This window comes from Leisingera sp. M527 (assembly GCF_025141525.1).
Lineage (GTDB): Bacteria > Pseudomonadota > Alphaproteobacteria > Rhodobacterales > Rhodobacteraceae > Leisingera.
Map to the genome: position 1 here is coordinate 3,078,383 of NZ_CP081037.1, position 115,343 is coordinate 3,193,725.

The window sequence follows — 115,343 nt, forward strand, 5'->3', positions numbered from 1 at the left end:
TGCGGCTGTCCGGCACCCGTGCCAGGCTCAGCGCTAGGTTCACGGCCGTAAAGGTGGCGCCGCAGCCGGCGGCGGGCGCCGTCAGGGCAACCCGTTTCCAGCCGCGGGCCTTCAGCGTGTGCAACAGCCGGGTGCGCAGCAGGTCAAACGACTTGGCCGCAGGATCTGCGCGGAACCGGCTGACCAGAGGCAGCCGCGCCTGTGCCTGTGCTGCGGTGTCAAATGGCACCTGGCGGATCCTGTCCCAGGGGTCTGGCAGGGTCGCAGGCAATTGCGCAGGCGCCGCAGCAGAAGAGACAGTGGCCGCGAGAGGCGCCATTGAAGGCTGGCGGCCGCCATCCTCAGTGGCAAAAGGCATGGCATCCGCCGGAGCGCCGCGGCGGCGGAACCGTTTGAAGCCCTGCTCGCTCATGCCGTTCTGTTCCCCCTCCTGCGGGCTGCCTGCCGGACTGGCAGCACATGCCCCTGATCGTGCAAAATGCTTCACAACCGCGTTCCCCGCAATGGCTGACCGCGCTGCAGCGGGCACTCGGGCCGGGGTCTGCAGCGGATCAGACAATAATTAATATCCCGTCCCTTTCAGCACCACGCCTGCGGTCCGCCAGATCAGCCCCAGATCCCGGCCCAGCGACAGGCTGCGCCGGTATTCGAAATCCGCGTGCATACGGCTGGCAAAGCCGGCCTCATTGCGGACCGAAACCTGCCAGATGCCGGTGATACCTGGACGCAGTTCGTTATAAGCGCCGGCATCGCCATACAGCGGCAGCTGTTCCGGCAGCATCGGGCGCGGGCCGACCAGGCTCATATCGCCAACCGCCACGTTCCACAGCTGCGGCAGCTCATCCAGCGAGGTCGCACGCAGAAAGCGGCCAACCTCTGTGATACGCGGATCGTTCTTCAGCTTTTGGGTGTCATCCCATTCCTGGCGCAGCGCCGGGTCAGCCTCAAGATAATACTGCAGCAGGTGGTCTGCATCGCGCACCATGGTGCGCAGCTTCAAGATGCGGAAGACCTGCCCGCCGCGGCCCAGACGGGCCTGGGTGTAAAACGGCCGGCCGCCCTCCAGCCAAAGCGCTGCCGCACACAGCGCAATCAGCGGCAGTACCAGCGGCAGGCTTAGAATCACCAGCAGCAGGTCCAGCCCCCGCTTGCCTGCCGCGGCATAGGCACCGCCTGACCCCTGCCTGGACCGTCGCGCCTGAGCGATGCCCTTCAAAGCCGCATTTATGTTGGCTGCTTGCATCTGTTGCGCGGCCATTGCTGGCCGCTGCCGTTCGATTTCAGCCCGCATAAAAGACAGCCCCGCCCCTCCGGGAACCATGTCTTTCATTCGAAAACCCCCGCTCTCCAGCCTTAAATCCTGCTGGACCGCCGCCTCAATAGACGGCCGTTCAAACTCAACCCCGCATTCCGCAAATCTTTGACAGCGAAATGCCATTACTGATTTTCAGATTCAGAACCGGCCACGCCCCCACGCGCCCGCATCTATTTTGGAAACCGCCCAATTCCCCGGCGGCAGTTCAGTGCCGCACTTTTCTGCAGCCCGTCTTATTTAAAGCAAATTTTAGAAATTCCGCACAAAATGTGAAAACAGGCCGGAAAAAACCCGGAAACCCCATTTGAATAGAGATTGCCCGGAGACAATTCGCACCTCTTGCAAGCCATTGTTCACGCGGGAGCGCTTTGCTTGTTCGGGCTGCGGGGATCTGCGGAGCCACGGGCCGGTTTATTTACCCCGGAACTGCCCCGGGCTTTGGCCTGTCCAGCGCCGGAACGCATCGCTGAAACTATTCAGCCCGGAGTAACCCAGGAGAAAGGCGATTTCGGCCAGGGCCAGGCCGCTTTCACGCAGATAGCGAATTGCCAGCGCCTTGCGCAGTTCTTCAAGAATGGTGAAGTAGCTGGTTCCCGTTTGCGCCAGTTTGCGCGACAGGGTCCGCGGGCTCATCCCCAGATCCGCCGCCACAGTGCCAAGCGTGGCCGAGCCGCTGGACAGCCGCGCAGAAACCGCGTCTTCGACCTGTGCTGCAAGACCTGTATTTTTGCGGCCCCGAGCCTGGCCCGCCAGAAGCTGATCTCCATAAGACCGCAGCACGCGCAGCAGAACACCGTCGGCGCCGGCCAGCGGCAGCTCCAGATCTTCAGGCCTGAAGACAAACCGGCTGGCCGGGGCGCCGAACTCCACCGGGCAGCCGTAGAATGCCGAGACTTCATCCTTTCCGCCGCGGCGCTGATGGCTGAAGGCTGCCTTTTGCGGTTCAATCCGGGATTCAGTTCCGTCACGAAGGGCGGCAAAGAACACCGCTGCCAGAAATTCAATGTACTGCTGCGCGTGCAAACCGGGCTCCGCTCTGCACGTCCAGGTGAACTCGCCGTGCGAGGCAAGCCGGGAGGTCTCCAATTCCCAGACCTCGCTCATGACGCCGGCATAACGCGCGATGTTGCGCAAAAAACAGCCTGCAGTCGGCGAACTCCGCGCGATGTAGCCCAATAGCCCAGCCTGCCGCAAATCCGTTGCACAGCCGAGACGGAAGCCGAACAACGGGTCGCCGGTCAGTTCCGCCGCACGTTCAAAGAAGCCCGCGATTGCCGCAAACGGTGCTGCGGGGTCTTCCTTACTCAGCAGCGCCTGGCCGAAACCGGTTCCCGCAAATACTGCCGCAGGTGTATAGTCACGGGCCAGAAGATGGCGCGCGGCCAACTGGGCAAAAATCGCATTATGAGGTGCCGGAGTGCCGGGCATATTTGCAGTACCTCCTGTCACTGTTACGCGTGCGCCGCCTTGTTCCGGCGCGGCACAATCCACCGGGCTGCCGGTTCCCGTATTCCGCGCCGCCGTCTCTGGCGGGCGAAGGGCCGCCGGTGCCTGAACTCTAATGGATTTTGGGGATCGGGCGCAGAGCTGGATAGGCTGTCTTTTGCACAAATCCTGCGCGCGTTAGCCCATGACGCGCATACGTTCGGACAGTACCTTCGCCATACGGGTATTCAGCCCCATACCGGCGGGCGGAGCGCCCGCTTGCCGGAGCAGAGAATCAGCGCCATAAGCCCGGTAACGCAATGGCAAAGGAAGTGAGGGCATCATGCAGCCTCCCCGCAACGGCACCGGCTGGCTGGCCGCAAATCTGGACGGAGACACGCTTTCAGCCTGGGAAATGGCCGGCAGCACAGCGGGGCCGGCCCAAGTGCTGCGCCTGCAGGACAGCCGTCCGCCCGCGCTGGCGGCAGCGTTGCGGCAGGTGCTGGGCGGCGCGCCGCGCCCGGTGCTGCTGGGCGGCACTGCCCTGGCGCCGCCGCATCCGGTTCCGGTGCGGCCGGCCGGGCTGCCGGTGGCAAAAACGGAGTTGGACGGCATGCCGGTTCACGTGCTGCCAGGGCTGAGCCAGGCCGCACCCTGCGGGTTGATGCAGGGTGCCGCGGCTGCGGTCAGCGGCTTCTTGCGGCTGAACCCGGATTGGGACGGGGTGATCTGCCTGCCGGGCATGGTGACCCATTGGGTGCAGATCAGCGCCCGGGAAGCTGTCAGTTTTCAAAGTGCTTTGACCGCCCAGCTGGCACAGGTTGCGATACAGGGCATGGCACTGGAGGCGGCAGGCGCCTGGGACAAGGCTGTATTAGCAGAGGCGGTGGCAGACGGCATTGCCAAACCCGAGCAGCTGGCAGCGCGGCTGGCTTCGGTTCAGGCGGCTGCGGCGTTGGGACAGCTGCCCGCTGAAGCTGCGCGGGCGCAGATCTGGGGTTATTTTCTGGGCGCCGAACTGGCGGCTGCCCGGCCTTACTGGCTGGGCCAGAACCTGGCCTTGATCGCCGACCCGTCTCTGCAGGCTTTCTATGCCGCGGCATTGGACGCGCAAGCACTGCCGGTCACCTTGGCGGATCCTGGCCGCATGACGCTGCAAGGGCTGATCGGCGCCTGGCCAGGTTAGGTGTACCGCCTGCCAGCCTTCGCTGCCCTGGCAGTCCGCCAGCGGGACCGCATCATAAGGGCCGCAAACCAAGGTGTTTCAAGGTCATCCGAAGTGCTCCCGCGCCTGCAGGTGTCCCGGCTGTGCCGGGGCCCCTTGGCAGCCTTGGGCGTGGCGCCGCACAAAGTGCGGCGCCACGCCCAACGGGCACAGGCTTTCCGTCAGGAAGGCCGAAGCCGGGCGGGAGCGCTCCGCGGATGCCGGGACATTTCAAGTTTCTGTCTTGTAACGAATTCCCTTGCCGGGCGGAGTTTCCGGCGGGCCTGCAAAACACTGGGCGATGTTCATCCAGCTGACGGCAGTTTCACCTGACAGCTGCAGCCCGCTGTCTGCAATGCTGCGCACCTGCGTGACCACCTGGGCAAATTCCACCGCCGAGCCTTTGATAAATTCCCTGTCCTGCGGCGCGTTCCAGTCCCAGACTGCTCCGGACGGCCCGGTCAGCTGCACATACGGCGCAGGCTCCGGCACCGCCAGCCCGCGGTTGCGGAAACTCCAGCCGTAGGTCGCCACGCCCAGATGCGCGATGTTGCGGATGCGGTCCTGCTCTTGCCGCTCCAGCCCTAAAAGATCGAACACTTCCTGGCCATGCGCCCAGGTCTCCATCTGCCGGGCAGTGACCGAACTGAGCGCGCTCATGTCCGGTCCGATCCATTTCAACCGCTGTTTTGGATCCGCCTTGGCAAAGGCATCGGCGCAGGACTCCGCCCCGAGCCGCCAAGCTTCATACAGTGCCCGGCCTGACAGGCCGTTCAACCAGGGAAATTGACAGTCCAGGATGGGTTTGCCCGCCTGCATGTGCCGCAGCACCGGGGCGATGAAGGCGGCAAATGCCTCATCTCCTTGCAACGCTGCTTCTGCCGCGGCGTTGAATAGATGCAGATGCCCCAGCACGTGATCAATGGTCCAACCCTTGAACTGGGTCGCACGGTGGAACTCCGCCTCTGGCAGATCCTCCAGAATGGCCGCCAAGGCGCGGCTTTCGGCACGGAAATCTTCGGCCTGCTGCATATCTGTTCCCCGGTTGTGTCCGGCCGCAGACTAGCGGCCAGGCCATCAGGCCAGAACCCTGGACCGCACGTCACAAACGGAAGAAAGGCGTTCAAACCCCGGATATTGACTGGAACGCGCGCCCGGCAGCCTCGAAGTTGCGGCAGAGCGGCGCGGTAAGCTTGGACTGCGCGGCATAGTAGGCACCGGTGCGACACAGCTGCGCGGCAAACTCCGGGTGCACCCCGGCGTCATCAAACTTGCGCACCCGCTCCTGGCTAAGCCAGCCACGGCTCTTGACCTCTTTCTGGATCAGCTCCAGCCGCTGGATGCAATGCAAGGCGGTATAGGCCGAGAGATACTCAAGATAAGCGCCGATTTCATGGCCGCAGCCAGGGTCAAAAGTCTCAATCATCACATCGGCCATTTGATCGGGGGCGATGGGCCAGGTCTCATCGCCGATCAGCCAGGCGAAATCCTCGGCCCCGTGGCGCAGGCCCGCATATTCGAAATCAAACCAGCGCACAAACCCGTCGTCCCCGATCGCGGCATTGCCTGCACGGCAATCCCATTTCAGAAACTGAACTCCGGGCTGCTCCATGAATTCGGCGACTGCCGGATAGTCGAATGAAGCGGGGATGCCCATGGAATAGGCTTCCAGTGCGCCGGCTGAGCTGACAAAATTGCGGATCCAGCTGCGGTTGGCGCCAAGATGCGGCAGGACGGTGTGCAGTTCAGTTTTGCGGGCGGCTGCCTGGATGCGGAAGATTGCGGCGCAGGCCTCTGCCGCCAGTTCCAGCTGGTCGCCCGGCGCATGTTCGATAATCTCTTCGCTGAGCCGGACCTGACCGGTGTCTGATTGAAACAGCACATCGTTGTGAACGCCCAGCACCTGCGGAATGTCATCGCAATGGGGCGCCAGCTGCTCAAGCACAAAGGCCTCCAGATGGGTGCGGCGGAAGTTGGCGCGCAGGGTGGCGATCACGGTGCGATCCTTGAAATGCAGCCGCAAGGAGGACCGCGACTTCCCCCCCGGCGCCGAGATTTCCCGCGGCTCTTCGCCCAGGACCTCCCAGGCCGCCCCCGCAATATATGCTGAGCGTTCGTCAAATCTGCCATCAGCCATTCCCGGCACCCTATCCCAGCCTGCCGCCCGTAACCGGCGCGGATTCCCTTTTGTGAGTTAACACCCTGGCGGCAAAAGGCGGCGCTTTTCGGGACAGATTTGGGCAATTCCCGCTCTCCACTGGCTGATTCGGACGGCAGCAACCGGGGCGCAGGGGTTAATTGGAGATGGTAATAAAACAATGACGCCCCTATCGGGCCATTTGTTTCCGCCCCCGGTCTCCTTCGTTGAAATATTGACTAAAATGCGGTGGAAGTTTGGCCCTTCCAGCCCGTTTCCCTACTCTCGTTCAATGCGCGTTTGCGGCTGGCGGAAAGCTGCAGCGCCACTGTGATTCAAGATTTTTCTGGGGGTAGAAAAACATGGGCCGGGGACATTTTTCATATGGCTGGGGGCGCGGGAATGCATCCTGGGGCGGCAAGCAGGCTTGCGGCGGCAACAGCTATTACAATGGCGGCGTGCAAGGCGGGCATTTCGGCCGCTGGTACGACAGCACCCTGTCTGACCGCTATGGCTGGAAGGGCAAGGGCAGCAAAACCTGGTGGCAAGACAAGGACCCGGACGGAACCGGAGGCACCAAGGGGTCCAGCGGCTCCTATGGGTCTGGCGGCACAAAGGGATCTGGCGGCTCCTATGGGTCTGGCGGCTCCAATGGATCAGGTGGCACCAAAGGTTCTGGTGGCACCAAAGGATCGGGCGGTACAAAAGGCTGTGGTGGATCCAAGGGCTGGGGCGGCAGGGGCCATCACGGCAAGAAACACTGGTGGCACCGCGAAGAAGACGATTGGAACAGCAATGGAAGCGGAGGATCGGGCGGCACCGGAGGTTCCGGTGGATCCGGCGGCACGCACGGGTGCGGCACCGGCACCAAGGGCACAGGCGGTTCGGGTACGGGCGGTTCGGGTACGGGCGGCACCAATGGGACCGGCGGGACCAAGGCAACAGGCGGGACCAAGGGCACCGGAGATGGCGGTGGCAATGGCGGCGGCGATACCGGCAAAACCTCGGTCACGTTTGAGATCGGCGGCAATGGCGACCCCAGCGTCTCGGTCGAGGTCCTGCAAACCCCGCAGGGGCAGCTGTTCATCAAGATGGAGCCAACGTCCTGGGATGGCGAGGTTGCCGATATCGACGGGCTGTTCTTCAACATGGCGGAAGACTCCAGCGTCGACGGTCTGAATTTCTTTCCGGATGAAAATGCGCTGCCGGTCACCGGCCACGCGGCCAGTGCCAACGCCGTCAATGCGCTGGACACCGGCACCACCGTGCCCGGCAATTTTGACGGCATGGTGCAATTCGGCCAGGCGCCGGACAGCACCGACGGCACTGTCACCAATGCCAATTTCACCCTGTGGTCCGATGCCGGGCTGACGCTGGAGGACATCGACCTTAGCAGCATGTCGCTGGTGGTCAGCAACCCGGACGGCTCGCAGCACGTTCTGGAGGGCGGCTATGATCCGGCAGCTGCGGCCAGCAGCGGTGCATCTTATGCCAATGGCGGGGTGACCGGGGACGGGCTGAGCAATTGGTATGATGCCAATCTGGCAGGCCAGTTCCAGGGCGGCAGCGAACCCGGCACCGAGGATATCATGGCACTGATGAACCAACCGGTGGGCGGCACCATGCCCGGCAGCGGAACCGAAGGCGGTGCCGAAGATCTATATGAGATCGCCTGAGCCGGCCTGACCTATTCCACACCTCCAGCAGGAGGGCGCAGCAGGGCGCCCTCTTGACGTTTAATGCATTGTCAGGGCAGCGGATCCGTCTTGAACAAGCGGATTTTCAAGCCGCCATGCGCCACAGGAGCGCCAAAGGGCAGGAACGGCAGGTTTGCAGCCTTGGCCAGCCCGGTTTCCGAGGTGACAATGCCGACGCGCCAGCCGGAGAACCGCTCCTTCAGCACCTGCCCCAAGGCGCCGTACAGCGCAAACAGCAGCTTTTTGTTGCCGATCCGCGCGCCATAAGGCGGATTGACGATGACCAGGCCGGGCGGGCCGTCCGGGCGCTGCAGATCACTGACTGCGGCTTGGGCAAAACGGGTGCAATCCGCCACGCTGGCGCGGTCCGCATTGGCCGCGGCCATCTCAACCGCGCCCTCGTTGCGGTCGGAGCCGTGGAACAGCAGATCTGTTTCGCGGGCCTCACCTTGCTGTTTCAGCGCGGCCCAGGCCTCGGCGTCAAATGTGGCCAGTTTTTCAAAGGCAAAGCTGCGGCTGCGGCCGGGCAACAGGCCCTTGGCGATCTCTGCCGCCTCGATCACAAAGGTGCCGGAGCCGCACATCGGGTCCACCACCGGCTCAGCCCCGTCATAGCCGCATTCACGCAGGAACATCGCCGCAAGGTTTTCGCGCATCGGCGCCTTGCCGACAGCGGATTTGTGGCCGCGCTTGTGCAGGCCCTCGCCCGAGGTGTCGACGCTGAAGACGCAGAGGTTGTCCTCGATCCGCAGCTTCACCGTCAGTTCCGCGTCCTTGGTCACTGGCGCACCAAGGGTTTCCGCGATGGCCTTTTCCACCCGTTGGGCGGCGGCGCCGGCGTGGTAGATCTTGGACTTTTTGTTGGTCGCGACCTCAACCTTGACCGGCACATCCGGGCGCAGCACGTCGCCCCAGGGAAATTTGCGCGACCGTTTGTCGAGCTGGGCCAAGTGGAAGGCACGGAATTCACCGATCCGCGCCAGCACCCGCGCGGCGCCGCGCACCGACAGGTTGGCGCGCCAGACCTCGGGCCAATCCCCTTGCACTGTAACCCCGCCGGGAACCGCCTTGGGTGCGGCAAATCCCAGCTCCTTGGCCTCGGCCAGCAGCGCCTGTTCCAGTCCCGGCGGTGCGGTCAGGAATATCTCAAATGTGCTTTCTTGCGTCATGCCGCCTCCTTAGCTGCAAAGCCTGCGCACGGCGACTGTTTTTTCCGCAACCGCATAAGCGGAAAGTACCGTGGCGTCACAACCGTTGATGCTGCAATGCGGCATTCCAAACCCTCACCTCCCCCGACCGGATGGAGTTGTAAATTCCAAATAAAAACAGCTGCATACGCATTACTAAAAAATTAGTTTGACAAGATATTCCAACCTATGAAAGCTCTATAGCAGTCAGGTGCAGATCACGCACAACTGGCCTTAAGCGACTTTCAGGGAGGAAAAGATGCGTAAGTATCTTTTGTCCGCAGCCGCCGTTTGCGCGATGGTTGCCGGATCAAATGGCTATGCCGACGAAATGGCGGCCAAAAAATGGATTGATGAAGAATTCCAGCCATCGGTGCTGACCAAGGATGAACAGCTGTCTGAGATGCAGTGGTTCATTCAGGCAGCCCAGCCGTTCAGCGGCATGGAAATCAACGTGCTGTCGGAAGGCATCCCGACGCATTCCTACGAATCCGAAGTGCTGACCAAAGCCTTTGAGGAAATCACCGGCATCAAGGTGAACCACCAGATCCTCGGCGAGGGCGAAGTGGTTCAGGCTGTTCAGACCCAGATGCAGACCAAGCGGAATCTCTATGACGCCTATGTCAATGACTCCGACCTGATCGGCACTCATTCGCGTCTGCAGCTGGCCTATAACCTGACCGACATGATGGCAGGCGATTTCAAGGACGTGACCAACCCGGATCTGGACCTGGATGACTTCATGGGCACCCAGTTCACCACCGGCCCGGATGGCGACCTGTACCAGATGCCTGACCAGCAGTTTGCGAACCTTTACTGGTTCCGCAAAGACTGGTTCGACCGCGAAGACCTGCAGGCCGCGTTCAAGGAAAAATACGGCTATGACCTGGGTGTGCCGGTCAATTGGTCCGCCTATGAGGACATCGCCGAGTTCTTCAGCACGCAGGTGAAGGAAATCGACGGCACCGCGATCTATGGCCACATGGATTACGGCAAGCGCGCGCCTGACCTTGGCTGGCGGATGACCGATGCCTGGCTGTCGATGGCCGGTGCCGGATCGAAGGGTGAGCCGAACGGTGTGCCGATCGACGAATGGGGCATCCGCATGGAAGCCGGTACCTGCAACCCGCAGGGCGCCAGCGTCAGCCGCGGCGGTGCTGCCAACGGCCCGGCAGCGGTCTATGCGATCCGCAAATGGGACGAATGGCTGCGCAAATACGCCCCTCCCGGTGCGGCGTCTTATGACTTCTACCAGTCGCTGCCGGCACTGGCACAGGGCAATGTGGCGCAGCAGATCTTCTGGTACACCGCATTCACCGCCGACATGGTGAAACCGCAGTCCGAAGGCAACAACACCGTTGACGAGAGCGGCACACCGCTGTGGCGGATGGCGCCGAGCCCGCATGGCCCCTATTGGGAAGAAGGCCAGAAGGTCGGCTATCAGGACGTGGGATCCTGGACCTTCCTGAAGTCCACGCCCGTCGACCGTGCGCAGGCGGCCTGGCTTTATGCCCAGTTCGTGGTGTCGAAAACCGTGGACGTGAAGAAATCGCATGTGGGTCTGACCTTCATCCGTGACAGCTCGATCAACCACGAAAGCTTCACCGAGCGTGCACCGAAACTGGGCGGCCTGGTCGAGTTCTACCGCTCGCCCGACCGTGTGGCATGGTCGCCGACCGGCGTGAACGTGCCTGACTATCCGAAACTGGCCCAAATCTGGTGGCAGCAGATCGGTGACGTCAACTCTGGCGCCTTCACCCCGCAGGAAGCGATGAACCGTCTGGCCGAGGAAATGGACATCACCATGGCCCGGATGCAGCGTGCGGACGAGCAGGCCAGCGTCTATGGCGGCTGCGGCCCGCGCCTGAACGAAGAGAAAGACGCAGAGTGGTGGTACGCCAATGGCGGCGCCAAGCCGCCGCTGGAGAACGAGAAACCCGCAGGCCAGACCGTCAACTATGACGAGCTGGTGGCCCGCTGGGCGACTGAGTAAGCCTCTCCTCCCGGTCCGGCCAGGCTCCCCATCGCCCGGCCGGGCTGAACCCAGGCCCCGGAGACACTTTCCCGTCTTCGGGGCCTTCTTCCCAAAAGACTGCGCGCCCCTGCCCCCATTTGCACCTGGGCGCAAACAGGCCGCCTGCCAGAAAGTCAAAGCAAGATGGCACTCGAACTTAAGGGTGTGACCAAGCGCGTCGGCGCTATTCAGCACATCAAGGACACCTCGCTGGTGCTGGAACCCGGTCATTTTAACGTTCTCCTCGGCGCCACCGGCTCCGGTAAGACCTCACTGATCAAACTGATGGCGGGCCTCGACCCGATGGCCAGCGGACAGGTGATAATGGACGGCGAGGATGTCAGCCGTCTTAGCACCCAGAAACGCAACATCAGCCTGGTGCATCAGTTTTTCATCAACTACCCGCATATGACGGTGTATGAGAACATCGCCTCGCCGCTGAAAGTGGCCGGTATGGCCAAGTCGGAAGTTGCCGGCCGGGTTGAGGAAGCCGCAGACATTCTGCAGCTGAAGCCGATGCTGCACCGCCGCCCGCATGAGCTGTCGGGCGGCCAGCAGCAGCGCTGCGCGCTGGCCCGCGCGATTGCCAAGGAAAGCCGCGCGGTGTTCCTGGACGAGCCGCTGGCCAACCTTGACTACAAACTGCGCGAGGAGCTGCGCGACCAGCTGCCCGAGCTGTTTGCCGGCCGCGGCGCCGTGGTGGTCTATGCCACTTCGGAACCGGAAGAGGCGCTGCTTTTGGGGGGCAAGACCGCGCTGATGCGCGACGGGCGTGTCACCCAGTTCGGCCCCACCGCCGAGATCTACCGCAACCCGGGCAATGTCGATGCGGCGCGGGTGTTCTCGGACCCGCCGATCAACACCGCCGAGATCATCAAGCAGGGCAGCATGGCCCGCCTTGGTGCAGGCGTCACCTGGGAACTGAACGGCGATGCAGCGAACCTCAGCGATGGCACCTACACCATCGCGATCCGCCCGCATCACGTGCTGCCTGTGGCGAAAAACGGCGCCCAGGTGCAGCTGTCGGGCCAAGTTCAGGTAACCGAGCTGTCCGGCTCTGAAAGCTCAGCCCATTTCGACATGGGCACCGGATCGGACACCGGCAGCTGGGTCTCACTGGCCCACGGCGTTCACCCCTACCGCGTGGGTGAGTTGCACGATTTTTACATGGACCCCGCGCAGGCTTACTACTTTGCCCCTGACGGCAGCCGCGCGGCGTGAGGCATCAATGGCTAAAATAACACTCTCAAAACTGCGCCACAGCTATCTTTCAACGCCAAAGTCCGACTCGGACTATGCGCTGAAGGAGATCGATCTGGATTGGAACGATGGCGGCGCCTATGCGTTGCTGGGTCCGTCGGGCTGCGGCAAATCCACCTTGCTTAATATCATCTCGGGCCTGCTGGTGCCCTCCGAGGGCCAGATCCTGTTTGACGGCAACGACGTGACAGCCCTGCCCCCGGACCAGCGCAACATCGCGCAGGTATTCCAGTTCCCGGTGATTTACGACACCATGACGGTCTACGACAATCTGGCCTTCCCGCTGCGCAACCGCGGCCGGGATGAGGCAACAGTGCACCAGCGGGTAATGGCAATTGCCGAGATGCTGGAAGTCACCGAAATGCTGGAGCAGAAGGCGGCCGGCCTCAGCCCCGACAACAAGCAGAAGATCTCCATGGGCCGCGGCCTGGTGCGCGAAGACGTCAACGTGGTAATGTTCGACGAACCGCTCACCGTGATCGACCCGCACCTGAAGTGGAAACTGCGCTCCAAGCTGAAGGAGCTGCACCAGCGGGTGAAGGCGACGATGATCTACGTCACCCACGACCAGACCGAGGCGCTGACTTTCGCCGATCAGGTGGTGGTGATGCAGCTGGGCGAAGTGGTGCAGATCGGCACCCCGGTGGAGCTGTTCGAGCGTCCCGCCCATACGTTTGTCGGCCATTTCATCGGCTCACCGGGGATGAACATCCTGCCCTGCGAGCTGCAGAATGGCGCTGCGATGTTTGCCGGCAAGGCCGTTGCGCTGGAAGGCCCTATTCAGGGCGCTGCGAACGGCAAGACAGAAATCGGCATCCGTCCGGAGTTTGTCGCGCTGGCAGACCACGGCCTGCCCGCCACGGTCACCAAGGTTTCCGACGTGGGCCGCCATACAGTGGTGGAATGCGAGGCCGGCGGCCAGCGCGTCAATGCCGTTGTCGAAGCCAACGCCCCGGCCAAGGGCAGCGCCGTGCACCTCGCCTTCCGCCAGGACATGACCCGGCTTTACGTGGATGGCTGGCTTGCCACCTCCCCCGCTGCAGACGAACAAGGAGCAGCCTGATGAAAACCGAAAACCAGAAAGCCTGGTTCTTTGTGCTGCCGGTGCTGCTGCTGGTCGCCTTCAACGCGCTTATTCCGATGATGACGGTGGTCAACTACTCGGTGCAGGAAACCTTTGGCGACAACGTGTTCTTCTGGCAGGGGCTGGACTGGTTCCAGCAGATCCTGCGGTCGGACCGCTTCCACGCAGCGCTTGGCCGCCAGTTCATGTTCACCTTCCTGATCCTGATCATCGAAGTGCCGCTGGGCATCGCTATTGCCCTGTCGATGCCGCGCAGCGGCTTCTGGGTGCCGGTGTGCCTGGTGCTGATGGCGCTGCCGATGCTGATCCCGTGGAACGTGGTTGGCGCAATGTGGAACATCTTCACCCTGCCCGACATCGGCCTGCTGGGGTACTTTTTGAACCACACGCTGGGCATCAACTATGACATGACACAGGATCCCATTGCGGCCTGGGTCACCATTGTCACCATGGATGTCTGGCATTGGACCTCGCTGGTGGTGCTGCTGTCCTACGCGGGCCTGGTCTCGATCCCTGACGCCTATTACCAGGCGGCCAAGATCGACGGCGCCTCGAACTGGGCGGTGTTCCGGTTCATCCAGCTGCCCAAGATGAAGACGGTTCTGACCATCGCCATCCTGTTGCGTTTCATGGACAGCTTCAACATCTACACCGAGCCGTTTGTCCTCACCGGCGGCGGACCCGGCAATTCCACCACGCTGCTGTCCATCGATCTGGTGAAAATCGCGCTTGGCCAGTTCGACCTCGGCCCCGCAGCCGCCATGTCGCTCATCTATTTCGCAATCACGCTCCTGGTCTCCTGGCTGTTCTATACGCTGATGACCAAGGACGATCTGAACTAAAGGAGGGGAACATGCAGAAACGATCCATCGTCCCCATTATCTACATCCTGTTCCTCATGCTGCCGATCTATTGGCTGGTAGCAATGAGCTTCAAGACCACCAACGAAATCCTGTCGGGCTTCTCGCTGTTCCCGCAGACCTTCACGCTGGAGAATTACGCGACCATCTTCACCGATCCCAGCTGGTACTGGGGCTACATCAACTCGATCCTGTACGTCACGATCAACACAGGTATCTCGATCGCGGTGGCGCTGCCTGCGGCCTATGCCTTCAGCCGCTACCGGTTCCTAGGCGACAAGCAGCTGTTCTTCTGGCTTTTGACCAACCGGATGGCACCGGCGGCGGTGTTTGCCCTGCCGTTCTTCCAGCTCTACTCCGCCGTTGAACTGTTCGACACCCATCTGGCAGTGGCGCTGGCGCATTGCCTGTTCAACATCCCGCTGGCGGTCTGGATCCTTGAAGGCTTCATGGGCGGCATCCCCAAGGAATTGGACGAGACCGCCTTTGTCGACGGCTATTCCTTCCCGCGCTTCTTTGCGACGATCTTCATCCCGTCGATCAAGGCTGGCGTAGGTGTGGCGGCATTCTTCTGCTTCATGTTCTCCTGGGTGGAGCTGCTCTTGGCCAAAACCCTGACCGCCGTCGCCGCAAAACCGATCGCCGCCACCATGACCAAAACCGCGTCCTCCGCGGGCTATGAACTGGGCCTCTTGGCGGCTGCGGGAACTCTGACAATCATTCCGGGCGCCATCGTGATCTGGTTTGTCCGCAACTACATCGCGAAGGGTTTCGCGATGGGGAGGGTGTAATGTTTTCATGGATGGCCTGGACCTGGCCCACAGCCCTGCTTTTCATCGGCATCTTCAGCGCCATCGGCGTGCTGATCGCGGTGGAAATCCGCCACCCCGGCGGCGCGGCCCGCAAGGGCGTGCTTGGCCTCACCACCACCCGCGGCGACCGGCTGTTCATCAGCCTGCTTGGCACCTCCTATATCTTCCTGGCCTGGCTGGGACTGGTGGGAATGCCGCTTTGGTGGCCCTTGGGGCTGGCAATCGCCTGGGGCGTCTTCTGCTTCTGGAAGGTCTGACACCTGCGGGTCAGTTCTGATGCTGCCCCTGCGGGTCAAGGAGGCCGAAGGCCCCGCGCAGCGGCTTGTCCTTGACGCGCGAGACTTAAAAAAATTGAGACAGGCCTTGAAGGCAAACCTGCCCTTCAAGGCCCGTCTCAGCCAAACCCTCGAACCGATGCGCCAGGCACCGCCCGAAAGACTAGCCCATCACCCCGCAACCTGCTGAGACGACTCGCGCGGCAGCGCTCAATTTGACAACAAACGCCCCAGCCGCCGCACGTCTCCTAAAAAAATAGTTTTCACCAGCCTCCCCTTCCCCTAGCATGACTGGAACCAACAAATGAGCCGGACAGCCGAGGCAATGCGCAAGAAACACGACAATTCCCTGCTGACCGAAGTGGAGCTGGAGTTCATGACCGCCGTCTGGGACATGGGCGGCGGCACTGTGCGCGACATTCTGGCCAAGCTGAACAAGGTGCAGGAACGCGCCTATACCTCGGTGGCCACGGTTCTGAAGATCATGGAGCAAAAGGGCTTCCTCACCAGCGAGCGCAAGGACCGCTCTTTGGTTTACCGCCCCGTCGTTCCCAAGGCAGAGTATCAGAAAACATCTCTGAAAAACCTTTCGAGCAAGCTTTTCAACGGCGCGCCCGCCGCATTGGTGGCGCGGCTGGTCGATGATGAGGATGTGACCGACGAGATGCTCGAGGAGATGCGGGCGCTCTTGGAGGAAAGGCTGGGGGACAATGCCAACTGATGCTCTGCTGAATGCCTATTTTGACCTGAATATCCTGCTGCTGGCAGGGGCTGCGTTGTGGCTCTTAGCCCGCAAGCTGCTGGCGCGCAGCAAACTTGGCCGCGCTTACCGGCCGCAATTGCGGTTGCTGAACGGAATGACAGTGCTGCTGGCCGCGACGCCAGTGCTGATCATTGCCTTCACGCATTTCGTCACCCCCCATCCGCCGAATTTCTCCGACATGCTGGTCTCGCAGTATTTGCAGGGCAATGTCAGCATGAGCGCAGGCACGTTTGAGTCGCTTCTGGGCTTGCGTGAGGATGCCATGCGCGGCCTCACCAGCCTGCAGCCGTTTTGGGCCCAGGCCCTGTCCGCCGCGTTTGCAGCCGGAGCGCTGATCTGCCTCGCCCATGTGGCCGTTTCCATCTTCCGCCTGCGCCAGAACCTGGGCTGCGCCTTTGTCTGGAAACGGATCGGCCGGGTGCAGCTGATGGTCTCCGACACAGTCCGCGTTGCCTATTCCACCCGCGGTCTGTTTTGCCGCTATGTGGTGCTGCCTTCGGCTCTGCTGAGCGATCCGCGCGATCTGCGCCTGACCGTTGCGCATGAGCTGCAGCACTTCCGCCAGCGGGATATCGAATGCGAGTTCCTGCTGGAGATGCTGCGCCCGCTGCTGTTCTGGAATCCGGCGTTTTATCTGTGGCGGCACGAGGTGCGGCTGCTGCGCGAGTTTGCCTGCGATCAGGCGCTGATGGCACGGCCCCGGTTTGAGGTTCGTGCTTATTGCGAGTGCCTGATCCGCGCCTGCGCCCATGCCGCCCGCGGCCCGGCCCTGTTTACCCGCCGCAGCCCGGCAGTGGCCCTGGTCGACCGCCGCGAAACCCGCCGCGGCGCCTCGCTGCAACGCCGTATCATTGCGGTTACTGCCGCTCAGCCGCAGGGGCAAAACTCGCTGGGCTGGGGCCTGGTGTACCTGACCATGGCCGGGGCGGTGCTGGCCACAGCCATGCTGCTGCAGCGTCCCAGCGACTGGAGCCATGACCGCATCATGCTGTCGACCATCGTCAACCTGGAACGCATGGCCAGCCGCAGCACGTCACCTGCACTTGCCGTCAGCGCGCTGAACGGCGGTTTTGCTGTCCCCGCCCAGTAAGCAGCCGGTTTCCGGTTCCGGCCAGGTACAGCCGTCCAACATTTCAGAAATGCACTGCCTGTTCGGCATTTAGTGCCCGGCCACGGTTGCTTGGCGCCCCCGTCCCAGACAGGGCACGGCAGTTCCCCGCTCTTAGATTTCAAGACGCGAACAGGCATCACAGCCGGCACAGGCAGATTTCTGCAGGAGCGGCCCCGGCGCTTGAGCGGAGAAAGGACCAGGAACAATCCAGGGCGGCAAAGCGCCTAAGGCACAGGCGTGTTCAGGCAGTCCGGCGCCGGAAATTGCGCCTATGGCTCAAGGGGATAGAACCTGGCCCTGCGGCGGCCTAGCTCTATGCCACGGCACACGGAACACCGTGGCCGCTGGTAACGAACCAAACAAACGAATGGAGTGTCTCACATGAAAAAATTCGCACTGACCGCCGCCGCCTTTGCTGTTCTGACCGCTGCGCCGCTGGCCGCAATGGAATCCATCACCGAGGCCGACGTGGACGGCAATGGCACCTATTCGCTGGAAGAGCTGCAGGTGGCGTTTCCTGATCTGACTGCAGAAACCTTTGCCACCATCGACGCCAATGCTGATGGCGAGGCTGACCTGGCCGAGGTGAAGGCAGCGGCGGATGCCGGCCTGCTGGCAGCGGCCGGCTGAACCCGCGGCAAGGCGGCTCTCCCCCCCGAAACCGGGCCGCCTTGCCACTTTGTGTCTCCCCCACTGTTAAATGGTGACACGGCCCCGCGTTGCGGGGCCTTTTACGTGGGATGATGCTGTTTAGCCCTTATCAGCCTGTTGCATCAGGCGGGCAATGTGGCGGGCGAAGATAAATGTGGCGGGCAGGCCCAGCAGCAGCCCCCAGGCGACCGCTTCATAGGGGCTGAGCACCCGCCAGCCGATCCAGCTGCCTATCAGCGAGGCAAAGAAGATGTTGACTGCCGCAGCACCCGCGCCGAACGGGTAAAGCGCTGCCAGCAGCCGCCAGGAGGGCTGCGGTGTCATCGCCGGCTCACCAGGTATTGCACCACGCCAAGGCTGATGATCAGTGCGATGGAAGCGGCCAGGAACCAGAATTCCGCCATTTCTGTCTGCGGCTGCGGGATCGGGCGCTCGAAACCGGCGGCAAAGGCGCTGGAAGGGGCCAGCAGGGCGAGGGCAAAGAAGCGTTTCATCTCAGTGCTCCGTGGTCAGGGATTGATAAATTTCCGGCAAGGCGCGCGGCAGCCGGGCCGGGTCGGGCAGCAGGGTGAAACCGGCGCGGCCAAAGATGCGGGCAAACCAGTCCTGCCCGTCGGCGTCGATCACCACACCATGCACCGATTGGCCCAGGGCGCGCGCCTCGCGCACCGCCATGCGGCTGTCCTCGATGCCGTGAACGCCTTCGTAATGGTCCAGGTCGTTGGGCTTGCCATCGGTCAGCACCAGCAGCAGGCGGCGTTCGGCGCCTTCTTCGGCCAATTGGGCGGAGGCATGGCGGATGGCGGCGCCGAGCCTTGTGTAGTGGCCGGGTTTGAAGCCGCCGATGCGGGCGGTTACCGCCTCGGACATCGGATCCTCGAACCCTTTGGCGCGGGTCAGGAACACCCGGTCACGGCGCAGGGAGGAAAACCCCCAGATGCCCAGCCGGTCGCCCGCAGTGGCAATGCCGCCTGCCAGGGCAGCAAGGGATTCCCGCGCCGTCTCAATCACCGGGCGGTCGCCGACAGTGGCCTCGGTGGAGCGGGAGCAGTCCATCAGCACCGCCACGCTGAGATCGCGGGCCATCGGGCGGCTGGCCTGCCAGACCCGGTCGCTGCCCTGCTGGCCGCAGGCGAGGTCGACGTGGGATTTCACCACCGCCTCAAGGTCCAGCTCATCGCCGTCCAGCTGCCGCGGCAGCATCACCCGGCGCGGGTGCAAAGGCGCGAACTGGCGGCGCACGCGGGCGACAAGTTTGGGGTCAGGCTGGAAGCTGTCGGCGGGCTTGCCTTCGGCCTCCAGAACACGGGTGTGATCGGGCATGTGCTTGCCTAGGCGGTGGTTCCATTCAGGATAGGTGAACTGGCCCGCCAGCCGTTCGTGTTCGGCGTCCTGCGGCGACAGGTCCAGCGAGATCCGCAACCGCGAGGCCGCGCGTTTCATATGCTGCGAGAGGGTGAGGTTATCCTGATCCTCTGCCGCTTTTTGGGCGTTCTCGTTGTCGTCATCATCCACCATGCGGTTGATGTTCAGGCTTTCGGCCCAGGACAGGATGGATTCAAACCGGTGGACGATGAAACTGTCCTTGCGGGTGGTCTGGTCCTGATCCTGCCGTTTGGCCGTTTTGCGGGTGGAGACGGCGAGGCCGGGGGTTTTCATCTCTTCCGCCTCAGGCGCTGCCCCCCTGCCCGCCTGCGGCACTGGCAGGCGCAGCCAGAACGGCACCGGCTGATAGGTCCGGTAACCGCGCGGTTCGGTGCAAGTGCAGGGTTCGGCGATCCGGCAGTCGGAACCGATCTGGTCCAGCACCATCCGCTCAATCCGGGCCTCGGACCGCGGCAGGCCGCTGCGCTTGCGGGTTTCGGCAATATGGGCGCAGAACGCGCCATAGGCCGACCGCAGCCCCGGACAGGCGGCAAACACCTTATCGGCCGCGCGGGCATTGGCCGCGATCTCCAGCTGGTCGGCCTGATAGCGGTCTTCAATGCGTTCCGGCAGGTCTATAGTGGCGGCCATCGCCGCCAGCCACAGATAAGCCTTGCGGTTCAGCGCGCGGCTGGGGAAGGCAGCCATTTCCGGCGGCAGGCGCAGGCGCTCGCCGTCGAAGCTGGCCATATGCGTCATCTCCCGCGGAGTGCCGATGCGGCGCAGCCGGTCCGGACGGTGGTCCGACAGAACCGAGGGCGCCGGTTGGATTTCCACGCCCCCGGCCCCGCCCAGCGCCCGGAACAGCGCTGCCAGGCTGGCGCGCATGTCCTCAAACCGGACGGTGTGTTCCGCTTCGTCCCCGGCGGCGCCGATCCGTGTGGCCATGCCGTGCCACAGGTTGCCAACCGTTTCTTCGGGTTCCAGAAGGTCGAGAGCGTGGATCATGGCATCACCCGTAGACGCTGGCGGCGAGGTCGCGCAGCGCTTGGCTCACGTCTGCCTCGTCGCTGAGGGGTTCGATGATGGCGGCCTCCACCGCGCGCTCCACGCTCATGCCTTTGGCAATCAGCGTCGCGGCATAGATCAGCAGGCGGGTGGAGACCCCTTCCTCCAGATCCATGCCCGACAGCTTGCGGATATGGCCCGCCAGCCGCACCAGCGCGGCAGAACGGTCCGCGTCCAACCCGCTTTCAGACGCAACCACGGCGGTTTCGGCAGTGGCTTCGGGGAAGTCGAAGCTGATCGACAGGAACCGCTGCCGGGTCGAAGGTTTCAGCTTTTTCAGGATGTTCTGGTAGCCAGGGTTGTAGCTGGCGACCAGCATGAAGGGTTTTGGGGCTGACAGTTCCTCGCCGGTGCGGTCGATCACCAGGCGGCGGCGGTCGTCGGTCAAAGGGTGCAGCACCACGGCCACGTCTTTGCGCGCCTCAACCACTTCATCCAGGTAGCAGATGCCGCCCTCGCGCACGGCGCGGGTCAGCGGCCCGTCAACCCAGACGGTTTCGCCGCCTTTCAGCAGGTAGCGCCCGATCAGGTCGGCGGCGGACAGGTCATCGTGGCAGGCAACGGTGTGCAACGGCAGGCCCAGACGGGCAGCCATATGTTCCACAAACCGCGTCTTGCCGCAGCCGGTCGGCCCCTTCAGAAGAAGGGGCAGACCGTTGGCTTGGGCCATCTCGAAGACGGTGCATTCATCGCCTGCTGGCCGGTAGAAGGGCACGGAAGGCATGTTCATCGCGTTCATGGCTTACTCTCCCGGTACGGCCGCGGGGCCGGGTTTGATGACTTCGCGGCGGACCACGACGGTTGCGTAGATGAACAAGAGCGCGCCCAGGACCACCACGACGCCAGAGCCGAGGCGCATCAGGTAGAACAGTCCCAGCTGGTCCTGCACATCCATGTAATAGTCGCCGACAATGCGCTGCATGTGGGTCTGGATGGTGCCGGCAAAAGTCAGCACGAAGGTCATAAAGGCCATGCCGCCGGTCATCAGCCAGAAGGACGCCATGTTCAGCACCTGGTTATAGGGATCGCGGTTGCGCAGATGCGGCATTGCATAGGTGAACATCGCCAGGTTCATCGCAACATAGGCGCCGTAGAACGCGAGGTGCCCGTGGGCGGCGGTGATCTGGGTGCCATGGGTATAGTAGTTCACCCCGTGCAGCGTGTGCAGAAAGCCCCAGACGCCAGCGCCAAAGAAAGCCACGGTCGAAGCACCCAGCGACCACAGAAGTGCGGCCTTATTCGGGTGGTTCTTGCGGCCCTTCCAGACCATGACAAAGGCAAAGCTCATCATTGCGAAGAACGGGATCACTTCAAGGGTTGAGAAGATCGAGCCGACCCACTGCCAGTAACCCGGTGTGCCGATCCAGAGGAAATGGTGGCCCGTGCCGAGGATGCCGGAGAACAGCGCCAGGGCAACGATGACATAGAGCCATTTCTCCACCACTTCGCGGTCCACACCGGTCAGTTTCAGCATCAGGTAGCCAAGGATCGCGGCCATCACCAGTTCCCAGGTGGCTTCCACCCAGAGGTGCACAACAAACCACCAGTACATTTTATCAAGGCTGAGGTTGTCCGGGTTGATAAAGGCAAAGACCCACAACAGCGACAGCAGCCACAGGCCCATCAGCAGGATGTTGGTGATCGCGGTTTTGCGGCCCGCCAGCACGGTCAGGGAGATATTCACGAGGAATATCACCGCCGCAACAAGAATGCCGAACTTGACCCACAGGGGCTGTTCCAGGAACTCCCGCCCGCCGTGGATGCCGACGAGGTAAGATCCGACCGCGCCCAGGGTGCCGACGACAAGAATGGCCAGTTGGATATAGGCCAGCTTGACTGAGAACAGCTCACGCTCGGATTCTTCCGGCACCAGGTAATAGGCAGCACCGAAGAAGCCCAGCAGCAGCCAGACGATCAGCGCGTTGGTGTGCAGCATCCGCACGATGTTGAAGGGCAGCAGCTCGCTCAGTGTGTTGGGCCAGACATAGATCCAGCCGGCCAAAAGCCCGCCAAGGACCTGGATTGCAAACAGGCCCATTGCCACCATGAAATAGGCATAGGCCACCTTTTGTGATTGATACTTCATTGTTTTTCTCCCTCAGCCCGCGTCATTCGGAGGCCAGTTCTGGGTATCGGTCTGATCCGCCCAGCGCAGGAATTCAGAAAGGCCGCGCATTTCTTCCTCGGTGATATCGAAATGCGGCATCTGACGGCGGCCCTCGACACCGGACGGCTGGGCTTCCATCCAGCCGTTCAGCATTTCATAGGCGTCCTCGGGTTCGTCCAGCACGCCCCAGCGGGTCATCACATTGCCGACTTCAGGGGCGAAATAGGCGCCCTCGCCATGCAGGGTGTGACAATTGATGCAGGAGTGACGCTCCCACACATGTTTTCCCAGCCGCACCGCGTCGGTCAGTTCCATGCCAGCAGTGGATGTCTTGACGATGTAGCGGTGGCTGTGCGCGGTCATGGCCACGAACACGACAACGAAGAACAAGGAGCCCCCGTAGAACACGTTCCTGGCCCGCGACTTGGTAAGTATCTCTGACATATCGCGGTCCTGAGTACAGTTGCGGATAGGGTCTGCCTAAACCCGCGCACCGCCGCGTATGTTGTTAAAGCGCAAAGACCGGACCCATTGCTGCACGCAAGATGCAAGAAAAGGAGGACACGCCATGCGACGCCCCGATTTCGACAATCCGGATTTGCCCCTGTCAGACCTGTTTCATCACTGGCCCGCCTGCGCGGCTGAGTTCATGCGCCGCCAGATGATCTGCCCCGGCTGCCCGATCGCCCCCTTTCACACACTGATCGACGCCTGTGAGGAATACGGGCTGGAGGAGATGGATTTTCGGGAGCAGTTGCGGGGGGTGATGGGAGCCAAATAAAACTATTTTCAAGATATCGCTGCTGTTCTCTTGCAATCATGGATCGCATACCCCATCTCGGTCCAGCAAAGCTTCTTCTTAGACCTTCTGTTTCCTAACGGCCCCAGTTGTTCCTATGTCGACACTGGGCCGGGCTATCGCGTGTTGCGGATGGCATTTATTAAGGAGACGACACGATGGCCAATGGCACCGTGAAATGGTTCAACTCGCAAAAAGGTTTTGGTTTCATCGCGCCCGAGCAGGGATCGCGGGACATCTTTGTCCACATTTCCGCTTTGGAACGCGCCGGCATCCAGCAGCTTGACGATGGCCAAGCCGTGACTTTCGACATCGAAAGCGGCCGCGACGGACGTGAGTCCGCCAGCAACCTTGCGCTTGCGTAAGCCTTTGCAGGCATGAACTATTGACGGGAGCATTCTTGCGATGCCCCCGTTTCCTGCATCTGCCCTGTTTAACCTGCAGATGCGGTTCCTTCCAAAATTACCGAAAGAACAAACTTGATAGAAATCTCTTGGGGTTCTCCCATGACCATTTTCCTGCCCTCGGAAGGCCGGACACAAAAAATCTCGACGATTGAACAAGCCCACTTCTGGCTGCAGAAAGCCTGGCCGGTTTCCGATCGCAACAGAAACATTGCGCTTGAGAAAATTGATGCCGTCATGGACTGTCTCGCCCCCGTCGGCGCCGCACGCGCAGCTTTCCTCTCTGCTGTTGACACTGCTGGGTTTCACCCGGAAACCCTTGCTGCTGCTTAGATCGCCGCGCCTCACGCATCGGTTCCTGCCGCAGCAGAGAAACAGCCGAAGCTGAGCGTTCGCCCGCGAGTGTAAACCCTGCCCCGAAATCAAACCAGTAAGAGTGACAACATGACTAAGCTGAAAATCGAGGGGCTGGGCCTGGCCGGATTATCCCGCAAGGAAACAGCGATCGAAAAGACCTCACGTGCAGCGCGTGAAATCCTCGACGACGAAAACGAGCTTCGGCGCAGAAAAATTGAGCGCCTTAAACGGACCCGGCTTCAATATGAGCACGGTAGTCAGCAGCCCGAAGACACTCAATAATGAAGACACCGGTCAAGAAGGCTCGTGCCTGCTGAACACTGGGCATAGCCCGCCCACAGGCCGGTCAGGGCGGCAATCGCAGCGAATGGCCTGTGCAGTTTCTGGGTGCAGTTTGCCTGCGCACCAACGAAACCTTCCCCGCTTGGCGTTCCGGCCTCTTGCCCTAAAAGTTGCCTGCGCTGCCAGCGGGACACCTCCCGGTTTTTCAGCCGCCCCTACCCCTGCGCGCCGCTCAGGACCACCAGCCGGTGCGGGTCGGTGACAACGATATGCTTGCGGGTGGAATGAACGATGCCGTCCTTCTCCCAGGCCGACAGCAGGCGGCTGACGGTGTGCAGCGTGGTGCCGGTCATCTCGGAGATGTTGCGGCGGGTCACTGGAAAAGCGATCTCGATCCCCTCCTCCACCTTGCGGCCCGACTGGGTCACCATCCGCAGCAGCGCCGCCGCCACCCGTTGCTCCACCGCTTGCGTCGCCAGTTCGGTGATCCGCGTCTGCATCTCGCCCAACCGCTGGCCCAGGGTGCTGTAGCTCTCGGTGGCAAAGCCCTGGTACTTGGCGGTGAACTCGCCCCACAGCCGCACCGGCCAGGACAGCGCCAGCGATTCCGAAGCCGCCACAGCCGTCGCCGGATAGGTGTCGCGGTTCAGCGCGGGCGCAATGCCGAACAGCTGGCCCGGCGAGATATGCAGCGCGATGATCTGCTCGCCGCCCTCGGTGGTTTTCACAACACGGATGTAACCGTCCAGCAGCAGGTGGAAGCGGTCGGCGTCATGGCCTTCGTGAAAAACCTCATTGCCCTCGTCATAGCGCTTGGGCAGTGCTTGATCGAGGATCTCGCGGATCTGGCCGCGCTCCAGGAGGCTGAAGGGCGGCAGCCCGGTCAGGAGGCTTTCGTCGAGCTTGGACAAGAATGCACCGCAAGTTTGCTGAAGGACAAAGAGATGACCCTGCCGTTATCGCATAGTGACGCCAGAGGAAACAACCGTGCGGGAAAAACGGGAACCCGGAATTGGGGGAGCCTCCCTCCTCCCTGCCCGCCGGTGCTGATCCACGGGGTTCGGCGAAAGATTGCGTCCCTTGCGCTGAACCGGCGGGCGGCACCTGACCAGTGCCGCCCGCCTTTCTTTGATTGGACACTTGGAGGCCGAAATGGCTGCGCGAACCGACTATTCTGGACCCGTCCTTTTTTCCTTTGGCTTCAGGCCGTTCTTTCTTGGGGCCTGCCTGTTTGCCCTGCTGGCGATCCCCGCCTGGCTGCTGATCTGGCAGGGCACGCTGGAGTACAGCGGACCGTTTCTGCCAACCGACTGGCACATTCATGAGATGATCTTTGGCTACGGCGCGGCGGTCGTGGCGGGTTTCCTGTTCACTGCCGTGCCCAACTGGACCGGGCGGATGCCGGCGCGCGGCTGGCCGCTGGCGCTGGTTTCAGGCCTTTGGCTGCTGGGCCGGATCGCCGCTGCCGGCTGGCTGGGGCTGCCGGCGCTTGGGGTGATGGTTGCGGACTGCGCCTTTCTGGCCGCTGTGGTTGTGATGATCGCGCGCGAAATCATCGCGGGTGAGAACTGGCGCAACCTCAAGGTTCTGGTGCCGATCACCCTGCTGGGGGTGGCCAATGCCTGCTTCCATATTGAGGCGATGACCGAGGGGGCGGCTGATATCTCGCGCCGTTTGGGAATTGCCGTGCTGATCTTTCTGATCATGCTGATCGGCGGGCGGATCATCCCCAGTTTTACCCGCAATTGGCTGGCCAAGCACGGCGCAGAGAAGATGCCGGTCCCATTCGGCAAATTCGATGCCGTGACCCTCGCGTCGGGAGCTGCCGCTTTGCTCGCCTGGACCGCAGCGCCCTGGGCTGCCGTCAGCGGTGTGCTGTTATTGGCTGCCGGGCTGCTGCACGTCTTGCGATTGGCACGCTGGTGCGGGCTGGCCAGCCTGGGTGAGCCGCTGCTGTTCATGCTGCATGCGGCCTATGCGCTGGTGCCTGCAGGGCTGATTGCCGCCGCGGCAGTGCCATTTGGCTTGCTCGAACCCGCCGCAGCCGCGCATATCCTGGGTATCGGCGCCGTTGGCGGCATGACATTGGCCGTCATGATGCGCGCCACCATGGGCCACAGCGGCAGGCCGCTGGTTGCAGGCCCGGCTCTGACCGCTGCCTTCGCACTGGTCATAGCGTCTGCCGCTTTGCGGGTTGCAGGCAGCACTGAACTGGCCGCGGGCTGGACCGGTATCACCGTTTCCGGAGGTTTATGGACCGCTGGGTTTGCGCTGATGGTGCTGAAAACCGGGCCATGGCTGGCAACCCGGCGTGCGGGATCCAAGAAAGTGTCAGGAACGCGGGCCGGGCACCGGACCTAGAGCACACATGAGGCCGTAATGACGGCAAAGCTTACGCAAATTTAACGGCCTTCTCAGAGAGTGATATTCCGGGTAACTAGGCTTTGGATAGTGTGGGGAGGTCCTAAATGCAGTGGAAAGCTGCTGCCGCTGCTGTAGTGCCGCTGCTGCTATGGGCCGTCCAGAGCCTGGCGCAACCCGCCGGGCTTGAAGCATTCAAGCGGCCCGCTGCCGTGCCATTCCCGGAAGCTGCGCCCTACAGCCGTGAAATTGCCACCTTAGGCAAGATGCTGTTCTTTGATCCGCGCCTGTCCGGCGGCCAGAACATCAGCTGCTCAAGCTGCCACAACCCTTCTTTCGGTTGGGAAACCCCGGTGCCCAAAGCTATTGGCGCGGCAAACAAACCCGTGCGCCGCCATGCGCCGACACTCCTGAACGCGGCCTGGATCACCCCGCTGTTCTGGGACGGGCGCGCGGACAGCCTGGAAGCGCAGGCCATTGGGCCGATCACCGCTCCGGATGAGATGAACGCAACCTTTGACGGCATCACAGCCCGCCTGACTGCGGTACATGAATACAAAACCTGGTTCGAGCGTCTGTTCCCCGGGCGGGGGATCAGCAAGGAGACCGTCCTGACCGCACTCGCCACCTACCAGCGCACGATTGTCAGCGGCGTGGCCAGTTTCGACCGCTGGGTAAGCGGGGATGCAACTGCAGTGCCAGAGTCCGCCAAACGCGGCTTTGCACTGTTTAACGGACGGGCGAATTGCGTGTCTTGTCATTCCGGCTGGATGTTCACGGACAACCAGCTGCATGACATCGGAATTCAAACAACCGATCTTGGCGGCGGCGGCCTGACACCGCCGGACCCGGAGCTGAACTACCGCTTCAAGACCCCCGGACTGCGCAACATCGCTCTGCGGGCGCCGTACATGCACGACGGTTCGCTCACCTCGTTGCGCGAGGTGGTCCGCCACTATGCCGGCGGCGGCGGCGCCAAGGCAACCCGGACGCCGGATATCGAAGGTTTTTTAGCCACCGAAGAGGAAATCACCGACCTGATCGCCTTTCTGCAGACGCTGACGGATACCGATACCAATGTGCCAACCCCTATTCTGCCGGCGAACTGATGCGCATGGCTGAGGGTCCCCGCTTATGAATATCAAACGGTCCACCGTGCTGCCGGTTCTGGTGATTGCGGTTGCGGCACTGCTTGCGGCACTGCTGATCGGCAGCATGGCGATGTATGCCTCCAGCCGGAAAGACGCGGTGCTGGAAGCCTCGCTTGAGGTGACCCGGCGCGCCAGCGGCGTCAGCACCGGCATCACGGCCGCCGAAGTTTATGCCCAAGACGTTCTGGCGATGACGCGGCTGATCCCGCAGGAAGAAGTGGCCAGCCAGTTTCAATCTTACCTCAATGAAATCAACAGCGATCTCAGCGCCTTGCTGAAGCAACCGCTGCCTGGGCCGCTGCGGGCCGAGGCTGAAACCCTGAATCATACGCTGACAGAGTGGTGCGAATTGGCGGTTGTGCTTTTGGGCATCAAACCTGCAAAGGACATTCCCACTCTAAGCACATTGATGATGAGCAGCGAGGCGGTTACCCGGCAAGCTGCCACCGTGACCGGCCTGGCGGCTGTGCATGCGGAACAGGCCGTTGCGGCGGCGAACCGGGCGTTGTCCCGTATTTTTGTTCTGGGGCTGACCGGCACCGCACTGCTTATGCTTGCGGCACTGATTTTTGCCATTCGCAAGGCGCATGCAGTCTCAAGCGCGATGCAATTGGCGGCTTCCAAGCTGCGGCGGCTGGCAAGCCGCGAGCAATTTGCGCCTTCACAGGAAGCAAGTGAGATTTCTGCCGTATTTGCGGCGCTGAATACGCTGGAAACCAGTCTGGTGGAAAAGAAGCGGATCGCCGAGCGGTTGCAGCAGGAAAAAGCCCGGGCAGAAGCTGCCACCGAGACCAAATCCCGCTTCCTGGCAACCATGAGCCACGAGATCCGTACGCCAATCAACGGGGTTCTGGGGATGGCGGAAGTGCTGAATGAAACCAGCCTGACATCTGAACAGAAATCCTGCACCGGCACCATTCTGGCATCGTCCGAGGCGCTGTTGCGCATCGTCAACGACATTCTCGATTTCTCCAAGCTGGAGGCCGGAAAAGAGCAGATGCTGGAGCAGCCCTTTAACCTGCGCGACGTGATTTATGACGTCGCCACGCTGATGTCGCCCAGCGCATCCGCCAAGGGGCTGGAGATCTGTATCGACATTCCGGAGAACACGCCTGCCGTCTTTACCGGCGACAGCGGCCGGGTGCGGCAAATTCTGATGAACTTGGTGGGCAACGCGGTAAAGTTCACTCTGGAAGGTTACATCAGCATCACCCTGAACTACGACGCCAGCCATGCTATTCCTCTGTGCATCGATGTACGTGATACCGGGGTCGGCATCCCCGAAGGCAGCATCGGCCAAATCTTTCACGCTTTCGAGCAGGTCGAAAGCACCACCGCCCGGCGATTTGAGGGCACCGGTCTGGGCCTGGCGATCTCGTCGCGCCTGGCGCAGGCCATGGGCGGGCGGATTGATGTGAACTCTGAGGCCGGCACCGGGTCTTGCTTCACTGTTTGCCTGACGCTGCCGGTTGCGGCTCCGGCGTCCGCCCTTTCCCGGCCGCTTGCGGGCAAACTGGTGGCTGTGGCTGCGGATCTGGCCTTTGCCCGCGACGTGCGGCAGCGCCAGCTGGCTCTTTGGGGGGCAGACACAATCGCGCTTCACGGCATGGACGGTCTGCTGGAAAAAGTGGCCGCAATGGCTGCGGAACAGCGGCAGCCGGATCTGGTGCTGGTTGAAACCAGCCTGCCGCTGGAGCAAGCCAGAAGCCTGTGCCGGAACCTGCACAGTTTGCCAGGGTGCAGGGAAATGCCGATCGTTTTCTGCACCGGCGGCCAGATGCTGGCCGAATATGAAGTGCTGAAGGAATGCAAAACTCTGCGTGTGCTGATGAAACCGGCGCGAAACAAACTGCTTTTGCAGACCCTGCGGGAGGTCTTGAACATTGGTGTTCTGCCGGCCGCCGCAGAGCTGCCAAGCGCCGGACAGACAGCCGGGCAATTCAGCCACTTGCGCCTGCTGGCAGCAGAGGACAACCGTACCAACCAACTGGTTTTGCAGAAAATGCTGGCCCCTACCGGCATTCAGCTGACCATTTGCAGCAATGGGCAAGAAGCCGTGGATACATTTACCGCACAACGTTTCGATCTGGTGCTGATGGACATGTCGATGCCGGTGATGGATGGCCTTGAAGCCACCCGGCGCCTGCGGGCCTGGGAGCGGGAGAACGGCCGGGCGCCCTGCCCGGTCCTTGCGCTGACCGCCAATGTGCTGAGCACCGACGAAGCGGCCTGCCGCGCCGCAGGCATGGTTGAGTTTCTTTCCAAGCCGATGCGCAAGCAGCTGCTGCTGGAACAAATTGCCAAGTGGACTGATACGCCGTCTGCCACTGATGCAACGCTGCAGGCCCGGCAAGCCTGACACGCAGAGTCCCAACCTTTTGCTTTACCTGTGACGCAATGGCGCTGATCCGCCATGAAAATCACGACAATACACAAAATCACACTAATTCGTGATATAGTGGGCGCCTGTCTGTGCCCCGGTTTGAGTGCATTTCCGGAACCTGGGAAGGCGTTTGCCGGCACCGCTTGCACGGGGATGGCGAGCCGCACACAATGGCAGTTTTGGTGAAAGTTAATGAGTGATTGGGGGATCACATGTCCAGTTTACAGATCGGGGCCGCACGCCCCGCCGATGGCTATGCCGCACATTCCGAAAATCCAACTTGGGGGGCAACTGGCACAGGTCTGCTGCATTTGGCGCCCAGCGGCCTGACATCTGATGGCGGCATGGCCGGGGCAGACCGGCCCAACCCGCGTGAGATTTCCAATATCCTTTCTGCACAAGACGGCAGCACTGCAAATGCGGCGGGCGCGTCGGATTTCCTGTGGATCTGGGGGCAGTTTCTGGACCATGACCTGTCGCTGACCGGGGCCGAAAGCGAGACCGGGGCAGATATCGAAGTCCCGGCGGGAGATCCGTTTTTCGATCCATTCGGCACCGGTGACGCCGTCATTCCCTTTACCCGCGTGGCACAGCAGGCTGGTGAGTACCTCAATGAGATCACCGCATTTATCGATGCCTCCATGATCTATGGCTCGACGATGGAAACTGTCGCAGCAATGCGGGACGAAGGCGGCAGGCTGCGGATGACCAAGGACGGGTATCTGGACCGGGATGGCGACGGTTTCCTGACCGGGGACGTCCGCGCCGCAGAAAATGTGGCCCTGTCCTCGATGCACACGATTTTCACCCGCGAGCACAACCGGCTGGCCGGGGAACTGGCTGCAAGGGATCCCGATCTGACAGATGACCAGTTGTTTGAGGCCGCCCGCGCCAGGGTCGAAGCGCTGGTGCAGAGTGTCACCTTCAAGGAGTTTCTCCCCCTTTTGATCGGCCAAGACGCGCTTGGGGCCTATCGGGGCTATGACCCTGACGTGAACCCTGGCATTGCAATCGAGTTTTCTACTGCCGTGTTCCGGCTGGGGCATACGCTTTTGCCGGCCAATCTGCAGCTGGTGGCAGCTGACGGAACCGCCGACCTGCTGGCGTTGCGGGACGCGTTCTTTCAGCCACACCTGCTGAAGGAACCGGATATGATCGAAAACGTCATGCGCGGTGCTGCAACCCAAGCGTCCGAAGCCGTTGACACACTGGTGGTCGAGGATGTGCGCTCGTTCCTGTTCGGACCGCCTGGCGCCGGCGGGCTTGACCTGGCGGCGCTGAACATTCAACGCGGGCGCGATCTGGGGGTTGCCAGCTATAACGATCTGCGGGAAGCGCTTGGCCTTGGCAGGGCAGAAAACTTTTCCGATGTAACACAGGATGCCGGTTTGGCAGCCAGGCTGGAAGAGGCCTATGGCGAGACCGATCTGGTCGATGCATGGGTTGGCGGGCTGGCCGAAGACCCGTCCGGCAGCGGGCTGCTTGGGGAAACCTTTACCACGGTGATGGTGGACCAGTTCACCCGCCTGCGCGACGGCGATCCATTCTGGAGTGAAGGACGCGATGGCATTCCCGCCAGCGAGTTGAAGGCGCTGTGGGACACAAGCCTGTCCGAAATAATTTTTCGCAACACTGATATCGGCGCCATTCAAAAGGACATTTTTACGGCGATGGATAGGGCTGCCGGCACAATCGGCGATGACACCCTTGAAGGCGGTGCCGGACGCGATTTCCTGTTCGGCAGCGATGGCGCAGACAGCCTGGCTGGCCGGGTCGGCGGCGATGACCTTCAGGGGGGGCGCGGCAAGGACACGCTTGCTGGCAACCAGGGGGACGATTGCCTGGACGGCGGCGCTGGCCGGGACCGCTTGAATGGCGGATCCGGGGAAGATCTCATCTTTGGCGGCACTGGCAAGGATAAAATCACAGGGGGGCAGGACAACGACAGCCTGTCAGGCGGGCGCGGCATGGACAGGCTGTCCGGGAACAAGGGCAACGACACGCTTGACGGCGGCCTGCATGCTGACACTCTGACCGGTGGCACCGGGGATGATTTGCTGACCGGCGGCGCTGGCGGCGACTGTTTTCTGTTCCGGACCCGGCATCACGGGAACGACACCATCACGGATTTTGAACTTGGTCTGGACGAAATCAAGGTTACAGGGCCCATGCGCCATTCATTGTCTATTGAGGACACAGAAGGTGGTCTGAAATTCTCGGATGGTGCAAACTGGTCCGTGTTGCTGGAGGACATCAGCATGGGCGACTGGTTTCAATCCGGCGACAGCCTGTTCTGACCGCAACCGGGCTGATGCACGGCCACCTGGATGAGACCCGCCGCCCGCCGCATCGGCAACAGCCGGCCGCCGATCGGAAACATTGCCCCGGCCCGCGGGGCGTGATGTCGTATGTCCCCCATCCGCTGACGCAATCAAAGGACAGGCACCGTCTGGCGCGCGGCTAGAATGCCCGATCAGTTTCCGCAAGGCCGCAATGCCCAAGCGGAAGGCGACAGGCATCGGGGAGGACGCGCCGCCATGAAAGACAAGACAACCACCACCGAACAGGCCATGGCACTGATCCGGGACGGGGATGTCGTGACCACCACCGGGTTTGTGCAAAGCTGCATCCCGGAAATGCTGCACGCGGCCTTGGAAAAGCGGTTCATCGAGGAAGGCGCGCCCCGTGACCTCACACTGATCATGTGCGCAGGCGCCGGCGACAGCAAGGGTTTGGGGACCGGACGGCTGCACCATGACGGCCTGTTGCGCCGGGTGATTGCCGGCAATTTCGGCCGCATGCCCAAAGTTGCGCAGGCCGCACAAGAGAACAAGATCTGCGGCTACAACCTGCCGCAGGGGGTGATCTCGCAGCTTTACCGCGCCTGTGCGGCGGGCCAGCCGGGGCTGTTCTCCAAGGTCGGCCTGCACACCTATGTCGATCCCCGCCATGGCGGCGGCAAGGTCAACAAAGTGACCGAGGAGGACATCGTCCGCTACCACAAAGTCGATGGCGAGGAATGGCTGTTCTACAAGGCCACCAAGATCGACGTCGCCTTTATTCGCGGCACCAGCGCCGACCGCTCTGGCAACATCAGCATGGAACGCGAAGCGCTGACGCTGGACTGCCTGGCCCAGGCCATGGCCGCCCATAACAACGGCGGCATCGTCATCGCCCAGGTCGAGCGCATCGTCGAGGACGGCTCGATCAAGCCCAAGGACGTCAAGATCCCCGGCCTGCTGGTGGACTGTGTCTGCGTTGCCGATGATCCGGACATGCACCGGATGAATTATGGTGTGCAGCACAATCCGGCGCTGTCGGGAGAAATCCGGGTGCCGGTTGAGGGTATCGCCAAGATGCCGCTGGATCAGCGCAAGATCATTGCCCGCCGCGCCGCCTTTGAACTGCCGCCCAACGGTGCGGTGAACCTCGGTGTCGGCGCGCCCGATGGTGTGGCGGCGGTGGCAAATGAAGAAAAAGCCACCCCTTACATCACCCTCACAACCGAAGCCGGCGCGGTCGGCGGCGTGCTTGCAGGCGGTTCCAGCTTCGGCTCCTCAGCCAATGCCGATGCCATCATCGACCAGAACCAGATGTTCGACTTCTACGACGGCGGCGGCCTCGACCTCACCTGCCTCGGCATGGCGGAATGCGACGCCGAGGGCAGCGTCAACGCCTCGCGCTTTGGCGGCAGGCTGAACGGCTGCGGCGGCTTCATCAACATTTCGCAGAACTCCCGCGCCGTGGTCTTTGCCGGCACCTTCACCGCCGGCGGGCTGAAGGTGGCTGTCGAAGATGGCAACCTGCGCATCGTCCAGGAGGGCCGCAACAAGAAGTTCGTGCGCCTGATCGAACAGATCACCTTCTCCGGCCCTTACGCCTCGCAGCGCTCGCAGCCGGTGCTTTACGTGACCGAACGCTGCGTGCTGCAGCTGACGCCCAAGGGACTGGAACTGATCGAGATTGCGCCCGGCATCGACCTGCAGCGCGATATCCTGGATCAGATGGAATTCAAGCCGATCATCGAAAACGTCACCCAGATGGACCCGCGCATCTTCCGGGATGAGCAGATGGGACTGATGAACGACCTGCTGAACCTGAACCTGTCGGAGCGGGTCACTTATGATGCCGCGCGCCACACCATGTTCCTCAACCTCGAAGGCTGGAGCGTCAAGAAAAAGCGCGACATCGAGGACCTGACCCGGGTCTTGCAGGATGCCTTTGCCAAAAGCGGCCAGGATGTGAACATGGTGATGAACCAGAACGGCTTCCGCATTGCCGAGGATCTGCAGGATGCCTATGCGGCATCGGTCGGCCGGACACTGGAACGCCACAGCGCGTCGATCGCCCACTACACCACCAGCGCCTTCATGCGCCTGAAGATGCAAGGCACCCTCGCCAGCCGCAGCGTGCAGCCGCATATTTTCGAGAGCGGCGAAGAAGCGCATCAGGCCATTTGGGGGTCCTGAAGCGGACACAAGCCCGCGCCAGCCCGTATCGGGCTGGCTACCCCTTCCGCACCCGTCCGCGCGCGCCGGAGAACCGGTCTGGCTGTTCGTTCCGGCACTTGGCAGGCGCACAAAACATGTCATGCAAAAGATCCGTAAACCCTTAAGGTAAATACGGTTTCCAAGGGCATCGGGTTGCCGCCAGCCGATGAAAGCTTGGGGCCATGCAGATTTTCCAAGGAGAGCGGGACAGGAACTGCATTTTTTTAAAAAACCCTCTTGCACCCCCCCGCAACAAACTTTAGACAGCGCCTCACCGATGGGGTGTAGCCAAGTGGTAAGGCAGCAGTTTTTGGTACTGTGTATCGTAGGTTCGAATCCTACCACCCCAGCCAGTCCTCCTGACATCAAGGAAACAAGCACCCGGCGCACCCGTTAGCCCCGAGAAGGTCCCCGTTTTCGGCCCCAGTGTTTCGTGGGTGAGTTGGCGTGTCGGGTTAGCTGTTTGCTGTGATCGGTTCTGCCCCAACCCCTGACACCCGCTTTCACCTTTTGCGGGTATGACGGGTGTGCCCCTCCCTAGTTGCGGGAGAGGCGTTTGCTTGGATTCGGTCAAATCAGTGCATAGCCACGGTTATAGCTGGCGATAGTCCACCCCGTTAGCCTGTCGATCCCACTCATCCATCAGATTGTCCCGTCGGTCTCCGATGGTCAGATGACGCGGGTTCACACAGCACCTCTTATGGCACCGATGTCTGATGACCTGATCGCGGGTGGCGACAAGCCGGTTAGTAATACAGTAGACAAACCGATAAGCACGGTCCTGACCTCCATTGAAACGCAGTTTCCTAGGCTCCTTGGTCGGCGTTACCAAGCAACCGTCATCATCTCTTTCAGCACTGTTCAGCACTCCCTCTACGCGCAGCATTGCCTGATCCAGATGGTTGTCCAGGATGTCCTGATACCAAACCATGGACCTATCACGCGCAACAAATCTGACGGGCGCTCTCATATGATTTCCACTCCATCTTCACCTTTATCTATTGGCTGATCGTAACCGTCCGGCCCAATCACCCGGCCATTCGCGACCTGGTAATCAGGATGAACCCACACCACGCGGGTATAGTCAGCTCCACCCCATTTGACCTTTTCAGCATGCCAACCGAGCTCATTCATGAAGTGAGTGATACGGTTCGGGTTAGCCTTCAGCTCCACGGTGAACAGCCTGCGCAGTGTCGTCTGAGCAACGGCCCTCAACTCCCGACCAGCGAGAAGTTCGACAAGCTCTTGCTGCAGCACCTCTCCAGCGCCAGCCGAAAGACGCCGCATGATCGGGGTATCAATTGCCGCCATGTTCATCGACCGCGGGTTAAAGCTGTTCGACTGCTTGTGCTCCAGGAGGGCGTTATACAGACGAGCCAGCACTTCCCGCCGAGACATCTGCTCGTGGAAATGAGTCATGAACGACTGGAAGTCAGCCGCATCTGGACCGGAAGCATGTCCTGAGTGATTAGCGTCAGCAACATACCAACGGCGATCATCAGGTTCGATCCAGTGCGGGTAGTGGTTCGTGGTCATCACATAGGAAGTGACGTTGTTTACCTGAGTGACCTCCTTTCCTTTACCTTCTACTGCGACATTGCTTTCGGTGATCAGTGCCTTAATGGCATTGCCCGCGTCCGTGCCAGGCTTCAGCTTGACCTCTTCGCAGCCAACGAACTTCTTGGACATCAGGGTTTGGTTGAACCGGGACGTCAGCTTCTGAAGGCCATTGACCGTGATAGAGTTCTTAGCGCCGAAGAGCTGGGCAGCAGTCTGCAGCAGTGTGCTCTTGCCGGTTCCCTTGTTTTGGGAATACAGCAAGAACGCCCATCCAGGCTTCAGGTGCTCGTTCTGAAAGCCCGAAGAAAGCCAATCTTTGAAATAGCCCCGATCTGTAGGCTGCACGAAGATCCGTTCCAGAAGCTCATCGAATAGGGCGCAATCAGTTTCCTGGATGCCCAGATTCCGGTACGCTGGCACTATCCACGAGTTGATGGTTGCTGATCCCTTATGCCAGATTATCCCTTCAGACAGGCCCGGGTTGCACTCCACTCTGCCATCCCAGACTGCAATAGTCTGAGAACGGTTAGAATGAACCTTTTCCACGGCATTCTGAACAACATCACGCCATAGCTCATCGGTCATTTCGATATCCGGAAAGGTTTCCGGGAGATCGACAGCATAGACACGCTTCAGGTCCGTTGCTGACATGGAGCTGCTCGGGTCCTCAATCCGATAGAAACGCCCCTCTTTGCGAACGAACTTGCTCGCGAGGTCCATGCACAAGGTTGCTTTCGCTACCTCGTGTGGGTTTTCCTCTTCCGGCCGATCTTTAGCGTCTTCAACCACTTCCGCTTCAGTGGTCGAAGTCTCAGAAGTATACCGGTCATTAGTATCGTTGGCAGCACAAGAAAAAACAGTGATCCCGTTAGCTGGCTCATCTGCCACCTCAATTGCCAGCTCTCCACGCCCCACTTTAAAGGTCGCGCCAGGCAGCTTTTTCTTCCGCCGAGCAGGGCGGTCTAGAGGGCCATCGTGAGTTGCACCCTTGAAGATATTGGTCAAGCTTTCGCTCATACACATGCTCCTTTGTTCTCTTCGAACTTCATTGGTTAAGGTTTGGCGCTGCTCGATTGAGTCTCCTTTCGCGAAATGACTGCAGCTGAGTGCGGTCATGAGCAGCGTGTTGAAACAATGAAGGTCTAAGACCGCCGACCTTGCGTCGCGTTCTTCCCAAAACAACATGGATGAGGGGGGGTGATGACTAGCTGATGCACATGCACCAATAGCCAACGCCTACATTCCACTAGCAATGCAATTGCCAGCTGTCCGAGACCTTAGTTTTTCTCTGAATGTAGACGCTGGATGTTTCCCACCTATGGCGACGACCGAAGCTTAGTGAAAGGAGCGTCGCAATATGCGCTCCACACTGTGCTGCAATCGGCGTCACCAGAACGTGGTCCGCACCATCGTAAGCGGGATTTCTGTCATAAGGTGCGAACACCGTCAACCGGCTTGTCGCCACCCGCGATCAGGTCATCAGACATCGGTGCCATAAGAGGTGCTGTGTGAACCCGCGTCATCTGACCATCGGAGACCGACGGGACAATCTGATGGATGAGTGGGATCGACAGGCTAACGGGGTGGACTATCGCCAGCTATAACCGTGGCTATGCACTGATTTGACCGAATCCAAGCAAACGCCTCTCCCGCAACTAGGGAGGGGCACACCCGTCATACCCGCAAAAGGTGAAAGCGGGTGTCAGGGGTTGGGGCAGAACCGATCACAGCAAACAGCTAACCCGACACGCCAACTCACCCACGAAACACTGGGGCCGAAAACGGGGGCCTTCTCGGGGCTAACGGGTGCGCCGGGTGCTTGTTTCCTTGATGTCAGGAGGACTGGCTGGGGTGGTAGGAGATCTTGCCCACCGATCCGGACCATCGACTTAGCCGCCCCGCTAGCAAACCTGGGGCCGTTCCTGGGGCGAAACGCAGTGAAGCCTGGGGCCTTTCCGCTAGCTAGCGACCCGTCTCCGGGCAGCTAGCAACCCGCTCACCCAAGATCCCAGCCAACCCGCCGTGGTCGAGCGGCTACCAACATCCCAGCTACCCGCTGACGAGCGGTGACGGTGGAGACCCGGTGGTGGCGGATCTCCGTTGGAGGCTTAGACAGGGGCGTCCTTGAACTCGTCGGTAGGGACGAGAAGCAGGAACACAAGGAGAGCGAGGTTGGCTGGCGGCACGAGAACCAATAGGAACCACCATTGATTTACTCCTGTGTCTCGGGTCCGGCGAACCCCGAAGGCGAGGAGGACTGCTGCAACCGCGCCCATTGCCAGAAGCGATAGGACGCCCAGCCAGCTATCAGGCTCCATCAGAAACAGCGTGAACAGCACCAGCGTCAGCAGCCCGGTCACCACTTGCACTATCAGATATTCTTTCCTTGATACTCGACCTGAGAAACCAAACACATAGCTCAACACCGGCCCCAACGTGCTGCCTGCTTCCTTCAGGACGTCCGAGCCTACCTGTGAAAGCTCCTCGGAGACGGTAGCGGCTTCGCCAGCCACCTTGCGGACTTTCTCGGCCACTTCTGGCTGTTTCAGCATCCGCTGCCCTCTAAGGAATAGCCATCCCACCAATCCGATCACGGTAAGAGCCGCAATCGACACCCCGACAGATTCCACTAGCAATGTCATTGGCTGTAATACCACGTACCAAAACCAAGCCACGCCCCCGGCGGCTCCAGCCCAAAATAATCCTCTGAAAGTGCTTTCCATAAGCTTCCTCGTTCAATGATGGATGGAGGCGTAAGTCTGCCCACTTTCTCGTCCCTTAGCGCCGCGTAGTATTGAAGCGCCCGGCAAATGAGACTCATAGTCTGTAGATTATAAGTCTACAAGACTGCTCTCTCCGAGCATGGCGATACGCAGGCTAGTTGGACGAAATCTGAAGCGTTTCAGGGAGGAAGCGGGATTCTCGCAGGAGGCTTTGGCCTTTGAGTGCGGCCTGCACCGGACTTATGTCAGCGGCGTCGAGCGAGGCGTGAGAAATCCAACTATCGTGGTTCTGGAGAAGCTTGCGGAACCTCTAGGCGTCCCTGCTTGGAGGCTGCTGGTTCCCGAAGCAGATCAAGACCTATAGATCGACGACTATTGAAGTTTAGACTTCCACCGTTCGCAAAGAGGCAATACTCAGCGGCTAAGCACCCCTAGACAGGTACTGCAACTTGCTGAGTGTTGGTCTTGAAAAGAGATCGAGTTAACCGCCTGCTTTTCTCGCAGCCTCAACTAACCCTATAAAATACTCTGTGTCGGACTGAGTTGACATATCAGGAAAACCCGCGCAGTTGGCGGTTTCTCTGATGGAAAAGTTCGGGTAGGTCCCTGGAGTGTTTGTTTCGACCAGCCCCGCAAATCCTAGCTGAAATGCGCAAGTTTGGGCCTTGCTCGTTGCTGAAAGAAAGCCGATGACCTGATTGGCAAACGCAGCTACAGGCCCTCCGTCACCAGGGTCGCGCGGGTAAGCTAGATCGTCCATTCCTAACTGTTTGATCCTAGCGTCAATCTCGGCCCTCGTCTTAGTGATGTCACTTCCTTGATTGCTCATAGCGAGCGCAAAGGCAGAGTCGTATCCAGCAACAAGGGCTATTGGTGTCCTAGATGGCTCTGGTGATCGAGATGCTAAGGCGACGATCCCAGCGATAACTAACGCTGAGACAATTCTCATTGCCCACTTTTCTAGGTCTGTCCACTCTCGATCAAGAAAAGCCATAAACTCGAAACCTCGTTAAGCCACGCAACCAACTTATCAATTGAAAAGCCGCCAATCAACACAACCAGATGGCCTGCGATAGGTTGCACAAAACATCCAGAACGGTGCCCCCTCTTCCCCATCAAGCCTCCGGTCATATCTGTGATAAATATTGGGTTCCAATTGTCAAAAAAAAGCAAAGCGATCCCCGGCCAGCGCGAAGCCAGCCGGGGGTTAACTATGGTATCTTGCGGGTCAGCACGTATTCGGCCAGCCAGCGCCAGTAGTCTTCAGCGCCAGCGAAGCCCTGAGATCGAGCCGCCAGATCTTCAGCAGCCCTACGAGAAAGACCGCCATCGTATTCAACGATAGCGGCCCTCTCCTCGAACTCCTCAATGTTAGGAATGCTCATCCCGGCACCGGCAACCGTATCTGGTCGATGATGGACCGCTTCTGCTCGTCACTGATCCCTGCGGAGTAGATGCCGTAGGTGATCCCGTTCTCCGATCGAGCCGACTTGTGCCCCACCAGAGATGCCGTGAAGTGCTCCGGCACGCCTGTTCGCTCGCACTGGGTGATGAACCACTTCCGGGTGGAGTGGAAAACCAGCCCTGGACGCTCCAGATGCAACCGTCGACGGGCCTTAGCAAACGCTTTGGTGATCTGATTGACGTTCAGGCCAGGGAATAGCGGGCCGAACTCAGGCAAGCCCGAGAACAGTTCCTCCAGCACCGGGTGAACCGGAACCAGCCGTTCTGCAGCGTCGGTCTTCAGCAAACGCAGCTCATTTGGTCTGATCCAAGCAAACGACCCAAGGTTTCCCTTCACCACCAGATCTTCCCGAAGCAAGCCAGCCGCCTCTCCGGCACGCATCCCCGACAACAAGCAAGTCAGAAACACTGGGTGCAGATCGCCGTCACGATCAGCCAGCAGCCGCCGCACTTCCTCGTCAGTAGGAACAGCATAGGGTTTGGGCCGTACCTTATGGTCAAACAGCACTGACTTGAAGGGATTGGCTTCTAGAGCCCCCTCGTAGACGCACCAGTCGAGGAAATGGTTCACCTGCGACCAGATACGCTTCTGAGTTCTGACCGTAATCTTGGCGGCGCAGTTCTCCGAGAAAGACAGCAGACCGTCCAGGCTCAGCCCTCTCGTTGACGCTGACTTACCGACTAGTGGGGAAAGCTTGGCGATTGACCCAAGAAACTCCCTGCCGTCGTCCCGCCCAAGGCTGCAGAGCGACCGTTCACCGTACTTGCTGGCGAACAGCTCAACCGAATAGCGAACCGATTTGAACCCGCCATGGCGAAGCTGACTGCTCCGGTGCCGCAGATACTGGTCGGCCCGGTCACCGGTCAGGATCTTCTCCTTCGCGGCTAACCGATTGAAGTCAGGCCGGTCAATAACAGCGCCAGAGTCGGCCAGAGAGGCCCGCAGGCGGTCGAGGGCGCCTTCTGGATTAGCGGACCATGCCGGGGCGGTTCTGCTGCTCCTTGGGGTACTCAGGGCTTCTTCTGCTAATGACCGAACCTCAGCCACCTGCGTTTCAAAGCGAGCGTTCAATTCAGCTGCCCGAACACGGGCGGTAGCAGCGTCTCTCGTTTTTAGCGACTGTTTCAGTGCTTGCTGGCCAAGAGCCAGAGCCACGTCTTTCGGGTAATGGCGTCTGTAGAGCCACGTGTGACCTTTCAAATACGCATACTTGATCTGAGCAGACATAGCGTCTCCTCCTTTTGGTTTTGAGATTGGGAAGAAAGGGCGTCAGTCGCCCTCGTAGACCCTCAGGATCAGGTCGAAGTCGGGCTCGCCGTATTCGCCTTTCCAGTGGTCCATTCAGTGAATAGCCGCCCACGCAGTCGTCAAAGACTTCGGTGATCCGGAACAGAAGCTCCGGCCAGTCTTCAGTAAGCGCTTCGTCGATCCCCTCCTGCCGCGCTGACGCTGGCTGTGCGAGTCCTGCTGTCGAAGTGAGACAGGATAGGACGGCAAAATGGACGTCTCTTTAGACGGCTCAACGGATGGCTACGCGGGCAGGATGGAAGTTTTTGAAGGACGGTCGGGCCGGCGTTTCCGAAGCGAGGCTGAGCGGGCGCGGATCGCTGTGGAAAGCATGGTGCCCGGAACAAAGGTTGCTGATGTTGCGCGGCGGCACGCGGTGACCCGCTGGCAGGTCTATGATTGGCGCAAGAAGCTGATGGCCGGCGCGCTGGCTCTGCCCGCAGAGACGGCTGCCGAACCGATGTTCGCGGCGCTTGTTGTGGAGCCGAAGCCGGCGCGACCTGAGCCCAGCCCGAAACGGCGCGGCGGCGCGGCTAAGTCCAGCAGGATCGAGATGGTGGTGGACGGCGTGACCCTGCGGGTGCCGCCGGACATCGGCGAAGCGCATTTGACCCGGATGATCCGCGCGATCCGGGCGGCAACACAATGATCTCGCCGGCTGGTGGGCTGCGCATCTACGTAGCCACGCGCCCGACGGATTTCCGGAAGGGCATAGACGGCCTGGCGCTGCTGGTTCAGGAGACGATGGGACTCGACCCGTTCAGCGGCGCGGCTTTCGTATTCCGCGCCAAACGGGCCGACCGCATCAAGGTCCTGGTCTGGGACCAGACCGGTATCGTGCTGGTCCACAAGCGCCTGGAAGGCGCGAAGTTCGTCTGGCCCAAGGCACAGGACGGTGTGATGAAGATGTCTCCCGCGCAGTTCTCGGCTCTGTTCGAGGGGCTCGACTGGCGGCTTGTCCGCCCCGAGCGCGTGCGGCGGCCGGAACTGGCAGGATAGCTGCGGCTGAGTGACTCAGCCTTGTTTTGACGGTGGTGGCAATCTCGCCCATGTGCTTGATCGCAGCCATGACCGACACCGCCCTGGCCGAAGAAAACGCCCGTCTGAAGGCCCGCCTCGCCGAGACCGAGGCGGCGCTGGCGGATGCGGTTGAGGCCCAGAAACGGCTGGAGAGCATTGTCAGCGAGCTGCGCCGGGAGACGTTCGGGCGGAAATCCGAAAAGCTCGATCCGGAGCAGTTCAATCTGCCGCTTGAAGATGTGGAACTGGCACAGGGCGTGCTGGAAGCGGCGCAGGAGAAGGCGCGGCGCGCGCTGAAGGGGCAAGGCGTTGCCGAGAGCGGCCCGCCGAACCGCAACCGCGGGCATCTCCCAAAGCATCTGCCCCGCGTGGAGCGGATCATCGAGCCACAGAGCACGTTGTGCCCCTGCGGATGCGGCGAGATGGCCAGGATCGGCGAGGATGTTTCCGAACGGCTGGACGTTGTGCCCGCCCAGCTCCGCGTGCTGGTCACACGGCGCCCCAAATATGCCTGCCGCCGCTGTTCCGGCGCGGTGGTCCAGGCGCATGCGCCGGAACATGTCGTGCCCGGCGGCCTGCCCACCGAAGCGCTGATCGCACAGGTCATGGTGGCCAAGTTCGGCGACCACCTTCCATTTTACCGCCAAGCGGAAATCTACACTCGGCAAGGGATCACGCTGGACCGGGCGACGCTTGGCAATTGGGTGGGGCGCGCCTGTTTCCACCTGCGCCCCATTGCAGATCACCTGAAGGAGCGGCTGAAGGGCGCGGACCGGGTATTCATGGATGAAACCCGCGCGCCGGTACTCGATCCTGGGCGGCGAAAAACGAAGACCGGCTATTTTTGGGCCATCGTTGCCGATGACCGGGGCCATGGCGGTGCCGACCCGCCCGTGGTGATGTTCCACTACGCGCCCGGCCGGGGCGCCGTGCATGCGCTCCGTTTCCTCGAGGGCTATCGCGGGCAATTCGTGCAATGCGACGGCTATGAAGCCTATGATAAGCTCACCAAGGTCGACCGGGCCGAGGGCCCATGGATGCTCGTCCATTGCTGGACGCATGTGCGCCGGCGCTTTGTGAAGCGGCTCGAAAAGGGCGGCTCACCGATTGCAGAGGAAGCTCTGCGCCAGATTGCCGAGCTCTATGCCGTCGAGAAATCCGTGCGCGGCCTGCCTGCTGAAGCCCGGCTTGCCGCCCGGCGCGCACTCTCCGCGCCGGTCATCGCGGCCTTCAGGCCCTGGCTCGAGGCGCAGCTGTCGCGCATTCCGCGTTCGTCCAAGCTTGCCGAGGACATCCGCTACACCCTGACGCGTTGGCCCGGACTGACGCGGTTCCTGGAAGATGGCCGTCTGGAACTGGACACCAACCCGGTCGAGAACCAGATCAGGAAAATTGCTCTAACACGGAAAAATGCGCTCTTCGCCGGGCATGAGGTTGGTGCTGAAAACTGGGCATTGCTCGCCAGCCTGATCGCGAACTGCAAAATGTGCGACGTCGATCCGGTCAGCTACCTCTCCGACACGCTGCGCGCGTTGCTCGACGGTCATCCCAAAAGCCGCATCGACGACCTTATGCCCTGGAACTTCTCTCTCTCGTCAAGCCGCGCCGTGTAGGGGGGCGCCGAAGCGCTTACAGTCTTCAGATGCGCGGATGATCACAATGTCGTCGGGTTGATACTCGACCATCAGTCGATCCTGGCAAACAGGACGATGATGATCTTGCCTATGACGATTTCGCCGCTGCTGGACCGTCTGGCCTTGATCGGCTTGGCTGCTAGCAGGTACTTCGCAAGTATATGAGACAGTATGATAAACCTCCGTAGTTGCTATCGATTTAGATACGGAGGGGTTCTCGGTTTTCAGACATGGATAATGAAAACCCCCAGCGAAAAGCCAGGGGCAACAAGGTTTTCAGGCCAAAGAAGTTCGTTGAACGCTGTGGTTCAAATCAGCCGGAAAGGTACTCCAAAACTGAAGCAATCGCTGCATTTCGCATGCGGCGGGCTCGAACGTCGCCTATGTAGTGTGCTTCCTTCAGTTTATCTTCCGTCGCTGCTAGCACATCGCCAACTGTTCGTAGTTGGAGCTCATCTAACTTACCCCTTTGGTATGGAGTGATATCAAGAACAGTGTTTGGCTTAGCAAGCTGTGCACTGAGATCGAAGCCTTCCTGAATTTCAGAAACGTCTACATTCTGAACGGTTAGCCTGGCAAAGGTAGGGTGATTTGCTCCGAAATGGACAAGACCTTTTGTTGCTAAGGACGAGGCGATCCCGAAAGCAGTTACAGCTGGGGTTGTCTCTAGCGCGAACAGGCAACCGAGATTGACTATGTACCTTTTTCCTATCTCGCTTCGCGTAGCACGAATTCCACTAGCATGTTCAGTAAGGACACCTGTGTAACAAAGCACCCTGAGGGCTTCTTTAACGATTTCCGGTGCGTCCCGGTGGATCCAGATGAATGCCGAAGAATTTCTACCCTGCGAAAGGCTTGCGTCGTTCTTTTGTTTCAGCTCTGGCAGGGCAAAGTCCTCAAGGAAAACTCGCCCCCAATCAACAATGGCCTTGTGACCAACGTACTTTTCCGAAAGGCCAGAATGCTCTGCCCATATGCCAGTTCGGTAGAAGTTCCTAACGACCAAGTTTACTTCTGTTGAGGTCATCTTAGGAGCTTCAAACACAGTTTTTAGCAGAAGGCGGGGGTTCCCTGTCGCAGCATACGCGAGTGTCGCAAAGTTTTGACCGTTCTTCGCGATGGCCTTCAGCAAACCTGAATCAGCCTGTTTTTCGACGATCCTCCTCATGCTACTGACATAGTCATCTTGCAAAACATCACGATCGATAGAGACCATTGAGGCATCATGAGTTGGCTGAAAGGTATCCCCGTAGCTTGTTACGCCTGGATATACTGCAGCATTGCAAGTAACGCAGTAGCTCCTTAAGTCTCTGAAGAGAGAGAAGAATTGCCGCTGCTGACTTGGCAAGAAAATATGAGCTGCTTCGTCCATGAAGATCGAGAAGCGACTGATATCAAGCTCCTCGGCAAGGTCTTCTAGAGCAAACTTGACATCCTCTATGTCTGGAATATCGGAAGTATCAATGTCTTGCCCAGGATTTTTCCAAGAAGCCTCGTATCGAGTGACAATGGACTGCAGTGTGTCCAAGTCGCTATGTGTTGACGGCAAGCCAGCAAGGATTTTCGCGCTACTCGGAGTCGCTGGCATAAGCCCATTCTTGCGAACGGCTCTAAGTATCGCCATACAGATCCGCGCCATCATCCAATTGCGAAACTGCTCAGGGTCACTCGTTCTTAGAAGAGAACTGCTTACAAATGTGACGTAGACTGGCAGGACTCTGGATTCAGGGAAATCCGCTAGAAGCTCCTGTTCTGCGACCCGCATCAGAAATGACTTACCCACGCCGCGGCTACCTACCAGGATCGTAGGGTTACGACCCTTCAGTTGGTTTATTGCAGCTCTGTCTTCATCAGTTTCAACGAAGTACCTTAGAATGTCTGAAGGCCCGATATCCTCGGTCCGATAGAAGAACTCACTCATTCAGCCACTCCGCTATAAATTGCTTGCACGGGGGGTAATTCTCCGAAGTTTTCTAGAGCCAAGCTCTCAAGATCATTTTTCGTTTCGGTTGTTGCGCCCATCAGATATCTGCACACAAAGGCAAACTTCACAACCAATCGAGCTGTATCTGCCCGATCCGACCATCGTTCCAGAATTTCCGCATTGTAAGCAATCTGGCCGTCCAAGCCATCGTAGGATTGTCGGTTTCCGTGCACAAACTCTGAGCATTCTCTATAGAGCTTAGTTGCTAAGGCATTGTATTGAGGGCTATACTCCTTCATCTCCTCAAAGAAGGCCCCGACAAAGTACTTGGAGAAGACCCCCTTTTCTTTGCAGTTGATTGCAGACCAATTGGAGTCCATTTGACCCTTCAGCCATAGCTTCGTATCTATCTCATGAGCCGAGAACAGTACTGAACAAAGGGACAATTCAAAGAACAGGCGAAGGCTTACATGTGCTTGCCTGTACTGCGCAACCGCTGCGGAGTATAGAGCGTGCTGATACTCAACCCTCGCAAGCTTGAACATTTTTTCTTCTGGTCTGCCTTGTACTAAAGCCTCTAGAGCGTCTAGGTCTTCAGCAAAGTTGTGTGCGGTCGTAAAGCTGGACAGATTACCTTCGTCTGCCGCCAACGCGTCCAATGCTTCTTCACTGCGTGTCAAAATCGTTTTGTAGTGAGCCGCTACCATGTTTCTCTCTCAAATTTTGCACCCAAAAGTATCACCGTCACCCTCAGCTGCAACCTGAAGTTATTCCGTCGCCTTGCGACATATCTGCTTCTCGTTCCGACCGACGAATTCAAAGACGCCCCCGTCTAACTCCACACCACCGCCCCTCGCCACCACCGGGTCTCCACCGTCACCGCTCGTCAGCGGGTAGCTGGGATGTTGGTAGCCGCTCGACCACGGTTCTAGGCTGGGATGTAGGCGCTGGGAAGTAGGGGAGCGGGTTGCTAGCGGCCCGGAGACGGGTCGCTAGCTAGCGGAAAGGCCCCAGGCTTCACTGCGTTTCGCCCCAGGAACGGCCCCAGGTTTGCTAGCGGGGCGGCTAAGTCGATGGTCCGGATCGGTGGGCAAGATCTCCTACCACCCCAGCCATCGGCCTTTCCTCCAATAGAATAAGACGCTGACGAGCTCGAGAGAGCCGGATTGCCCCCGTTTTCGGCCCCAGTGTTTAGCGGTTGAGCTGGCGTGATTCCGACCAGTTGTTCTGTCCGCTTCCTGTGATCGGTTCTGCCCCAACCCCTGACACCCGCCTTCACCTTTTGCGGGTATGGCGGGGGTGCCCCTCCCTAGTTGCGGGAGAGGCGGGTTAGCTGTTTTCAGGTCCGGGAATTAGGCATGGCCACGGTCATAGCAACCGATAGTCAACACCTCCTCCTCTCCGGTCCCACTCGTCTCTGCGATTATCTTCCGCCGTGCCTTCGATCAAATGGCGGGGGTTCACGCAGCGCCGGTTATGACACCGATGACGGATCACTTGGGCGCGGGTGGCGGCAAACCGGTTGACAAGTTCAGCACCGGATGAGATTTCTCTACTTCTCAAATCATCGGATACCTAAACAATCATCGGGTATCTGACACCTTTCCGGGGCGCTTTGGAGCAGTTTCGAGCGCCCTGATCTTTAGGAGGTAGATCGGAGAAATCTGACTGCCTTTAACCGCAAGGGACAGCTACTAGGAGCTTACTTCCTTGTTAGTCGGCGCTAGCACTAATCGGCGCCATCCTAGATTGGGCAATTGCCTACACTGCGTGTTAGCTCCTTCGCGGCCACGCTCGCCCGGTACATAATGAAAACAGGGCGGGTAGAAGGATCCCGACACAAGCCCTGCAACGTTTAAACCACCCAGACTTGGGTGTTTTTGAGCATGTGCCTTCGGCTTGCTGTTTCATTGCCCCTCCCCAATGAGCGCTGTCTCACCCTCCAATCTCAATTCGCGTTTAGTTCGCGCACCAATTCGCATGGAAGGAGTCCGTCTGTGGCTCAAAACTTCCTCAACCAAACCAACTAACCCAACAAAGGGCTAATGAATGAACTCGACTCTGAATGAACTAATCAAAGGCACGAAATCAGAAGAAGGCGAATAGCTGCTGAGCCGCCAGGATCGCCGCAAGAGAAAGCGGTCCGCCTCGGCGCCCAAAGAGCCTGTGACGGAGGTGATTGAAAAGTCTGTCCGCGAAGACGAGGCCCCTACGCAAGAGGCCGACAGCTTCGACGATCAGGTTGCCTTTCTGTGCAAGCAGATCAGCAAGTGGTTCGTCCGGACTAAGAACCATTTTCATGATGTCAGGCGACCAACTACATCTCTAACCCAGAAGGAAGTACAAACTACCTTCCTTCGTCGGGTCAGGGAGCGGTTTTCCTGGATAGAACCCACCTCGGAGTTGCTCCGGGCGGTGTTTCAGCGCGCAATCGCAGAGACTCATGACGATCCTTCGCAGTCTATTCCGATCTGGAATGGTTCCATTTGCTGTTTTGCGGGAAATGCTGATGCCATGGTCCCTGATGAGGAACTGGTGACTCTGAACACCTGGAAGGAGCCAGCCTATCGAAAAAGAGCCGTTTCTGGTGGCGACACTGGGATGCTCGACGACTTCCTGGCACGGATCTTCCGTCACGAAGCTGATCGTCGCGTGTTAAAAGATTGGCTCTCGTGGGGCCTGCAGAACGAGGCGGATAAGCCTGCTTTTGCCATGTTCCTGTACTCTCGCAGGAAGGGGACTGGGAAGAGTACGCTTTACCAGCTGATCTCTAAGCTGTTTGGTGAAGAAAACTCGATTACTCAGAACAGCATCGCCAAACTGGTTCAGCGGTTCAACAGGCCGTTGCCAACAAGCAAGCTGGTCATCTCGGAAGAGCTCCAACTGAAGCCAGGCTCCCCACACGGCAATACCCTGGCCGCTTGCAAGTGTGATCTCAATCTCGGGATCTGCCTGCTCAGACAGCGGCGGCGGGGCCGTATCAATGACTTCAACCGGCAGAAAACGGACGGCATCAGCCTCATCCGGTTCTACCTGATACCGCTCGTCCCGAAGCCAGATGAACACGAGATTGGCATTCACACCATAACGCCGTGCAACCTGGCTCACCGAGACACCGGGTAACTTCGTCTGCGCGCATATCATCCGCTTTTCTTCGTCGGACCAGTTCCGACGGTGCCGCTTCTTCCCCATTAATGCTCCACTTGCTGTCCATTATCTTCTTACTGGACAGTATCTAGGCATAGCGAACAGCGGCAGAGCGGTCAGACCAAACGGTTACCAGAAATGGCAATCTTCGAATACATCAACGGCTTATACAATCCGCGAAGGCGGCACTCAGCATTGGGCTGGAAAACGGTAACACCTCTCATCTGCCCCGACCTACTGCACCCGCCTCTGCGGATACGCCCCGCGCAGTGGACGGATGACTTCTCCGGGCGCCATCGGGAGTTGGCGGTGGGAGCAGTACTGACGCCAGCCGAACATCCCAGCCAGCACCTCTGACTGAGGGGCGCTAGGTGATGCTGTCACCCGGTCTGCTGGGCCTGTTGCGGGAGTACTGGAAAGAAGCACGGCCCGAAGGCTGGCTATTCCTGGGAAAGCCTAAGATCAATCCGATCTCATCGCGCCAGTTGAACCGAGCTTTCACATCCGCCAAGCTCATGGCTGGGATCAGCAAGCCTGCCACCTTGCACACGCTGCGCCACAGCTTCGCGACGCACTTGCTAGACCGTCGCCCCAGCGCGGCGGCGTAAGCCCGGTGAACGCTCTACAGCCGGTGGAAGCGCCTCCTCTCAGGCATGCTTCACATGCCCTGCCCGGCAGTGAACACGACCTATCTCAAGGCACACCGCACCGCGACCAGTATGGCCGCGAAAAAGGGGGGCGTGGCCGTCTGATCCGTAGAACCAATGGTGGCATGAATACCAAACTGCATACCGTCTGTGAAAGCCAGTGTCTTCTGCCTGCAGTAAAAGGTGGCGAAGCCGGCCACGGGCCAATCCAGACCTGCCAACCGGTGCGGGCTCGACACCATCCCGGCGGTCTGTCGCAAGGACAGTTTGAACAGCACTTTGATGGGCAGACAGAACTGGATCGCCGCGCCGGAAAAGACCGCTGGGCGGCCTGAGCGGCGTTCCTGCGGCGTGCGCCAGGTCATGCTCTAGTCCACCCGGATCAGCAGCGAGCCCTGCTTGCGCAACGCGGCGTTGCAGCTGGACCGGTTCGGCGTGTGATAGCGGGAGGCGGATGGTTTGTTCAAGCGGGCCGTGTAAGCACATGGATTCCTGATGTGAATCTGCAGAACTCTGACTTCTGAATGCTCCTGATGTGAAACCTCAGAAGTCAGAGTTCTGCAACTACGCCTCTTGAAGTTCGGCGTTCATATACTTCATTCGGTCAACTCGACTTCTCCGTATGGACCGTCAAGGACATGGCCTCCACCTATACGACCAAGCCGGCTGATGAATTTGCATCAATCCGGCCAGAGCCACCACCTGCTTTCATCAGATGAAGCCAGCACCGCAAATCCCATGGTTACAGAAACATGGGGCATTCGAACCATTTATCGTGCTTGTGCTGCTGCAGGCTCGGAAGCAGTTTCATCCCAATACAGCTTGTACCGCCCGCAGCGCCGCTGCCACCACCTGATCAGCTTCCGCACGGCTGAGACAGAACGGCGGCGCAAAGCCCAGAATATCCCCCTGCGGCATGGCGCGGGCGATGACCTTGTCCTGTTCCAGCAGTTTGGCCGAGATCTGCGGTCCGATCTTGTCTGCGGCATCAAAGAACGTGCGGCTGTCCTTGTCCTTCACAAATTCCACAGCACACAGCATCCCCTCGCCGCGCACGTCGCCCACATTGGCGTGACCGGACAGTGCCTCTGCCATGGTGGCGTTCAGATAGGCGCCGGCCTCGCCTGCGTTCTGCACCAGGTTCAGTTCATCGATCAGCTTGAGGTTGGCAACACCCGCTGCTGCACCGATCGGGTGCGCCGAATAGGTCCAGCCGTGGCCGATCGGGCCGTTTTCATCGGTGCCCTGTTCCAGCACCTTCCAGACCTTGTCCGAAATGATGGAGCCGGACAGCGGCGCATAAGCCGAAGTGAGGCCCTTGGCGATGGTGATAATATCAGCCTCGATACCGTAATGGTCCGAACCGAACATGCTGCCAAGACGGCCAAAGCCGGTGACGACCTCATCAGCAACCAGCAGGATGTCGTGCTTCTTGAGCACCGCCTGAATGGCGGCCCAGTAGCCTGCGGGCGGCGGTACGATGCCGCCGGTGCCCAGAACCGGCTCACCGATGAAGGCAGCAATAGTATCTGCGCCCTCACGCTCAATCAGTGCCTCCAGTTCGGCGGCGCAATGGGCGGTGAACTGTTCTTCGGTCTGGTCCAGGTTGTTGCGTCGGAAATAGTACGGCGCTTCGGTGTGGATCACCTGTTCGATTGGCAGGTCGAACTTCTTATGAAACAGCTCCAGCCCGGTCAAAGAGCCGGTGACCAGCCCCGAGCCGTGATAGCCGCGCCAGCGGGAGATGATCTTTTTCTTCTCCGGGCGGCCCAGGATGTTGTTGTAATACCAGATCAGCTTGACGTTGGTTTCATTGGCGTCCGAACCGCCGAGGCCGAAATAGACCTTGGACATGTTCGCAGGCGCCCGGTCCAGGATCATCTTGGACAATGTGATCGAGGCTTCGGTACCGTGGCCAACATAGGAATGGTAATAGGCCAGCTCCTTGGCCTGGTCCCCGATTGCTTCGGCGATTTCCTGGCGGCCATAGCCCACGTTCACGCAGTAGAGACCGGCAAAGGCGTCCAGCAGTTTGTTGCCGTCGCGGTCTTCGATGAAGACACCGGATGCGGTCTTGATTACCCGGTTCGGGCTTTCCCCGCGGGCGTGCTGGGCCAGATGGGTCGAGGGGTGGAAAAAATTCTCGCGGTCCCACTGGTCGAGTTGGTCGTTCTTCAGCATCGTTCGTCCTTTCTCTTGCCTGCGGGGTTCAGGCCCAGTCGCGGCATATGTATTTGATTTCGGTGAATTCTTCCATGCCAAGACGGGCGCCTTCGCGGCCAAGGCCGGATTGCTTGGTGCCGCCAAAGGGGATCGGCGCGCCGGTGACTTTGGTGCGGTTCACAGCAACCATGCCGTACTGCAGCGCCCGGCTGAGGCGGTAGATCCGGCGCGGGTCGTGACTGTGGAGATAGGCCACCAGCCCGTACTCGCTGTCATTGGCCCGGGCCACCACCTCTTCCTCGGTATCGAAAGGGGTGACGGGAGCGACCGGGCCAAAGGTTTCCTCGGACATGATCAGCGCATCTGCGGGAACATCGGTCAGCACGGTGGGTTCATAAAACAACGGCCCAAGTGCGTGGCGCTTGCCGCCGCAAGCCAGTGTTGCGCCCTTGGCCAGCGCATCCGCCACATGCTGCTCCTGCTTTTGCATCGCCTTTTCGTTCATCAGCGGCCCGAGATCGCAGTCATCCATACCCTTGCCGATGCTCAGTGCCTTGGCAGCCTCAATGAACTTAGCGCAGAACTCCGCATAGACCGGGCGTTCGACAAAGATCCGGTTGGCGCCCAGGCAGTCCTGGCCGGAGGTGGCGAATTTCGCCTTGATCGCTTCCTCCACCGCCTTGTCCAGATTACAGCCTTTGAAGACGATCACCGGCGCATGGCCGCCCAGCTCCATCACCAGCCGCTTCACAGTTTCGGCCGACTGGCGGTACAAAAGCTTGCCGATTTTGGTGGAGCCGGTGAAGGATAGCGCCCGCACCCTTGTGTCGCGGGTCCAGGGTTCAACGATGGTGGGGGCATGGCCAGTCACCACGTTGAACACGCCTGCAGGGACGCCAGCACGCTCGGCCAGCTCCGCCAGCGCCAGCGCGCTGAACGGGGTCTCAGCCGAAGGATGCGCCACCACGGTGCAGCCCGCCGCCAGCGCCGCCGCTGCTTTGCGGGTCAGCATGGCAGAGGGGAAGTTCCAGGGCGTGATCAGCGCCGCCACGCCCACCGGTTCACGCCACAATTCCACTTCGGCGTCGGGCAAATGACTGGTCACGCCTTCGATGTTGGGGCGTTTGGCCTCTTCAGCGTAGAATTCCACAAAGGCAGCGCCATAGTCTATCTCGCCGCGCGCCTCGGAGAGGGGCTTGCCTTGTTCCAGCACCATGATGCGGGCAAGGTCTTCCTTGTGTTCCAGCTGCAACTCATACCAGCGCCGCAGGATGGCGGCGCGCTGCTGCGGCAAGAGACCTGCCCAGGCGGCGAATGCGGCCTGAGCCGCGTCCACGGCGGCAGAAGATTCCTCTGCTGACAGGCTGGCCACATGGCCCAGTTCGGTGCCGTCCGCCGGATCGCAAACCGGGAAGGTTTCGCCATTGACAGCGGCGCACCATTTGCCGCCGATATAGGAAAATGAGCGCACCAGGGCCTTGTCGGCAATCTCGGCACGGGCTGAGAGCGCGGTCTCTGTCATGATGTCCTCCTCATGTCTTGCAGAGGAGTGTGCTTGTTCACGGCAGAGGAAGTGGCTGAAGTTTGCCGGGCTTGCAGAGGAAACAGCTGCCAGGCTGGTGCTTTCGTGCGGGGTTCACCCCTGCCCCAGCAGTATATCCAGAGGCGGCGCCCCGGCCCCTTTGACCGGCTTGGTCACAACATAGGTGAAATAGCGGCTAAGGCCGATACGGGCGTCCAGCATCTCATCGATCAGCCGCTGGTAAGCATCGATGTCTCGGGTAACTATTTGCAGCAGATAGTCAAAGCCGCCTGCCAGCGCCCAGCAGGCGGTGACCTCGTCATAGCGCTGCATCGCCGTTTCAAACGCGCGGAAACTGGCAGCGGTGTGGTCAGCAATCTCAGCGGCGACAAACACAGTCAGATGCGGCGCCAGTTTCTTGAGGTTGATGCGGGCGCCGTAGCCCTCGATCAGACCGGCCTGTTCCAGCTTTTTCAGCCGGTCCCAGCAGGGGGTCGGCGACAGGCCGATCCGGTCGGCCAGCGCGGCCTTGGTGATGCGGCCCTCGGTTGAGAGCACGCGCAGAATGTCGAGATCGCGCTGGTCCAGTTGCATAGGCTTGCCCTATCAGGCGCCGGCCACGCCGACAACTGCCACGCAGTCACCGGATTTGATCAGGCCGGGGAAATGGCGGCTGATCACCAGCCCTGCGCGGCGGGCGCGGTATTCTACCGGCTGCTGCCCGGTGCGGTCGAGCGGCCACACACGGGCCACGAGATCACCCTTGGCAACCGTTTCGCCCAGATCGGCCATCATCTCATAAAGACCGTCGCTCTCGCTGAACAGGAAGCAATCGTCATCCGGCATCGTCAGGTTCACGGTCTCATCCAGCTGCATCTCACCCTGCAGGATGCCGAAGTGGATCAGCACATTGCGCAGCCCCTTCTTGGCAATGGCATTGCTGCGCGCGGAGGACGACCCGCCGCCGCCCAGTTCCGTGGTGACCAGAACCTTACCCATTTCCTCGACCGCGGTGTCATACATACCGCCGCTGTCGATCTCCAAAAGCTCCACCGAATAAGGCGCGTTGAACGCCTTCATGGCGGCAAAGCAGGCCTCCTGCGCAGCCTTGTCCTCCAGGATGTGCGCCGCGGCAAAAGGCACGAAATCCAGCGTCTTGCCGCCGGAGTGGAAGTCCACCGCCAGATCCGCCATCGGTAAAAGCGTGCGCTGGAAATAATCGGCGATCTTCTCGGTTACGGTGCCATCGGGGCGGCCCGGGAACGACCGGTTCATATTGCCCTTGTCGATGGGCGAGGTGCGGGTGCCGGCCCGGAATGCCGGATAGTTGAAGGCCGGCACAATGATCAGCCGCCCGGTCACATCCTCTGCCGCCGTGGTGGCAGCCAGCTCATGCAGGGCAATCGGGCCTTCGTATTCGTCGCCGTGGTTGGCGCCGGTCAGCAGCGCAGTCGGGCCGTCGCCGTTCTTGATCACCGTCAACGGGATCATCACTGACCCCCAGGCCGAGTCATCCCGGCTGTAGGGCAGTTTCAGGAAACCGTGGTGCACCCCGTTCCGGTCCAGCGGGATGGTGGGGGAAATCGGATTTGGCTTCATAGATCAGTCCTTCACGAACATTTTGCGCGGCACATCCGACAGGCACTCCGGCCCATTTCTCCCGATGCGGATGCTTTCAGTGATCTCAAAACCCCAGTCCTCCATCCAGAGGCCGGTCATGAAGTGGAAGGTCATATTTTCTTCCAGAACGGTGGTGTCGCCCGGACGCAGCGACATGGTGCGCTCGCCCCAGTCCGGCGGGTAGCTGACGCCGATCGGGTAGCCGGTACGGTTGTCTTTTTCGATGCCGTATTTCTTCAGTACCTTGAAGAACGCCTTGGCAATATCTTCGCATGTGTTGCCGGTTTTTGCCATTTCCAGACCCGCTTCCATGCCTTCCAGCACTGCCTTTTCCGCATCAAGAAAGGTCTGTGTCGGCTTGCCTAGGAACACCGTGCGCGACAACGGGCAGTGGTAGCGGTGCACAACGCCTGCGATCTCAAAGAAAGTACCCTCGCCGGATTTCATCGGCAGGTCGTCCCAGGTCAGATGCGGCGCGGCTGCATCCGGTCCTGACGGCAACAGCGGCACAATGGCGGGATAGTCGCCGCCAAAGCCCAGACCCTCGTCATAACGAAGGGCGGCGTCATAGATATCTGCCACCAGATCGCATTTGCGCATCCCTGGCTCGACACGCTCAAAGATCCGCTGATGCATGCGCTCAACGATCTTGCCGGCCTGGCGCATATAGGTGAGTTCAGCCTCGGATTTCACCGCCCGCTGCCAGTTGACCAGCGCGTTGGTGTTGGCAAAACGGGCATTCGGCAGGTGCGCCTGCAGCGAGGCATAGGCAGCTGCGGTAAAATAGTAGTTGTCCATTTCAACGCCGATAGTGCCGCCGTCCAGCCCGCGGTCCGCCAGCTGCGCCGACAGGTAATCCATCGGGTGGCGGTCAGTCGATTGCACGTAATGGTCCGGATAGCCAATGATACTGGCGGGTTCCATGAAGCAGGTGCGCAAGGCGCCATTGGCATCCTGGCCGCGGCCGTACCAGAGCGGCTCACCCTCAAGGCCCAGCACAACGCATTGATGGACATAGAAGGACCAGCCGTCATAGCCGGTCAGCCAGTTCATGTTCGAGGGATCGGTGACGATCAGAAGGTCGATGCCGCGGCGGGCCATCCCGGACCGGGTTTTGTCGATACGCGCCTGGTATTCAGAGCGGGAGAAATACAGCTTGGGGTCTGCCATATGCGTGGTTCCTGGTTGATCAGCTGGTGAAAGTGGAGCCGGCACCCGCCGCATCTGCGCGGTTGCCTGCAAGAGTTGCGATGGCGGTGTCCTGAACGCCGGTGCCGGTCAGGTCTGCAATGATCAGATCACTGTCCGCCTGGCGTCCGGCGGCCTTGCCTGAGGTGACATCTCCCAGTTCGGTGAAACTGCGGTCATTTGTGATCAGCCCCGCCTTGATGGCACTGCGCAGCTCGCCCTTGACGGCACACTGCGCCTGGCTGTCAGGCACGTACACGTCTGCCTTGGGCAGGCAAGCGGGGTCCAATTCACACTTGTGCTCCTGATCCGACCCCATGGCGATGACCAATTGGCCCGGCCGCAGCCACTCCGCCTTGATCACTGGCTTAGCTGCAGGTGTTGTTGTGACGACGATATCAGCCGAGGAGACCGCCTGCGCGGCGTCCGTGCCGGCTGTGATATCAAACCCAAGCTCTTCGCGCAGGCTGGCAGCAGCGGCCTCAGCCTTGGCAATATCCCGTGCCCAGATCACGGCGCTTTTGATTTCGCGCACCAGGGTCATAGCCTTCAACTGCATCTTCGCCTGCACGCCGGCGCCGATGATGCAGACACGCGCCGCGTCCGCACGCGCCAGATGGCGCGCGGCGACAGCACCCGCAGCGGCGGTGCGCACATCGGTGAGGTAGCCATTGTCCAGCAGCAGCGTCTCAAGCATGCCGGTCTTGCTGGAAAACACCACCATCAGCCCGGTTGTGCTCGGCAGGCCGAGTTTAGGGTTGTCGAAAAATCCCGGGCTCATCTTCATGGCGAAACTGCCGATCCCCGGCACATAGGCCGTTTTGACACAGACTTCGCCGTTTTGATCCGGCACAGGCAGCGTCATGATCGGCGGCATCACCACCTTGCCCCCGGCCAGCGTGGTAAAGCCCCGCTCGACACAATCCACCGCGTCCTTATCCAGCGGCACCAGATCGCGCAGCTCCGTCTCAGTCAGGATCTTGATGTCAGGCATCTGCGCCCCCCTTGGTTTCGGCTTCCACATTGACATCTTCTCCGTTGATGATGCGTTTGTGCAGGGTCATGTCGATGTTCTGACCACTGACCAATGAGACGCAGCGGCCGGGATTTTCGATCTTGCCCGCCAGCAGGGCAGCGATACCGACGCTGCCGGAGCCTTCGATCACCTGGCGTTCTTCGAAATAGGCATGACGGATGGCGGCGGCGATTTCCGTCTCGGACACCAGCACCACATCATCGACAAAAGCCCTTGTCATTTCAAAGGTATAGGCATTATTCAGCCCAATGCCGCCGCCCAGAGAATCCGCAAGCGTGGCTTTTTCCTCAACCAGGACCGGTTTACCGGCCTGCAGGCATTCATACATTGCCGCGCCACGTTCCATCGACACGCCAATCACGCGGATTTCCGGGTTCACTGCCTTCATCACCATCGCCACGCCGGAAATCAGCCCGCCGCCGGACAGCGGCACCAGCACGGTGTTCAGATCCGGCATCTGTTCCAGCATTTCCAGCGCTACCGTACTTTGGCCCGCGATGATGTCGCGGTGGTCAAAGGGCGGCAGCATGGTCATGCCGTCCGCCACCAGCCTGTCGACCTCAACCTGGGCATCGTCCTGCGAGCGGCCCGCAATGCGCACTTCGGCGCCGTGGGATTTTATGCCCTCGACCTTGTTTTGCGGCACCAGCTCCGACATGCAGATGATGCAGCGCACTCCGGCCTGCGCTGCGGCGTAGGCCAGCCCGCGCCCGTGGTTGCCAGTGGACACGCCAACCACACCCGCCATGCGCTGTTCATCGGTCAGCGACAAAACCGCGTTGGTGGCACCGCGCAGTTTGAAACTGCCAGTGATCTGGGTGCTTTCCAGCTTCAACGAAACCTCTCCGCCGCAACGCGCGCTGAGAGAGGGCGAAGATACCAGTGCCGTCTGCCGGATACGCCCGGCAATCCGCGCCCGGGCCTGATAGCTGTCCTGAAGGGTGATGTTGTCAGTCATTGGACCTGTTTAGCCTTGTTAGAGTTCAAATAGCCTGCCGTAGCCCGGCACCGGATCCGCGATCCCGGCCAGGCGCAGGCAGCGCCAGACCATCGCCTGGTTTGAGCTGACAACCGGCTTGCCCAGCCGGTCCTCGATCCGCTGCACGCAAGGTGCCGCCCGCAGCGCAGTGCAGGACAGAAACAGCGCATCCGCGCCCTCATCACAGGCGGCGATCCCGGCCTCGATGATGCTATTCTCGGAAATCCGCGCCATCTGGCGGTCATCTGTCAGGCCAAAGCAGGCAGCACTGACCACCGCTGGGCCATGCGCCGCAAAATACTGCGCCATTTCATCCGTCACCTCGGGGCTGTAGGGGGTGAGCAGCGAAACCCGATTGGCACCCAGCGCCTCAAACGCATCAAAGGCGGCAGAGCTTGGGGTGACGCACGGCGTCTTCGGCTTGGCGGCGTTCAGATAGCGGGTGACTGCGTCATTGCCCAAGACGATAGAGGCCGCGGTGCAGCCATAGGCCACCACGTCCACCTCTTCCTCTGGCAGGATTTGCGCCGCGGCTTCGGTCAGCCGCGGGCCGGTCTGCAGAAGAGTTTCCCTAGTGGTCGGATTCTCAAACGCGATGCGGTTTGTGTAGACGCCGACCCGGTCCGGGTTGCAGATCCGGGCAAAGTCGCGCTCAGACGTGTGGTCGGTCGCCAGCGCCACCAGCGCGATCCGCTTTTTGACCGGACGGTCGTCCAGCATGGCAGGAACCCGCGACGGCGTGGAATGGATATCAAGAGCCATTTTCAGTTTTCCTAAACAACAAGAACCGGGGTTTCGGCCAGGCTCGTCACCTTGTGAGAGACACTGCCCAGCAGCACCCCTTCCAGCGAGCCAAGGCCGCGGCTGCCGATCACGATCAGGTCATGCCCGTGCTCCCTGGCAAACCCCGTGATGGTGCGCGCCACCGGGCCGGCTTTGACAAAGGCGCGGGGGCTTTGAACGCCGCCCGCCGCCGCCAGCGCCTTGCCGCGCTCGGCCACCTGCTTGGCGTGGCTGCGCATGATCTCGTCCAAGTCCTCCGGCTGATCCGGACGCACCATATGCATCGAGGCCTCCAGCAGCGAATGGTGGCGGTAGACCGTCAGCAAGGTCAGCCCAGCCCTGCACAGCTGCGCCAGCTCCGCCGCCTTGGCCAGCGCGGCCTCGGCGCCTTGGGAGCCGTCGAAGGGCACCAGAATGGATGTGAACATCTCAGCGCCTCGTTATTTTGCAAAGGCCAGGTCGCGCAGAAACAACGCAATCTGCGGGAAGAAGATCAGCGCCACCGACACCCCCAGCAGCATCAGGATGAAGGGCGGCGTGCCGCGCACCACCTCGGCATAGGGGCGTTTGAACACGGCAATGGCAGTGAAGATATCGCAGCCGAACGGCGGTGTGGCCGATCCGATAGCCACCTGCAGGGTGATGATTGTGCCAACCAGAACCGGGTCCAGCCCCACCGACTTCACCACTGGCGCAAAAACCGGCACCAGCACCAGGATCACCACGATGGGATCGACAAACATACAACCGATGAAAAACGCGATGGAGATCACGAACAGCACCCCTATAGCGCCCATCTCGGCAATCCCTATGGCGCCAAGGATCTGCTGCGGCACCTGAGCGAATGAGATTACCCAGGAAAACGCAGCCCCTGCCCCCACCAGAATGAACACGATGGCGGTGACCAGCCCGGTGGATTTTGCGGTTTCATAGACATCCGCCAGCGCCATTGAGCGGAACACGGCGACCTCCAGGATCAGCGCATAGAGAACGCAGGCCGCTGCGGCCTCGGTCGGGCTGAAGACGCCGCCGTAGATGCCGCCGATGATGATCACCGGAAACCCCATCGGCCAAAGTGCGGCACGCATGGTCTGCAGCCGCTGGCGCCAGGTGGCCTTGGGCTCGGTCGGCACGTTGTTACGCACGGCGTAGATATAGGCGTAGGTGGAAAACAGCAGCAGGATCAGCAGGCCGGGACCAATGCCCGCAATGAACAGCTCGGCAATCGAGGTGCTGGAGACCACCCCGTAGATGATCATGCCGATGGAGGGCGGGATCAGAAAGGCGATGTCGCTGGCGTTCACGATCAGCGCCAGCACAAAGCTGTCCTTGTAGCCCGCCTGCAGCATCCGCGGGCGCAGCGGCGAACCGATCGCCACAACGGTGGCTTGGGTCGATCCGGACACCGCCCCGAACATGGTGCAGGCGGCTGCGGTGGAAATCGCCAGCCCGCCGCGGATATGGCCGATATAGGCCATCACCACATTGATCAGCCGCCCGGCCGACTGGCCGCGGGTCATGATATCGGCTGCAAAGATGAACATCGGCACCGCAATCAGCGAGGCGGGCCGGATCCCTGCCATCATCTGCTGTACCATTGTCTCGGTCCGGGCCAGATCGCCGAACAGCATCAGAAATCCGATAAAGGCGCCGGCAATCAGCGGGATCATCATCGGAAAGCCCAGCAGCAGCAGGGTGATCATGGTCAAAAATATTGTTGCAGCCACGGGTTCGCCCTCAGATTTCGATTTCTTCTGCGTCCTCGTATCCCTCTTGCACATGCGTCGAGAGATAGATGCCGGGAGATGTCAGATTACGCACGGCGGTCAGCAGGTATTGGGCGCCGGTCATGAAGAACCCGGCAGGCACCCAGACCAGGATGACCCAGACCGGGATCTGCAGTGCGGGCAGCACCCGTCCGCGCGCGGCCTGCGAACCGATGTATTTCACCGCGTAAAAGCACAGCAGGAACATGAAACCAGCGGTGATTATGGAAATCACCACGATCATCACCTTGCGTAGATGCGGCGGCAGCAGGTCATAAATCGCCGACATGCGGATGTGGCGGGCGTTGCGCGCGGCATAGCTGATGCCGGCAAAGGTGATCAGGATGATCAGGATCCGGTTCAGCTCCTCGGTAAAGAAGATGGAGTTCCCCAGCACGAACCGCCCCACAACATTGGCCACGGTATTGGCGGCCATCAGCAGAACCCCTGCCGCTAGCAGGAATGATTCAATGCGGCTGATGGCGCTGTCGATCACACCCAGAAACCCAGGCAGCGCTGACTCGTGTGACTGTTGCATTCCTTCCTCCCCAGGCCCGGAAGCTGCTGAGCAGGCAGGAACCGCTCAGCACTGTTTGCAGGAGAGGCGTCAGTTGGCAGTGGCCGCCAGGTCAGCCTTCAACTGTTCCAGGATCGCGGCACCGCTATCACCGGTCATCTCAATGAACTTGGCCTCGACCTCAGCCGCCGCCGCCATGAAGCAGCTGCGCTGATCGTCACTTAGCACCGTCACCTGCATCTCTGGTTTGGCTTCCATGATCTTGGCCAGCTCGGTTTCCGCCGCTTGCTGCTGATAAACCACGGTGTGGTCATAGGCGGCCTGCGCCGCGTTCTGCACCAGTTGCTGATCCTCGGCGCTGAGGCCGTCGTAAAAGTCCTTGTTGGCCATCACCGCGGTGGTGAAATTGTTGTGGCCGGCGTAGGTGATGTAATCTGTGACCTCATAGATCTTGGTTGAATAGAGGAAGAACGTCGGGTTCTCCTGCCCCTGGATCACATTGGTTTGCAGCCCGCCGTAAACCTCGCCCCAGGGCAGCGGTGTCGGGGTGGCGCCAAAGGCCTTGTAGCTTTCGACCAGCAGCGGGTTGGTCATCACCCGGAACTTCACTTCGTCCAGATCGGCGCAGGTGGTCACCGGAGTCTTGGTGGTCATCGCCACTTCGCCCTCGGGGAACATGTTCAACAGTTCCAGCCCCTGATCCGCATAAAGCGGCTTGAACATGCCGTTGATCGCCTTGCTTTCCTTGTAAAAGCGCGCCAGGTGATCCTGATCGGTTGGCAGCAGGTAGGGCACAAAAAACACCTGCGCCTCCGGGATCAGCGAGCCGGTAAAGCCCGGCGATTGGTCCACAAACTGCAGGATGCCGTCCTGGGTCTGCTCCATGATGTCGGCCGATTCACCCAATGTGCCATAGGGGAACAGCTGGATCTCGTGATCCGAGTTCGCCTCGATCTCTGCCTTGAATTTCTGCGCATAAACACCCTGCACATCGGTCATTGCCTCTTCAAAGGCATAGCGCCAGGTGTCCGCCTGCGCGGCACTGCCTGCCAGGGCAATCCCCGCTGCCGCAAGGGCACCGAAGGTGATTTTGACAGTTTGAGCCATGTTTTCCTCCCAAGTCTCTTGGGTGCCTGCGCACCGCTGCGACAGGTTTGAGAGGAATTGTACTGCATGTCAATTTTTTTATTGTTGCAGGACAATCAGTATGTGAAAGGCGCAACCCCCTCCGGCAGGCGGCCCAGCATTCCGGCGATCAACTCCAACGCTTGCCTGAAACGCCCCAGATCCTGGATGCTGCCAAGCGACAGGCGCACAGCATTCTGCGGCGGTGTCTTGGGGGGCAAGAACGGCGCATCCGGCGCCACCGCGACTTTCAACTCACGCGCGTAAGACACGAAACTGCTGGTGCTCCAGCCCTTGGGCAGCGGCAGCCATAGATGCAATGCCGAGGGGTGGCCCTGCCAGTGCCAGTCTTTCAGCACCTCAGCGGCGATGCCATGGCGCTCGGCCAGCGCAGATCGCTGCCACTGCGCCAGCTCCAACGCGGTGCCGTCCTGCACCCAGCGGGTGGCCAGTTCGCACATCAGCGGCGTCGCCATCCAACCAAACACGACAATCCGCCCGGTCAATGCCGGCAGCAGATGCTCCGGCGCCGCCATGTAACCTGCGCGCAGCCCCGACACAGTGCATTTGGTAAAGGTAGTCAAATAGATTGAACGCTCTGGCGCAAGAGCAGTAACCGCCACCGGACGCCCCTCGGCCACCGGACCAAAGGCATCGTTTTCGATGATGTGCAGATCGTGTTTGCGGGCGACATCCACCAGCGCGCGGCGGCGTTCCTCAGTCATCATACACGCTGTCGTGTTGGCCAAGGACGGAAGCAAAAACAAAACTTTAGGGTTGCTTTCCTGGCAATATCGCTCAAGCGCGTCCGGAAGGATACCATCCGCATCCACATCAACCCCCGCAAGGTTCAAACCCAAATAAGAACACCCCGAAACCAGCAAATGATGCGTGACCTTGTCTGACACCACCGTGTCGCCGGGCCGGGTCAGCGCCGACAGCGCCGCTGACATGCCATGACTGACCCCATTGGTCATAATGATCCGCTCCGGCGGCACCTCCAAACCGCAATGCCGCAGCCATTGCGATCCGGCGGCACGGTGGGCGTCATGACCGATATTCGGGCGGCAGGACAGATAGTAGCTCGGGTCCAACCCCTCCGGCAGCTCCCTCAGCGCTTGCTCGAACCGCTCAGCATGCTGCTGCGAGATTGCCGGGCGTGAAATCGACAGGTCGAAACCGCCACCGCGTTCAGAGCTCAGCTGAAACGGCTGATCGTTGGACTTGTCAGGATCCAGAACGTAGCTGCCCCGGCCGACCTGGCCATCAATCAGCCTTTGCCGCCGCAAACTTTCATATGCCTTGCTGACGGTGTGGACGCTGAGACCGAGATCATCGGCCATTTTGCGATGGGTCGGCAGCTGCGTCCCCTTCGGCAGCTTGCCGTCTGAGATTGCCCTGGCAATGGCCAGCGCAAGGCTCGCATGCAGGGGGGAGGTCAAGGCGGAGGGATCAGGATGCCAAATTGTCATGCGACATTTTACAAGTGATGACCCCGATTTCGCAATACAATTTCCACACAGCTGTCTCCCAAACGCAGACAATGATCCAACTGCTGGCTTTGCAATGGTCAGTTTCGGCTGCCAATTGATGCGATGGCCGGCTCTCCCGTCCGCCATCCTAACCCGCTAGCAGATCCAATGCGCGAGATATCAGACAATCCGGGCGGGCCGGTCACGCCAGTTTCAGCACCTGCTCGATTACATATTCGGTCTGCGCTTCAGTCTGAGCAGGCCCGATCGGCAGGCTGATCACCTGCGCAGCCAACGTCTCAGAAACAGGGAAAGCACCCTTGCCATAGCCAAGCCCGGCATAGGCGTTCTGCAGATGCGGCGGTTTGGGGTAGTGGATGACGGTGCCGACTCCCGCAGCCTCCAGCCGGGTGCGGAAAGCATCCCTGTCCGGATGGCGCACCACAAAGAGGTGCCATACCGGGTCCGCCCATTCCGGCACCGCAGGCAGTACCAGCCCGGCCACTGACAGTGCGTCCAGGTAACGGGCGGCAATGGCCTGGCGGCGGGTGTTCCAATCATCGAGCACTTGCAGCTTCACCTGCAGCGCCGCTGCCTGCATCGGATCCAGACGGCTGTTCTGGCCAGCCAGCTCATGCTCGTATTTAACCGCCGAGCCATAGTTGCGCAGCATCGACACCCGCTCTGCCAGCTCCGGCGAGGTGGTGGTAAACCCGCCGCCATCCCCCAGCGCACCCAGGTTCTTACCCGGGTAAAAGCTCCAGCAAGCGGCCTCGCCGAAGCTGCCGATCCGCTTGCCTTTGTATTTGGCGCCATGCGCCTGGGCGGCGTCCTCCAGAAGGTGCAGCCCGTGCTGTCCGGCCAGCTCAATCAGCGGATCCATGTCGGCTGGCTGACCATAAAGATGGACCGGAATGATTGCCTTGGTGCGGGACGTGATGGCAGCGGCCACCGCCTCCGGGCCGATGTTGTGGGTGGCTTCCAGCGGTTCCACCGGAACGATGGTTGCTCCGCAAAAGCTGACTGCCAGCCAGGTCGCAATATATGTGTTCGCGGGCACGATCACTTCATCGCCCGGGCCGATCCCCATTGCCTTCAGCGCAAGGATCAGCGCGTCCAGGCCGTTTCCAGTGCCCAGGCAATGCGGCGCACCGGTGTAACGGGCAAAACCGGCCTCAAATGCTTCAACCTCAGGACCCAGAATGAAGTACCCGGACCGCGCAACCCGCAGCACAGCTGCCTCCAGCTGGCCCTGAATTTCGGCATGGGCGCCCGCAATATCGAGGAAAGGAACCTTCACGCTGCACCTACAGCGGTTTTGAATTCATCATAGTCGCGGATGTAATCCGCTTCGTCATAAACCTCGGAAGTCAGCACCATGCAAACCGCCCCGGAGGAGAAGTTGTCGAGGTAGCGCCACATCATCGGGCAGACATACAACCCGTAGTAGGAGCGGTTCAGATGGAAACGCTTGGTCTCAAAACCGTCGTCCAGCAGGATATCGAAACTGCCCGACATGCAGATAATGAATTGATGCAGCGCCTTATGCGCGTGCTCGCCGCGGTCGGCCCCGCCCGGCACGTCATACAAGTAATATACCCGTTTGATATCAAAGGGGATATGGCTGCCGCCCTCAACAAAGGTCAGGTTGCCCCGCACGTCTGTTATCTTGGGCAAGTCAATGATTTTGCAGTCAGTCAGAGGCACGGAAACCGCCTTCGCATTTGAATGTCCCTTGTGTATATGCACATCTGAACCGGACCAGCAAGCAGCGCCGGCCGCCAGGGCCGCCTCAATCAAGGACAACGTCCCTCCCATGAGCAAAAAGCTACTGATCATCGGTGCGGGTGAATTCGCCGACATCGCCTATGAATACTTTACCGTCGATAGCGACTGAATTTGCGGTTGAGGTCATACAGATGAATTCAAAGGAGGTATTTGGCTTAACTGTGCAGGCGCAAAAACGCGCGAAGATAGAATACCCCGCAACCGATGCAGAGACGCGGGCTGGGCCTCTCGTTTCCAGGCTGAAGCGAGTCCGGGCGTTTTGGGAAAGGGATGCCTGTCGGCTCACCTGCATGCGACGATTGGGAGGCTTGCGCGGTATCCCGGGCTTGCTCGATGACGTTGTCAATATCTTAGCATTGACTGTGCCAGCCAGCAGACACCGGCTTAATATTGATTGTACTAAAACCCAGTGTGCACCAAGTGCTTTTTTGCCATCCAATCCGCGAAGTCAGTATGGAAACCACCTTGCCACACACACATGCAAACACATAGTAACTGACCAACTCCTTGAAGGATGACACACTGATGTCGGTAAGTAGTTTATTGAAATCCCCGGCGCTTGACCCGAATTTTCAGTCATACCTGAGATTGGTTGAACCATACGATGCCGCTTTTGTCTGCCAGCTTCGCGCAGACCCGGCCCTAAATCGGCATCTCAGCCCGTCGCCAAATGACGTGCTTGAACAGACCAAGTGGATTGAACGCTACAAGGAGAGAGAAAAACACAGCGAAGAATACTACTTTGTAATCTCCAGCAATGAAACGGATTTCGGCGTCATACGAATGTATGACTTCCGCAGCAACCCGCGCTCATTTTCCTGGGGAAGCTGGATAGTCAAACCCGAACGCCCAGCTGGCCTTGTCACATTTTCAGCGGTGATGATCTATGAAATTGGTTTCGACACCCTGGGCTTTGAACAAGCCCATTTCGATGTCAGAAAAGGCAATAGCAAGGTTATAAATTTCCATCTGCGCTCTGGAGCGATCGAGGCCGGGGAAACGGACCTGGACCGGCTTTTCATCTTCCCGAAGGCGGCTTGGTCATCTTTCCGGGAAAAGAGCGCTGGCCAGCTCAAATCGCATCGCGTGCTCTGCAGCTAATTCCCACCTAGACATTGGCGCTGATTCTACCCCTGTATCGGGCACCCACCGCACACGCTGAAAGCCGCTGTCAGTCTGATCGGGTGTCATCCGCAAAGGGGTATTCCGAAACGGAATTGACCCGGTTTTGGCATTTCGGCTGCCGGAAAGTGGTTCTCCTGGAACGCGAGCCAGCCATGGCCGAAAGAGTTGTTCACCACCCGCATCACCGTTTATTATCAGAACGACGGCCAACCCACTTGACACAAACGTCCACTGCCCCCCCGGCCTGCGCCTAAGCCCCCAAAACGAGAAATGCGACGCAGGCTAAAGAAAAGGACGATACATGACACAGACACCCGCCGCCAGCTTCATCCTGTTGTCTTACTGCCAGGAGGACACGATCACCGAGGCCGTACAGTCCTTGCTGAACCAGAAGTGCGAGCCGATCGAGATTATCATTTCAGATGACGCCTCGACCGACGGGACCTTTGAAAAAATTCAGGAAGTGATAAAGGACTACCGTGGCCCGCATCCTGTTTTAGCACGGCGCAATGAAGTCAACCTTGGCCTCAACCGCCACATTGCACGCTCCGTATCCCTTGCGACCTCAGACCTGATGATCTGGGCGGCCGGAGATGATCGAAACGCCCCGGGCCGGGCCCAAAAAGTTATCGATTCCTACCGGCAAACCGGCGCCAAGCTCATCTACTCCGATGCAGAAACGGTCGGACCCGACAAATAGCCCTGGCAAAGACGCTTACCGCCGCGCGCTGTTCTACAGGAGCTTCACAATGCTCGATGCGGCAACATCTTTCTCTCTGTTCTTGGGCGCGACAGCAGCCTGGCACAAGGATCTGCACCAAAAATACGGCGGCCTCCCCGAGGACAGCGCCTATGAGGATCTGATTCTCGGCTTCCGCGCTCTGCTGGAGGACGGCCTGCACTACATTCCCGAGAAGCTGGTGATCTACAAAGAAGACGTCGGCATCTCAGCCCAGCTGACCAAAAAGATCAGCACTCTGACCAATCAGGAGCGCCGGACAAGGATGCTGAAAGGGCAACTGGCCGTCTTGGAACAGCGCCTTGCGGATGCCAGAACGTTTGGCCTGGCGGAAAATTCGCCGGTTGTCAGGAAGATGACACAAGCCGCCGGCAAGATCCGTGCCCGGTTGGATTTCTATAACGGTATCGGCGCCGTGCTGGCCAGCCGGCACTATGGCTGGGGGGCAAAGCTGCAGGGCATCGCCAGCGAAGGTATGCGCAGGCTGCGCAACAGGTAACGGGGCAGACCCAAAACGCCGGCCAGCCAGCAGGCTGCAGATTGTCAGGCTTGCAGCCTCCAGGGGTCTTCCTGTTCCAGACTACCTGAAACCGCATCGGAACCTGCATTTGTCCTGAAGGCGCCGATGGCCCCGGCCATGGCCTGCGCTTCTTTGGACAGACCCAGGCTTGAGGAGGTGACCTCCTCGAACAGGGCCGCATTGCGGGTGGTGGCATCGTCAAGATTGGACATTGCCGAATTGATCTCCTGCAGGCTGCCGGATTGCTCGGAAGAGGCCTGGGAAATAGTTTTCATCAGATCTGCTGCGCTGTCGACAGAGGCGGAGATTTCACCAATTGCCGTGCGGGTCTGTTCAACCAGATCCGCACCAAGTTCGACATTCTGGCCGGCTTCATCCACCAGAGCCGAAATTTCAGTCGCAGCTTCTTTCGACCGGTGCGCCAAGGTCCGCACTTCCGAGGCCACCACCGCAAAGCCCTTGCCAACAGTGCCAGCACGTGCCGCCTCAACCCCGGCATTCAGCGCCAGAAGGTTGGTCTGCTGGGCAATCGCTTCGATCATGCCGATGATCCGTGAGATTTTTTCTGAACTTTCCTTGATTGCTTCCATTGCGCCGTAGGTCCGCTTCACCACCTCAATACTGGCACTGGCATTCTCGCGTGCCGCTTCAACAGAAGCGGACGCCTCTCCCGAGGCCTGGGCGGTGCCGGTAATGGAAACCGAGAGCTGGTTCACGGCAGCAGCCGTGCCTGCCAGCGTCTGCGCAGTACGCTCCGAGCGTTCGGACAGATCGCGGGACGCCGAGGAGATTTCGGTGCTGCCGCCGGCAATCGACTGGCCGCTGGTGCTAAGGCTGCTGACAGAGGCCTCCAGTTTTTCCAGCGCCGCATTGAAATCATCCCGCAGCTTGGTATAGCCCTCGCCCATTTCCCCGTGGATCCGGGCTGTAAGATCGCCCTGCGACAGTTGCTCCAAACCCTCGCCAATGGCCGTCACTGCCGCCGTCTGCTCTGCCAGGCGGGCGTCACGTTCCGCATCCGCTGCGGCCTCGACTTCTGCCTTCTCCACCAGCCCGTCGCGAAACACCGAAAGCGCCGTGGCAATCCGGAAGATTTCATCACTCGCCCGGTCGTACCCTGTTACCGGGCGCAGATTGCCGGCAGCCAGCCGCTCGGTAGTGCCGCTGATATCAGCCAGAGGGCGCAGGATAAGGATCCGGGTCAGAACCAGAGACGCCAGGAAGACACCGGCAGCCACAGCCGCCAGGATTTGCAGCTGTTGCTGCGCTGCCTTCACCTCAGCCGCGAGACCGCCCGCAATGGACGCGATCTCCAGCCGGCTTTCGGCCCCCAGACTGGTTGCGTGATGTGCAAATTCCAGCACCGCATCCACAGTTGCCTGCGACGCCGCAGCAGCCGCAGCTGTGGCCTCCAGCGACGCCACCTTGAAGACCGGCAATCCCTCCGACGGATCGGCCAGGCCCACCAGATCCTTAAGCTCCTGCGCAAATACCCCGTTATTGAAACCGGCATAACCCTGCAGCGCCTTGGCAGCGTCCTGAAGCGGGGCAGCAGCGGCATCTGCGGCATCAATATCATGTGCGGCCGCCACATCCAGCGCCGCCACCTGGAAGGCGCTGATCCAGCCATTGATCTCCAGCAGCTGCTGCAGCACGCCAACCTGGTTGTCCAGCAGCCCCTGGATCGCCGTCCGGTTATCGGAACTGGCCTGGGTTGCCGCAACAGACAGGGTGAACACCATACGCTCCATCGCCTGGGTCAGCGGGCGCACGCTGGCATTGCGGGCGCTCAGAACTTCTTTGCGGCTGTCCTTCAGCTCCTTGCGGCTCGCGGTGAGGGTATAGCGGAACAGTTCCACACCCGCGCGGACCTTCTTGGCCCTGAAGGCATCCAGGCCCAGCTCTTCAAGCCGCCCCATGACCGGCTCCAGCCGGCTCAAAGCGTCATTGGCCATTTTTTTGAGCGCCCGCTTGGTGGGCACGTCGCGCACATGGCCCAGAGCCAGAGCCGCACCAGACAAAATGCTGATATCAGCGCGGGTTTCCAGCAGCGTTTGCAAGCTGCCGAACTGTTGCTCAACCAGATTTTTGAGCACCTCATCAACCTGGCCGATTGTGTCCTCGCCGCCTGCCATCAAACTGTCGCTGGCCTCGGACGCGACCTGCACAAGCTTCGCTTGCACCGTTTGGCTAAGTGTCTGCAGGCTGCCGGTCTGGGAGTCGATCCAGGCCAGGTTTCGAAAGGCGCCTTTGCGGGCCGCGATCAGATTGCTGAGCATTTCGGAGGCCGCGTCAGCCTCCTGCCTGAACATGGCCCGCTCTGCCGCAGGCAGTTCAGCCAGGCTGTTTTCAAGATGTGCTATCGCTGCAACCGCCTCAGTCTCGGCCTGGACCAGCTCGTCAACTGATCCAGCTTGCAAGACCGCAATCATCGCATCCTTTGCCCGGCTTCCCGCCTTGACAAGACGGCCGCTCAGCTCCAGCCGGGGCACCTTCTGTTCCGTCAAAACCTCCATTTGGCGGCCGGTCTGGGAAAAGACCAGCGTAACCATGACACCGCCAACAGCAATAGCAGCCCCCATCGCCATCAGGATCAGCGTGATTTTTGCGCCAATGCTGGAAAACAAACGGAAACCGCGCTTGGCGGGAAATTTTTTCTTTGCAGTCATAGTATCACCCAAGGCATCCGCCCATATTCCGTGCCAAGACCGGACAAGCAGCCGGCCCCACCGCCGTTATCGGCTGGTCAGGCATTCAATGGCGCAGGGCCGCTGCCGCACAGCTGCCCGCATCTCCCAAACAAAAGGGACGCAAGAACGTAAAAAAAATATGAGCGGCAATCGGGAAATCTGTTGAATTTTATCGACTGGCAGAGAAAGCAGCCCGCTGCAAAGGCCGTTTCAACACTACCGGTCAGATCTCTCCGGAGAGACGGCGCGCCGCGTGCAGGGGTAAATTTGTGGTTTCGGTAACAGGCCGGTAACCGGAAAGCGGATCAAATATATGCCGGATCTGCCCGCCCTCGCGGCAAGTGGTCAGCAGCACCGGACGGCCATTCACCTGCTGGCCGGAAACAGTAACCGGCAAAGTGCCTGTCAACCAGCCGCCATAGCTGACGGCCCCGCTGCCGCTGCGGATGACAATCTCGAAGTAGTCCAGCGCTGCCATTCTGAAGATCAGATCCGGCACCTCGCTTGGCCCGCCTCCCAGATGCTCAACCGTCAGATCGGCACCGATAAGGTTTTGCACCGAATAACCCCAGCGGTGCATGAAACCCTCAACAACGTCCAGGATCTCTTGCGTCCGCTCCTCTGGCTGCACGCCCGGGCCGAATTCCGAAAACCGGCGTTCGAAAGACAGATTTTCCGGCACTCCGCCTCCTAGACCTTGGTTCAGGGCCAAACTGCCCGGTTTGCTGCTGGTTCCGGCAAAGCCTAGCACGCACAACTGCTTCCTGCACAAAAGATAATTTGGGAATGCAGGTTACACAACGTCACAGTGGCTTTTGCACAATCGCCTGACTGGCTATTCCGGCACGCCCGCCTGGCGCAAGGCAGAAGCCCATTCCTGTCCCGCCGGGCTCATCGCTGCAGGATTGTCGCGCTGGAACTGCGACAGGCAGAACTCCGGCGCGGCCTCAAGCAGTTTTTGGACTGTGCTGCGGGCTTCAGCGCCCCGGCCGGACATTTGCAGGGCGATCGCCTTGGACCGCAGCGGCACTGGAAAGGCGCCCTTGGCTTCAAGCGACCGCTCGGAAAGTTCAATTGCACGGGCAAAGTTGCGGGCAGACAAATACGCCAGCGCCGAGAGCGCATCAAAATAGTACCGCTGCGGTCCTAAAGGCGTCAGCCGCCGGGCCGCGTCGGTCATTTGCACCGCCTCATCCGGCATGTCCTGATAGGCCAGCGTCGCCCCTTTCAAAAGCAGCGCCAGCGCTTCGTTGGGATTGTCGCGCAGCGCCAGGTCATAGGCGTCCTGTGCCAGATCGAAGCGGAACGTCAGATGGCTGGAGATAAGCCCCTTGAGCGTATGAGCCAATGAGAAACCCGGTGCAGCTTCGATGGCGGCCTCTGCCATCCGGCTGGCCAGGCGGCTGTCCTCTCCACGGTTCACAGACAAGCCCTTTTCGACCCGCATCACGTGCCAGAACCCCATCCAGGTCAGCGGCAGCACATGTTTTGGCTCCCGTTCAAGCAGATGCGACAGGATCTCATGTGCTTGCTGGAATTTGCGCGCGTCCATTTCCTGCATCAGTGAAATCGCCGCCATCAACAGGGTATGGCTTTCCAGGGTGGACAGCGGCTTGAAACCCGCCAGCCGGACAGCTTCGCCCGCAGCGGTCTGTCCGATTTGCTGGGTGGCATTGCGCAGCACGGCACTGCGGCCCTCCATCAGGCTGCCTTTGCTGCCCTCGAAACTGCGGGACCAGATTACTTTTTCGCGGACAGCATCATGCAGATCGATCTCAACCCGGAACCGGTTGCCGTCGCAGCTGACGGTGCCCGACACCAAGTAATCAACGCCCGCGACTGAAGACACTTCGGCTGGACGCACTGTTTCCGGATCAAACTGCCGCGAAGCCAGATATGAGGTGACCGAAAACGCCCAGCTGCGCGACAAGTACCGTGACAATTCTTCAGACATCAGCGACCCCAGCGGCACAACCGCGTCGCCCGGGGCACGATGCACAAAGGGCAGCACCGCAATGGAAGGCAGCAGCCCATCCAGGATTACACGGCCCGGCGATGTTCCTGCTTGCGGTCCAGGCCGGGCAGCACCGCGGGCGAACTCCGCCCGGGCTTCATTCAGCCAAGCGTTAAAAGCGGTCTCATGAGGCAGCTCAAACCCTTCCATGAAATTCGCATTGCCTGCGCAACTGTCCAATTCCACCCGGGTCAGGTCGAGGATAACCCGCTCCCGGTTTGCATACAGCAGCTTGGCCGCTTCGGGACCCAGATGCCGTCGCAACGTCGACAAGGCTGTCCGCAGGCTTGCCTTTGCCTGTTCGGGCTGCGCCAGGCACCACAATGTCTTCTCCAGAAACGCCCGCGTGCGGATCCCGCCATCAGCTGAGGACAAAAGCGCCAGCAGCGCCTGATGTTTCGCCCCAAGCTGAACATTGGTTCCATCTGCGTGAAAGACGCCAAACGCGCCAAACCGGCATATCTTCAGAAAGACCGTCATCCGTAAACCCCACAATAATCCGTGTCGCACTTGAAATTAAAGTAACGTTACACTGCATTGCCGCAATATGTTTTGCAATTACTGATTGCATTAACTTCACAATTCATTTCAAAAGCAACGCCTGACAACCTTCGGGCACATCTGACGGCGATCATAACAGCGCACACGTCAAGGCACAGTAAACCGGCCACATGGAGCAGACTGCTTTAGTGCAGCAGCGCGGGTCCTTTGCAACAACCATGACCTGATCAGCTAGAAAGAACAACCACACACGCAAAAACTGTAATTGATTATCTAATTGGAACAACGGGACTGGCTGCCGGTATCGATTATCAAGCCCTCGGCCTGTGTTGTTTTGGCACCTGCCCCTAAACCGCTGGCACAAAACGGTAGCCGCTGCCAATGCGCTCTGCCCGCCCGATACCGCCACCGGGCAGATGATAGCCAATCAGCTGCATTTGCTCGGCGGCAAGCCGGTCCAGCAAACGCATACGGGCCGCAGCAGCCGCTTGCGGCTCCTGGTCAGCACCAACCGGCCTGCCAGGGTCAGCGAAGCTCACATGATGATTGCCCACTGCATCCCCTAGAACCAGGACACTGTTACTGCCATCCCGGACTTCAAATGACATATGCCCCGGCGTGTGGCCTGGCGTGGCATGAGCAGCGACTCCCGGCAGGATCTCCTCGCCGTCCCGGAAAAGCTGCACCTTGTCTTCCAGCTGCTCCATCCGGCGCCGGGCTCCAATGGCCATGGCTGTCCTGCTGCTGCCGATGCTGTCTGCAGTCTTCGGGTCGAACCAGTACTCCCATTCTCCCTGCCCCATCAGATAGGCCGCGCCAGGGAACAGCAGATCGTCAAAATCATCCAGCACCCCCCACAGGTGATCCGGATGGCAATGTGTAAAGACCACATGCGTCACCTGGTCAGGTGTGACACCAAGAACCTCCAGCGCGCCGGACAGATTTCCCGCACTATCCTGAAACCCCGGCCCCGCGCCGGCATCGAACAGGACAACTCGGCCTTCTTCGCGCAGCAAAGTTACATTCACCTCCGGCGTCAGCGGCCCGGCTGGAAGCCCGTACTGTTCCAACGCCTGCTGCAAAGCGTCCGGCTCAAGCCCGTCAAACAGAAACTCCGGCGGCAAAGTGAGATACCCGTCTGAAACTGTCTCAATCCGCTTGTTGCCTAAATTGATCCGCGCCGAAGCCCAGCCGGGGACAGCAGCAGCAGCCAGCCCCGCTGCAGCCGACAAGCCAAAATCACGCCTGGTGAACCCCATACCGTTTCCTTTCCCTATCGCCGCGCAATCAAATGCACAAATAATGTTTGATGAATATTACTTCATCACAGCACTAAGGGAAACACACGGCGATGCCGCAACCCGGCATGCCGGAGTACAGGCGGCACCTAAGTCAGCCCCTGCGCGGCGCAAGCCCTGCGCAGGGCCGCACAAAACCGCTGGGCGGCGGCCGAAAGCCGGTGCTCCCGCCGGACACACAGACCCACGGGGCCAAGGGTGCTGTCCGTATTCAAGGGCAACGCTGCCATGCTGCCAGCCTCCAGCTCCGGCCGCACCACACCGTGGCTGATGATCCAGATCGCCTGATGCGCCAGGACAAAGCGCCTCCCGAATGTGGCGGAAACGGTTTCGATCGGAAAACTGGGCAGTGCCAGCCCCTGCTCAAGAAACATCCGCTCAACCATCGGCCGGATGATCGATCCTTCAGACGGCATCAGCACCGGGTAGTCCTCAAATGCTGTAGGCGGCACATGCACGGCGCCAGCCATAGGATGGTTCCGCGCGACAACAACGGCCACCCGCTCGCGGTACAGCGGATCGAATTCCACGCCCGCCATGGCTTCCGGCGCAGGCATCCTGCCAACCACCAAATCAAGCCCGCCCCGGCGCAGCTGGTCGATCAGGTACTGATTGCCTCCGGACATCACCATGAACCGCCCCGGCGCGCCACCGCAGCGCAGTTGCGCCAGCGTGTCAGGGACCAGATCGGCGGCGACGGTGGGCAGTGCGCCAATGGAAACCAGCGGTCCATCTGCCGCGTCCAGGCCACGCAACAGCGCCACCCCGTCGCGAGCCAGCGCCAGGCTGCGCCCGGCATGGTCCCGGAACAGCTCGCCATACCCGCTGAGCCGGATACCGCGGCCATGTTTTTCGACCAGCGGCTTGCCGCAAACTTCCTCCAGTTCGCGCAGCGCCCGTGTCACCGCAGGCTGGGTCATGCCCAAGGCCCCCGCGGCCTGGGTGACGCTCATCTTGCGGGCCACTTCGACGAACACCTCAAGATGGCGCAGTTTCAAAGAAGACGATAGCCGCATATCACTCCGGTTATGATTACATGTATAATTCAAGATTATACAGATCAGCTCCGGTATGCGATACTTTATCCAGCACGGGGAGACCAGGATGACGCAGCAGAACCGGTACAGCCAAGGCATGCAAATCAGGCGCAAGGTGCTTGGCGACTCCCATGTGGAGCGCGCCGAAGCCGGCAAAACCGCGCTGGACGCCCCCTTTCAGGAGCTGATCACCGAAGCTGCCTGGGGCACGGTCTGGGCCTCTGACCGGATTTCGCTGCGGGAACGGTCCATGCTGACATTGGCACTGCTGGCTGCCACTGGGAATTTCGACGAGATTCCGATGCACATCCGCGCCACCGCCCGCACCGGCGCCAGCCAGGAAGATGTGCTGGAGGCCTTCCAGCATGCGGCCATCTATGCCGGGGTGCCGTGCGCAAACCGTGCCCTGAAGCTGGCCAAGGAAACCTATGCCGAAATGGCCGCTGAGGGAGGGAAACCCGCATGAGCACACCACCGGAACAGGGGGAGTTCTACCAGCGCGACCGCCGCTGGCATCCGCCCGCGCTGTCGCAAGATTACAAGACCTCGGTCACCCGCGCGCCGCAATATCCGCTGATCAGCCTGGAAAACACCGCCAGCGAGATCACCGGCCCGGCGTTTGGCCACAACGACATCGCTGCCACCGACAATGACCTGCTGACCAACTTTGCCCAGCCTGGTGAAAGCCCGATCGGTGAGCGCATCATCGTGCATGGCCGGGTGCTGGATGAAAACGCGCGGCCGGTGCCGAATACGCTGGTAGAGATCTGGCAAGCCAACGCTTCTGGCCGCTACCGGCACAAAAAGGACACCTACCTCGGCGCGCTGGATGCGAATTTCGGCGGCTGCGGCCGGACCCTGACGGATGAAAACGGCTGCTACCACTTCCGCACCGTGAAACCCGGCGCCTACCCCTGGCGCAACCGGGTGAACGACTGGCGGCCCGCGCATATCCACGTCTCGGTCTTTGGCACCGGCTTTGCCCAACGGCTGATCACCCAGCTGTATTTCGAGGGCGACCCGCTGGTTGCCCGATGCCCGATCGTGAACACCATCCCGGACCCGGAGGCGGTGGAGATGCTGATCGCGCGGCTCGACATGAATGCAACCATTCCGCTCGACACAATCGCCTACCGCTTTGACATCGTGCTGCGCGGACGGCGGTCCACCCTGTTTGAAAACCGGCTGGAGGGGAATTGATGCGTCAGCGTTTCGATTATCTGAAAGAAACCCCCTCGCAAACCGCCGGGCCTTATGTCCACATCGGCCTCGCACCCGGTGCTGCGGGGTTCCGGATCTACGATCAGGAACTTGGCTGGGACATTGCCAGCCCCAACGCCGAAGGAGAACGGATCAGGGTCGAGGGCATGGTCATCGACGGCACTGGCTTGCCGGTCAAGGACGTGCTGCTGGAGGTCTGGCAGGCCAATGCGAACGGCGTCTATGCCCACCCCGAAGATGGCGGCGCGGTTGAGGACGGCTTTCGCGGCTGGGGCCGGGTGATCTCCGATTTTGAAACCGGAGAATGGGGGTTCGGCACCGTGAAACCCGGGCCGGTGAAGGGTCGGGGCGGCCAGATGATGGCCCCGCATATCAACCTGTGGATCGTGGCACGCGGCATCAACGTGGGGCTGAACACGCGGGTCTACTTTGAGGACGAGGCAGAGGCCAATGCCACCGACCCCGTGCTGAATGTGATAGAATGGGAGCGCCGCCGCGCCACCCTGATTGCCAGGCGCAGCGAGCGGGACGGATTGGCGATCTACCGCTTCGACATCCGCCTGCAAGGCGACGATGAAACAGTGTTTTTCGACATCTGAAGGGGATCAATCATGAGTAAACCCTGCATCATCTGCGTGGCCATCACCGGCTCGGTCCCGACCAAGGCGAACAACCCGGCAGTGCCCGTCACCATCGCCGAGCAGATCGAAAGCACCCAGGAGGCGTTTGAAGCCGGCGCCTCCATCGCTCATTGCCATGTGCGCAACGACGACCAGACGCCGACCTCGGACCCGGAGCGGTTCGCCCGCCTCATGGAAGGCCTGCACAAGCACTGCCCCGGCATGATCGTGCAGCTGTCGACCGGCGGCCGCTCCGGCGCCGGACACGAGCGCGGCGGCATGCTGCCCCTGCGCCCTGATATGGCGTCTCTGTCCGTTGGCTCCAACAACTTCCCTACCCGGGTCTATGAGAACTCTCCCGATCTGGTGGACTGGCTGGCCTCGGAGATGCGCACTTACGAAGTAAAACCCGAGATCGAGGCCTTTGACCTGTCGCACATCCACCAGGCGGTGAAGATGAACCGCGAGGGGCGCATTGGCGGCACGCTTTACGTGCAGTTCGTGATGGGGGTGAAGAACGCGATGCCGGTCGATAGGGATGTGTTCGATTACTATGTCAAAACCATGCAGCGGCTGGCACCGGAGGCCCAGTGGTGCGGCGCCGGTGTCGGGCCGGGGCAGATCCTGGTCAACGAATGGTCGGTCGCCGCGGGCGGCCATACCCGCACCGGGCTGGAGGACAATATGCGGCTCGACCGCGACACCCTTGCGCCCTCCAATGCCGCGCTGGTGCGGCGGGCAGCGGCGCTGTGCGAATCCTACGAACGCCCTGTCGCCACCTGGCAGCAGGCCCGCGAGATCCTGGAACTCCGGCCCGGCTGATGCCGCCCGCTTCGGGCCGCAGGGCCAAAGCCACGCCCAAGGCCGCCAGGCGGCCCGTCAGGGCAGCCGCGGGCGCGGGAGCCCCCCTTCTGCCTGGCTGGCCAACTGGCGCCGGTCAACTGGTGCTGGTCAACTCCCGCCGGAAAGATCCTTGAGGATCGGGCAATCCGGACGGCTGTCGCCTGCACAGCCTTTGACCAACTCTCTCAATGTGCCGCGCATCGCCTGCAGATCGGTGATCTTCTCCTCGATCTTTGCCAGATGCTCCAGCGCCAGTTGCTTCACATCGGCGCTGGCGCGGGTTTCGTCCTCGTAAAGCGCCATCAGGGTCCGGCAGTCCTCGATGGTGAAGCCCAGCGCCCGGGCGCGGCCCAAAAAGGCCAGCTTATGCAGATCAGTCCCGGCAAAGCAGCGATAGCCATTGGCGCTGCGATGCGGTTTGATCAGCCCGATGTCCTCATAATAGCGGATGGTCTTGGCTGGCAGGCCGGAGCGGCGGGATACATCTCCGATATTCATGCGCGCACCTCCTGCTTGCCGGCCGCAAGGACCGCCGGCCCGGCCTGTCCTTCATCCAGGGCCGGTTTCAGGCGGCGCAAGCGCAGGGCATTGGACAGGACAAACACGCTCGACAGTGCCATTGCGCCTGCCGCAAGTGCCGGCGACAAAAGAGGCCCCCCAAGAGGGTACAGAACCCCAGCCGCCACCGGCACCAGCAGCACGTTATAGCCAAAAGCCCAGCCCAGGTTCTGGCGGATGTTGCGCATGGTGGCGCGGCTGACGGTCAGCGCGTTCACCACCCCGCGCAGATCACCCGAGACCAGCACCACATCCGCCGCCTCGATCGCCACATCGGTGCCGGTGCCGATGGCAATTCCAGCATCCGCCGCCGCCAGCGCCGGGGCGTCGTTTATGCCGTCGCCCACAAATGCCAGCGCGCCATGCTCTGCCTGCAGCTCCTGGATCGCGGCAACCTTATCAGCAGGCAGGCATTCGGCCTTCACTGCATCAATACCCAGCCGCGCGGCAATCGCCCGCGCCGTCGCCAAAGCATCACCGGTGATCATTGCCACCTTCAATCCTTGGTCATGAAAGGCTTTGATCGCCGCCGGGGTACCCGGCTTGATCGGATCCGCCACCGCAATCACCGCCGCCGCCTGGCCGTCAACGGCGGCGAAAAGCGGGGTTTCGCCGCGCTCTGCCAGTTTCAGCCCCTCCGCCTCCAGCGCGCCTAGCACAATGCCTTCGCGCGCCATCAGCCGGGCGGCGCCGGCCAGCACCACGCGCCCCTCGACCTCTGCGCACAGGCCATAGCCCGGGATAGCCTTGAAAGCGTCCGCCTTGGGCAGCCCCTTGCCCGCCGCTGCCGTGATAGCGCGGGCGATGGGGTGTTCCGACTGCGCCTCAGCGGCACCGGTCAGGCGCAGCACCTCGTCGCGGGTGAATCCTTCGGCGCAGATCAATTCGGTCAGCACCGGCCGGCCCTCAGTCAAAGTGCCGGTCTTGTCGAGCGCCACCACGCGTGCTTCCTGCAAGTGCTGCAGCGCATCGCCCTTGCGGAACAGAACCCCCATCTGCGCCGCGCGGCCGATGCCGACCATGATAGAGGTCGGCGTCGCCAGCCCCATGGCGCAGGGACAGGCGATAATCAGCACCGAAACACCGGCCACCAGGGCCAGCGGCAGGGCCGGCGCAGGGCCGAACAGAGACCACACCAGCACGGTCAGCGCCGCAACCGCGATCACTGCGGGTACAAACCACAGTGTGATACGGTCGACCAGCCCTTGCACCGGCAGCTTGGCACCCTGCGCCTGCTCGACCATACGGATGATCTGCGCCAGTACCGTGTCGCGGCCAACTCGGGTGGCCCGGAATTCCAGCGCAGAATTGCCGTTGATGGTGCCCGCCGTCACTTCATCACCGCGGGACTTGGCGACGGGAACCGGCTCGCCGCTGATCATGCTTTCGTCGATGTAGGAGCTGCCGGAGGTGATCTCGCCATCCACCGCGATGCGCTCTCCCGGACGGACCCGGATCAGGTCGCCTGGGCCGATTTCTTCCACCGGAGTTTCAATTGCATCCCCGCCCGAGACCACCATGGCGGTTTTCGGCTGCAGCCCGGCCAGCTTGCGGATCGCGGCGCCGGTGCGGCCCTTGGCGCGGGCCTCCAGGAAGCGGCCCGTGAGAATAAGGGCGACGATCACCACCGCCGCCTCGTAATAGACATTGGCGGTGCCCGCGGGCAGAAGCCTGGGCGCGAAGGTGGAAATCACCGAGAACCCATAGGCCGCGGAGGTCCCCAGCGCCACCAGCGCGTTCATGTCGGGAGCGCCGCGGAGCAAGGCCGGAAAACCCTTAGCATAGAACTGCCGGCCCGGCCCGGCCAGCACCGCGGTAGCCAGGGCGAATTGCAGCAAGTAGCTGTTATGCGTGCCTATATTTTCCATAACCCAATGATGCAGCGCCGGAACCATGTGGCCGCCCATTTCGATCAGGAACACCGGCAGTGTCAGAAGCGCGGCGATCATCACCTGCCGGCCCAGTGCGGAAATCTCATCCGCGTTGCGGCGGCCGGCCTGCTCCGCTTCATCCTCTGCCGCGCCGCTGAGACGGGCCGGATAGCCGGTATCCGACAATGTGCGGGCGAGATCGGCGGCGCGGGCCATGCCGGTTAAATAACGGATTTGTGCCGTCTCATTCGCCAGGTTCACGCTGGCCGATAGCACCCCCGGCACCGCCAGCAGCGCCCGTTCCACCCGGCCCACGCAGGACGCGCAGCTCATGCCGCTGATCACCAGGGAAGCTTGCGCCTCTGCCGCCGGATAACCCGCAGAGGTCAAGGCCGCGGTCAGATCCATCAGCGGAACCTCCGCGGCAGCCTCTACCTGGCCGGTGGCATTGGCAAGGTTGACGGAGGCGCTCTGCACGCCTTCGACCGCCGCCAAGGCGCGCTCAGCACGCCCTGCACAGCCCGCACAGCTGAGGCCGGTGATATTCAGTGAAATCCTGCTAAGTTCAGACATCGGAATCCTGCCGCTTCTGGTCCTTTGACAAGAGATATGAGGGTTCCAGCGAGGGGAAGGTCAAGACCCGGCATTCAATTTCCTTCCCATAACTGGAATCTTTCCAGCAAGCTGCTGGGAACCGGCAGTTTTTCATCACGCGGGAATGGCGCGGACCGTTGGCCGGCTGTCGCATTCAGGGCAAGGCCCGATACCCTGCTCCTGATAGTGTGCCGAGGCAAAGCTTGCGTGCGCCAGCCTGCAAATGTAACGCTGGGTCATTCCGGCCCGCGGCCTTGCTGCTGGCTACGCATTCAACCGGATCCGCTTCGCGGCGGCCCGGCCCCGCAGAATTTGGACGAAGGACCAGTCACATGATCAAGACCCGCGCCGCCGTTGCGGTTGCCCCCGGCAAACCGCTGGAAATCATGGAAGTGAACCTCGAAGGCCCGAAAGCGGGCGAGGTTCTGGTGGAAATCAAGGCAACCGGCCTGTGCCACACCGACGAATTCACCCGTTCGGGCGATGACCCCGAAGGCATTTTCCCGGCGATCCTGGGCCATGAGGGCGCAGGCGTCGTGGTTGAGGTCGGCGAAGGCGTGACTAGCTTGAAGCCGGGCGATCATGTCATCCCGCTTTACACCCCGGAATGCCGCGAGTGCGAATACTGCCTCAACCCCAAAACCAACCTGTGTCAATCGATCCGCTCGACCCAAGGCGCGGGCCTGCTGCCGGACGGCACCACCCGGTTCTCGATGCTGGATGGCACGCCGATCCACCATTACATGGGCTGCTCGACCTTCGCCAACCACACCGTGGTGCCGGAAATCGCGCTGGCGAAAATCCGTGAGGACGCACCGTTCGACAAGGTCTGCTACATCGGCTGCGGCGTCACCACCGGCATTGGCGCGGTGATCAACACCGCCAAGGTGGAAATCGGCTCCCGCGCGGTAGTCTTCGGCCTCGGCGGTATCGGCCTCAACGTGATCCAGGGCCTGCGGATGGCCGGCGCCGACCAGATCGTCGGTGTCGACCTGAACCCGGGCAAAGTAGAGATGGCTGAGAAATTCGGCATGACCCATTTCGTGAACCCGGCCGAGGTCGAAGGCGATCTGGTGGCGCATCTGGTCGAGGTAACTGGCGGCGGCGCGGACTATACCTTTGACGCGACCGGCAACGTCAACGTCATGCGCACCGCATTGGAAGCGGCGCATAAAGGCTGGGGGGAATCGATCATCATCGGTGTGGCGCCCGCCGGTGCCGAGATTTCTACCCGGCCGTTCCAGCTTGTCACCGGCCGGTCCTGGCGCGGCACCGCCTTCGGTGGCGCCTCGGGCCGTACTGACGTACCCAAGATCGTGGACTGGTACATGGACGGAAAGATCGAAATCGATCCGATGATCACCCATAAGCTGACGCTGGATCAGATCAACGAAGGCTTCGAGCTGATGCACGAAGGCAAATCCATCCGCGCCGTAGTGGAATTCTAAGCCCTATCCAGTTCGCAAACAGCAAAACGCAGGCCCTGGGGCCTGCGTTTTCGTTTCCGCGGCAAGGCTGAAAAGCTACCGCCAAAAGCCGGATCCGGCCCTGTGGAGAGCGTCAGTTTTCGAAGGCGGTCTCCACCGCGTCCAAGCTGACATCATACCCCCAAAGACGGCGCAAGTGCTTCAGCACCTCTTCCTGATCCTCCTCATCCAAATGAATGCCATCCCGCACAGTATGGGTCAGCTTCAATTCCCGGTCACCGCGCAGATCCGCGTCTGTCACCTGAATATCAGGTTCCAAGTAAGCCAGATCATACTGCTTTGCCAAATCGCGGCGGATCGCCTTGTATCCCGCGCGGTTATGAATCTGGCTCACCACCAGGTTGGGCAGGTCGGCGTCGTTGGTCAGCGTGAACAGCTTGAACTTACGGATCAGATGCGGCGACAGGAACTGCTGGATAAAGCTCTCATCGCGGTAATTCGCCCATGCATCGCGCATCACTTTCCGCCAGTCGGGATCACCGGCGAAATCGGGGAACCATTCGCGGTCCTCATCAGTCGGGTCCTGACAGATCCGGCGGATGTCCTGCATCATCGCAAACCCCAGCGCATAAGGATTAAGACCGGAGAAACGCGGATCGTCAAATTCCGGCTGCAGCACCACATTGGTGTGGCTGTGCATAATCTCCATAAAGGCGCCTTCGGTGATTTGGCCCTGCTCATAAAGTTTATTAATGATGTAGTAGTGCACGAAGGTCGCGCAGCCCTCGTTCATCACTTTGGTCTGTTTCTGCGGGTAAAAATACTGCGCCAGCATCCGCACGATGCGCAGCAGCTCACACTGCCAGGCCTCCAGCACCGGGCTGTGCTTTTCCAGGAAATAAAGCACGTTCTCCTGCGGCAGATTCATCTGCTTGCGGCGCGCACTGAAATCAGCATCCTCGACCAGTTCCAGCTTGTCGCGGCCCAGGGTCGTGTCGGTCCAGATATCCAGCACGCTTTGGCTGCTTTCATACCCTTCGCGCACCTTTTGCATCGCCACCAGCTCTTCGGCGGTCGGCTTGGGCGGGCGTCCGTAGCGGAACACGCCTTGGGATTGCAGCGCATGGGCCGCGTCCAGAATCTCTTCGACCGCACAAGGGCCATACCGTTCCTCGCAAGCGGCGATGTAATTCTTGGCAAAGGCCAAGTAGTCATGAATACCAGCGGCATCTGTCCACTGCTGAAACAAATAATTGTTCTTGAAGAAATGGTTATGCCCGAATGCCGCATGCGCCATCACCAGCGTCTGCATCGCCATGGTGTTTTCTTCCATGTTGTAGCTGATGCAGGGGTTCGAATTGATGACGATTTCATAGGCCAGACCCTGGCGGCCAGTGCGGTACAGCGCCTCGTCGCGGGCGAAATGCTTGCCGAATGACCAATGCTGATACATCAGCGGCAGGCCGACACAGGAGTATGCATCCAGCATCTGCTCAGCCGAAATGATTTCGATCTGATTGGGATAAACATCCAGCCCAAGGTCGCCCAGCGCGATCTCCTCGATCGCGTCGCGCGCTGTTTCCATCAATTCAAAGGTCCATTCCGGCCCGTCGAACAGCGGCTTGCGCGCCTTTTCAGCTGCCTGCATACTGCGCCCCTTTTACCTTGGGGAGGAAGAACTCCCGGAAAATCGGATAGATGTGGCCGGGTTGCGAGACACGCTGCATTTCAAAATGCTGCGCCTGGCCCTTCACGTCACGGTAGTTCTGCCACAGGTCTTCGCCTGCTTCGGGATTGTTCAGCAGCATTTCCGCCGCCTCATCGACGATTTCCACATAGGCATAAAACTGGCTGACCGGCAGCAGGTCGTTCAGCAGCAGATTTTTGCAGCGCACCGAGTCATTGCCGAAATTCTCGCCATCCGAGGCCTGCGCGCCGTAGATGTTCCACTCATCCGGCGGGTAGCGCTCCTCAATGATCTCCTTCATTTTCTCCAGCGCGGTGGACACAATGGTGCCGCCGGTTTCCCGGGCATAGAAGAAGGTTTCCTCGTCGACTTCCTGAGCGTGGTGAGTGTGACGCACAAACACCAGCTCGGTGTGCTCATAGCAGCGTTCCAGGAACAGGTGCAGCAGCAGGAAGAACCGTTTGGCCAGATCCTTTTCCCTTTCCTGCATGGAGCCTGAGACATCCATCAGACAGAATACCACCGCACGGGAATTGCGGATCTTTTCTGGTACAAAAGTATCATACCGCAGGTCCAGCGGGTCAATATAGCCGACGACCTTGCGCTTGCGGAGAATGCCTTCGAGTTTCTTTTGCAATTCGGCCAGAAATGCCTCTTGCGGCGGGCTGCGTTCCTCCAGCGCTTCCAGCTCGGCGATCTGCTCTTCCAAATCCCGCTGCGACTTGGTGGTCGGACGCTGCAACGCGATCCGGCGCCCCAGAGAATTGCGCATGGTGCGCACCAGATTGAGGTTGTTGGGTGTGCCCGCAGTGGTCAGGCCCGCCCGGCGGGTGCCGATGGTTTCGGTCTCCACCGTGGCCTTTTCCACCAGGTCCGGCAGCTCCAGCCCTTCAAACAGGATTTCCAGGTATTCTTCCTGCGTGAGTGTGAAGGAAAATTCGTCCGCACCATCCCCGTCCTCGGAGGCCTTGCGGCCGCCCTCGCCCGCACCGCCGTCCGGGCGTTTGATGGTGTCGCCGACAACAAAATCCTTGTTGCCGGGCAGAACATGACGGCGCATGCCGCCCTTGGAAGAGTGAAAGAACCGCGGCTCCTTCAGCCCTCTGGTCGGGATAGTGACCTTTTCGCCTTCGTCCGGGACACCGCTTCCGCTTTGGATCGATTTCCCCCGGACCGACTGATCGACGCGTTCTTTAATGTTCTCCCGGGCCCGCCGCAGGAACCGCTGGCGGTTCCCGAGGCTCTTGCCCTTCGGATTGGCGCGCCTGTCGATGAAATGATGCATATGCCACAGCGCTCCTCTTTAGCCCGCCTTGTTAACGCGCATGTACCATTCGACCAGACGCCGCACTTGGCGGTCGGTATAGCCATGGCTGCGCATACGCTCGACGAACTCCTGATGTTTGCCTTCGGTCTTGCTGTCCTTCTTGCTGCCGAAACTGATCACCGGAAGCAGCTCCTCGACCTGGCTGAACATGTGTTTTTCAATCACATCGCGCAGCTTTTCATAGGAGTTCCAGGCCGGGTTTCTGCCAGTGTTTGCGCGATGGCGCAGGGCAAATTTCACGACCTCATTGCGGAAGTCCTTGGGATTGGCGATGCCAACCGGCTTTTCGATCTTTGAAAGCTCCGCATCCAGCACTTCGCGGTTATAGAGCTGACCGGTATCAGGATCCTTGTAATCCTGCTCTTCGATCCAGGCATCAGCGTAGGAGATATAGCGGTCAAAGACGTTCTGGCCGTACTCCGTATAGCTTTCGAGGTACGCCTTCTGAATTTCGTTGCCGATGAACTCTTCATAACGCGGCGCCAGTTCCGTCTTGATGAACTCAAGGTACTTCTGCTCGGTCTCCTGCGGAAACTGCTCGCGCTTGATCATCTGCTCCAGCACATACATCAGATGCACCGGATCCGCTGCCACTTCGTCCGTGTCGAAGTTGAAAGTAGTGGACAGCACCTTGAAGGCGAAGCGGGTTGAGATGCCGTTCATCCCTTCGTCCACGCCGGCGCGGTCCTGATACTCCTGCACGGTCTTGGCTTTGGGGTCGGTGTCCTTCAGGCTTTCGCCGTCATAGACCCGCATCTTGGAGTAAAGGTTTGAGTTCTCATGCGGCTTCAGGCGGGTCAGCACCGAGAAGCGGCTAAGAATCTTCAGCGTCTCCGGCGCACAGGGCGCATCCCGCAATTCGCTGAACTCGATCAGTTTTTCGTAGATTGAGGATTCATCCGAGACCCGCAGGCAATACGGCACCTTGACGATAGACACCCGGTCGATGAAGGCCTCGTTGTTCTTGTTATTCTTGAACGACTGCCATTCGCTCTCGTTGGAGTGCGCCAGGATCAGGCCGTTGAAGGGGATCGCACCAAAGCTTTCGGTGCCCATATAGTTGCCTTCCTGTGTCGCCGTCAGCAGCGGGTGCAGCATCTTGATCGGCGCCTTGAACATCTCGACAAATTCCAGAACACCCTGGCTCGCCCGGTTCAACCCGCCGGAGAAGCTGTAGGCATCCGGGTTGTCCTGGCTGAAATGCTCCAGCTGGCGGATATCAACCTTGCCAACCAAGGTGGAGATGTCCTGATTGTTCTCATCACCCGGCTCCACTTTGGCCACGCAGATGCGGCGCAGGCGGGAAGGGTACATGCGAACAACAGAAAACTTGTTTATATCGCCTTCAAATTCATCCAGCCGCTGGACAGCCCAAGGCGACATCAGCCCCGGCAGCCGGTGCTGGACAATGCCGTATTCCTCTTCCAGAACCTTGCCCATGCGGACAGGATCAAACAGGCCCAGCGGACTTTCGAAAATCGGCGAGATCTGATCACCGGCTTTCAGCACATAGATCGGCTGTTCTTCGACCAGGCGTTTCAGCCGCTCCGCCAGAGACGATTTGCCGCCGCCGACCGGGCCCAAGAGATAAAGGATCTGCTTTCGCTCTTCCAGGCCTTGCGCGGCGTGGCGGAAATAGCCGACGATCCGTTCGATGGTGTCTTCCATGCCGTAGAAGTCGTGGAAAGCGCTGTAGCGCTTGATTGTCCGGTTCTGAAAGATCGGCCCGAGCCGCGCGTCCTTGGACGTGTCTACCAGTTCCTCTTCGCCAATTGCCTTCAACATCCTCTCGGCGACGTTGGCGTACATGCTTGGATCGTCGCGGCAGGCGTTCAAATAATCCTGCAGCGGCATCTCCTGCTCGCGGGTTTCGCCGTACTGCTCTGCAAAAAGTTCGGCAATGTCTTTCATCTTGAATCAAGCCTCCTGGTTATCTGGCGCCGTTCCTCCTGGCGTTTTAGCTCGCGAACAGACAGACTGCGCCCGGTACGTGGGCATGGATGTCCGCGTTAGTGTTGAGTTCTGATTTCTGCTCGGCGCCGTTTCTGGCGTTCTACGTCCGGCTGGCCGCTCTTTGCGGCGGCCTGCGCCCGGATACCAGGCTGGCGGCGTGTTGCTTACTCTCAAGCTTACACCAATTACGTACTTCTTACTATCTGAAAGTGGTGTACTTTTAATTAATTGCCAGAAACTTTTGCGGGAAATTTTCATCACATCGCGGCGATCACTGTTGTTGCGGCCGCCTTACGCGCCGCGGCAAATCAAGAGCCTCCAGCCGCGCGTCCACTGTTGATCAGAGGGATGCAGGGGGCTTTCCCCTTCTGCTTCTGAAGTCCAGGCAACAGGGTTAGCAGTGCATACGGCAAGGTAAGACGGCCAATTCTCCCGCGCCAGCCATACGCCCGCCCCATATCACGGCTGCGTGAAAAACCTTAGAAATTCTGCGGCACTCAGGACACGGTTGCCGCCCAAACTGCATGAATCCCGTCCCTGATGCACTGGACAGGACAATAAAAATCATCACAGTATGGCCTCAAAATGGCCGCAAAAGACGGCCGATGGGCAAACGTACAGGCAACGGAACGACGCGGCACCCGCCAGATTACGGCGGCGCAGCGCACAGATGAGTGGTATTACAATGAGCACGGTCGCATTTATTACCCGCGATATGGCGGGCACTACACAGCATGGGAACTTTTCCGAAGGCACCCCGGCACGTATTGACGCCGCCCATGCCAAGGATATCTCGCTGAACCTCAGCCCTGCGGATGTCGAAAGCTATTCCCGCCAGGGCGGCAACCTGCACATCGCCTTGGCCGATGGCCAGGAACTGGTGATTGAGAACTACTATTCCTACGGCTCATCCGGCGGGAAGAACCTGTTCCTCAGCCAGGACGGCGAATTCACCGAAGTTGTCCTGGAAGACAAATCCAGCGGCATGCTCTTTGCCACATACGAGCCGCTGGATCTGACCGGAAAGTGGAGCGCCTACGATGAGATGGTGTTCCTGGACGTTGACCGTATCGAACCGGTGGTTGCACCGCTGGCCGCGCCGCTGTTCGGCGGGCTGGGTGCGGCCGGGGCCGCGGCGGGCGTCGTTGGTGCGGCTGTAATTGCCGGCGGAGGCGGCGGTGACGGCGGCGAAGGGACAGGTGGCATTGTGCCAACGGTCGACAACCCCGATGCCAGCTACCCGGTTTCTGACTCCACCACCGAACCGGTGGTTATCACCGGCACCGGTGCGCCTGGATCCGATGTGACTGTCACTGTCGGCACCTCCACAGCCACCACAACCGTTGATGACGACGGCAATTGGAGCGTCAGCTTCCCGGTCGATGATCTGCCGGAGGACGGCAATTATGACACAACTGTGCATGTGGTTGACCCGAACGGGACTGAGTTCGATCTGGATGGCCCCGCTGTCGTAATCGACACGGTTGCCACTGTCGGCCTCGACGAGGGCCAGGCAGGCGGCGACGACATGATCAATGCCGCCGAAGCAGCTGATGGCGTTACCCTGACCGGAACCGCCGAAGCGGGCGCCACAGTGGAAGTCACTTTTCAGGGTGTGACCCGGACGGTTACCGCAACCGAAAGCGGGACTTGGAGCGCTGACTTCGCAGCTTCGGAAATTGCCTCCGGGGAATACGACTCAGAAGTCAGCGTCACCGCGACCGATGCTTTCGGCAATACGGACAGCGTCACCGGCACAATCCGCGTAGACACGACCACGGCTGTGGAAATCGACAATGGCCAAGCGGGCGGCGATGACATTGTCAGCAACGCCGAAGCTACCGCTGGTCTGACATTGACCGGAACCGGCGAGGCCGGCGCAAGTGTCAGCGTCACCGTTGAGGGCGTGACCCGCACCGCGACCGTGGATGCAGACGGCAACTGGGCCGCAGAATTCGAAGCCGGCTCCCTGCCTGCCGGTGAATACGACACCACTGTCAGCGTGACCTCCACCGACGAAGCCGGCAACACGGCAACCGCCACGGCGGATCTGCATGTGGACACTGTGGTCGATCCCCTCACCCTGAATTCCGGCAGCATCGAAGGCGACAATATCGTCAACGAGACCGAACGCAGCGACGGGGTGACCCTGACCGGCACGGTTGAGCCGGGCTCGACGGTTGTTGTGCAACTGGGTGATGCAACCGAAACTGCCACAGTTGATGCCGATGGCAATTGGAGCGCATCCTTTGCTGCCGCTGACATTGCCGAGGGCAGCTACGATGCAGCAGTGGTGGTGTCCGCCACGGACGCCGTGGGCAATACGTCGGAAATCACTGACACTCTGGCCATCGACACCGAGGTGGTGCCATTCACCTCGGACAGCGTGACCGATGATGATGTGGTGAGCCTCGCGGAAAGTGCTGCGGGCCTCTCAATGTCCGGCACCGTCGAACCCGGATCGGCAGTACAAGTCACCATTCAAGGTGTAACCCGGGACGCGCTGGTGGATGCGGACGGCAACTGGACTGCCGAGTTTGAACCCGGCGACCTGCGCGAGGGCACCTATGAGGCCACAGCCGAAATCACGGCCACGGACCCGGCAGGCAACACGCAGACCCTGACCGAGGGCTTCAGCGTCGACACTGAATACGATGCCCCCAACATTGGCGATGTGATCAGCACCGGCACCAGTGTCAGCGGCGTTTTCAGCGACGATTTCGAGGCCGGCGACACAATCCATGAGCTGACCAGCACTGGCAGTGTCTCGGATGTCAGCGGCACCGAAACCGATCTTGGCAACGGCCAGACCCTGTACGACTTCGATGCAGACGTGCCGGACGGCTCGCATCTTGTTGTGAACCGGGTGGATGACGCTGGCAACAGCTCTGGCACAATGGTGGTGCTCGAAGACGGCGCCGGCGCATCTGTGCTGGATCATTCGGGCCTCTCGCAGTTCAACATCGACGAGCTGAACCTGGTTCATGCCGACGCCGTCGATCTGACCCTGACCGAGGCCGATATCAATGCGCTGTCAGGCAATTCCGACAAGCTCACTGTGCATGGGGAAGCTGACGACACGCTCACCATAACCGGGGCAACCGCCGCGGGAACCGAGACTGTCGATGGCGAGACGTACAATGTCTATACAATCGGCGATGACGGCACCACGCTGTCCGTGGATGAAGACGTCAACGTTGTGATCTGATCTATCGGCCCGGCAGTCATTTCTGCCGGGCCCAATACATCAAAAGCCTAAAACAAAAGGGCATATGGCAGGATGCAACCGGGACGCTTTTTTTGCGCCATCGCAGTGACGTGCAGCCTGTCGGCTTGCGCCCATACGCTGCCGTTCGGCGGCGGAGAAAGCGCAGAAACCGCGCCGCGCAGCAATTTCGCACAATCCGGCGAGGCCTCCTCCGAGGTGATCCACAAGCTGATGGAGCGCCGCTCCTTGCTGGCGCAGGACAGCGCCTATGGGCAAGTGGCCGAGGCCGCAATTGCCGCCTCTTCCCGCGCTGCCGAAGCAGAGCTGATCGGCGCCAAGCTGCGCGCCGAGGCGGCCTCAAAGAACTGGCTGCCAACCCTTGGCCCATCCGTCAGCCTGACCGATCTGGGGGATTTGGTGGCCGGCCTGCTGATTGAGCAGGTCCTGTTTGACAATGGCCGCCGCAAGGCCGAACGCGCCTTTGCCGCCGCCGATGTCGAAGTGGCCGCCGTCAGCCTGTCCGAGGACATGAACAGCCGCGTCGAAACCGCTGTCGGGCTGTATGCAGCGGCATTGCGCGGCGATGAAAAGGCCGCCTATGGCAACCGCGCCCTGCGCCGGATGCAGGAATTCCGCCGCATCGTGCAGGGCCGTGTCGATGGCGGCGTGTCGGACCGCGCCGACCTCAATGTGGTGGACAGCAAGATCAGCGGCATCCGTACGACCACAGCCACCGCCCATGACGCCGCCGCCACCGCACGCGCGGAACTGCAGGCGATGACCGGCCAGTCCTTTGCGCAGAAACCCTCGCATCTGGGCATAGCCACGCCGCCGGAGCAGGTGCAGTTCCTGGCCGTGCTGAAGGCCAGCGCCGAAGCGGACCGCACCATTGCCCAGGCCAAGTCCGGCCGCGCCGGGCTGCTGCCGCAGATCGCGGCATCGGGCAATGTGACCTCCGACGGATCCGGTGCCGGGCTGACGCTGGGCGTTGGCCAGCCGCTGGGATTGGGCACACCCGCCGCCATTCAAGCGCTGGAGGCCACCAAGGAGGCCGCCACCCGCCAGATTGGCGAGACCGAAGAGATTGCCCGCCGCACGTACAGCCGCCAGGTCCAGCAAATTGCATCCTACCAGCGCCAGGAGGGCGAGACCGCCGCGCTGGTGCGCCGCAGCCGCGAGACCTACGGCCTGTTCCAGAAGCAGTTCGAAGCGGGCCAGCGCCCGGTGATGGAGGTGATCCAGGTCTACGAAGAGCTGGTGCGCCGTGAACAGGCCTATATCGACGCGAAATATGAGGCGGTGCTGATTCAGCTGCAGCTGGCACGCGACCTGGGGCTGCTGGCCGATGGGGACAAGATTTGACCGACACGACCCAAAATCCGCCCCGCCCGCTGTCCGCTGCCGGCAAAAAGCCGGTGCTGCGGGCGGTGCCTGTATCCGGAACCGGAGCACCGGAGGCGATGCAGCCGGCCAACACGCCCGCCTCTGCGCCCGTCCCCGTTCCGGACGCCAATCCGCTGCCAAAAGCCCCGCCGCAGGACACCCAGCCTGAAGTCGGCTCGCTGCTGGAGGGCGCAGCAACCCGAATTCAGCACCGCGCCAGCCTGATTGCCACCCTGGCCGCTCTGAAGGGCAGTGAAGTGCCGGTCAGCGACGTCGCCGCCTTCCTGTGGAGTGAAACACCCGGCGACCTGTCGCTGCATTCACTGGCCAAGGCGCTGCACACGACCGGGTTGCAGCCGAAGATCCTGGAAAAGCAAACCTTGAACCCGGCCCTCTGGCCTGCGCTTGCGGTCATGTCCGGCGGCCAATGCGTGCTGGTGCTGAGCCAGACCGAAGAAACACTCACCATCTACGACACCGCCTGCGCGGACAACCGCACCGAAGTGCCGCTGGGTGAATTCGGCCCCTATTTCACCGGCACCGTGCTTTCGGCCCGCCCCTCGCTGAAGCAGATGGCGGCAAAACACACGCCGCAGATCGACCCCGGCCATTGGTTCTGGAGCGAGTTCCCGAAATACCGCCGCCAGGTGGGCGAGATCATGCTGGGATCGCTGGTCGCCAACATCCTGGCGGTTTCGGTCGCGCTGTTCTCGCTTCAGGTCTACGACCGCGTAGTGCCGCATCAGTCGCAAGCCACACTGTGGGTGCTTGCAGTCGGTGCCTTTCTGGCAATTGCGCTGGAGGCGATGCTGAAGCTGGCCCGTGCCCGGCTGACCGATGCCGCCGGCCGCCAGATCGAGCTGTCGGTGCAGCACAACCTGATGCGCCGCCTGATCGGCATGCGCTCGGACAAGAAGCCGCTGCCGCCGTCCGGCCTGTTTGCCGCGATGCGCGATTTCGGCTCGGTGCGGGAGTTCTTTACCTCCTCCACCATCTCCACCCTGGCCGATATCCCGTTTATCGCGGTCTTCCTGCTGCTGGTTGCCTCCATCGCTGGGCCGGTGGTCTGGGTGATTGTCGCGGGCGGCGTTCTGATGCTGCTGCCTGCCTATTTCATGCAGAAGAAGATGATCGCCCTGACCCGCCAGACCCAGGGCGCCAATGCCAAGGCCGGGCGGCTGCTGCATGAGGTGGTAACGGAACTCGACACCGTCAAAACCCAGCGCGGCGAGGAGCGGGTGCTGCGGCTGTGGGATGAGCTGAACACGCTGTCCTCCCATTCCGCGACCGAGCAGCGCAAACTGTCCAGCGCCCTCACCTACTGGTCGCAAGGGGTGCAGCAGGCGACCTATATCACCGCTGTGGTGCTGGGCACCCTGCTGGTTTTCGCCGGCGAATTCACCGTCGGCACCATTATCGCCACCGGCATCCTGACCAGCCGCACCTTGGCGCCGCTGACGCAGTTTGCCGGCACTTTGGCGCGCTGGAGCAACGTCAAGGCCGCACTCGAAGGGCTGGATGCGATTGCACAGGCGCCGCAGGAGAAGGAGAAGGAACGCACCTACCTGCGCCGTCAGAAAATCGAGGGCCGGTTCGACCTGCGCGAGATCCTGTTCCGCTATGAGGACGACGCCGCACCGACGCTGGATGTGCAGGCGGTGGCAGTCACCCCTGGTCAGCGGGTTGCCGTTCTGGGTGTCAATGGTTCAGGCAAATCCACCCTGCTCAAACTGCTGTCGGGGCTTTATGCGCCCGATCATGGCCGGATCCTGCTGGATGGCACTGACATGGCGCAGATCGACCCGCGCGACCTGCGCGCAAACATCGGATATCTCAGCCAGGACGTGCGCCTGTTTGCCGGCACCCTGCGCGACAACCTGAACCTTAACCAGCTGGAGCGTGATGACGACCGGCTGATGGAAGCGCTGGAATTTGCCGGCCTCGGCGCCCATGTGCGCAACCACCACAAGGGTCTGGATCTGGAAATCAGCGATGGCGGCCATGGTCTGTCGATCGGCCAGCGCCAATCCATCGGCTGGGCACAGCTTTGGCTGCAGGATCCTTCGGTGGTACTGCTGGACGAGCCCACCGCTGCGTTGGACCAAACACTGGAGCGTACCCTTGTCAGCCGCCTGGAAACCTGGCTGGACGGCCGCACCGCTGTGATCGCCACCCACCGGATGCCGATCCTGTCACTGACCAACCGCACCCTGATCCTGCAATCGGGCCGGATGGTTGTGGACGGGCCGCGGGACCAGGTCCTGGCCCATCTGGCCGCTGGAGAGGGCAAATGACCATGTCTTTGCACGACCCCTACGGCAACGCCGAGACTCCGCGCAGTGCCAGCCGCATCATCTATCTGGTGCTTGCCGCCTTGCTCACCTTCCTGATCTGGGCGGCTTTTGCCTCAATTGACGAAATTGTCCGCGGCGAAGGCCAGGTGGTGTCCTCATCGCGCGCCCAGATCGTTCAGAACCTCGAAGGCGGCATCCTGGCTGAACTCCAGGTGCGCCAGGGCGACATCGTCACCGCAGGCCAGGTGCTGGCCAAGCTGCAGGACACCAAATTCCGCGCCGCGGCTGATGAGCTGCAAAACCAGATCGATGCGCTGGAAATCAAACGCTACCGGCTGGAGGCGCAAATGAAGGGCGCCTTTGAATTTGCCGTGCCGGAGATGCTGGCGCAGCGGTCCCCCGGCATCCTGTCCTCTGAACGCGGACTGCTGACTGCCCGCCAGACCGATTTCACCAGCCGCCGTGACAGCGCCAAGCAGATCCTCGACCAGCAAAATGCCGAGCTGGCCAATATGGAGCGGCTCTACAAGCAGAAGATCGTGGCCTTGATCGAAGTGAACAAGGCCCGCAAACTGTCCACCGACGCCCGCGCTAAATACAACGAGATCGGCACCCAGGCAGAGCTGGAACAGGCCGAGGAATACTCCCGGACATTGCGCGAGCTGACCACCCTGCGCCAGGAACAGCGGCTGGCGGTGGATCAGCTGAACCGCACCATCATCACCTCGCCGATGGCCGGTATCGTCAACAGCCTGTCCGTCACCACGATCGGCGGTGTGATCCGTCCCGGCGAAGAAATTCTGGAGATCATCCCGCTGGGCGAAGAGCTGTTTGTCGAGGCCCGCATCAAGCCTGAAAATATCGCCAGTGTGCAGCCTGGCCAGGACGCCACGATCAAGCTTTCAGCCTATGATTACACCATCTACGGCTCCCTGCGCGGCAAGGTGGATTTCGTTTCCGCCGACACTTTCGAAGACGAACGCAATCCGCGCGCCGAACCTTATTACCGGGTAACCGTCCGGGTCGACAAATCCGGCTTTACCGAACGCCAGCAAACCATCGAAATCCGCCCGGGAATGCGGGCAACAGCGGAACTGCAGACCGGCGCCAAGACCGTGCTGCAGTATCTGCTGAAACCGCTTTACAAGTCCCGCGAAGCCCTGCGCGAGCCTTGATGCCAAGGAAAACGCCTGCCCCCAGAACGGCGGCAGGCAGAAAGCGGTCCTGTCTCTGAATGGGGTCCTTAGCCCGCCCGCCGCATCAGATCCCGCAGCGTTGAATCCAGCGCCGTTCCAATCGACACCCGGCGGTTGCCCATAGCGGCCTTGGCCGAGATGACCGAAACCAGCCGCGGCGGCAATCCCGGGCGCATTTCCAGCACCGGCGAGCCTGAAGCACCGAAATCCACCAGGCAGGACATTACCAAGGTCCGGCTCTGCCGCGCCAGGACGCTGCAGGACCGCTCCAGATTTGGCCGGGTCGCATGCCTGCGGGTATAGGACAGAACCCCCAGGATATCCCCCCGCGCCGCGCCGCTGGACATTGTCAGCGGCTGAACCTGGCTGCCGCTGATCGGCCGGTCAAGTTTCAGCACCGCCAGATCGCTGCCGATCTGATGGGTGCCTGCAGGCCGGTACCGGTACTGCGGATGCATCACCGCTTTCACCACTTGCCGCAGGGCCACGGCCTGCCGCCCGGACAGACCCGCTTCGAACCGGATCGTGGACGGGTCAACCCGCGCCCCCGTCCTGGGATCGAACAGGCAATGCGCCGCTGTCAGCACCAAGTCCGGTGCAACCAGCGCCCCGGTGCACATGTTTTTGTTGGAGATGTTCAGCCGTCCCACGGCTTCCCATCCTTCCATTGATCTGACGTTGGACCGCGAATCATCCGCAGCCACGCCATCGGGCATGCCCAATGACAGGCACGCCGCAATCGCAGCAATAAGAAGTCTCATTATCCACTCCAGCTTCCCACAGACGCATCGTTATTCAGGCGTGCGGCTGGAATGAGGCCCAATGTTGCCAGGCCGAGACAGATTCATGGACAGAATGTGGCAGCGTTAACAATTCCCTAACCCCCCGGTTATTGATGCTTAACCATGGCAAAAAAGCCCCCCGCAGCGCTAGGGAAAGTAAACAATTCGTTAATATTTTTTCCAAACCATGAACAAACAAAGAGAATTCCGCAGCCGTTCACCGGCTTGAGCCCCCTGGATCTGGACTGCACCCCCCCGAATCGAGGCTCCCGATTTTCTGATACGTTAACGTTTTCCGTGTTTTCGAAGCAGAACGGTGCACTGGGCACATCAGCCCGCTGGCTGCGAGACCGCCCAAATGGTTAACGCGATCTGTCCGGGACCGATGCTGCCTGCCCAGCTCATTTCTGGAAATTGCAGGTGTCTTAACAGATCGAAAATCTATCTGGCGTTGTATCAGGGACAATATCAATGCTTGCATCCACTGCCCGGCGGATGCGTTCCGGAGGTCGCAAAGTTAGAAATGTTCCGTTCCTTGAAACTGGCTCACAAGCTGCCAATGCTTGTCATCGGCTCTGCACTTACCCTGACAATTGTCCTGATTGCTTTCAGCAGCAGCTACTTCCGTCGCAGTGTTGTTCACGATGCCGAAATATTCATGCAATCGATGATACAGGACCGCGAGGCGGCGCTTCAATCCTATCTCGCCTCTATCGAGGCCGCGATCCTGACAATTTCTTCAGTCCCATCAACCGCCAAGGCAATGAAAGACCTAGGCGTGACCTGGGCCACCCGGGAAGGATCCGGTCAAGAAGAGGTTCAGAACCTTTCGATGTTTGCCTCTGCCGCGTCGCCTTATGACATTCACTTCGAACGCAACCATCCAGCCTTCAAAAAGATGATGGAGCGGCTTGGGTTTTACGACATATTCCTGATCAGCCCGTCGGGCGACGTTATCTTTTCTGTCGCCAAGGAAGCCGATTACACGACGAACTTGTCTGCCGGCCCCTTCAAGGAGTCTGGTCTTGCCCATGCGTTCCAGCTGGCTGCGGCCGGGGAGAAAGACACGGTCTACTTTTCCGACATCGCATCTTATGAGCCCAGTGCTGGTGCCCCCGCGGCATTTGCTGCCACCCGTATCGTGGACAGCGGCGGGCGCTACATCGGTGTCTTTGCGCTGCAGGCCGCAATTGACGGCATCGCCGGGATCACCTCCAGCTATGCTGGGGAGCTGAACACGCTGGACGTCTACCTTGCCGGGCAAGACCTCAAGGCACGGACTCCTTCCCGGCTTGAAGACGGGCATGCTCTGCTGGAGGAATTGCCGCCTCTGCCCCATATCCAAGGTGCCTTTGCCGCAGCGCCCCTGCCGGCCGCGGACGAAGAAATCACATCTGCCGGAACATTTTACCCTTCTATTGCCAAGGCCGATGGCCGGGAAATTGCTGCGGTTTCAATGCCGGTGGCTTTCCGCAACCTCCAGTGGGCGCTGGTCGCAGAGCTTGACCGGGCCGAAATTCTGACCCCGGCAGTAACGCAACGGCGATTGATGATCCTGATATCCCTCAGCTGTGCAGCATTGGTTTCGGTGGCGGGCTGGCTGTTGGCGCGTTCAGTCACCAAGCCGATCGACCGTATTTGCACCGATATGGAAGCGGTTTCGTCAGGAAACCTGGAGACCGATGTCGAAGCGGCCCACCGGTCCGATGAGATTGGCAAAATCGGCAAGACGCTTGTCTCGATGCAATCAGACCTTAGACAGGCCCGCAGCGCCGAGGAGCATCGCAACAAACTGCAGCTGGAACAGCAAATGGTGGTCGAAAGCCTCAGCGCCGGACTGGTCAGGCTATCGGCCGGGGATTTTTCCCGCCCAATAACTGAAACGTTCCCCAAAGATCACGAGCAACTGCGCCATGACTATAATCTGACGCTCGAAACCCTGAACGAGACTGTGCAGAAAGTTGTCGAAGCTGCTGCCAGTATCCGCAGCGGCGCTGCCGAGATCAGTCAAGCGTCTGATGATCTGTCGCACCGCACCGAAAGCCAGGCTGCAACGCTGGAACAGACAGCCGCGGCGCTGGATGAGCTGACTGCGTCGGTGAAATCCGCCGCAGACGGCGCCCGCAGCGTCGAGTCCACCATGGACGAAGCGCGTTCGGAAGCTGAGACCAGCGACTCGGTTGTACAGAACGCCGTTTCCGCAATGACTGAGATCGAGCAGAGTTCGAACCACATTTCCCAGATCATTTCCGTCATCGACGACATCGCCTTCCAGACCAACTTGCTGGCCTTGAATGCAGGCGTCGAGGCCGCGCGGGCAGGCGAAGCCGGCAAGGGGTTTGCCGTGGTCGCCTCTGAAGTGCGCGCGCTGGCGCAGCGGTCTTCGGACGCGGCAATGGAGATCAAAACGCTGATCGGCGACAGTTCCAAACAGGTGAAACGCGGGGTCGATCTGGTCGGCAAGGCCGGCGAGGCGCTGCAGAGCATTGTTACGCGGGTTGCTCATATCACAGAGCTTGTCTCCGGCATTGCCGAAGGGGCTGCGGAGCAGTCGACAGGACTGCATGAGATCAACACTGGTGTTACTCAGCTGGATCAGGTGACCCAGCAAAACGCGGCAATGGTGGAACAGGCAACCGCCGCAGGTCACATGCTGAACAGTGATGCGGGCAAATTGGCAGAACTTGTGGCGCATTTCACGATCAACAGCCAATCCCGGACTGCACAGGGCATTCAGTTCCCCGTCCGGAACAGCACTTCCGCTGACAACGCTGGGGCGGAGATGGCCGCCACAGACCAGCCAGCCCCGCCTGCAGCAACAGGAACGGACGGTATCGCCAAGTGGGAGAATTTCTAACCCCAGCCGAAAGAACAGAGTACCATGAAGGCCAGCAAAGGCCTGACTTCATGTGTTCCCGCCTTTCAAATGCGGTGTGTCCGGACTTCGGACATGCCGCTTTTTGCACAAAAAACTGTAACCCGCGGGCTGGCATACCGACTGAACAAGTCTGAACAGTGCTCAATCAAACGGGCGAGGCCGTCCTTGCAAAGGCAATTCTGTCCAAACTGCCGAAAATCCTCCCCATTCCCGCTCGGCAGCAGAGCTGTTTCCAATCCGCTCACATTCCGAAACGCAAAAATTTCACAAAATGGGCTGTCACAACGCAATTTGGCGCAAAAAAATCCCAAACTCTATCCACAGCTTCGGATTTCTTTAGTCAAATTCGTCAGGGTAATTAACCTATGCGACAGTCAACGTATGGTAAGTTACCCTTATACGAGTGGACCCGGATACTCACACCCCCGGGCAAAATGTGTTTCACAAGGGGAAGATAATGAGAAATGCTAGCTATTCGGACATGACTGCCCCGCCGGCGCTGCAGCCGGTCATACTCAACATCCTGTCTGTGGATGATGATGAAATCGACAGGCTACGCTTAAGCAAACTATGCCGCAAAGCCGGGATGAAAGCTGAATTCTTTGAGGCTGCCAACCTGGAAGAAATGCGCCAGCAGCTGGAGATAGAGCAATATGATCTGGTGTTTCTGGATCATAACCTTGGCATGGACACCGGGCTTGACGCACTCAAAATTCTGCTGACGCATGAAGAGCAAGTTCAGGCCGTGCCGATAATGCTGACAAGCATGACCAACTATCAAATTGCCGTTGAAGCCATGCGGCGCGGCTGCGCCGACTACATAGTCAAAGAAGAGCTGTCCGCCGACACGCTGATCAAATCCATCGCCTCCGCGATTGAACGGCGGGCGCTTTACGGCCAGCTCAGCAGCGCGCGCGCATCTGAAAAAGAGCTCCGGCGGATATTCAAGCGCTTCATTGTCGGCTGCGGCCCAGACCTTCGGCTGCTGCTGAGCCGCACGCTTGCCGGTGTCCGAATGATCAAGACACAAGCCCGGCAGGATGACACCGTGCCTTCCGCCATTCTGTCCGACGTCTCACTTCTTGAGCGAAGCTGCAAGGATCTGGTTGTGTTCATGGATGACCTGGACAGCGTCATTTCAGACACCCGGGAAATCACTGCGAAGGCGAATCCCAGCCTGCTCCAATAACATTCCGCTTCACGGGTCTGCGCAAAAGAACCTTAGATATGTCCAAGGCGTTCATGAAACTGAAGGTCAAAGCTGTGTTCATTTTCTTTCGTGCCATCCGGGTCACTCGCCCGCGACATTCCCTTGCCGGCCACCCCGTTCCAAAATGCCGGGTTCAGAGTCTGGCTGCTATGATGCCGGGCCTCAACCAGGACGGCCCAGAGGGGCATTCTGCAGGGTGAAGTAGCCGCAGGAAACGACAATAAAGGACATGGCGACATGATTTCCAGTTCCCAAACCGCTAGCCGGCCGGCCCTGAACATTATCCTTGTCGAAGATGACGACGGTGATGCAAAAGCCCTGAACCGCGCATTCGACCGGGCCCGGATTGCCAACCCGATCAAACGGTTCGTGGACGGAGTTGAGGCTCTGGCGTTTCTGCGCGGTGAAATGCACCAAGTGCCGCCGCCCAACTTTGTTGTGTTGAGCGATATCAATATGCCCCGCAAGAACGGGATTGAGCTTCTGAAGGAAATCCGCGCTGATCCGGTGCTGCACAAGGTCCTTTTTATCGTGCTGACAACCTCTGCCGACGAACGGGATATTTCCGCCGCCTACGCCAACAATGTCGCTGGATACATTCTCAAGTCCAATGCAGGCGGCATGTTTGTCGACTTGATGGCAACCCTCGACAACTACTGGCGCATAGTAGAACTGCCCGATATCCACGTCAGAAAGGTGTCCGATGACGGTCCTCAACATTCTGGTCATTGATGATGACGCCGGTGACCGGAAACTAGCGCGCAGACTGCTGCAGCATCTGTATCCGGATGCCAATGTAGTTGAGGCCGACTGCGGAGAGGCCGCCTTGTCTCACTCCGGCCTTCCTGTGGAAGTGATCCTGCTGGACTATCTCCTGCCGGATGGCACCGGACTCGACCTGATTGCGCGGCTGACCGAAACCTGGCCGCGGGCGGTTTTGTTCATGACGACCGGTCAGGGGGATGAGGAAATCGCCAAAAGTGTCATTTTGGCCGGCGCAAGTGACTACATCCCAAAATCTGCGATCACTTCTGAAGCCCTGATGCGGATGATCAAGAACGGGCAGAAAGTTGCAGACATGCGCTGGCGGATCCAGGAACAGCAGAACGAGCTGCGCCTTTTCTCCGATGTGCTGGTACATGATATGCGGGCGCCGATCCGGGCCATAAAATTCCTTAGCGATCAGATACACGAGGATTACCAGAACGGCGATCTTGAGGAAGTGGCCCGGCAATTCGAACTGATGAAAAAATCGGTGCGTAAAACGTCTGAATTGATCGAAGGGCTGGCATCCCATATCAACCCGCACAGCAATGGCAAGCCTGCCCATGTGACCGTCGAAAGCCTCTTTGACAGCCTGCGGGCAGTCATGGCCCAGGATCTTGTGCAATCCGGCGTCCGGATACGATGGCATTCCGGCGGGCTGGCCGGCTTGTGCTTTCCGCCGGACATCGTGCAATTGCTGCAAAACCTGATCGGCAATGCGATCAAATACAGCGGTGGCAAAACCGCTGAGGTTTCCGTGACTGCGGAACGTGCCGGGTCCGGATTGATGATATCCGTTGCCGACAACGGAATCGGCGTTCCAGCGCAATACCGGGAAAAGATTTTTGAGCCGTTCAAGCGGCTGCAGCGTGGCAGTGATCAACCAGGCAGCGGTCTGGGCCTGGCGACCTGCGCCAAGATCGCCAAGCGTCACAACGGAACGATCTGGTGCGATCCAGAGGCGGACGCAGGCACCACAATCCGCTTCACAATCGACCTTGAGGCCGGACTGGCACGGGAAACGGCCTGATTGTTATATTGCTCCCTCCCACGGCAAGCAGCACTATACAAGGAAAGGCAGATCACGATTGCACCCCGCCCGGTGCCTGCAGGGCCAAAGAGCATTCAGATGCCCTTCACCCAGCCCCTTCAGAGCGGACAGCAAATACGCAGTTTCCTGCTCTGGGTTCCAATGCCAAATAAAACTTTGATGTAATCCGGCCGCCCCAAGGGACCCGGCACATTACCACAATAGTGACCGGAGGTGCGGGTATCCCGCTTGCGCATCCGCTGTTTCGGCAGCAGTCATCCCGGTTGGGACAGTCGACAGCGGATGCGCAAAGAAGACCGCTCAGGACTCTGCTTTTCCATGGCGGCATTGTTGAACAGAATTCCGCTCATCTTCCCTGTTCCGCGCATAATTTCCTCCGTAGTCATTCTGCTAAGAGAGAACTATGTTTATTGAACCGCATTGAAGCCAGACTTCTTCAGCAACCTCTTTATGGATATTGCCGCAGGTCCGGCGATACGCTTAAGGCCAAAATGATCCCGCAGATGGGCCTCTGGAAAGACAGGCTGTGTGCGCCCTATTCCTCCGCCCCAGCACCTAGATGCACCCTGACGCAGCCCGCCTTGATACCGCGTTCGCATTTTACGTCCGGCAGTTCGAGCTGTTTGCAGACCTTTGCCGAAGTTCATTCTACCAGCCTGCAAGAAAAGGCAACTCGCCCGCCGGCGCACCGGAGACATTGACCGTTTCGATGATCACAGAGGCCGGTCCGGTGATGCGAGCGGCCTTTGAGTTGAAAACTATTCCTTAATGCCCCTTTTGGCGAACCTGCTTCCGGCACACATTTTTAAGCTTGCGCTGCGTTCAAATGAAACGGGCCAGGATATCGTCCAGCGCGTTGCGATTACTCGGTCTATCAGACTGCTAATTACCTGCCGCGTCCTTGATCAGTGCCGCAAGACGATAGAACCCATGCGCCATCTTGGTGTAGGGCATCAGCAGAAAAAAGGTCAGCACCGCGCCAAGATGCAACGGCAGCAAAACCGCAACCGCCGCAGTGCCAGCAGCAGCATAAAGCAACAAACCGCTGAGCGATACGAACCCCAGCAGCAGCACAAACCCCATTTCTCCGGCCCATACCCGTCTGGCTCCCAGGGCCGGATCAGCTTTAAGCTTCAGGCGGGCCAGTTCCAGGCAGCCTGCAGTCAGCAGCAGCCCGCCTGGAACGCCCAGCAGCTTAGGCAGGCTGAGCAGCCCGTAGGGCGCAGGCCAATCGAAAACGTAATGCATAATGGTACCCGATACGGTTGACCCGAAGCACATGAAGACCCCACACACCACCGCCTGATGCGCGTATCTGCGTGCGTTGGAAAAGCGGTCTTCGTCTTCAAAATTGCACCCCTGCCCCTGACCGCCTGACAGGTCCTTCATATATGCGGCACGGCTCAATGCCTGACGGATTTGGGACCTCCCAACCCCCTGCCCGCCCACATGGCGCCAATATCGGCGCAAGGACACAAACAGCGCCAGAAGCGGCAGCAGGAAGGCGGGCATGAACACCGAGACCATCAGCCCGTGGCTCATCACCGCATAAAAACCTTCACCGCTTTCGGGGCGCAGCGTCTGCGCGGCCCAGAACAGCACTGCAAACCCCAGCATCAGGGCCACGGCCAGCGCCGTGCCACTGCGCTGGAACAGCCTGGCCAAGGGGCTGGGCCAGGCAAAGCGCTCCCAGCTTTCGGTGCGCACCTCTGCCAGAATACCGGGCAGGTTCAGGTCGAACTCATGCGGTTCGGTGTATTGACAGGCGTAGTAGCAGCCACGGCAGTTGTGGCAGAGGTTGGCGAATTGGGTAACATCGGCGTCAGCAAAGCTGCGCTGGCGCATGATTGCCGGAAAGACTGAACAATAGCCCTCGCAGTAACGGCAGGCATTGCAGATCTCGATCTGGCGGCGGGCTTCGTCGATCCGGGCCGCCGCCTTGCGCTCCATTTGGCTCTGTTCAAACATATCGGGCGGCCTCCCGGCCCGCGATACGGCCGAAAACCGTGCCGATGGTCATGCCGAAGCCGGCCAGATAGCCCTGGCCCAGGATCGAGCCGGCCATTGTCTCGCCCGCGGCCCAGAGGTTTTCCACCGGTCCATCCGCACCTTGTACCTGGGCGGTCTCGTCCACCTTGAATCCCAGATAGGTAAAAGTCACACCGGGGCGCAGCGAGTAGCAGTAAAACGGCGGCTCGGTGATCGGGCGGGCCCAGTTGGTCTTGGGAGGAGTGAGGCCTTCGGTCGCCAGACTGTCCAGCTCAGCCGGGTGAAAAGTCCCGGGGCGGCAGGAGGCGTTGAAGGTTCCGATAGTCCTCGCGAGCTTCTGCGGATCCAGCCCCAGCTTGCCCGCCAGTTCCGGGATCGTGTCCGCAGTGACCGGTGGAAAGACCGAGGGCATGAACAGGTCCTCGGACTTCGAGTCGATGATCGAATAGGCGACCTGCTCCGGTTCCGCTGCCACCAGCCGCCCCCAGATCGCATAGCGCTTGGGCCAGACATCCTCGCCCTCATTGTAGAAACGGTCGCCGTGTTTGTTCACCACCACTGAGAACGGGACGCAGTCGAGCCGGGTGACAATACCGCCATCGAACTTGGGCGCGCGGCCGTCGATCGCCACCGCGTGGCATTGGGTCGGATCGCCGATGGACTGCACCCCCTGCCCCAGCAGATTGAACAGCACATCGCCGCGGTTGTAAGGCGTGCCGCGGATCAGGAAGTTCTCCGCCTCCGGCCCCCAGGCCTCGACCAGCCGCTCGATATTGCCCTGAAAACCGCCAGAGGCCACCACCACCGCCGGCGGGCTGAAACTGTGGCGCGCGCCGCCATGGGTGAAATCAACCCTGGTGATCCGGTCCCTGTCCAGTTCGATATGGGTGACTGGCGCCTCATAGAGTACCTCAACCCCCAGCGCCTCCGCGGTGCGGTAATAGGCGTTGACCAGCGCCTTGCCGCCGCCAAGGAAAAAGGCATTGGTGCGGCTCAGCGACAAGGTGCCCGACAGCGAGGGCTGGAACCGTACCCCATGCGCCTCCATCCAGGGCTGGCTTTCTTGGCTGCCGCGGATCGCCATGCGGGCCAAGTGTTCGTCGGTCTTGCCTTTTGTCACCAGCAAGAGGTCGTTGTAATATTCATCCTCTCCGTAGGTGCCGGTCAGCACCGACAGAGGCCCGTCATGCATGCAGCGGAAGTTGCGGGTGTGGCGCGAGTTGCCACCGCGGTAGGGCTTGGGCGCGGCCTCCAGCATCAGCACGCGCTTGCCCGCCTCCGCCGCGGTGATCGCAGCGCAAAGGGCGGCATTGCCGCCGCCCGCCACAACGATATCGGGATTGCTCATCATCGGGGCTGCTTTGGTGCCTTGAACAGGTCCTTGCGCAGGGTCATCAGCGCGCCGGGGTCGATCTTGCCCTGGATGATGGTGGTCTCATTGCTGGCAAGGGCTGCCTCCAGCGCCGGGCCCATTTCACCGGGGCCATCAACCCAGAGGCCCTTGCCGCCGCAAAGCTCCGCAAATTTGTCATAGCGCGGCGAGGTGATCTCAGCCCCCAAGAGACGCCCGCCATAAAACTCCTGCTGATAGGCTTTCTCGGCGCCCCAGGCCTCGTTGTCCAAGACCACCACCACAATCGGCAGCTTGTGCTGAATGGCGGTCTGGACTTCGATCATGGTGTAACCGGCAGCGCCATCGCCCATTACTGCGACCACCGGGCGGTCCGGCGCGGCGGCCTTGGCGCCGATCGCAGCAGCCAGGCCAAAGCCCACCAGGCCAAAGTCCAGCGGGGTGATCAGGCTCATCGGCTGATAATGCGCCAGCCGGTCGGCGGCCTGCAGGCAGGTGTTGCCGGTGTCCAGGGTGACGATTGCGTTTTCGGGCAGTGCTGCGCGGATTTCGCCCAGCGCCCGGCGCGGGTGCATCGGCAGGGTGGCGATTTGCGCTTCTTCTTCGCGTTCTGAAGCGAGGCTGGCCATATCCGCCTTGAACGCCGCGCGCCATTCATCCGCGGCAGGTTTCGACGCCGCAGTGGCCAGCGCCCCGGCAGTCAGCCTGGCATCGGCCTGCACCGCTATTTCCGCCGGGAAGTAGCGCCCAACGGCAGAGCCGTCGATGTCCACATGGGCGATGCGGGTGTCTGCACCGACATAATCGTTGCTGTGAAAGGTGGAGTTGAAGCCCAGCCGCGCGCCCAGCACCACCATCACGTCGGCTTCCTTGGTCAGACGGCTGGCCACCCGGTTGCCGCGCGGGCCGGCCTGGCCTGCAAACCACGGATGGCCGTGACGCATCACGTCGGCATGGCCGGTCGAGGCCACCACCGGCACCTCCAGCGTTTCCGCCAGGGCGGTCAGCGCCTCGCGTCCCTTGCCCCACTTGAAGCCGCCGCCCGCAAAGATCACCGGGCGCCGCGCGCTTGCGAGCAAAGCAGCGATGGCGCTGATGTCTTCCGGCGCCGCAGGCCCCGGGCGGGCGATGTTCACTGGCTTGGGGTCGATGGCGGGTACGCCGGCGGCAAACAGATCGCGCGGCACATGCAGCACCACCGGCCCGCGGCGGCCCGAGTTTGCCAGCCGGATCGCGTCCTCCAGCATCGGTGCCAGGCGCGCAGGATCCGTGACCATGACCGAGCGTTTCGAGATCGGTGCGAATAAGGCAACCTGGTCAACCTCCTGAAAGGTATCCTTGGCCTGATCGCAGCGGCTGATGGCCCCGGCAATCACCACCAGCGGCGAATAGGCCAGCTGCGCCTCGGCTACCGCGGTCACGATGTTGACCACGCCGGGGCCTGCCTGCGCCCCCAGCACCACACCGGGCTTACCGGTCATTCGCGCCCAGGCATCGGCCATATGACCCGCCGCACGCTCATCCCGCGCGCCGACATAGCCGATGCCGCCGCCCTGATACATCGCGTCGTAAAGTTCCAGCATCGAGCCGCCCAACAGGCCGAACACAGTGTCGATGCCATTCGCCTGCAGCACGCGGTAGGCTGCCTCGCCTCCGGTGATCTTGGTGTTGATCATGGTCATGGTGTTAATCCTCGGATCGGGGCCGCAGGTTCTGCGGATCAAAAATTGCGTTCTGGTGGACGGTCACGGGAAATTCGCGGTTCAGGATCTGCACACAGAGGCCCTCGCGCGGGGTGCCCTTGCGGACAAACAGCCAGCCCAGCGATTTGCCGACGGTAAAGCCATAGCCGCCCGAGGTGGTCAGACCGACGGGTTTGCCATCCAGCAGCACCGGTTCGCCGCCGTGGATGCCGATGCCTTCCGCATGCAGTTCGGCGTAGAACAGCTCCCAGCCCGGATCGCAGGCCAGCAGGGCCTCCTTGCCCAGGAAGGTCCGGCCCTCTGTCACCACAAACCGCTCCAGCCCAACGTCCAGCGGCCCCACGTCGGTGGTCAGCTCGCCGGAGGCGCGGTAGGCCTTCTCCATCCGCATACCGTTGAAGGCATAGGAGCCAAGGTCGCTCAGACCGTATTTCTCTCCAGCGGCAAACAGCGCGTCATAGAGTTCACCGATCTGCTCCAGCGGCGCGTGCAGCTCCCAACCGAGTTCGCCCACAAAAGAGACCCGCAACGCATTGCAGGGAATGCTCGCCACGGTGATCTCTTGCCCGGACAGCCAGGGGAAAGCCTGGTTCGTGAGGTCTGCATCGGTAAGCTCCGCCAGGATCCGGCGCGAGGCTGGGCCGGAGAGCGCCAGCATGCCCCAATCGTGGGTGCGGTTGATCATCTGCACGTCTTCACCGTCGAGGATATGCGATTTGATCCAGTCGAAATCCGGATTGGCGCGGGCAATGGGCGAACCGGTGAAATAGCGGCCCTCAGCCATGCGCCAGATGGTGATCTCCGTCTCAAACCGGCCCTTTTCGGTCAGCAGATGGTTGAGGCTCATCCGCCCGTCTTTGGCCGGAATCCTGTTGGCCGACAGCCGGTTCAGCAGCGCGCCTGCGTCCCTGCCGGTGATCTCGAACTGGGCAAAGGCGCAAAGGTCGATGACGCCGGCTGCCTCCCGCGCCGCCTTGGCCTCTGCCATGGCATTGGCGTGCCAGGGCTGATGGCCCCAGCCGATCTGCTCGGTCTCGCCCACCTCGCCAAAGTAACGCGGGCGCTCCCAGCCTGCGACCTCGCCGAAAACCGCGCCCTTGGCGGCCAGCCGGTCATAAAGCACATGGCGGTTCAGCGGGCGCAAACTGTTGAACTGCTTGCCGGGGCACGGGGTATCATGGCGGCGCATGAACTCATCCTTGGTGCGCTCAACAATAAAATGATCGGTCGAGAAATTGCCATAGCGGCGCGGATCCATGCCGCGGGTGTTGATCGGGGTTTCGCCATGCACCATCCAGTCGGCCAGCACCTTGCCAGCACCACCGCCCCAGGCGAGGCCAATGGAAGACCCGCAGGACAGCCAGACATTCGGCGCGCCCGACGGCCCTACCAGCATGCCGCCATCCGGTGTATGGGTGATAGCGCCGCGCACCACGCGTTTGATGCCGAGTTCGGCAAGCACCGGCATCTTCTCAAACGCCACCATCAGAAAATCACCGATGGAGTCGTAATCCGCCTCGAACAGCTCATTCTCTGCGGCCCAAGGCGCGCCGCCTGGCATCTCCCAGACCGTGGGGCAGACGTGGCCTTCATAGATGCCGATCAGGCCGGATTTCTGCTCCTGCCGGATATAGCCGCCATAGGCGTTGTCGCGCATCACCGGCAGTTCCGGGCGGCCGGTAAACTCCGGCACCGTATCCGTGACCAGATAGTGGTGCAGGCAGCTGACCGAGGGGATCTTCAGCCCGAACCACTCGCCCACCTGATTGGCATAGGACCCGGCGGCAATCACCACATGTTCGGCCAGCACATCGCCCTTTTCCGTGCGCAAGAGCCACATGTCTCCCTTGCGGGAAGCGCCCAGAACCTGATTGCGGCGTTCAATCCTGGCTCCGCGCGCGCGGGTGGCCGCGGCCAGCGCCATGGTGACGGACGAGGGGTCGATATGGCCGTCCTCATAGGTGCGCACTGCCGCCTTAACGTCATCCGTCTTGTAGAAAGGATTCACACGGGCGACCTCCTTCGGGCCGACCAGTTCCATTGGCAGGTCCAGCAGTTTGCCGACGCCCATGATGGACTTCATCCAATCAACCTCGTCATCGGTGGTGGCAATGCGGAAGCCGCCGACCTCATGCCAGCCGATGCTTTGGCCGGTTTCCTTTTCAACCCTCTTATATGTCTCGATCGAGGTTTTGTTGATCCAGCCCGCCAGGCGCGAGCCGACCGCATGGGCGATCTGCCCCGCCGCGTGCCAGGTGGAGCCGGAAGTAAGTTCCGCCTTCTCGAACAGGATCGTGTCGGTCCAGCCGTTCTCGGCCAGCTGGAACTGAGCAGCCACGCCCATAATGCCGCCGCCGATGATGGCAACCTGTGTGGTGCGGGTGGTGTCAGTCATGTGCAAACGCCTCTTTGGCGGGGTGCAGAGACGCCCTGGCGGCGTAGCGGGTGCAGGCGATTTCGACCTCAAATCCCGGGACAACGGTGTTTTTGGAAAGCAGGCCCAGGGGTGCATCAATCATCGCCAATGCCAACGAACGCCCGTAGCGATAGCTCCACGCGGCCGAGGTGATCTGCCCCACCACATCGCCGCCGAAATAGACCGGCTCGTCGTGGATCGGGATGGCCTCCGGATCATCAAACAGGATTGAGACAATCCGGCGCTTCGGGGTGTGCGACATCAATGCTTCTTTGCCTACAAATCCGGTGCCAAAGGCGCAGAAAGCACCCAGGCCCGCCTCCTGCGGCGTGATGCCGGGGCTGAGCTCATAGCCAAAGGCGCAAAAGCGGCTTTCGATCCGCAAGGACCCGCTGGCGTACAGACCTGCATGGCTTGCACCTGCTGCCAACAGTGCCTCATAGGCGGCCATGGCCATGTCGGCTGGGATGTACAGTTCATACCCCTCCTCGCCGGTGAAACTCAGCCGCCCGGCCCAGCCGCGCGCCAGGCCGATCTCAACAGGGGCGAACTGGAAGCGTTTCAAATCCGGCACCGGGCTGTTCGAGGTCGCTTGCAGTACCTCGCGAGCCTTTGCGCCTGCTAGACCGATGATCGCGTAGCCGCTGGTGACATCGGTGAATTCCACGTGAAACGCATCTTTGGTCTCGCGCATCCGCTTCAGGTCGCGCACCACCTCACCGGCGCCGGTGATCATGAGGTAAGCGTTTGCCCTGTGCCGTTGCACGGTGATGTCGCTTTCCACCCCGCCTTTGCGGTTCAGGATCTGGGTATAGGCGATGCGGCCCTCGGCGATATCCATCTGCGCCGCGCAGAGATGGTTGAGGAAGGCACAGGCATCTGGCCCCTGCACCATGATCTTGCCGAATGCGCTTTGGTCTAGAATGGCGGCGCCGTTGCGGCAGGCGTCTACCTCTCGGCCGACCTGATCGCGCCAGGCAGGCACGCCGAAGGTCAGCGGCAGATGCGCGTCCGCACCGCCAAAGTGCACAGCGCGCTCCCAGCCGCCGCGGCTCTCAAACCTTGCACCCGCCGCAACCAGACCCGCGTGGATGGGCGAGCGGCGCTGGCCGCGGGCGGTCTCCATCGAGCGGCCCGGATAGGGGTTGTCATAGTGACGGCCCAGCACCTCGGGGATGCGGGCCTCCAGCGCGCCCAGCACGTTCATTTCGGGGCTGAAGCGGCAGACGTCAGCCTCGTTCAGTTCCATCGCCGGCTCACCCGCAATGATCCATTCCGCCATCGCGCGCCCTGCTCCGCCGGCCAGTGCGATGCCAGTGGAGTTCATGCCGCCCATCAGGAACAGCCCCGGCACCTCGGGGCTTTCGCCCAGCATGAACTGGCTGTCGAGGGTGAAGCTTTCGGGGCCATTCAGCAGCATCCGAACCTCGGCCTTCTCCAACACCGGGATGCGGCGCAGGGCGTTCTCCATCATCGGCATGAAATGGTCCCAGTCCTCGTCCAGCAGGTCGAACGAGAAGTCCTTGGGCAAACGGTCCAGGGGCAGGCCTTTGGCGTGGGGCTCAAAACAGCCGACCAGCAGGCCCTCCACATCGTCGCGGGCATAGAGGAAGGCGTCCTGGTCATTCAACGTCGGCAGATGCGCGCCCTTACCAAGCACCTGTACCTCTTCCAATGGTTTGGTCAGGATGTAGAAATGCTCGCAGGCGTAAAGCGGCATATGGGCGCCCGCCATGGCGGCAACCTCGCGGGACCAGAGGCCGCAGGCGATGACCACCTCGTCGGCCTCGATCAGATGCTCGCCCACTTCGACGCCGGAAATCCGCCCGCCCTTCTTTTGCAGACCCGTTACCGCGGTATCTTCAAAGAACTGCACCCCCCGCGCCCGCGCGCCCTTGGACAGCGCCAAAGCCACGTCTGATGGGTTCACCCGGCCATCGGCAGGCGACCAGACCGCGCCGATCACATCATCGGTTTCGATCAGCGGCCACAGCTCCTTGGCGCGTTTGGCATCCACCACTTCCGCCTCCAGCCCAAAGGCGCGGCCCAGCGAGACCTGGCGTTTAATGTTGGTCAGCCGGTCGGGGTTAGTGGCCAAAGTCAGCGAGCCGGTCTGGGTCCAGCCGGTGGCCTGGCCGGTCTCCACCTCCAGCTCTCTGTACAGATCAATGGAATAGTCGATCAGCTTGGTCAGCGTTGCCGAAGGCCGCAGACGGCGTACCAGCCCGGCGGCGTGCCAAGTGGTGCCGGAGGTGAGTTTCGAACGCTCCAGCACCACGATATCCTTCCGCCCTTCGCGGGCCAGGTGATAAGCGATCGAACATCCGATGACACCGCCGCCGATGATGACAGTGCGGGCGTGGGAAGGAAGGCTCATTACAGTACTCCGTCACGGATGAGCGCGGAAAGGGTGCCGCGGAAATGCTCCACAGCCTCGTCGATCAGGTCCGGGGTATGCGGCAGGCCGGTCACGCAAGAGGTGAAGGACATGAAGTCCACGCCGCGTTCCAGCAGCCCGTCGCGCAGGCCCTTGACGATGGCGGGCGGGGTTTTGCGGATGGTTGCCGCGTCCAGCCCGTCAATCGAAGTGCCGCCGAAATAGATATGGCAGGTGGAGCTGTCGCCATAGGCCAGCGCCTGCACCTCCAGATCGCCGAATACAGCGTTGAAGCCGTCGCGCAGCCGGGCCGCCATCGCATCGGCCTGGGCTTGGACCGCGCCGGTGGAGAGGATCTCCATCGCCTTGACGGCACCCGCCGCGACCATTGGGGCTGCATTGAAAGTCCCCTTGTGGCTGACAGGCGGCGACAGCCCGTCGCGGGTCTCGCCCGGGTTCAAGAGCTCCATGATTTCCGATTTTCCGACAACTGCGCCGCCGGGCAGGCCGCCGGTCACCACCTTGGCCAGGGTGGTCAGGTCCGGCACCACACCGTCGCGGGCCTGACGCCCGCCGGGCGCCCAGCGCAGACCGGTAATCACCTCGTCAAAGATCAGCACATGGCCGCTTTGATCAGCCAGCGCGCGGATGCCCTGCAGGAACCCCTCGGGCAGCGGCACCGAGCCGTAGTTGGCGCCCGAAGCCTCGACAAACACCGTGCCGATCTGCGGGTCGCTATCCAACAGCGCGGCAATGGCGTCCAGATCCGGCGGGGCCACTACGGTCAGGTCGCAGACCGCCTGCGGCACCCCCAGCGAGGGCACGGTATTGGTGCCGGGTTTGGCACCCTTGATCAGCATGTCGTGCCAGCCATGGAAATGGCCGTCGATGCGCAGCACCTTGTCGCGGCGCGAGTGCGCCCGGCCCAGCCGCAACGCCAGCATAGTGGACTCGGTGCCGGACCCGGTGAAACGCACCCGCTCCGCCGAGGGGAACAGACGGTTCAGCCACTCGGCCCATTCCACCTCCAGCGGGTGGCAATCGCCGGTATAGGGCAAACGCCCCATCTGGGCTGCCACCGCGGCGGCGATCTCAGGGTGGGCGTGGCCCAGAATCTGGCTGGCCGCGCCCAGCTTGAAATCGATATAGCGCTTGCCGTCCGCGTCCCATTTCTCAGCCCCCTTGGCGCGGGTGAAATAGACCGGATGCGGAGTCTTGTAGCGCAGCTCATGGCTGACCCCGCCCGGCATCACGAGGCGGGCGCGCTCAGCAAGGGATTGGCTGGTATTCATGCCGGCTCCTAGTGGTTCAAAACAACGGGTTTTATGGCGCAATAGACACTGATGCCGGGAAACCCCTTTTCACTCCCCAAGCCGCTGTCCTTGACACCGCCGAAGGGGATGGTGCCGCCGCCTTTTAGGAAGCCATTGACGAACAGCTGCCCGGCCTTTGCCTTGCGGGCAATGCACATGGCCTGGGTGGTATCCGCGTCCCGGCATTCGGTAATGCACCAACCGGCGGCCGCGCCGTCTGTCCAGCAATGCGGTATGAGGTTCAGCTGCCGGGGAAAAAGCGGGTGATCCTGCATCACGCCCGCCCGATTTGCGCCCGGCTCAGACGGATATTGAACCGCGCGCGCAGTTCCTGGTCCTTGCCGTCCGGAATATGGGCGGGGAAGTGGCCGGCCAGCAGCTCCCGCGCCTTGTCCCTGGCCACTTCGCCAATCGCGCGCGCGCCCTGCTCTTCCCACTCCCTCGGGGTCTGGCGGTCACCCAGATGCGGATAGAAGTAGTCGGACTTCATCCGGCTGAAGGTGTGGCGGTGGCCCAGATAGTGGCCTTCACCACGGCAGACCTCGGCAATCACCTCGGCGCCGATATTCTCCGCATTCACCTCTACTCCGCGCAGGGTCCGAAGGATGTTGCCGATCATGTCGTTGTCGACCACATAAGCCTCCAGCGACACGCCCAGAAGGCTTGCCTGCATGCCGCAGGCCTGGGTGATCAGGTTGGAACCGGCATGGGCTGCGGAAGACACGGCCAGGTTCTTCTCGCTGCCATACTGGGCATCCAGCGTCTTGGAGTCGGTGATGCCGGCAATCGAGGTCACGGGCAGATCATAGAACCGGCCCATCTGTGCCGCGGCCGCCATCAGGATCGCCTGCTCGCCGCCGCCTGCGCACATTGACCCGGTGCGCAGGTCGGCAATCAGCGGCTTGGCACCATAGATCGCGGCGGCATCCGGGTCGACGAGCCGGGCAAGCACCAGCCCGGCCAGGGTTTCCGCCACAGCCTGCACCAGCGAGCCCGCAATGGTTGCCGGGCTGGTGGCGCCCGCTTGGCCTGCCGAGATCAGCTGCACCGGGAAACCTGCCAGAACCGCGGCCTCCAGCGTGTCCAGCGCCTCCTCGGCAAAGCGCATCGGCGGCACCACGTGGCAGACCATCACGGTCAGGAAGGGCCGCGCGCGAAAGGCCTCTTCGGATCCGGCCAGCGCATAGCACATCTCCGCCAGCTGCTGCACATTCTGCGGTTCGGAAACCGACACCGACACATGTTTGGAGGTGCCCATCAGGCAGGCATAGGCAGTGTTCAGGTCCATATCCGCCACGTCCCCGACATCGCGGGCCACCACCGAGCGGCTGAAATGGTGAATATTTTCCATCGCATCGCAAATGCGCGCCGCGTCATAGAGGTCTTTCAGCGTGCTATCCCGGTAGCGCCCGTCCTCAAGGTCAAATACCCCGGGCGCGCCGCCGCCCGAGCTCATGTGGACACGTTTGCCGGA

General features: G+C 60.7%; 96 protein-coding genes, 1 tRNA gene and 3 pseudogenes (2 of these 100 running past the window's edge). 43 read left to right on the forward strand and 57 right to left on the reverse strand.

What is annotated here, in order from left to right; all coding sequences use genetic code 11:
• The 3 genes from K3555_RS15310 to K3555_RS15320 form a co-directional block, all read right to left on the reverse strand.
• Window positions 1-412 carry the start of a CpsD/CapB family tyrosine-protein kinase gene (locus K3555_RS15310; RefSeq protein WP_311199985.1) on the reverse strand. It extends 449 nt beyond the left edge of the window, so only the first 412 of its 861 coding nucleotides appear in the window; the start codon lies at window positions 410-412; its stop codon lies off the left edge, out of view.
• 150 nt (window positions 413-562) lie between these two features.
• Window positions 563-1,291 carry a sugar transferase gene (locus tag K3555_RS15315; RefSeq protein ID WP_409201698.1) on the reverse strand — a complete coding sequence of 243 codons (729 nt, stop codon included), beginning with the start codon at window positions 1,289-1,291 and terminating at the stop codon, window positions 563-565.
• 435 nt (window positions 1,292-1,726) lie between these two features.
• Entirely contained in the window at window positions 1,727-2,743 is a 1,017-nt protein-coding gene (locus K3555_RS15320; RefSeq protein ID WP_259997541.1) for an AraC family transcriptional regulator ligand-binding domain-containing protein, read from the reverse strand.
• A gap of 340 nt (window positions 2,744-3,083) precedes the next feature.
• Between K3555_RS15320 and K3555_RS15325 the strand changes: the two genes are divergently transcribed.
• Window positions 3,084-3,926, forward strand: coding sequence for a 2-dehydro-3-deoxygalactonokinase (locus tag K3555_RS15325; protein WP_260006097.1), 843 nt, complete (start codon window positions 3,084-3,086; stop codon window positions 3,924-3,926).
• A 249-nt stretch (window positions 3,927-4,175) separates the two neighbouring features.
• On the opposite strand, the gene K3555_RS15330 is transcribed toward K3555_RS15325, so the two are convergent.
• Together K3555_RS15330 and K3555_RS15335 are read right to left on the reverse strand one after the other, a co-directional pair.
• Window positions 4,176-4,976, reverse strand: a complete 801-nt coding sequence (locus K3555_RS15330) for a TIGR03084 family metal-binding protein (RefSeq protein ID WP_259986756.1) — start codon at window positions 4,974-4,976, stop codon at window positions 4,176-4,178.
• A 91-nt stretch (window positions 4,977-5,067) separates the two neighbouring features.
• Entirely contained in the window at window positions 5,068-6,081 is a 1,014-nt protein-coding gene (locus K3555_RS15335; RefSeq protein WP_260006098.1) for a hypothetical protein, read from the reverse strand.
• A gap of 362 nt (window positions 6,082-6,443) precedes the next feature.
• Between K3555_RS15335 and K3555_RS15340 the strand changes: the two genes are divergently transcribed.
• Entirely contained in the window at window positions 6,444-7,757 is a 1,314-nt protein-coding gene (locus tag K3555_RS15340; protein ID WP_260006100.1) for a hypothetical protein, read from the forward strand.
• 71 nt (window positions 7,758-7,828) lie between these two features.
• Here the strand turns inward: K3555_RS15340 and K3555_RS15345 are convergent, their stop codons facing one another.
• Complete coding sequence (locus K3555_RS15345) at window positions 7,829-8,947, reverse strand: class I SAM-dependent RNA methyltransferase (RefSeq protein ID WP_260006102.1); 1,119 nt, start codon at window positions 8,945-8,947, stop codon at window positions 7,829-7,831.
• Window positions 8,948-9,224: 277 nt separating this feature from the next.
• On the opposite strand from K3555_RS15345, the gene K3555_RS15350 reads away from it, so the two are divergent.
• The 9 genes from K3555_RS15350 (at window position 9,225) to K3555_RS15390 (ending at window position 17,774) form a co-directional block, all read left to right on the forward strand.
• Complete coding sequence (locus K3555_RS15350) at window positions 9,225-10,958, forward strand: ABC transporter substrate-binding protein (protein WP_259986760.1); 1,734 nt, start codon at window positions 9,225-9,227, stop codon at window positions 10,956-10,958.
• A 165-nt stretch (window positions 10,959-11,123) separates the two neighbouring features.
• Window positions 11,124-12,200, forward strand: coding sequence for an ABC transporter ATP-binding protein (locus K3555_RS15355; protein WP_260006104.1), 1,077 nt, complete (start codon window positions 11,124-11,126; stop codon window positions 12,198-12,200).
• A 7-nt stretch (window positions 12,201-12,207) separates the two neighbouring features.
• The gene (locus K3555_RS15360) at window positions 12,208-13,302 is read left to right on the forward strand and encodes an ABC transporter ATP-binding protein (protein WP_260006106.1); all 1,095 of its coding nucleotides are present in this window, start codon (window positions 12,208-12,210) and stop codon (window positions 13,300-13,302) included.
• A complete protein-coding gene (locus K3555_RS15365) occupies window positions 13,302-14,165 on the forward strand; it encodes a carbohydrate ABC transporter permease (RefSeq protein ID WP_129371819.1) in 864 nt (287 codons plus the stop codon). Before K3555_RS15360 ends, K3555_RS15365 begins: the two co-directional genes overlap by 1 nt.
• An 11-nt stretch (window positions 14,166-14,176) precedes the next feature.
• Window positions 14,177-14,974 (forward strand): carbohydrate ABC transporter permease, encoded by a 798-nt coding sequence (locus tag K3555_RS15370; protein WP_129371820.1) that lies wholly within the window; start codon window positions 14,177-14,179, stop codon window positions 14,972-14,974.
• The gene (locus tag K3555_RS15375; protein ID WP_027259960.1) at window positions 14,974-15,252 is read left to right on the forward strand and encodes a DUF2160 domain-containing protein; all 279 of its coding nucleotides are present in this window, start codon (window positions 14,974-14,976) and stop codon (window positions 15,250-15,252) included. Before K3555_RS15370 ends, K3555_RS15375 begins: the two co-directional genes overlap by 1 nt.
• Before the next feature lie 322 nt (window positions 15,253-15,574).
• Window positions 15,575-15,991 (forward strand): BlaI/MecI/CopY family transcriptional regulator, encoded by a 417-nt coding sequence (locus tag K3555_RS15380; RefSeq protein ID WP_259986763.1) that lies wholly within the window; start codon window positions 15,575-15,577, stop codon window positions 15,989-15,991.
• On the forward strand, window positions 15,981-17,123 hold the full coding sequence (locus K3555_RS15385) for a M56 family metallopeptidase (protein ID WP_260006107.1): 1,143 nt from the start codon (window positions 15,981-15,983) through the stop codon (window positions 17,121-17,123). Before K3555_RS15380 ends, K3555_RS15385 begins: the two co-directional genes overlap by 11 nt.
• Before the next feature lie 402 nt (window positions 17,124-17,525).
• A complete protein-coding gene (locus K3555_RS15390; RefSeq protein ID WP_129371822.1) occupies window positions 17,526-17,774 on the forward strand; it encodes an EF-hand domain-containing protein in 249 nt (82 codons plus the stop codon).
• A gap of 120 nt (window positions 17,775-17,894) precedes the next feature.
• On the opposite strand, the gene K3555_RS15395 is transcribed toward K3555_RS15390, so the two are convergent.
• Genes K3555_RS15395 through K3555_RS15420 form a run of 6 tightly spaced genes read right to left on the reverse strand, consistent with a single transcriptional unit; the run spans window position 17,895 to window position 22,779 of the window.
• A complete protein-coding gene (locus K3555_RS15395) occupies window positions 17,895-18,119 on the reverse strand; it encodes an NnrT protein (protein WP_260006108.1) in 225 nt (74 codons plus the stop codon).
• Entirely contained in the window at window positions 18,116-18,289 is a 174-nt protein-coding gene (locus tag K3555_RS15400; protein WP_260006112.1) for a hypothetical protein, read from the reverse strand. The genes K3555_RS15395 and K3555_RS15400 overlap by 4 nt, the downstream gene beginning before the upstream one ends.
• A 1-nt stretch (window position 18,290) precedes the next feature.
• On the reverse strand, window positions 18,291-20,168 hold the full coding sequence (locus K3555_RS15405; RefSeq protein ID WP_260006113.1) for a nitric oxide reductase activation protein NorD: 1,878 nt from the start codon (window positions 20,166-20,168) through the stop codon (window positions 18,291-18,293).
• A 4-nt stretch (window positions 20,169-20,172) separates the two neighbouring features.
• The gene (locus K3555_RS15410; RefSeq protein ID WP_129371826.1) at window positions 20,173-20,967 is read right to left on the reverse strand and encodes a CbbQ/NirQ/NorQ/GpvN family protein; all 795 of its coding nucleotides are present in this window, start codon (window positions 20,965-20,967) and stop codon (window positions 20,173-20,175) included.
• Between the two features lie 3 nt (window positions 20,968-20,970).
• On the reverse strand, window positions 20,971-22,314 hold the full coding sequence (locus K3555_RS15415; protein WP_259997519.1) for a cbb3-type cytochrome c oxidase subunit I: 1,344 nt from the start codon (window positions 22,312-22,314) through the stop codon (window positions 20,971-20,973).
• Between the two features lie 12 nt (window positions 22,315-22,326).
• Window positions 22,327-22,779 (reverse strand): cytochrome c, encoded by a 453-nt coding sequence (locus K3555_RS15420; RefSeq protein ID WP_259997517.1) that lies wholly within the window; start codon window positions 22,777-22,779, stop codon window positions 22,327-22,329.
• 124 nt (window positions 22,780-22,903) lie between these two features.
• Between K3555_RS15420 and K3555_RS15425 the strand changes: the two genes are divergently transcribed.
• The 4 genes from K3555_RS15425 to K3555_RS15440 all read left to right on the forward strand — a co-directional run bounded on the left by K3555_RS15425 (window position 22,904) and on the right by K3555_RS15440 (window position 24,177).
• The gene (locus K3555_RS15425) at window positions 22,904-23,116 is read left to right on the forward strand and encodes a hypothetical protein (RefSeq protein WP_260006114.1); all 213 of its coding nucleotides are present in this window, start codon (window positions 22,904-22,906) and stop codon (window positions 23,114-23,116) included.
• A 176-nt stretch (window positions 23,117-23,292) separates the two neighbouring features.
• Complete coding sequence (locus K3555_RS15430; RefSeq protein ID WP_129371830.1) at window positions 23,293-23,499, forward strand: cold-shock protein; 207 nt, start codon at window positions 23,293-23,295, stop codon at window positions 23,497-23,499.
• Window positions 23,500-23,640: 141 nt separating this feature from the next.
• Complete coding sequence (locus tag K3555_RS15435) at window positions 23,641-23,871, forward strand: DUF982 domain-containing protein (RefSeq protein WP_260006115.1); 231 nt, start codon at window positions 23,641-23,643, stop codon at window positions 23,869-23,871.
• Between the two features lie 111 nt (window positions 23,872-23,982).
• Complete coding sequence (locus tag K3555_RS15440) at window positions 23,983-24,177, forward strand: hypothetical protein (RefSeq protein ID WP_259986771.1); 195 nt, start codon at window positions 23,983-23,985, stop codon at window positions 24,175-24,177.
• Between the two features lie 215 nt (window positions 24,178-24,392).
• Here the strand turns inward: K3555_RS15440 and K3555_RS15445 are convergent, their stop codons facing one another.
• Window positions 24,393-25,088, reverse strand: a complete 696-nt coding sequence (locus K3555_RS15445) for a Crp/Fnr family transcriptional regulator (protein WP_260006116.1) — start codon at window positions 25,086-25,088, stop codon at window positions 24,393-24,395.
• 241 nt (window positions 25,089-25,329) lie between these two features.
• Between K3555_RS15445 and K3555_RS15450 the strand changes: the two genes are divergently transcribed.
• The 6 genes from K3555_RS15450 to K3555_RS15475 all read left to right on the forward strand — a co-directional run bounded on the left by K3555_RS15450 (window position 25,330) and on the right by K3555_RS15475 (window position 34,915).
• Window positions 25,330-26,538, forward strand: a complete 1,209-nt coding sequence (locus tag K3555_RS15450; RefSeq protein WP_260006117.1) for an NnrS family protein — start codon at window positions 25,330-25,332, stop codon at window positions 26,536-26,538.
• Between the two features lie 107 nt (window positions 26,539-26,645).
• Window positions 26,646-27,647: a cytochrome-c peroxidase gene (locus tag K3555_RS15455; RefSeq protein ID WP_260006118.1), complete on the forward strand. Its 1,002-nt coding sequence runs from the start codon at window positions 26,646-26,648 to the stop codon at window positions 27,645-27,647.
• Window positions 27,648-27,672: 25 nt separating this feature from the next.
• The gene (locus tag K3555_RS15460) at window positions 27,673-30,048 is read left to right on the forward strand and encodes a response regulator (protein WP_260006119.1); all 2,376 of its coding nucleotides are present in this window, start codon (window positions 27,673-27,675) and stop codon (window positions 30,046-30,048) included.
• Window positions 30,049-30,284: 236 nt separating this feature from the next.
• Window positions 30,285-32,369: a peroxidase family protein gene (locus tag K3555_RS15465; protein ID WP_260006120.1), complete on the forward strand. Its 2,085-nt coding sequence runs from the start codon at window positions 30,285-30,287 to the stop codon at window positions 32,367-32,369.
• Window positions 32,370-32,609: 240 nt separating this feature from the next.
• The gene (locus K3555_RS15470; protein WP_259997502.1) at window positions 32,610-34,541 is read left to right on the forward strand and encodes an acyl CoA:acetate/3-ketoacid CoA transferase; all 1,932 of its coding nucleotides are present in this window, start codon (window positions 32,610-32,612) and stop codon (window positions 34,539-34,541) included.
• A gap of 299 nt (window positions 34,542-34,840) precedes the next feature.
• Window positions 34,841-34,915, forward strand: a tRNA-Gln gene (locus K3555_RS15475).
• A 613-nt stretch (window positions 34,916-35,528) separates the two neighbouring features.
• Here K3555_RS15475 and K3555_RS15480 read toward each other — a convergent pair.
• On the reverse strand, window positions 35,529-37,139 hold the full coding sequence (locus K3555_RS15480) for a DUF5906 domain-containing protein (RefSeq protein WP_260006121.1): 1,611 nt from the start codon (window positions 37,137-37,139) through the stop codon (window positions 35,529-35,531).
• A gap of 1,091 nt (window positions 37,140-38,230) precedes the next feature.
• On the reverse strand, window positions 38,231-38,845 hold the full coding sequence (locus K3555_RS15485; RefSeq protein WP_260006122.1) for a DUF805 domain-containing protein: 615 nt from the start codon (window positions 38,843-38,845) through the stop codon (window positions 38,231-38,233).
• A 139-nt stretch (window positions 38,846-38,984) separates the two neighbouring features.
• Between K3555_RS15485 and K3555_RS15490 the strand changes: the two genes are divergently transcribed.
• On the forward strand, window positions 38,985-39,209 hold the full coding sequence (locus tag K3555_RS15490; RefSeq protein ID WP_260006125.1) for a helix-turn-helix domain-containing protein: 225 nt from the start codon (window positions 38,985-38,987) through the stop codon (window positions 39,207-39,209).
• Between the two features lie 117 nt (window positions 39,210-39,326).
• Here the strand turns inward: K3555_RS15490 and K3555_RS15495 are convergent, their stop codons facing one another.
• From K3555_RS15495 to K3555_RS15505, 3 genes are all read right to left on the reverse strand, one after another.
• Window positions 39,327-39,605: a hypothetical protein gene (locus K3555_RS15495; protein ID WP_260006126.1), complete on the reverse strand. Its 279-nt coding sequence runs from the start codon at window positions 39,603-39,605 to the stop codon at window positions 39,327-39,329.
• Between the two features lie 451 nt (window positions 39,606-40,056).
• Window positions 40,057-40,230, reverse strand: coding sequence for a hypothetical protein (locus K3555_RS15500; RefSeq protein ID WP_260006127.1), 174 nt, complete (start codon window positions 40,228-40,230; stop codon window positions 40,057-40,059).
• Window positions 40,227-41,537 (reverse strand): DUF6538 domain-containing protein, encoded by a 1,311-nt coding sequence (locus K3555_RS15505; protein ID WP_260006128.1) that lies wholly within the window; start codon window positions 41,535-41,537, stop codon window positions 40,227-40,229. The genes K3555_RS15500 and K3555_RS15505 overlap by 4 nt, the downstream gene beginning before the upstream one ends.
• Before the next feature lie 271 nt (window positions 41,538-41,808).
• Between K3555_RS15505 and tnpA (K3555_RS15510) the strand changes: the two genes are divergently transcribed.
• From tnpA (K3555_RS15510) to tnpC, 3 genes are all read left to right on the forward strand, one after another.
• Complete coding sequence (gene tnpA / locus K3555_RS15510; protein ID WP_260005214.1) at window positions 41,809-42,246, forward strand: IS66-like element accessory protein TnpA; 438 nt, start codon at window positions 41,809-41,811, stop codon at window positions 42,244-42,246.
• Window positions 42,243-42,596: an IS66 family insertion sequence element accessory protein TnpB gene (gene tnpB, locus K3555_RS15515; protein ID WP_260005213.1), complete on the forward strand. Its 354-nt coding sequence runs from the start codon at window positions 42,243-42,245 to the stop codon at window positions 42,594-42,596. Before tnpA (K3555_RS15510) ends, tnpB begins: the two co-directional genes overlap by 4 nt.
• Before the next feature lie 68 nt (window positions 42,597-42,664).
• The gene (tnpC, locus tag K3555_RS15520) at window positions 42,665-44,230 is read left to right on the forward strand and encodes an IS66 family transposase (protein ID WP_260005211.1); all 1,566 of its coding nucleotides are present in this window, start codon (window positions 42,665-42,667) and stop codon (window positions 44,228-44,230) included.
• A gap of 334 nt (window positions 44,231-44,564) precedes the next feature.
• On the opposite strand, the gene K3555_RS15525 is transcribed toward tnpC, so the two are convergent.
• From K3555_RS15525 to tnpA (K3555_RS15535), 4 genes are all read right to left on the reverse strand, one after another.
• On the reverse strand, window positions 44,565-46,172 hold the full coding sequence (locus K3555_RS15525; protein WP_260006129.1) for a hypothetical protein: 1,608 nt from the start codon (window positions 46,170-46,172) through the stop codon (window positions 44,565-44,567).
• Complete coding sequence (locus K3555_RS15530; RefSeq protein WP_260006130.1) at window positions 46,169-46,882, reverse strand: hypothetical protein; 714 nt, start codon at window positions 46,880-46,882, stop codon at window positions 46,169-46,171. The genes K3555_RS15525 and K3555_RS15530 overlap by 4 nt, the downstream gene beginning before the upstream one ends.
• A 661-nt stretch (window positions 46,883-47,543) precedes the next feature.
• Window positions 47,544-47,672 carry a hypothetical protein gene (locus tag K3555_RS25005; RefSeq protein WP_409201699.1) on the reverse strand — a complete coding sequence of 43 codons (129 nt, stop codon included), beginning with the start codon at window positions 47,670-47,672 and terminating at the stop codon, window positions 47,544-47,546.
• Window positions 47,673-48,830: 1,158 nt separating this feature from the next.
• Window positions 48,831-49,367, reverse strand: a complete 537-nt coding sequence (tnpA, locus tag K3555_RS15535) for an IS66-like element accessory protein TnpA (protein ID WP_311199986.1) — start codon at window positions 49,365-49,367, stop codon at window positions 48,831-48,833.
• 326 nt (window positions 49,368-49,693) lie between these two features.
• Here tnpA (K3555_RS15535) and K3555_RS15540 point away from each other — a divergent pair.
• Both K3555_RS15540 and K3555_RS15545 read left to right on the forward strand, forming a co-directional pair.
• A pseudogene (locus tag K3555_RS15540) lies at window positions 49,694-49,906 on the forward strand (tyrosine-type recombinase/integrase); the annotation flags it as partial.
• 99 nt (window positions 49,907-50,005) lie between these two features.
• A pseudogene (locus tag K3555_RS15545) lies at window positions 50,006-50,130 on the forward strand (IS5/IS1182 family transposase); the annotation flags it as partial.
• On the opposite strand, the pseudogene K3555_RS15550 reads toward K3555_RS15545, so the two are convergent.
• The 16 genes and pseudogenes from K3555_RS15550 to K3555_RS15625 all read right to left on the reverse strand — a co-directional run.
• Window positions 50,128-50,436: pseudogene (locus K3555_RS15550) on the reverse strand (transposase); the annotation flags it as partial. The pseudogenes K3555_RS15545 and K3555_RS15550 sit on opposite strands and share 3 nt — an antisense overlap.
• Window positions 50,437-50,776: 340 nt before the next feature.
• Window positions 50,777-52,150, reverse strand: coding sequence for an aspartate aminotransferase family protein (locus K3555_RS15555; RefSeq protein WP_260006131.1), 1,374 nt, complete (start codon window positions 52,148-52,150; stop codon window positions 50,777-50,779).
• Window positions 52,151-52,178: 28 nt separating this feature from the next.
• Window positions 52,179-53,654 (reverse strand): NAD-dependent succinate-semialdehyde dehydrogenase, encoded by a 1,476-nt coding sequence (locus K3555_RS15560; RefSeq protein WP_260006132.1) that lies wholly within the window; start codon window positions 53,652-53,654, stop codon window positions 52,179-52,181.
• A 114-nt stretch (window positions 53,655-53,768) separates the two neighbouring features.
• Window positions 53,769-54,248, reverse strand: coding sequence for an Lrp/AsnC family transcriptional regulator (locus K3555_RS15565; protein WP_259997492.1), 480 nt, complete (start codon window positions 54,246-54,248; stop codon window positions 53,769-53,771).
• A gap of 12 nt (window positions 54,249-54,260) precedes the next feature.
• A complete protein-coding gene (doeB, locus tag K3555_RS15570; RefSeq protein WP_260006133.1) occupies window positions 54,261-55,253 on the reverse strand; it encodes a N(2)-acetyl-L-2,4-diaminobutanoate deacetylase DoeB in 993 nt (330 codons plus the stop codon).
• A 3-nt stretch (window positions 55,254-55,256) separates the two neighbouring features.
• Window positions 55,257-56,444 (reverse strand): ectoine hydrolase DoeA, encoded by a 1,188-nt coding sequence (gene doeA, locus K3555_RS15575; protein WP_260006134.1) that lies wholly within the window; start codon window positions 56,442-56,444, stop codon window positions 55,257-55,259.
• 19 nt (window positions 56,445-56,463) lie between these two features.
• The gene (eutC, locus tag K3555_RS15580; RefSeq protein WP_260006135.1) at window positions 56,464-57,456 is read right to left on the reverse strand and encodes an ectoine utilization protein EutC; all 993 of its coding nucleotides are present in this window, start codon (window positions 57,454-57,456) and stop codon (window positions 56,464-56,466) included.
• Window positions 57,449-58,456 carry a hydroxyectoine utilization dehydratase EutB gene (gene eutB / locus K3555_RS15585; RefSeq protein ID WP_260006136.1) on the reverse strand — a complete coding sequence of 336 codons (1,008 nt, stop codon included), beginning with the start codon at window positions 58,454-58,456 and terminating at the stop codon, window positions 57,449-57,451. Before eutB ends, eutC begins: the two co-directional genes overlap by 8 nt.
• Before the next feature lie 18 nt (window positions 58,457-58,474).
• Complete coding sequence (eutA, locus tag K3555_RS15590; RefSeq protein ID WP_260006137.1) at window positions 58,475-59,239, reverse strand: ectoine utilization protein EutA; 765 nt, start codon at window positions 59,237-59,239, stop codon at window positions 58,475-58,477.
• Between the two features lie 11 nt (window positions 59,240-59,250).
• The gene (locus tag K3555_RS15595) at window positions 59,251-59,688 is read right to left on the reverse strand and encodes a universal stress protein (protein ID WP_260006139.1); all 438 of its coding nucleotides are present in this window, start codon (window positions 59,686-59,688) and stop codon (window positions 59,251-59,253) included.
• 12 nt (window positions 59,689-59,700) lie between these two features.
• Window positions 59,701-60,987, reverse strand: a complete 1,287-nt coding sequence (locus K3555_RS15600; protein ID WP_259997481.1) for a TRAP transporter large permease — start codon at window positions 60,985-60,987, stop codon at window positions 59,701-59,703.
• A gap of 10 nt (window positions 60,988-60,997) precedes the next feature.
• Window positions 60,998-61,564, reverse strand: a complete 567-nt coding sequence (locus tag K3555_RS15605; RefSeq protein ID WP_259986833.1) for a TRAP transporter small permease — start codon at window positions 61,562-61,564, stop codon at window positions 60,998-61,000.
• A gap of 69 nt (window positions 61,565-61,633) precedes the next feature.
• The gene (dctP, locus tag K3555_RS15610; protein WP_260006141.1) at window positions 61,634-62,650 is read right to left on the reverse strand and encodes a TRAP transporter substrate-binding protein DctP; all 1,017 of its coding nucleotides are present in this window, start codon (window positions 62,648-62,650) and stop codon (window positions 61,634-61,636) included.
• A 95-nt stretch (window positions 62,651-62,745) separates the two neighbouring features.
• A complete protein-coding gene (locus K3555_RS15615; RefSeq protein ID WP_260006143.1) occupies window positions 62,746-64,110 on the reverse strand; it encodes a PLP-dependent aminotransferase family protein in 1,365 nt (454 codons plus the stop codon).
• Between the two features lie 232 nt (window positions 64,111-64,342).
• Entirely contained in the window at window positions 64,343-65,440 is a 1,098-nt protein-coding gene (locus K3555_RS15620) for a DegT/DnrJ/EryC1/StrS aminotransferase family protein (RefSeq protein WP_260006144.1), read from the reverse strand.
• A complete protein-coding gene (locus tag K3555_RS15625; RefSeq protein ID WP_409201659.1) occupies window positions 65,437-65,817 on the reverse strand; it encodes a sugar 3,4-ketoisomerase in 381 nt (126 codons plus the stop codon). The genes K3555_RS15620 and K3555_RS15625 overlap by 4 nt, the downstream gene beginning before the upstream one ends.
• Before the next feature lie 636 nt (window positions 65,818-66,453).
• On the opposite strand from K3555_RS15625, the gene K3555_RS15630 reads away from it, so the two are divergent.
• From K3555_RS15630 to K3555_RS15640, 3 genes are all read left to right on the forward strand, one after another.
• Window positions 66,454-67,029: a GNAT family N-acetyltransferase gene (locus K3555_RS15630; RefSeq protein ID WP_260006146.1), complete on the forward strand. Its 576-nt coding sequence runs from the start codon at window positions 66,454-66,456 to the stop codon at window positions 67,027-67,029.
• A gap of 325 nt (window positions 67,030-67,354) precedes the next feature.
• Window positions 67,355-67,753, forward strand: a complete 399-nt coding sequence (locus tag K3555_RS15635; RefSeq protein ID WP_260006147.1) for a glycosyltransferase family 2 protein — start codon at window positions 67,355-67,357, stop codon at window positions 67,751-67,753.
• Between the two features lie 49 nt (window positions 67,754-67,802).
• Window positions 67,803-68,291 carry a hypothetical protein gene (locus K3555_RS15640; RefSeq protein WP_260006148.1) on the forward strand — a complete coding sequence of 163 codons (489 nt, stop codon included), beginning with the start codon at window positions 67,803-67,805 and terminating at the stop codon, window positions 68,289-68,291.
• Window positions 68,292-68,335: 44 nt separating this feature from the next.
• Here K3555_RS15640 and K3555_RS15645 read toward each other — a convergent pair whose 3' ends face one another.
• The 5 genes from K3555_RS15645 to pcaQ form a co-directional block, all read right to left on the reverse strand.
• Window positions 68,336-70,981: a methyl-accepting chemotaxis protein gene (locus tag K3555_RS15645; protein WP_260006149.1), complete on the reverse strand. Its 2,646-nt coding sequence runs from the start codon at window positions 70,979-70,981 to the stop codon at window positions 68,336-68,338.
• A gap of 244 nt (window positions 70,982-71,225) precedes the next feature.
• Window positions 71,226-71,684, reverse strand: a complete 459-nt coding sequence (locus K3555_RS15650) for a hypothetical protein (protein ID WP_260006150.1) — start codon at window positions 71,682-71,684, stop codon at window positions 71,226-71,228.
• 153 nt (window positions 71,685-71,837) lie between these two features.
• Window positions 71,838-73,496 (reverse strand): transcriptional regulator, encoded by a 1,659-nt coding sequence (locus K3555_RS15655; RefSeq protein ID WP_259986859.1) that lies wholly within the window; start codon window positions 73,494-73,496, stop codon window positions 71,838-71,840.
• A 368-nt stretch (window positions 73,497-73,864) separates the two neighbouring features.
• Window positions 73,865-74,776: an MBL fold metallo-hydrolase gene (locus K3555_RS15660; RefSeq protein ID WP_260006151.1), complete on the reverse strand. Its 912-nt coding sequence runs from the start codon at window positions 74,774-74,776 to the stop codon at window positions 73,865-73,867.
• 128 nt (window positions 74,777-74,904) lie between these two features.
• Window positions 74,905-75,831 (reverse strand): pca operon transcription factor PcaQ, encoded by a 927-nt coding sequence (pcaQ, locus tag K3555_RS15665; RefSeq protein ID WP_260006153.1) that lies wholly within the window; start codon window positions 75,829-75,831, stop codon window positions 74,905-74,907.
• Between the two features lie 88 nt (window positions 75,832-75,919).
• On the opposite strand from pcaQ, the gene pcaC reads away from it, so the two are divergent.
• The 4 genes from pcaC to K3555_RS15685 are packed head-to-tail and all read left to right on the forward strand — an operon-like array spanning window position 75,920 to window position 78,515.
• Window positions 75,920-76,318 carry a 4-carboxymuconolactone decarboxylase gene (gene pcaC / locus K3555_RS15670; RefSeq protein ID WP_260006155.1) on the forward strand — a complete coding sequence of 133 codons (399 nt, stop codon included), beginning with the start codon at window positions 75,920-75,922 and terminating at the stop codon, window positions 76,316-76,318.
• A complete protein-coding gene (gene pcaH / locus K3555_RS15675) occupies window positions 76,315-77,052 on the forward strand; it encodes a protocatechuate 3,4-dioxygenase subunit beta (RefSeq protein WP_260006157.1) in 738 nt (245 codons plus the stop codon). The genes pcaC and pcaH overlap by 4 nt, the downstream gene beginning before the upstream one ends.
• Window positions 77,052-77,672 carry a protocatechuate 3,4-dioxygenase subunit alpha gene (pcaG, locus tag K3555_RS15680; protein WP_260006158.1) on the forward strand — a complete coding sequence of 207 codons (621 nt, stop codon included), beginning with the start codon at window positions 77,052-77,054 and terminating at the stop codon, window positions 77,670-77,672. Before pcaH ends, pcaG begins: the two co-directional genes overlap by 1 nt.
• Before the next feature lie 12 nt (window positions 77,673-77,684).
• A complete protein-coding gene (locus K3555_RS15685; protein ID WP_260006161.1) occupies window positions 77,685-78,515 on the forward strand; it encodes a 3-keto-5-aminohexanoate cleavage protein in 831 nt (276 codons plus the stop codon).
• Window positions 78,516-78,644: 129 nt separating this feature from the next.
• Here the strand turns inward: K3555_RS15685 and cueR are convergent, their stop codons facing one another.
• Window positions 78,645-79,034 (reverse strand): Cu(I)-responsive transcriptional regulator, encoded by a 390-nt coding sequence (cueR, locus tag K3555_RS15690; protein ID WP_260006163.1) that lies wholly within the window; start codon window positions 79,032-79,034, stop codon window positions 78,645-78,647.
• The gene (locus tag K3555_RS15695; protein ID WP_260006165.1) at window positions 79,031-81,538 is read right to left on the reverse strand and encodes a heavy metal translocating P-type ATPase; all 2,508 of its coding nucleotides are present in this window, start codon (window positions 81,536-81,538) and stop codon (window positions 79,031-79,033) included. The genes cueR and K3555_RS15695 overlap by 4 nt, the downstream gene beginning before the upstream one ends.
• 353 nt (window positions 81,539-81,891) lie before the next feature.
• Between K3555_RS15695 and K3555_RS15700 the strand changes: the two genes are divergently transcribed.
• Window positions 81,892-83,007 (forward strand): S-(hydroxymethyl)glutathione dehydrogenase/class III alcohol dehydrogenase, encoded by a 1,116-nt coding sequence (locus K3555_RS15700; RefSeq protein WP_311199987.1) that lies wholly within the window; start codon window positions 81,892-81,894, stop codon window positions 83,005-83,007.
• Window positions 83,008-83,119: 112 nt separating this feature from the next.
• Here K3555_RS15700 and K3555_RS15705 read toward each other — a convergent pair whose 3' ends face one another.
• The 3 genes from K3555_RS15705 to K3555_RS15715 are packed head-to-tail and all read right to left on the reverse strand — an operon-like array spanning window position 83,120 to window position 87,911.
• On the reverse strand, window positions 83,120-84,634 hold the full coding sequence (locus K3555_RS15705; RefSeq protein WP_259997446.1) for a SpoVR family protein: 1,515 nt from the start codon (window positions 84,632-84,634) through the stop codon (window positions 83,120-83,122).
• Window positions 84,621-85,958, reverse strand: a complete 1,338-nt coding sequence (locus K3555_RS15710; RefSeq protein ID WP_259997445.1) for a YeaH/YhbH family protein — start codon at window positions 85,956-85,958, stop codon at window positions 84,621-84,623. Before K3555_RS15710 ends, K3555_RS15705 begins: the two co-directional genes overlap by 14 nt.
• Before the next feature lie 18 nt (window positions 85,959-85,976).
• Window positions 85,977-87,911, reverse strand: a complete 1,935-nt coding sequence (locus K3555_RS15715) for a PrkA family serine protein kinase (protein ID WP_259986913.1) — start codon at window positions 87,909-87,911, stop codon at window positions 85,977-85,979.
• 727 nt (window positions 87,912-88,638) lie between these two features.
• Between K3555_RS15715 and K3555_RS15720 the strand changes: the two genes are divergently transcribed.
• From K3555_RS15720 to K3555_RS15735, 4 genes are all read left to right on the forward strand, one after another.
• A complete protein-coding gene (locus tag K3555_RS15720; protein ID WP_260006167.1) occupies window positions 88,639-91,161 on the forward strand; it encodes an Ig-like domain-containing protein in 2,523 nt (840 codons plus the stop codon).
• A gap of 72 nt (window positions 91,162-91,233) precedes the next feature.
• Window positions 91,234-92,523, forward strand: a complete 1,290-nt coding sequence (locus K3555_RS15725) for a TolC family protein (protein ID WP_260006169.1) — start codon at window positions 91,234-91,236, stop codon at window positions 92,521-92,523.
• Complete coding sequence (locus K3555_RS15730) at window positions 92,520-94,838, forward strand: ATP-binding cassette domain-containing protein (protein WP_260006171.1); 2,319 nt, start codon at window positions 92,520-92,522, stop codon at window positions 94,836-94,838. The genes K3555_RS15725 and K3555_RS15730 overlap by 4 nt, the downstream gene beginning before the upstream one ends.
• Window positions 94,835-96,013, forward strand: a complete 1,179-nt coding sequence (locus K3555_RS15735) for an HlyD family type I secretion periplasmic adaptor subunit (protein ID WP_259986927.1) — start codon at window positions 94,835-94,837, stop codon at window positions 96,011-96,013. The genes K3555_RS15730 and K3555_RS15735 overlap by 4 nt, the downstream gene beginning before the upstream one ends.
• A gap of 68 nt (window positions 96,014-96,081) precedes the next feature.
• Here the strand turns inward: K3555_RS15735 and K3555_RS15740 are convergent, their stop codons facing one another.
• A complete protein-coding gene (locus K3555_RS15740; RefSeq protein ID WP_259997440.1) occupies window positions 96,082-96,795 on the reverse strand; it encodes a serine protease in 714 nt (237 codons plus the stop codon).
• A gap of 379 nt (window positions 96,796-97,174) precedes the next feature.
• Between K3555_RS15740 and K3555_RS15745 the strand changes: the two genes are divergently transcribed.
• From K3555_RS15745 to K3555_RS15760, 4 genes are all read left to right on the forward strand, one after another.
• Complete coding sequence (locus K3555_RS15745) at window positions 97,175-99,673, forward strand: HAMP domain-containing methyl-accepting chemotaxis protein (RefSeq protein ID WP_260006173.1); 2,499 nt, start codon at window positions 97,175-97,177, stop codon at window positions 99,671-99,673.
• A 502-nt stretch (window positions 99,674-100,175) separates the two neighbouring features.
• Window positions 100,176-100,883, forward strand: coding sequence for a response regulator (locus K3555_RS15750; RefSeq protein ID WP_260006174.1), 708 nt, complete (start codon window positions 100,176-100,178; stop codon window positions 100,881-100,883).
• Between the two features lie 258 nt (window positions 100,884-101,141).
• On the forward strand, window positions 101,142-101,636 hold the full coding sequence (locus K3555_RS15755; protein WP_129371885.1) for a response regulator: 495 nt from the start codon (window positions 101,142-101,144) through the stop codon (window positions 101,634-101,636).
• Entirely contained in the window at window positions 101,608-102,699 is a 1,092-nt protein-coding gene (locus tag K3555_RS15760) for an ATP-binding protein (protein ID WP_260006175.1), read from the forward strand. The genes K3555_RS15755 and K3555_RS15760 overlap by 29 nt, the downstream gene beginning before the upstream one ends.
• A 903-nt stretch (window positions 102,700-103,602) precedes the next feature.
• Here the strand turns inward: K3555_RS15760 and tcuB are convergent.
• The 8 genes in view from tcuB to K3555_RS15800 are tightly spaced (at most 8 nt apart) and all read right to left on the reverse strand, a layout consistent with a single transcriptional unit that may run on beyond the window.
• The gene (gene tcuB / locus K3555_RS15765) at window positions 103,603-104,688 is read right to left on the reverse strand and encodes a tricarballylate utilization 4Fe-4S protein TcuB (RefSeq protein ID WP_260006176.1); all 1,086 of its coding nucleotides are present in this window, start codon (window positions 104,686-104,688) and stop codon (window positions 103,603-103,605) included.
• Window positions 104,681-106,057, reverse strand: a complete 1,377-nt coding sequence (tcuA, locus tag K3555_RS15770) for an FAD-dependent tricarballylate dehydrogenase TcuA (protein WP_260006177.1) — start codon at window positions 106,055-106,057, stop codon at window positions 104,681-104,683. Before tcuA ends, tcuB begins: the two co-directional genes overlap by 8 nt.
• Window positions 106,057-107,742: a thiamine pyrophosphate-binding protein gene (locus K3555_RS15775; RefSeq protein WP_260006178.1), complete on the reverse strand. Its 1,686-nt coding sequence runs from the start codon at window positions 107,740-107,742 to the stop codon at window positions 106,057-106,059. The genes tcuA and K3555_RS15775 overlap by 1 nt, the downstream gene beginning before the upstream one ends.
• A gap of 4 nt (window positions 107,743-107,746) precedes the next feature.
• Window positions 107,747-110,158, reverse strand: a complete 2,412-nt coding sequence (locus K3555_RS15780; RefSeq protein ID WP_260006179.1) for an FAD-dependent oxidoreductase — start codon at window positions 110,156-110,158, stop codon at window positions 107,747-107,749.
• A complete protein-coding gene (locus K3555_RS15785; RefSeq protein ID WP_260006180.1) occupies window positions 110,151-112,556 on the reverse strand; it encodes an FAD-dependent oxidoreductase in 2,406 nt (801 codons plus the stop codon). The genes K3555_RS15780 and K3555_RS15785 overlap by 8 nt, the downstream gene beginning before the upstream one ends.
• The gene (locus tag K3555_RS15790; RefSeq protein WP_260006182.1) at window positions 112,556-113,848 is read right to left on the reverse strand and encodes an aspartate aminotransferase family protein; all 1,293 of its coding nucleotides are present in this window, start codon (window positions 113,846-113,848) and stop codon (window positions 112,556-112,558) included. Before K3555_RS15790 ends, K3555_RS15785 begins: the two co-directional genes overlap by 1 nt.
• An 8-nt stretch (window positions 113,849-113,856) precedes the next feature.
• Complete coding sequence (locus tag K3555_RS15795; protein ID WP_260006184.1) at window positions 113,857-114,144, reverse strand: aldehyde dehydrogenase family protein; 288 nt, start codon at window positions 114,142-114,144, stop codon at window positions 113,857-113,859.
• Window positions 114,144-115,343, reverse strand: the 3' portion of a protein-coding gene (locus K3555_RS15800) for a trimethylamine methyltransferase family protein (protein WP_260006186.1). The gene runs 345 nt beyond the window's last position; only the last 1,200 of its 1,545 coding nucleotides appear in the window; its start codon lies beyond the right edge, outside the window; it ends in the stop codon at window positions 114,144-114,146. Before K3555_RS15800 ends, K3555_RS15795 begins: the two co-directional genes overlap by 1 nt.

Excerpts from the sequence above, each read along its gene's own strand:
- K3555_RS15415 (WP_259997519.1), bottom strand. The coding sequence starts at position 22,314 with ATGAAGTATCAATCACAAAAGGTGGCCTATGCCTATTTCATGGTGGCA.
- pcaH (WP_260006157.1), top strand. The coding sequence starts at position 76,315 with ATGAGCACACCACCGGAACAGGGGGAGTTCTACCAGCGCGACCGCCGC.
- tnpC (WP_260005211.1), top strand. The coding sequence starts at position 42,665 with ATGACCGACACCGCCCTGGCCGAAGAAAACGCCCGTCTGAAGGCCCGC.
- K3555_RS15335 (WP_260006098.1), bottom strand. The coding sequence starts at position 6,081 with ATGGCTGATGGCAGATTTGACGAACGCTCAGCATATATTGCGGGGGCG.
- cueR (WP_260006163.1), bottom strand. The coding sequence starts at position 79,034 with ATGAATATCGGAGATGTATCCCGCCGCTCCGGCCTGCCAGCCAAGACC.
- pcaC (WP_260006155.1), top strand. The coding sequence starts at position 75,920 with ATGACGCAGCAGAACCGGTACAGCCAAGGCATGCAAATCAGGCGCAAG.
- pcaQ (WP_260006153.1), bottom strand. The coding sequence starts at position 75,831 with ATGCGGCTATCGTCTTCTTTGAAACTGCGCCATCTTGAGGTGTTCGTC.
- tnpA (WP_260005214.1), top strand. The coding sequence starts at position 41,809 with ATGGACGTCTCTTTAGACGGCTCAACGGATGGCTACGCGGGCAGGATG.
- K3555_RS15755 (WP_129371885.1), top strand. The coding sequence starts at position 101,142 with ATGATTTCCAGTTCCCAAACCGCTAGCCGGCCGGCCCTGAACATTATC.
- K3555_RS15370 (WP_129371820.1), top strand. The coding sequence starts at position 14,177 with ATGCAGAAACGATCCATCGTCCCCATTATCTACATCCTGTTCCTCATG.
- doeA (WP_260006134.1), bottom strand. The coding sequence starts at position 56,444 with ATGGCAGACCCCAAGCTGTATTTCTCCCGCTCTGAATACCAGGCGCGT.
- K3555_RS15795 (WP_260006184.1), bottom strand. The coding sequence starts at position 114,144 with ATGCAGGATCACCCGCTTTTTCCCCGGCAGCTGAACCTCATACCGCAT.
- K3555_RS15435 (WP_260006115.1), top strand. The coding sequence starts at position 23,641 with ATGACCATTTTCCTGCCCTCGGAAGGCCGGACACAAAAAATCTCGACG.
- K3555_RS15645 (WP_260006149.1), bottom strand. The coding sequence starts at position 70,981 with ATGACTGCAAAGAAAAAATTTCCCGCCAAGCGCGGTTTCCGTTTGTTT.
- K3555_RS15715 (WP_259986913.1), bottom strand. The coding sequence starts at position 87,911 with ATGAAAGACATTGCCGAACTTTTTGCAGAGCAGTACGGCGAAACCCGC.
- K3555_RS15605 (WP_259986833.1), bottom strand. The coding sequence starts at position 61,564 with ATGCAACAGTCACACGAGTCAGCGCTGCCTGGGTTTCTGGGTGTGATC.
- K3555_RS15470 (WP_259997502.1), top strand. The coding sequence starts at position 32,610 with ATGAAAGACAAGACAACCACCACCGAACAGGCCATGGCACTGATCCGG.
- K3555_RS15735 (WP_259986927.1), top strand. The coding sequence starts at position 94,835 with ATGACCATGTCTTTGCACGACCCCTACGGCAACGCCGAGACTCCGCGC.
- K3555_RS15740 (WP_259997440.1), bottom strand. The coding sequence starts at position 96,795 with ATGAGACTTCTTATTGCTGCGATTGCGGCGTGCCTGTCATTGGGCATG.
- K3555_RS15655 (WP_259986859.1), bottom strand. The coding sequence starts at position 73,496 with ATGACGGTCTTTCTGAAGATATGCCGGTTTGGCGCGTTTGGCGTCTTT.
- K3555_RS15745 (WP_260006173.1), top strand. The coding sequence starts at position 97,175 with ATGGTTAACGCGATCTGTCCGGGACCGATGCTGCCTGCCCAGCTCATT.
- K3555_RS15485 (WP_260006122.1), bottom strand. The coding sequence starts at position 38,845 with ATGGAAAGCACTTTCAGAGGATTATTTTGGGCTGGAGCCGCCGGGGGC.
- K3555_RS15710 (WP_259997445.1), bottom strand. The coding sequence starts at position 85,958 with ATGCATCATTTCATCGACAGGCGCGCCAATCCGAAGGGCAAGAGCCTC.
- tnpA (WP_311199986.1), bottom strand. The coding sequence starts at position 49,367 with ATGGGGAAGAAGCGGCACCGTCGGAACTGGTCCGACGAAGAAAAGCGG.
- K3555_RS15630 (WP_260006146.1), top strand. The coding sequence starts at position 66,454 with ATGTCGGTAAGTAGTTTATTGAAATCCCCGGCGCTTGACCCGAATTTT.
- K3555_RS15450 (WP_260006117.1), top strand. The coding sequence starts at position 25,330 with ATGGCTGCGCGAACCGACTATTCTGGACCCGTCCTTTTTTCCTTTGGC.
- K3555_RS15440 (WP_259986771.1), top strand. The coding sequence starts at position 23,983 with ATGACTAAGCTGAAAATCGAGGGGCTGGGCCTGGCCGGATTATCCCGC.
- K3555_RS15790 (WP_260006182.1), bottom strand. The coding sequence starts at position 113,848 with ATGAATACCAGCCAATCCCTTGCTGAGCGCGCCCGCCTCGTGATGCCG.
- dctP (WP_260006141.1), bottom strand. The coding sequence starts at position 62,650 with ATGGCTCAAACTGTCAAAATCACCTTCGGTGCCCTTGCGGCAGCGGGG.
- K3555_RS15565 (WP_259997492.1), bottom strand. The coding sequence starts at position 54,248 with ATGCAACTGGACCAGCGCGATCTCGACATTCTGCGCGTGCTCTCAACC.
- pcaG (WP_260006158.1), top strand. The coding sequence starts at position 77,052 with ATGCGTCAGCGTTTCGATTATCTGAAAGAAACCCCCTCGCAAACCGCC.
- K3555_RS15405 (WP_260006113.1), bottom strand. The coding sequence starts at position 20,168 with ATGATCCACGCTCTCGACCTTCTGGAACCCGAAGAAACGGTTGGCAAC.
- K3555_RS15595 (WP_260006139.1), bottom strand. The coding sequence starts at position 59,688 with ATGTTCACATCCATTCTGGTGCCCTTCGACGGCTCCCAAGGCGCCGAG.
- eutB (WP_260006136.1), bottom strand. The coding sequence starts at position 58,456 with ATGACTGACAACATCACCCTTCAGGACAGCTATCAGGCCCGGGCGCGG.
- K3555_RS15340 (WP_260006100.1), top strand. The coding sequence starts at position 6,444 with ATGGGCCGGGGACATTTTTCATATGGCTGGGGGCGCGGGAATGCATCC.
- K3555_RS15465 (WP_260006120.1), top strand. The coding sequence starts at position 30,285 with ATGTCCAGTTTACAGATCGGGGCCGCACGCCCCGCCGATGGCTATGCC.
- K3555_RS15635 (WP_260006147.1), top strand. The coding sequence starts at position 67,355 with ATGACACAGACACCCGCCGCCAGCTTCATCCTGTTGTCTTACTGCCAG.
- K3555_RS15525 (WP_260006129.1), bottom strand. The coding sequence starts at position 46,172 with ATGAGTGAGTTCTTCTATCGGACCGAGGATATCGGGCCTTCAGACATT.
- K3555_RS15385 (WP_260006107.1), top strand. The coding sequence starts at position 15,981 with ATGCCAACTGATGCTCTGCTGAATGCCTATTTTGACCTGAATATCCTG.
- eutA (WP_260006137.1), bottom strand. The coding sequence starts at position 59,239 with ATGGCTCTTGATATCCATTCCACGCCGTCGCGGGTTCCTGCCATGCTG.
- K3555_RS15375 (WP_027259960.1), top strand. The coding sequence starts at position 14,974 with ATGTTTTCATGGATGGCCTGGACCTGGCCCACAGCCCTGCTTTTCATC.
- K3555_RS15500 (WP_260006127.1), bottom strand. The coding sequence starts at position 40,230 with ATGAGCATTCCTAACATTGAGGAGTTCGAGGAGAGGGCCGCTATCGTT.
- K3555_RS15430 (WP_129371830.1), top strand. The coding sequence starts at position 23,293 with ATGGCCAATGGCACCGTGAAATGGTTCAACTCGCAAAAAGGTTTTGGT.
- K3555_RS15530 (WP_260006130.1), bottom strand. The coding sequence starts at position 46,882 with ATGGTAGCGGCTCACTACAAAACGATTTTGACACGCAGTGAAGAAGCA.
- K3555_RS15700 (WP_311199987.1), top strand. The coding sequence starts at position 81,892 with ATGATCAAGACCCGCGCCGCCGTTGCGGTTGCCCCCGGCAAACCGCTG.
- K3555_RS15480 (WP_260006121.1), bottom strand. The coding sequence starts at position 37,139 with ATGAGCGAAAGCTTGACCAATATCTTCAAGGGTGCAACTCACGATGGC.
- K3555_RS15350 (WP_259986760.1), top strand. The coding sequence starts at position 9,225 with ATGCGTAAGTATCTTTTGTCCGCAGCCGCCGTTTGCGCGATGGTTGCC.
- K3555_RS15365 (WP_129371819.1), top strand. The coding sequence starts at position 13,302 with ATGAAAACCGAAAACCAGAAAGCCTGGTTCTTTGTGCTGCCGGTGCTG.
- tcuB (WP_260006176.1), bottom strand. The coding sequence starts at position 104,688 with ATGTTTGAACAGAGCCAAATGGAGCGCAAGGCGGCGGCCCGGATCGAC.
- K3555_RS15695 (WP_260006165.1), bottom strand. The coding sequence starts at position 81,538 with ATGTCTGAACTTAGCAGGATTTCACTGAATATCACCGGCCTCAGCTGT.
- K3555_RS15395 (WP_260006108.1), bottom strand. The coding sequence starts at position 18,119 with ATGACACCGCAGCCCTCCTGGCGGCTGCTGGCAGCGCTTTACCCGTTC.
- tcuA (WP_260006177.1), bottom strand. The coding sequence starts at position 106,057 with ATGAGCAATCCCGATATCGTTGTGGCGGGCGGCGGCAATGCCGCCCTT.
- K3555_RS15495 (WP_260006126.1), bottom strand. The coding sequence starts at position 39,605 with ATGGACGATCTAGCTTACCCGCGCGACCCTGGTGACGGAGGGCCTGTA.
- K3555_RS15345 (WP_260006102.1), bottom strand. The coding sequence starts at position 8,947 with ATGACGCAAGAAAGCACATTTGAGATATTCCTGACCGCACCGCCGGGA.
- K3555_RS15420 (WP_259997517.1), bottom strand. The coding sequence starts at position 22,779 with ATGTCAGAGATACTTACCAAGTCGCGGGCCAGGAACGTGTTCTACGGG.
- K3555_RS15355 (WP_260006104.1), top strand. The coding sequence starts at position 11,124 with ATGGCACTCGAACTTAAGGGTGTGACCAAGCGCGTCGGCGCTATTCAG.
- eutC (WP_260006135.1), bottom strand. The coding sequence starts at position 57,456 with ATGCCTGACATCAAGATCCTGACTGAGACGGAGCTGCGCGATCTGGTG.
- K3555_RS15660 (WP_260006151.1), bottom strand. The coding sequence starts at position 74,776 with ATGGGGTTCACCAGGCGTGATTTTGGCTTGTCGGCTGCAGCGGGGCTG.
- K3555_RS15505 (WP_260006128.1), bottom strand. The coding sequence starts at position 41,537 with ATGTCTGCTCAGATCAAGTATGCGTATTTGAAAGGTCACACGTGGCTC.
- K3555_RS15490 (WP_260006125.1), top strand. The coding sequence starts at position 38,985 with ATGGCGATACGCAGGCTAGTTGGACGAAATCTGAAGCGTTTCAGGGAG.
- K3555_RS15705 (WP_259997446.1), bottom strand. The coding sequence starts at position 84,634 with ATGCAGGCAGCTGAAAAGGCGCGCAAGCCGCTGTTCGACGGGCCGGAA.
- K3555_RS15320 (WP_259997541.1), bottom strand. The coding sequence starts at position 2,743 with ATGCCCGGCACTCCGGCACCTCATAATGCGATTTTTGCCCAGTTGGCC.
- K3555_RS15410 (WP_129371826.1), bottom strand. The coding sequence starts at position 20,967 with ATGAACGCGATGAACATGCCTTCCGTGCCCTTCTACCGGCCAGCAGGC.
- K3555_RS15720 (WP_260006167.1), top strand. The coding sequence starts at position 88,639 with ATGAGCACGGTCGCATTTATTACCCGCGATATGGCGGGCACTACACAG.
- K3555_RS15325 (WP_260006097.1), top strand. The coding sequence starts at position 3,084 with ATGCAGCCTCCCCGCAACGGCACCGGCTGGCTGGCCGCAAATCTGGAC.
- K3555_RS15425 (WP_260006114.1), top strand. The coding sequence starts at position 22,904 with ATGCGACGCCCCGATTTCGACAATCCGGATTTGCCCCTGTCAGACCTG.
- K3555_RS15750 (WP_260006174.1), top strand. The coding sequence starts at position 100,176 with ATGACTGCCCCGCCGGCGCTGCAGCCGGTCATACTCAACATCCTGTCT.
- K3555_RS15390 (WP_129371822.1), top strand. The coding sequence starts at position 17,526 with ATGAAAAAATTCGCACTGACCGCCGCCGCCTTTGCTGTTCTGACCGCT.
- K3555_RS15760 (WP_260006175.1), top strand. The coding sequence starts at position 101,608 with ATGACGGTCCTCAACATTCTGGTCATTGATGATGACGCCGGTGACCGG.
- K3555_RS15555 (WP_260006131.1), bottom strand. The coding sequence starts at position 52,150 with ATGCTGAAGAACGACCAACTCGACCAGTGGGACCGCGAGAATTTTTTC.
- K3555_RS15330 (WP_259986756.1), bottom strand. The coding sequence starts at position 4,976 with ATGCAGCAGGCCGAAGATTTCCGTGCCGAAAGCCGCGCCTTGGCGGCC.
- K3555_RS15455 (WP_260006118.1), top strand. The coding sequence starts at position 26,646 with ATGCAGTGGAAAGCTGCTGCCGCTGCTGTAGTGCCGCTGCTGCTATGG.
- K3555_RS15780 (WP_260006179.1), bottom strand. The coding sequence starts at position 110,158 with ATGACTGACACCACCCGCACCACACAGGTTGCCATCATCGGCGGCGGC.
- K3555_RS15315 (WP_409201698.1), bottom strand. The coding sequence starts at position 1,291 with ATGCGGGCTGAAATCGAACGGCAGCGGCCAGCAATGGCCGCGCAACAG.
- K3555_RS15400 (WP_260006112.1), bottom strand. The coding sequence starts at position 18,289 with ATGAAACGCTTCTTTGCCCTCGCCCTGCTGGCCCCTTCCAGCGCCTTT.
- K3555_RS15785 (WP_260006180.1), bottom strand. The coding sequence starts at position 112,556 with ATGAGCCTTCCTTCCCACGCCCGCACTGTCATCATCGGCGGCGGTGTC.
- tnpB (WP_260005213.1), top strand. The coding sequence starts at position 42,243 with ATGATCTCGCCGGCTGGTGGGCTGCGCATCTACGTAGCCACGCGCCCG.
- doeB (WP_260006133.1), bottom strand. The coding sequence starts at position 55,253 with ATGAAGCCAAATCCGATTTCCCCCACCATCCCGCTGGACCGGAACGGG.
- K3555_RS15685 (WP_260006161.1), top strand. The coding sequence starts at position 77,685 with ATGAGTAAACCCTGCATCATCTGCGTGGCCATCACCGGCTCGGTCCCG.
- K3555_RS15560 (WP_260006132.1), bottom strand. The coding sequence starts at position 53,654 with ATGACAGAGACCGCGCTCTCAGCCCGTGCCGAGATTGCCGACAAGGCC.
- K3555_RS15725 (WP_260006169.1), top strand. The coding sequence starts at position 91,234 with ATGCAACCGGGACGCTTTTTTTGCGCCATCGCAGTGACGTGCAGCCTG.
- K3555_RS15775 (WP_260006178.1), bottom strand. The coding sequence starts at position 107,742 with ATGACCATGATCAACACCAAGATCACCGGAGGCGAGGCAGCCTACCGC.
- K3555_RS15640 (WP_260006148.1), top strand. The coding sequence starts at position 67,803 with ATGCTCGATGCGGCAACATCTTTCTCTCTGTTCTTGGGCGCGACAGCA.
- K3555_RS15460 (WP_260006119.1), top strand. The coding sequence starts at position 27,673 with ATGAATATCAAACGGTCCACCGTGCTGCCGGTTCTGGTGATTGCGGTT.
- K3555_RS15360 (WP_260006106.1), top strand. The coding sequence starts at position 12,208 with ATGGCTAAAATAACACTCTCAAAACTGCGCCACAGCTATCTTTCAACG.
- K3555_RS15380 (WP_259986763.1), top strand. The coding sequence starts at position 15,575 with ATGAGCCGGACAGCCGAGGCAATGCGCAAGAAACACGACAATTCCCTG.